Consider the following 115,343-nt stretch of genomic DNA (forward strand, 5'->3'; position numbering starts at 1 on the left):
CCCCACCACCGGCCGCACCCACTGGTACCCACCACCACTCATGGACACCGGACAAGACACCATCAACCACCACTTCCACCCCGAAGAACTCCTCGGGAAATTTCTTGGCGGACAAGAAGAACCGCCCGAGGAAGACGACGAGCAATGACGGGATCAGCTGCGCAGGTGGGTATCCAGGAAATCCAACACGGCCTCGAAGGTGGGTGCCGGCTCGGTGTCGTTTCTCGTCACGCCGGCGTGCGTGTGTTGGACCACCCGGCCGGGGGAGTAGTCGGGGTCGTACAGAAAATCATCGGTGTGGCCGGCCCCGGGAAGCAGCGCCAGCATCGCGGTCCCGTTGTGCGCGACGTACGCATCGAACAGGATCTCGGACTGGTTGGCCGGCACCAGCGGATCGCCGGTGCCGTGCACGATGAAGGCGGGCGGACTGTCGGCGGCCACATACGTTGCGGGATTGGCCTTTTCGACCGCAGCCGGATCCTGTTGAATGGCGAACCCCATCAGCAGCGACTCCGGCGAGTCCGGGGTGTCGTGCACCTGCCCATCGGGCAGCCGGTGGGCGTCCATCTGAAGGAAATCGGTCGGGCCGTAGAAATCGACGACGGCGCTGACCGCGCTGGACTGGTCCGGGTTGCCCAGATCGCCCTCCAACTCGGCGACACCGGAGGTCATTGCAGCCATGGTGGCCACCCACCCGCCGCTGCTGTTGCCCATCGTCGCGAACCGGTCCGGGTCGATGCCGAAGGTCGCAGCGTTGGCCCGCAGATAACGAATGGCGGCCTTCACATCGTGCACCTGGCCCGGGAACCGAACCTGATCGCTGCTGCGGACATTCAGCCCGACGACCGCGTACCCGTGTGGCACCAACTGCGCGGCCACCTTGGGGGCGTCGATCATGCCGCCCCGCTGTGCCGGCTCGTGGACCGCTTGGCCGTCGCCGTCGGCCAGCGGATTGCCCTTGGTGTCGTCGTTGCCGAATGCCGAACCCATCTGGAAGATCACCACCGGGACCGGCCCGGAGGAGTTGCGGGGCAGGTACACGTCGAGCAGGTGGCCCCGCCCGGCCGAGGCGGCGTAGGCGATATCGGGATAGACGGTGTAGTGCTCACGAACATGGCGTTCCAGGGCGGGCAGCCCGGTATCGGGTTGTGGTGCGGCACAGGCGGCGGCACCGGCCAGGCCGGCCAGCATGACGACACCGCCCTTGAGAAACATCCGTCGTGCACCCGTCATCGCTGTCCTTCCACATCGCTTACCTACCATCATCCAGATGGTGGGCTGGACTTTCCTTCATCACGATCCGAATGCCGTGTGCCGCCGACGCGGTGGCGTAATACCACAGTGCGACGGCTTTGCGGCTGGTACCTCGGCCGGGTGGGCGGCGTAATCGAGACGTGCGTGGGCGCCGGGTCGGCTCGGCGATCCGGCGGTGCGCAGATCGGTTCTACGGTGAGTTGGTGCCGGCTCCCGAACCCTCACCGATCCGCCGATTGCGGGCCGATCAGGCCCGTCCGGTCGCGGACCTGTTGCGGCAACAGATCCATGCCGGTGACTACCCGGACGGGCTGCCCAGCGAGGCCGACCTGGCCGCCGAATTCTCGGTATCACGCAACACCATCCGGGAGGCACTGACCGTATTGAAGGGCGAAGGGTTGATCGACCGCGGCACCCGGGTCGGTACCCACGTCGCGGTCCGCAAGCTCGACCACGGCCTGGACGCGTTGGTCGGGCTGAAGGAGACCTTCAAGGATTACGGCGAGGTTCGCAACGAGGTCCGCGCGGTGTTGACCATGGCGGCACCGCCCGCGGTGGCCCGCAAGCTCGAGGTCGACCCCGGCAGTCGGGTCGTCTATATCGAGCGGTTGCGATACCTGGGCGACCTGCCGTTGTCCCTGGACCTGACCTACCTGGCACCCGATATCGGCGAACAGGTGATCGCGCACCCACTGGAGACCAACGATGTCTTCACCCTGATAGAGCAGGTCAGCGGGCAGCGCCTGGGGTCGGCGGCGCTGGCGCTGGAGGCCATCGCGGCCGACCCGCATTCGGCCGCCACCCTGCAGGTACCCGACGGTGCGGCCCTGTTGATGCTGGAACGCCTCACCAGCCTCGGTGACGGCCGTCCCGTCGACCTCGAATACATCCGTATGCGTGGTGACCGGATCACCATGCGCGGCAATCTTTTCCGAACTCAGTAGGAGTAGCTGATGACCCTCGTGAACAACCGCGTCGACGTCCCGGTGACCATCGACGAGTCGCTGTGCATCGCGGGCTGCACGTTGTGTGTCGAGATCTGTCCGCTGGATTCACTGGCCATCAACCCGGACAACGGGAAGGCCTTCATGCATGTCGACGAATGCTGGTACTGCGGACCGTGTGCCGCCCGCTGTCCCACCGGCGCAGTCACCGTCAACATGCCCTTCCTCATCCGCTGATTCGCTGCACCCGGACAAAGGCCCACTTCGTGAAGAAACCACTCGTTGCGCTGCTTGCTGCCCTGACCATGTCGACCGGCGCTTGCTCGCTGGACTCGACGGCCACCTCCGATGACGTGGTCAACGTCGTCATCGGTTACCAATCGAAGACCATCAACACCGTCACCGCGGGAACTCTGCTGCGCGCCAAGGGATTCCTCGAACAGCGGCTGGCCGACGCCGGAACCGAGACAGGCAAGAAGTACAACGTCACCTGGCAGGACTACGACACCGGCGCGCCGATCACCGCGCAGATGGTGGCCGAGAAGATCGACATCGGCTCGATGGGGGATTACCCCATGCTGATCAACGGATCCAAGACCCAGGGCAACGAGCGAGCCCGCACCGATATCGTCTCGGTCACCGGTTATCACCCCAAGGGTGCGTTGAACATGGTGGTGGTCGCGCCCGACTCACCGACCCGCACACTCACCGATCTGGCCGGTCAGAAGGTCTCGGCCAGCGTCGGCTCGGCCGGACACGGCACCCTGGTACGCGCCCTGTCCGAGGCCGGTATCGACCCCAACACCGGCGTCGAGGTGCTCAACCAGCAACCTCAGGTGGGCGCATCGGCATTGGAATCGGGTCAGGTACAGGCACTTTCGCAATTCGTGGCTTGGCCGGGGCTGCTGGTGTTCCAGGACAAGGCGCGGCTGCTCTACGACGGCGCCCAGTTGGATTACCCGACCTTGCACGGTGTGGTGGTGCGCCGGGACTACGCAGCCCGTAACCCGGAGGTGCTCGACGCCTTCCTGCAGGCCCAGCTCGACGCCACCGAGTTCCTCAACACCGAACCGCTGGAGGCCTCCCGGATCGTCGCCGAGGGCAGCGGGCTGCCGCAGGAAGTCGTCTACCTCTACAACGGACCCGGTGGCACCTCCTTCGACACCACTCTCAAACCGTCACTGGTGAAGGCGCTCAAAGGCGATGTGCCCTACCTGAAATCGATCGGCGACTTCGCCGACCTCGACGTCCCCGGGTTCGTCAACGACGAACCGTTACGCCGCGCTTTCGCCGAACGCGGGCAGGACTACGACGCCGCGCTGGCCGCCTCCAGCGCACCCGCCGGCGGCGAGCTGTGGTTGCAGGGCTCCGACGGCACCGAGACGGCAGCAACTCCCGATGACCTGCTGCGGGCCGTGCGTGATGCCGAGGCCGGTGGTGCCACGGTGCGCGCGGCGTACGTCCCGGACACCGAGTTCGGTACCCGGTGGTTCGCCGACAAGGCCGTCTGGGTTTCCGACGGTGCGACGTACCTACCGTTTGCCACCGAGGCGGGCGCCCAGCGCCATCTCGCCGGACACCCGGGCAGCACGATCGTCGAGTATCGCGAAGCGCTGGTGGGTGTGCAATGACCGCGCTGCTGGATCCACCGCAGACGGCACCGGCACCCACCCGCGCACCCCGGCCCGCCGGCGTATGGCGGCGCCGGCTGCTGCGCATCGCGTCGGTGGTCGCGGCGATCGGACTGTGGGAAGTGCTGACGACCAGCGGTGTCCGGTTCTGGCTGCGATTCGACACGTTACCCACCGTCACCGAGATCGCCGCCGCGCTGGCCACCAAGGTCGGCACCGGTGAGTACTGGCTGGACCTGGGTCAGTCGTTGATCCGGATCCTCACCGGCTTCGGGATCGCGGCTCTGCTGGGGGTGATCACCGGCATCCTGCTCGGACGCTCCCGACTGTTCGCAGACATCTTCGGGCCACTCACCGAACTGGTGCGACCCATCCCGGCCATCGCGGTGGTCCCGGTCGCCATCCTGCTGTTCCCGTCGGATGAGGCCGGCATCGTCTCGATCACGTTCCTGGCAGCGTTTTTCCCGATCATGGTCAGCACCCGCCATGCGGTGCGAGCGCTGCCGACCATCTGGGAGGACTCGGTGCGCACCCTGGGCGGCGGCCGGCTCGACGTGCTGCGTCAGGTCGTGCTGCCCGGCATCCTGCCCGGACTTTTCGGCGGCCTGTCGGTCGGCATGGGGGTGGCCTGGATCTGTGTGATCTCGGCGGAGATGATCTCCGGTCGCCTCGGCGTCGGATACCGCACCTGGCAGGCGTACACGGTGTTGGACTATCCGGGCGTGTTCGTCGGCATCATCACCATCGGTGTGCTCGGCTTCGGTACCGCCGCGGCCATCGAACTGATCGGCCGCCGCGCCACCGGCTGGCTGCCGCGCGGTGAACAGAGCACCCGATGACCGCCACGGTGGCGACCGGCATGCGCCTGGAAATCGAAGATGTCACGTTGTCCTACACCGGAACTCCCGTGGTCCGAGGGCTGGACCTGACGGTGCGGCCCGGCGAGATCCTGGTGCTCACCGGGCCGTCGGGATGCGGCAAATCCACCGTGTTACGGGCACTGGCCGGTCTGCTGGTCCCCGACGCGGGCCGGGTGCTGGCCGACGGCGACGTGGTCGCCGGCACTTCCCGGGACCGCGGAATGGTGTTCCAGGACAGTGCATTGCTGCCCTGGCGGACGGTGCGCTCCAATATCGAACTGGCACTGCGGTTACGCGGTGAACCGCGGGCCGGTCGCCGGGCCCGCGCCGAACGCTGGATCGACGAGGTCAATCTGACCGGCTACGGCGACTATCTGCCCAAGAGTCTGTCCGGCGGGATGCGCCAGCGCGTGCAGCTGGCCCGCGGGCTGGCCGGAGCGCCGCGAGCGGTCATGATGGACGAGCCGTTCGGGGCGCTGGACGCCCAGACCCGCGCCGCCATGCAGCGGTTGCTCATCGACACCTGGCGGGCACATCCGACGACCATCGTCTTCGTCACCCACGATGTCGATGAGGCACTCAAACTGGGCGACCGGGTCGCGGTGCTCGGCGGCGGCACACTGCGACTGCTGCTGGACGTACCGCAGCCCCGCACCGAGGGCCCGGACCGAAGCGCCTTGCGCACCGAACTCCTTGACGCATTGGACAATTCATGATTCCTGAACTCGACGACACCCTTCGTTTGGAATGCGACGTGCTGGTGATCGGCGGTGGCACCGCGGGCACCATGGCCGCGCTGACCGCTGCCGAGAACGGCGCCCGGGTGCTGCTGCTGGAGAAGGCGCACGTGCGGCACTCCGGCGCGCTGGCCATGGGGATGGACGGGGTGAACAACGCCGTCATTCCCGGTAAGGCCGAACCCGAGGATTACGTCGCCGAGATCACCCGCGCCAACGACGGAATCGTCAACCAGCGCACCGTCTATCAGACCGCGACCCGGGGCTTTGCGATGGTGCAGCGCCTCGAGCGCTACGGCGTCAAGTTCGAGAAGGACGAGCACGGCGAGTACGCCGTGCGCCGGGTGCACCGGTCCGGGTCCTATGTGCTGCCGATGCCCGAGGGAAAGGACGTCAAGAAGGCGCTCTACCGCGTGATGCGGCAACGGTCGATGCGCGAGAAGATCCAGATCGAGAACCGGCTCATGCCGGTCCGTGTGCTCACCGAAAACGGCCACGCGGTGGGCGCGGCGGCGCTGAACACCCGCACCGGCGAGTTCGTCGCCGTCGCCGCCAAGGCCGTCATCCTGGCGACCGGACCGTGTGGCCGCCTCGGGCTGCCGGCCTCGGGTTATCTGTACGGCACCTACGAGAACCCGACGAACGCGGGTGACGGCTACTCGATGGCCTACCATGCCGGCGCCGAACTGTCGGGTATCGAATGCTTCCAGGTCAATCCGTTGATCAAGGACTACAACGGCCCGGCCTGCGCCTATGTGGCTAACCCGTTCGGCGGCTATCAGGTCAACGCCGCCGGGGAACGGTTCGTCGACTCCGATTACTGGTCGGGGCAGATGATGTCGGAGGTGCACAGCGAGATCGAATCCGCCCGCGGACCGATCTATCTCAAGGTGTCGCATCTGCCGGACGAGACGTTGACCGCGCTGGAGAACATCCTGCACACCACCGAACGGCCCACCCGCGGCACCTTCCACGCCAACCGCGGCCAGGATTACCGCACCCATGACATCGAGATGCACATCTCTGAGATCGGCTTGTGCAGTGGGCATTCGGCATCCGGAGTGTGGGTCGACGAACATGCCCGCACCACCGTGCCGGGCCTGTACGCGGCGGGGGATCTGGCCTGCGTGCCACACAACTACATGATCGGCGCGTTCGTCTACGGTGATCTGGCCGGTGAGCATGCCGCCTCCACATTGTCCGATGTCGAACTGCCGCAGCAGCTTCCGCAGGATCAGCTGGCCGCCGCTCACGAGCTGATCTATCGCCCGCTGCGCCACCCCGACGGGCCACCGCAGCCCCAGGTCGAGTACAAACTGCGCCGCTTTGTCAACGACTATGTGGCGCCGCCGAAGACGGCCGCCAAGCTGTCCATCGCGGTACAGACCTTCGAGCGGATGCGCGACGAGGTGGCCGGGATCGGCGCCCGCACCCCGCATGAGCTGATGCGCGCCGTCGAGGTGTCGTTCATCCGGGACTGCGCCGAGATGGCGTCGCGTTCGTCGCTGACCCGCACCGAATCCCGCTGGGGGCTCTATCACGATCGCGCCGATGTGCCGCTGCGCGATGATCAGGAGTGGGGATTCCACCTGAACCTGCGCAAGAACGCCGGCGGGGAGATGGAGTTCCTCAAGCGCCCGGTCGCGCCGTATCTGGTCCCGGTGCCCGGGCTCGATCACGTGCCCTCCGACGCGCCGGTCGTGACGGTGGAGCAGCCGGAGCTGTTCGGCGGACGGGCACCGGCGACGGTGGTGTCGCGGGTACCCGACCCGGTGACCCGGCCACCGTCACCGCGGATCGCCGCGGTGCTGGCGCTGCAGGAACCGACGCTCGCGGACCTGGCCGGTCACCTGGCCGACGAGGATCCGGGCGTGCGGCGCACCGCCGTCGCGACATTGGTGGAGAACCTGCCCGACGGGTACTCACCAGCTCTGCTGGCAGCGCTCGGGGATGCCGACGCACAGGTGCGCCAACAAGCCGCCGACTCGGTGCGTGAGCTGGTCGAGGTGCTGCCGGAACCCGGCGCGATCACCGGACATCTGCACTCGGGGGATCCGGTGGTCCGGGCGGCAACGGTGTACGTGCTCAGCGCACGCGGTGCCGGGACGTCGGCCGATTTCCGGCGGGCGGTGGTCGATGCCGATCAGCGGGTGCGGATCGAGGCGGTGCGCGCCCTGGTATCGGTCGATGATGTCGACGGTGTGGCGGCGGTGGCCGATGACGACAGCCGCGAGGTGCGCATCGCCGTGGCCAACGCACTGGCCACCTTGGGCTCCGGGGAGGACACCGTCCGGACTCTGCTGGTGGACCGGGACCCACTTGTGCGCGCGGCGGCGCTGGCCGCGTTGGGGGCACTCGGCGGCGCCGACGCCGATGTGCCGACCATCGAGCGGGCGCTGGCCGAACCGGCCTGGCAGGTACGCGTCGGCGCGGCACGCGCGCTGTCCGGGGTGTCCGCGCCGCTGGCGGTCCCGTCGCTGTCGCGGGCACTGGCCGATGCACACCTGGATGTGCGCAAGGCCGCGGTGCTCAGCCTGACCCGCTGGGCGGTGTCCGAGACGGCCGCCCGCGACGCGCTGGGATTGGCGTTGAAGGATGCCGATGCCGATGTGCGGGCCTACGCCCGGCGCGCCCTGGATCCCGTCTAGAGCCCCAGGCCCTGATAGGTGCGGCGGACGAACTTCGGCTGTGCCATCCGGAGTTTCGCCAGCGAGGTGTTTCCGGCCACCGCCGCGACATCGGCGGTCAGGTCCGGGTAGTTCTGGATGAGGTACAGCACGATGACATCGTTGGCCGGATCCGCCTGCCACCAGGTACCGAAGGCACCGGGCCAGCCGAAGGTGCCCAGTCCGCCGGGGCCGAAGAACCGCTCGGACTGCACCGGATCGGTGACCACCGACATGGACAGCCCGAAACCACGGCCCAGCCAGAACGGCACACCCAGGAAGTTATGGCTCTTCTGCTCGTCGGTCAGCCGGTCGGTGCGCATCAGCTGCACCGACTCAGGGGACAGCACCCGGACCCCGTCGACCGCGCCGCCGCCGAGCAGCATGCGGGCGAATTTCAGATAGTCATCGGCGCTCGAGATCAGGCCCGCACCGCCGGCGCAGAACTCCGGCGGGGTCAGGGCAGGCGGACCCATCACATCATCGCGCAGCTTTTCGTTATTGAGCGCGTACATCGTGGCCATCCGTCGCCGCTGGGTCAGCGTGAGCGCAAAACCGGTGTCCGACATACCCAGTGGTTCGAAGATGCGTTCCGACAGGAGCTCGTGCAACGGTTTACCGGCGATCCGGGAGATCGCGATGCCCAGCACATCGGTGCCGTGGCTGTAGGTGATCCGCGCCCCGGGCTGATGCTGCAGTGGCAGCTGGGTCAGCTCACTCAACCAGCGCTGCTCGTTCTGCCGAAACGACAACCGGCCATAACTCTTGGCCAGTGGCCCGGTGATCGAGAACGGGTAGGCGAACCCGGCGCGGTGGGTCATCAGGTCGTCGAAGGTGATGTGGCGGCGCAGGCCGGTCGTGTCGTCGAGCGCACCGCCGGGCTCGATGAGCACCCGCAGCCCGGACAGCTCGGGAAGCCACTGCGCCACCGGATCGTCGAGGCGCAAGCGCCCCTCCTCGAGCAGCGACATCGCCGCAGCGACGGTGACGGGTTTGGTCATCGACGCGATCCGGAACAGGGTGTCGCGTTGCATGGGCAGGCCGGCGTCAACATCGCGATGCCCGAGTTCGTTGACCTGCACCACCTTGCCGGCGTGCCAGACCAGGGTGACGGCCCCCGCGAGCAGTCCGGCGTCGATGGCTTCCGATATCGAGGCACGGTTGTTGTCGAGATTCATCACCTGTGACGTTAACCTGCGCCACCGAGCGCGCATACTTCGGCGGTGACGAGCCGTATGCGCAAGGTCGCCTTCGCGAGTTTTGTCGGCACCGCCATCGAGTTCTACGACTTCTACATCTACGGGACCGCCGCGGCGCTCGTCTTCCCGCACGTGTTCTTCCCGAACATGGGGCCGACGATGGCCACGGTCTCGTCGCTGGCGACGTTCGCCGCCGCGTTCTTCTCCCGGCCCATCGGCGCCGCGGTGTTCGGTCATTTCGGAGATCGGCTGGGCCGCAAGAAGACCCTGGTGGCCACCCTGCTCATCATGGGCATCTCGACGGTAGGGGTGGGGCTGGTGCCCAGTGCGGCGACCGTCGGGATTGCGGCGCCGATCCTGCTGCTGTGCCTGCGCTTGTGCCAGGGGTTCGCCGTCGGCGGCGAATGGGCCGGCTCGGCGCTGCTGTCGGCCGAGTACGCACCCGCGGAGCAACGCGGCCGGTACGGCATGTTCACCCAACTCGGGGCCGGTGCAGGGTTGGCGGCCAGCAATCTGGTGTTCTTCGTCGTCGCGGTCACGATCGGTGAGCACAGCGATGTGTTCCCGGACTGGGGCTGGCGGGTGCCATTCCTGTTCAGCGGGATCCTGGTGATCGTCGCGCTGTTCATCCGATTGAGCATCGAGGAGACCCCGGTGTTCCGGGACGAGCGTGACCGTGGCCATGTTCCGCGTGCCCCGCTCACCGAGTTGCTCCGGCTGCAGTGGCGTCAGGTGCTGCTCGCTGCCGGCGCCATGGTCGGGATCTTCACCATGAGTTTTCTCGGCGGCACCTACCTGATGAGTTACGCCAGCGCGCAGATCGGGCACTCGCGCGGGCTCATCCTGGGTGTCGGGGTCCTGGCGGGTGTCGCGCTGATGAGCACGACCGCGATATCGGCCATCCTGTGTGACCGGTACGGGCGGCGACGCATCATCCTGACCGGGTTCGCGGTGGCGTTGCCGTGGTCCTTTGTGGTCATGCCGTTGATCGATACCGGGTCCCCGCTGCTGTTCGCACTCGCCATCGGCGGCACCTTCTGCACGTTCGGTTTCGCCTACGGACCGATCGCCTCCTTCCTGCCTGAGACCTTCGCCACCCGGTACCGCTATACGGGGGCGGGCCTGGCATTCAATCTGGCCGGGATCGTCGGCGGGGCGTTGCCACCGCTGGTCGCCGGGCTGCTGGTCGAGGATTTCGGCCCCTGGGCGGTGGGCCTGATGATGGCGGTGTTCGTCGCCGTGAGCGCGGTGTCCACCTGGGCGCTGCCGGAGACCAAGGGGACGTCGCTGCGTGCGCAGGCCGCCGCACCCGCCTGATAGGCTCTCCGGCAGTTCGACGTCCTTTAACGATCCGTCCCGAGAGGCGGAGAAGGAGGTCCAGGTTGACTGTGGGTACGCCGACTTCGCCGTCCCCCGACCGGGAATTGATGTCCGCCGCTGATGTGAGCCGGACGATATCGCGCATCGCGCACCAGATCATCGAGAAGACCGCGCTGGACGCAGCCGATGCGCCGCGGGTCGTGCTGCTCGGTATCCCGACCCGCGGTGTGACGCTGGCCGCGCGGCTGGCCGAGAAGGTCGAGGAGTTCTCCGGGATCGCGCTGCCGCATGGTGCGATGGACATCACGCTGTATCGCGACGATCTCAACTTCAAACCACCGCGACCCCTGGAGTCGACCTCCATCCCGTCGGGTGGCATCGACGGCGCGCTGGTCATCCTGGTCGACGATGTGCTCTATTCCGGGCGGTCAGTGCGCTCGGCGCTGGACGCGCTGCGCGATATCGGGCGGCCGCGCATCGTGCAACTCGCGGTGCTGGTCGACCGCGGCCACCGCGAACTTCCCATCCGGGCCGACTACGTCGGCAAGAACGTGCCCACCTCACGCGCGGAGAACGTCAAGGTGCGTCTGCAGGAACCCGACGGTGAGGACAGTGTGCGGATCGCACCCTACGGAGGACCCACCAGGTGAAACACCTTCTCACCGCTGCTGACCTGTCTCGTGACGAGGCCACCGCCATCCTCGACGATGCGGACCGGTTTGCCGAGGCGCTGCTGGGCCGCGAGGTCAAGAAGCTGCCCACCCTGCGCGGGCGCACCATCATCACGATGTTCTACGAGAACTCCACCCGCACCCGGGTGTCGTTCGAGGTTGCAGGCAAGTGGATGAGCGCCGATGTCATCAACGTCAGCGCCTCGGGCTCCTCGGTGGCCAAGGGGGAGTCGCTGCGTGACACCGCGCTGACGTTGCGCGCCGCCGGTGCCGACGCGCTCATCATCCGGCACCCGGCATCCGGTGCGCCGCAACAACTTGCCGAATGGACCGCCGATGAGGGTTCCTCGGGGGCAGGAGCGCAGCGACTCGGGGGGAGTTCCGGCGGCCCCAGTGTGATCAACGCCGGCGACGGGATGCACGAGCACCCGACCCAGGCGCTGCTGGACGCGCTGACGCTGCGCCAGCGGCTCGGGTCGATCGAGGGTCGCCGGGTCGTCATCGTCGGCGACGTCCTGCACAGCCGGGTCGCCCGCTCCAACGTAGAACTGCTGGCGACCCTGGGTGCCGAGGTGGTGCTGGTCGCCCCGCCCACCCTGTTGCCGGTCGGGGTCAAGGGCTGGCCGGTGGCCGTCTCGCATGATCTGGACGGCGAACTGCCCGCGGCCGACGCGGTGCTGATGCTGCGGGTGCAGGCCGAACGCATGAACGGCGGGTTCTTCCCGTCGGCGCGGGAGTACTCGGTCCTCTACGGGCTGTCCGAGAAGCGTCAGGCCCAGCTCGCCGACCATGCGGTGGTGCTGCATCCCGGGCCGATGCTGCGCGGTATGGAGATCGCGTACTCGGTGGCGGATTCCTCGCAATCGGCGGTGCTGCAACAGGTTTCCAATGGTGTGCATGTTCGGATGGCGGTGCTGTTCCACCTGCTGGTGGGAGCCGGGGCAGAGGTGGTCGCATGACGGTATTGATCAAGGGTGTCCGACTGTACGGCGAAGGCGACGCGGTCGACGTGCTGATCGCCGACGGGCAGATCGCGCAGATCGGCGCCGGGCTGTCCGCCGACACCGTGATCGATGCGACCGGGCAGATCCTGCTACCGGGCTTCGTGGACCTGCACACCCACCTGCGTGAGCCCGGTCGCGAGTACGCCGAAGACATCGAAACCGGCTCCGCGGCAGCAGCTCTGGGCGGCTACACCGCGGTGTTCGCGATGGCCAACACCGATCCGGTGGCCGACAGCCCGGTCGTCACCGATCATGTCTGGCACCGCGGACAGCAGGTCGGCCTGGTCGACGTGCACCCGGTCGGTGCGGTGACCGTCGGACTGGAGGGCAAACAGCTCACCGAGATGGGCCTGATGGCCGCCGGTGCAGGCCAGGTCCGGATGTTTTCCGATGACGGTATCTGCGTGCACGATCCGCTGATCATGCGGCGCGCGCTGGAGTACGCCAGCGGGCTCGGGGTGTTGATCGCCCAGCACGCCGAGGAGCCGCGACTGACCGTCGGGGCCGTCGCGCACGAGGGCCCCAACGCCGCCAAGCTGGGGCTGGCCGGCTGGCCGCGGTCGGCCGAGGAGGCCATCGTGGCGCGTGATGCGATCCTGGCCCGCGATGCCGGCGCCCGGGTACACATCTGCCACGCCTCCACCGCGGGTACCGTGCAACTGCTGAAATGGGCCAAGGGCCAAGGTGTCTCGATCACCGCCGAGGTGACCCCGCATCACCTGCTGCTCGACGACAGCGTGCTGGAGAGCTACGACGGCCGTAACCGGGTCAACCCGCCGTTGCGTGAGGCCTCCGATGTCGATGTGCTGCGCCGCGCGCTGGCCGACGGTGTCATCGACTGTGTGGCCACCGATCACGCTCCGCATGCCGCACAGGAGAAGTGCTGCGAGTTCGCCAACGCGCGCCCCGGCATGCTGGGCTTGGAGACCGCGCTGTCGGTGGTGGTGCAGACGATGGTCGAAACAGGTCTGCTGGACTGGCGCGGAGTCGCGCGGGTGATGAGCGAGGCCCCGGCGGCCATCGTCGGGCTGCCCGATCAGGGCCGCCCGTTGGAGGTCGGGGAGCCGGCCAACCTGACCGTCGTGAATCCCGACACCACGTGGACTGTCACCGGTTCGACGCTGGCCAGCCGGTCGGACAACACCCCGTTCGAGTCGATGACGCTGCCGGCGAAGGTGACGTTGACGATGTTGCGCGGCAAGGTGACTGCGCGTGACGGGGTGAGTCCGGTCCAATGAACGAAGGAACTCTGATCGGGTCGCTGGTGCTGGCGGCCGTCATTGCCCTGCTCATCGGCTTCTTCATCCGCCGGTTGCTGACCGGCTGGAAGGCCAGGATGGCGCGGCAGGCCGAACTGATCGGCAACCTGCCACCGCTGCCCGATACCGTCGGGCCGGTGCTGACCGGGCCCACCAAGGGCCTCTACGTCGGCAGCACCATTGCCCCGCACTGGAACGACAAGGTCGCCGCGGCGGCGCTGGGCTTCCGCGCGAAGGCGGTGCTCACCCGCTATCCGGAGGGAATCATGCTGCAGCGCAGCGGAACCGGCCCGATCTGGATTCCCGACGAATCCATCGTGGCGGTACGCGGTGAGCGGGCGATCGCCGGCAAGGCACTGACACACGAGGGCATTGTCGCCATCCGCTGGAAACTTCCGTCGGGCACCGAGATCGACACCGGTTTCCGCGCCGACGACCGGACAGAAACGAAAAAATGGGTCAAGGAGGACGTGTGACTTCCAGCGAGAAGCGCAGCGGATCGCGCATCAGGGCAGTCGAGAAAGCTCTCCTGGTGCTGGAGGACGGCCGGGTGTTCACCGGCGTCGCCTTCGGCGCGATCGGACAGACGCTGGGCGAGGCGGTGTTCTCGACCGGGATGTCCGGTTACCAGGAGACGCTGACCGACCCGAGCTACCACCGGCAGATCGTGGTGGCCACCGCGCCGCAGATCGGCAACACCGGCTGGAACGGCGAGGACGGCGAGAGCCGCGGCGACAAGATCTGGGTCGCCGGTTACGCCGTCCGCGACGCCTCACCGCGGGCCTCGAACTGGCGCGCCACCGGCACCCTGGACGACGAACTGGTCCGCCAGGGCATCGTCGGGATCGCCGGAATCGACACCCGCGCCGTGGTGCGGCATCTGCGCACCGTCGGGTCGATGAAGGCCGGGGTGTTCTCCGGCGACGCGCTCGCCGACACTGCGACGCTGGTGGACCGGGTGCAAAATCAGCCCTCGATGCTGGGCGCCGACCTGGCCGGTGAGGTGTCGACCGGCGCGCGCTACACCGTGGATCCGGTTGGCGCGCAGCGCTTCACCGTCGCCGCGATCGACCTCGGTATCAAGACCAACACCCCACGCAACTTCGCCAAGCGCGGTATCCGCAGTCACGTGCTGCCCGCGGCGGTCAGCTTCGCCGAGATCGCCGAGCTCAAGCCCGACGGCGTCTTCCTCTCCAACGGACCCGGTGACCCGGCCACCGCCGATCACATCGTCGAGGTGACCCGCGAGGTGCTCGGTGCGGGGATTCCGTTGTTCGGCATCTGCTTCGGCAATCAGATCCTGGGCCGGGCGCTCGGCCGTAACACCTACAAGATGACCTTCGGACACCGCGGCATCAACATCCCGGTGATCGACCACGCCACCCGCAATGTCGCGATCACCGCGCAGAACCATGGTTTCGCGCTCGATGGTGAGGCCGGTGAGGAGTTCGACACCCCATTCGGCCGGGCGATGGTCAGCCACACCTGCGCCAACGACGGCACCGTCGAGGGCATCAAACTCATCGACGGCAGCGCCTTCTCGGTGCAGTACCACCCGGAGGCCGCCGCCGGGCCGCGCGATGCGGAGTACCTGTTCGACCAGTTCATCGACCTTCTGGACAGCCGCAAGTCGGGGGAGAAGTAATGCCACGTCGTTCCGACCTCAAGCACGTGCTGGTGATCGGGTCCGGCCCGATCGTCATCGGCCAGGCCTGCGAGTTCGACTACTCGGGCACCCAGGCCTGCCGCGTGTTGCGCGCCGAGGGCCTGGAGGTCAGCCTGATCAACTCCAACCCGGCCACCATCATGACCGACCCGGAGTACGCCGACCACACCTACGTCGAGCCGATCACCGCCGATTTTGTCGAGAAGATCTTCGCCCAGCAGGCCGAGCGTGGTAACAAGATCGACGCCGTGCTGGCCACCCTCGGCGGGCAGACCGCTCTGAACACCGCGGTCGCCCTGCACAACGGCGGCATCCTGGAGCGCTACGGCGTCGAGATGATCGGTGCGGACTTCGACGCCATCCAGCGCGGCGAGGATCGGCAGAAGTTCAAGGACATCGTCGCCAAGGTGGGTGGCGAATCGGCCCGCAGCGCGGTGTGTTTCACCATGGACGAGGTCCGCGAGACCGTCGCTGATCTGGGCCTGCCGGTGGTGGTGCGGCCGAGTTTCACCATGGGCGGGCTGGGCTCGGGCATGGCGTACTCGGCCGAGGACGTCGAACGGATGGCCGGCGACGGGCTCGCGGCTTCCCCGTCCGCGAACGTGCTGATCGAGGAATCCATCTACGGGTGGAAGGAGTACGAGCTCGAGCTCATGCGCGACCATCACGACAACGTGGTGGTGGTGTGCTCGATCGAGAACTTCGACCCGATGGGTGTGCACACCGGTGACTCGGTGACCGTCGCCCCGGCGATGACGCTGACCGACCGCGAGTACCAGACCATGCGTGATCTCGGGATTGCGATCCTGCGTGAGGTCGGCGTCGACACCGGCGGCTGCAACATCCAGTTCGCGATCAACCCCAAGGACGGCCGGCTCATCGTCATCGAGATGAACCCCCGCGTGTCCCGCTCCAGCGCGCTGGCGTCCAAGGCCACCGGCTTCCCGATCGCCAAGATTGCCGCCAAGCTGGCCATCGGCTACACCCTGGACGAGATCGTCAACGACATCACCAAGGAGACCCCGGCCTGTTTCGAGCCGACCCTGGACTATGTCGTGGTCAAGGCGCCGCGGTTCGCCTTCGAGAAGTTCCCCGGTGCCGATCCGACGCTGACCACCACCATGAAATCGGTGGGCGAGGCGATGTCGTTGGGCCGCAACTTCATCGAGGCGCTCGGCAAGGTGATGCGCTCGCTGGAGAACAAGAAGGCCGGTTTCTGGACCGGGCCGGACCGTGACGCCACCCTCGACGAACTGCTGACCGACCTGCGCACCGCGACCGATGGCCGGATGTACGACATCGAGCAGGCGCTGCGCATCGGCGGCACCGTCGAGCAGGTCGCCGAGGCCTCCGGGGTCGACCCGTGGTTCGTCGACCAGATCAACACCCTGGTGGCGCTGCGCACCGAACTCGTCGAAGCGCCGGTGCTGGACGAGTGGCTACTGCGCCGGGCGAAGCACAGCGGGCTGTCGGATCGCCAGATCGCCGCGCTGCGGCCGGAACTGGCCGGTGAGGCCGGGGTCCGCGCGCTGCGTGAACGTCTCGGCATCCGCCCGGTGTACAAGACGGTGGACACCTGCGCGGCCGAGTTCGAGGCCCGCACGCCGTACCACTACAGCAGCTACGAACTCGATCCGGCGGCCGAGACCGAGGTCGCGCCGCAGACCGAGAAGCCCAAGGTGCTGATCCTGGGATCCGGCCCGAACCGCATCGGTCAGGGCATCGAGTTCGACTACAGCTGCGTGCATGCCGCGACCACGCTGAGCGCGGCCGGGTTCGAGACCGTGATGGTCAACTGCAACCCCGAGACGGTGTCCACCGACTACGACACCGCCGACCGGCTGTACTTCGAACCGCTGACCTTCGAGGATGTCCTGGAGGTCTACCACGCCGAACAGGCCTCAGGTTTGGGCGGGGACGGCACGGGACCGGGTGTCGTCGGCGTCATAGTGCAGCTCGGCGGGCAGACCCCGCTGAGCCTGGCCGAACGACTGGAGAAGGCCGGGGTGCCGATCGTCGGTACCAGGCCCGAGGCCATCGATCTGGCCGAGGACCGCGGCCTGTTCGGTGAGGTGCTGGTCGATGCCGGCCTGCCGGCACCCCGGTTCGGCACCGCGACCAGTTTCGAGCAGGCCCGCCGGATCGCCGCCGATATCGGCTACCCCGTCCTGGTGCGCCCGTCCTATGTGCTCGGTGGGCGCGGGATGGAGATCGTCTACGACGAAGACACCCTGCAGGGCTACATCACCCGGGCCACCGAACTGTCCCCGGAACACCCGGTGCTGGTGGACCGGTTCCTGGAGGACGCCATCGAGATCGACGTCGACGCGCTGTGCGACGGTGCCGAGGTCTACATCGGCGGCGTGATGGAGCACATCGAGGAGGCCGGTATCCACTCCGGTGACTCGGCGTGTGCGCTGCCGCCGGTGACCTTAGGCCGCACCGATATCGAGAAGGTGCGCCACGCCACCGAGGCGATCGCCCGCGGAATCGGGGTCGTCGGCCTGCTCAACGTGCAGTACGCGCTGAAGGACGATGTGCTCTACGTGCTGGAGGCCAACCCGCGCGCCAGCCGTACGGTGCCGTTCGTGTCCAAGGCCACCGCGGTACCGCTGGCCAAGGCCTGCGCGCGGGTCATGCTGGGCGCCACCATCGCCCAACTTCGTGCCGAAGGCGTGCTGGCCCGCACCGGTGACGGCGCGACGGTCGCCCCGCACGCGCCGATCGCCGTGAAGGAGGCCGTGCTGCCGTTCCATCGGTTCCGCAAGGCCGATGGCTCGCAGGTGGATTCGCTGCTGGGCCCGGAGATGAAGTCTACCGGTGAGGTGATGGGCATCGATCGCGATTTCGGTACCGCGTTCGCCAAGAGCCAGACCGCCGCCTACGGTTCGCTACCCGCTCGCGGCACGGTGTTCGTTTCGGTGGCCAACCGGGACAAGCGCTCGCTGGTGTTCCCGGTGAAGCGGTTGGCCGATCTCGGGTTCCGGGTGCTGGCCACCGAGGGCACAGCGGAAATGCTGCGCCGCAACGGTATTCCGTGCGATGTGGTGCGCAAGCATTTCGAGGAGGCCAGCGGTGACCGGCCCGCGCTGTCCGCAGTCGACGTCATCCGTGCCGGCGAGGTCGACATGGTGATCAACACCCCGTACGGCAACTCCGGGCCGCGTATCGACGGGTACGAGATCCGCTCGGCCGCGGTGTCGGTGAACATCCCGTGCGTCACGACGGTCCAGGGCGCCTCGGCGGCCGTGCAGGGCATCGAGGCCGGCATCCGCGGTGATATCGGCGTGCGGTCCCTACAAGAGCTGCACAGCCAGCTGGCCGACAAGTGAGCCCGTTCGGGGTGCGGCTGGCCGAGGCCGTCGCGGCGCGGGGTCCGCTGTGCCCGGGTATCGATCCGCATCCCGAGCTGCTCACCGCCTGGGGACTGGGCGCCGACGTCGATGGACTGCGCGCCTTCAGCGATATCTGCGTGCAGGCCTTCGCCGACGTTGCGATCGTCAAACCCCAGGTGGCGTTCTACGAGGCGTACGGGTCGGCCGGGTTCGCGGTGCTGGAGCGCACCATGGCGGCCCTACGATCGGCCGGGGTGCTGGTACTCGCCGATGCCAAGCGCGGCGATATCGGCTCGACGATGGCCGCCTATGCGCAGGCCTGGGCCGGTGACTCGCCGCTGGCCGCCGATGCCGTCACCGCCTCGCCGTATCTCGGTTTCGAATCGCTACGCCCACTGCTCGATGTCGCGGCCGCGCACGGCAGGGGCGTGTTCGTACTGGCGGCCACCTCAAATCCCGAGGGCGCAGGCCTACAGCGCGCCACCGTCGGCGAGCGCACGGTGGCGCAATCCATCATCGACGCCGTCGCCGAGGAAAACCGAAGCGCTGCAACGGGTTCGGTGGGTGTGGTCGTCGGCGCGACGCTGGCCGACCCGCCGGATCTGAGTGTCCTGGGCGGCCCGGTGCTGGCACCCGGTGTCGGCGCCCAGGGCGGCCGACCGGAGGATCTGGGCCGACTCGGACGGCGGGTGCTGCCCGCGGTGTCGCGGGAGATCCTGCGCGCCGGTCCCGATGTCGCCGCCCTGCGGGCAGCGGTGCGGGTGCTGGCCGACCAGGTCGGCTATCTGGCCTAGAGCGGTCACGGGCGTCGCCGGGTGCGGCGCGCGTGCCTTCCAGGGCGCTGCTGGGGCCCGAATCCGGCCGATCGAGGGTCTGTCACCAGGGTCGCGATATTCGACTCGTGGGGGCCGTCAGGCGTGCAACCGGCGCCGCTGATCCGCATCGTCCGAGGTGGCGGCCGGCGATCATACTCGCGGACGCAACCAGGTGATTAGCGAAGCTACCGACCAGTAGGTCCGGGGCCGGCGACACGCCCGACACGCCATGACCAGCGAAAATTTCTCATCTGACCGCCAGAATCCGCGTTTCCGCAAAGTCGACACACGTCCGCGGAAAGCGGCACCGACCTGCGAGAGGCCCGAAAACCGTTGATATGCAGGGATATCGCGCTCTCGGGTCGCGGACAGTCGGCATCGGCCCGATAATCCGGCGTCGTGCGCGCATGCTGTACACGCTGGTCTTTTGGCCGCCTTACCCGGGGGTGGGGTTAGCTTTCGTCAGGTTGCGTGGGTACGGTCGTCGTCGCTGGCTGGTTACGTGATCCAGCCGTGATGAAACAACAGATGGCGAGAGACGGAGGAACCCCGTGGCCCTTCCCCAGTTGACCGACGAACAGCGCGCGGCAGCGTTGGAGAAGGCTGCTGCCGCACGTCGAGCACGAGCCGAGCTCAAGGATCGACTCAAGCGCGGCGGCACCAACCTCAAGCAGGTGCTCACCGACGCCGAGACCGACGAGGTCTTGGGCAAGATGAAGGTTTCCGCACTGCTGGAAGCCCTGCCCAAGGTCGGCAAGGTCAAGGCGCAGGAGATCATGACCGAGCTGGAGATCGCACCGACCCGCCGCCTGCGCGGCCTCGGCGACCGTCAGCGCAAGGCCCTGCTGGAGAAGTTCGACTTCTCCTGAGCGCGCATAAGTGAAGACCGGTGGTGGGCCGGACAGGGCTGCTGTCGTGGTGCTGTCCGGCCCCTCCGCCGTCGGGAAGTCGACGGTCGTGCGATGTCTGCGCGACCGGATTCCCGACCTGCATTTCAGCGTGTCGGTGACGACACGAGCACCGCGGCCCGGTGAGGTCGACGGTGTGGACTACACCTTTGTCTCGGCGGATGAGTTCCAGCGCCTGATCGACGACGGTGAACTGCTCGAATGGGCTGAGATCCACGGCGGCCTGCAGCGCTCGGGCACCCCCGCGGCACCGATCCGGGCCGCGGTCGGGGCCGGCGTCCCTGTGCTCATCGAGGTGGATCTGGCCGGTGCCCGCGCCGTCAAGGCCGCGATGCCCGAGGTGACCTCGGTGTTCCTGGCGCCACCCAGTTGGGAGGCCCTGCAGGAGCGGTTGATCGGTCGCGGCACCGAGACCGCGGAGGTCCAGGCCCGCAGGCTCGCGACCGCACGCCAGGAACTGGCCGCCCAGGAAGCCTTCGACGTGGTCGTTGTCAACAGGCAATTGGAGTCGGCGTGCGCAGAATTGGTATCCTTGCTGGTGGCCCGCTGAGCGTAGCGAGCCATCGGCACTGACCGTTAGGTCTCAGCGTCATCAACTGCATCGCCTCTAACACCCAAACTTGATTACAGCCAGGAGAATCTTCGTGAGCACGCCTGTCGAGAACCTCGACGCCGCCAGCGCCTACGACACCCCGCTGGGTATCACCAACCCGCCCATCGACGAGCTGCTGGATCGCGCATCGAGCAAGTACGCGCTGGTGATCTACGCCGCCAAGCGGGCGCGCCAGATCAACGACTACTACAACCAGCTCGGCGACGGCATCCTGGAGTACGTCGGCCCGCTGGTCGAGCCTGGTCTGCAGGAGAAGCCGCTGTCGATCGCCATGCGCGAGATCCACTCCGACCTGCTCGAGCACTCCGAGGGCGAGTAGTCCCGAGTTGTCCACGGCGGCGGTCCAGACCGAGCGCAAGCGCATCGTCGTCGGTGTCGCCGGTGGCATCGCCGCCTACAAGGCGTGCACCGTCGTCCGCCAGCTGACCGAGGCCGGTCATTCGGTGCGGGTCGTGCCCACCGAATCGGCGCTCAAGTTCATCGGCGCCGCCACCTTCGAGGCGCTGTCGGGCCAGCCGGTGCACACCGGCGTCTTCGAGAACGTCGATGAGGTGCCGCACGTGCGGATCGGCCAGCAGGCCGACCTGGTGGTGGTGGCACCGGCCACTGCCGATCTGCTGGCCCGTGCCGTCGCCGGCCGTGCCGATGATCTGCTGACCGGCACTCTGCTCACGGCCCGATGTCCGGTGCTGTTCGCGCCGGCCATGCACACCGAGATGTGGTTCCATCCCGCCACCGTCGACAATGTCGCGACCTTGCGGCGCCGCGGCAACGTGGTGCTGGAGCCCGCGTCCGGACGTCTCACCGGGGCCGATACCGGTCCCGGCCGGCTGCCGGAGGCCGAGGAGATCACCACGCTGGCCGGGCTGCTGCTCGAGCGCGGTGACGCATTGCCCTATGACATGGCCGGGGTCAAGGTCCTGGTCACCGCCGGTGGCACCCGTGAGCCGCTGGATCCGGTGCGTTTCATCGGCAACCGCAGCTCCGGCAAGCAGGGCTATGCGGTGGCGCGGGTGATGGCCCAGCGCGGTGCCGATGTCACCCTGGTTGCCGGCAACACCTCCGGACTGATCGATCCCGCCGGGGTCAACGTCGTACACATCGGTTCGGCCGCCCAGCTCGGCGACGCGGTGTCCAAGCTGGCCCCCGAGGCTCATGTCCTCGTGATGGCCGCGGCGGTGGCCGATTTCCGGCCCGCCCAGGTTGCGACCGCCAAGATCAAGAAGAGCGCCGACGACGACGGCGCACCGTCCATCGATCTGGTCCGCAATGACGATGTGCTGGCCGGGGCCGTCCGTGCCCGGGCCGATGGGCAGTTGCCCAACATGAAGGCGATCGTCGGGTTCGCGGCCGAAACGGGCGATGCCAACGGCGATGTGCTCTTCCACGCGCGGTCGAAACTCAAGCGCAAGGGCTGCGACATGCTCGTGGTCAATGCCGTCGGCGACGGTAAGGCGTTCGAGGTCGACCACAACGACGGGTGGATGCTGTCCGCCGATGGCACCGAGTCGGCTTTGGAGCACGGTTCGAAGACGTTGATGGCAAGCCGTATCGTGGACGCGATCGGGGCGTTCCTGCACCATTGATCACCGCAGGGCCCTGCGGGTAGCTGTTGCGCCAACCGCGCTGACACGGTTGGCTGCCAGTGAGCACAGTTATGATTCGCCTACCTAACTATTTGGAGGATGTCACGTGAGCGCAGGTCGGCTGTTTACCAGTGAGTCGGTGACCGAAGGTCACCCAGACAAGATCTGTGATGCGATCAGCGACTCAATCCTCGACTCGCTGCTGGCCGTCGATCCCAAGTCGCGTGTCGCCGTCGAGACCGCGGTGACCACCGGACAGGTGCACGTCATCGGCGAGGTGACGACGTCGGCCAAGGAGGCCTTCGCCGATATCAACGACACGGTCCGCAAGCGCATCCTGGAGATCGGCTACGACTCCTCGGACAAGGGCTTCGACGGTGAGACCGCCGGCGTCAACATCGGCATCGGCCGCCAGTCGCCCGATATCGCCCAGGGTGTCGACACCGCACACGAAACCCGTGTCGAGGGTGGCGCCGACCCGCTGGACCTGCAGGGTGCCGGCGACCAGGGCCTGATGTTCGGTTACGCCATCAAGGACACCCCCGAGCTGATGCCGCTGCCGATCGCGCTGGCGCACCGGCTCGCCCGCCGGCTCACCGAGGTCCGCAAGAGCGGTGTGCTGGACTACCTGCGTCCCGATGGCAAGACCCAGGTGACCGTGCAGTACGACGGCACCACCCCGGTCCGGTTGGACACCGTGGTGTTGTCCACCCAGCATGCCGCCGGTATCGACCTGGACGGCACGCTGGCCCCGGACATCCGGGAGAAGGTCGTCAACACCGTGCTGGCCGACCTGAACCACGAGAGCATGGACACCTCCGACTTCCGGCTGCTGGTCAACCCGACCGGCACCTTCGTCGTCGGCGGTCCGATGGGTGACGCCGGCCTGACCGGCCGCAAGATCATCGTCGACACCTACGGCGGCTGGGCCCGCCACGGCGGCGGCGCCTTCTCCGGCAAGGACCCGTCAAAGGTCGACCGCTCCGCCGCCTACGCGATGCGCTGGGTCGCCAAGAACGTCGTGGCCGCTGGCCTGGCCGAGCGGGTCGAGGTCCAGGTCGCCTACGCCATCGGCAAGGCGGCCCCGGTCGGGCTGTTCGTCGAGACTTTCGGATCCGAGACCGTCGACCCGGCCCGTATCGAGAAGGCCATCACCGCGGTGTTCGATCTGCGCCCGGGTGCGATCGTGCGCGACCTGAACCTGCTGCAACCGATCTACGCGGCGACCGCGGCCTACGGGCACTTCGGCCGCACCGATATAGATCTGCCGTGGGAGCAGCTGAACAAGGTCGACGACCTCAAGGCGTCCGTGTAACCATCCTGCGCGCGACGACACAAGCCCCCAACTCTTCGTGGAGTTGGGGGTTTTGCGTTGCGCAGGGCGGACTTTCGACCGCACTGAATGCAACACTGGTGCCGTGCGGCGCAATCGGAGTTAATGGTCGACCGTGTCCATCTACACCGAAGGCCTCACCAAGATCTATGGGAGCACCCACGCCTTGGACGGGGTGTCCATATCGGTCGAGCAGGGCGAGATTCTCGGTGTCGTCGGTGCCAGCGGCTCGGGCAAGAGCACGCTGGTGCGTACGATCGCGCTGCTGGAACGGCCCACCAGGGGCCGGGTGGTGCTCGACGGCCAGGACCTGACGGCCCTACCGGAGCGTGAGCTGCGGGCCGCCCGTCGACGCCTCGGCAACGTCTTCCAATCCGCGAATCTGCTCGACAACCGGACCGCCCGCGCCAACATCGAGTATCCGCTGGAGATCGCGGGCTGGGACCGCAAGAAGCGTTGGTACCGGGCCCAGGAACTGCTCGAGCTGGTAGGTCTGACAGGCCGCGGTGAGGACTATCCCGCGCAGCTCTCCGGCGGACAGAAGCAGCGCGTCGGCATCGCCCGTGCCCTGGCGGCCCAGCCCAGTGTGATCCTGGCCGATGAGCCGACCAGCGCGCTGGACCCGGTGACCACCCAGGAGATCCTCGGGCTGCTGACCGGGCTACGCGCCGAACTCGACGTGACGGTTCTGCTGATCACGCACGACCTGTCCATCGTGCGACAGATTGCCGACCGGGTGACGGTGCTGCGCGACGGCCGCGTCGTCACCCAGGGAACGCTGGCGGAAGTCGCAGGCGTCCCCGAGGCCGGCCTGCTCCCGAACCTGCAGTCTCCGAGTGTGGCGGTCGACGGCGAGCTGATCGTCAATGTGCATGCCGGTGTGGATGCCACGGCGTCGTTCATCAGCAAGCTGTCCCGCGAGCTGAACACCGATGTACGCATCATCGACGGTGAGGTGCTCCAGCTTGGCGGACAGTCGGTTTCGCAGTTCCAGCTGGGACTGACCGGGCTGGATCATTCGGCGCCCGAGCGGGCCGAGGAGTACACGCAATGGTTGCGCAGGCACGGCCTGGCGGTGGTGGAGGCATGACCGAATGGCTCCACGATTCGATCCTGCTGAGCACCGACGCGGTGCCGACCGCTCTTATCCAGACCCTTCAGCTGGTCTTCGTGCCGTTCCTCTTCGTCATCGTCTTCGGCATCCCGCTGGGTGTCGTGCTCTACATCACCGCGCCGGGCGGGCTGGCCCCGGTGCGCTGGCTCAACAGCACCCTGGGCGCGATCGTCAACGTCACCCGGTCGCTGCCGTTCCTGGTGCTCGTCATCGCCCTCTGGCCATTAGGTCGTCTGCTGGTTGGTTCGAGTCTGGGCACGGTCGCGGCCATGGTGCCGCTCACCATCGGCACCGTCCCGTTCCTGGCCCGGTTGGTCGAGTCCTCGTTGCGTGAGGTCGACGGTGGCAAGATCGACGCCGCCCGCGTCGTCGGCGCCACCCGGTGGCAGATCATCACCAAGACGCTGCTCCCCGAGGCCATCAGCGGCATCATTTCCGGGCTCACCATCACCATCGTTGCGCTACTCGGTTTTTCGGCGCTGGCCGGTGTGATCGGCGGTGGTGGACTCGGCGATCTGGCCATCCGATACGGTGCGCGCTCCTACGACGGTCCGGTGCTCTGGGCCACCGTGCTGCTGCTGATCGTGCTGGCCCAGATCTTCCAGGTGGTGGGGGACTACCTCACTCGCCGCACCGACCACCGCAACACGTCCACGACCGAAAGGGAGATCAAAGAATGACCAGCGTGCCTGAGGGCCCACCGAAATCCAAGACCCCGATCTACGCGGCGATCGCCGTGGTGATCGTCCTGGTCGCCGCCGTCGCCGGCTACTTCCTGCTGCGCGGGCAGGACAAGCAGCGCATCACCGTGGCCGCCACCCAGGTGCCGCACGCCGAGATCCTTGAGTTCATCAAGAACGGACCGGCCAAGGATGCCGGGCTGGACTTCGACATCCGGGTGTTCGACGACTACTCGCTGGGCAACCGGTGGTTGTCCGAAGGTGATATCGACGCAAACTACTTCCAGCACAAGCCCTATTTCGAGGAGCAGGTCGCCGACTTCGGTTATCAGTTGCACGAATTCCCGGGCGTGCACATCGAGCCCTACGCCGCGTTCTCACAGAAGTTCACGAGCGCCGAGCAACTGCCGGACGGTGCCCGGATCAGCATCACCGACGATGGTTCCAACCAGGCCCGTGCGCTGGCGTTGCTGGCCAGCAAGAACCTGGTGACCCTGCCCGCGGACGGTGACGTCAACGTCTACACCGTCGGCAACCCGAAAAACCTCCAGTTCATCGAGGCGGCACCGGATCTGCAGGCCAAGGCGATCCCGGACGTCGACCTGGCGATCCTGAACGGCAACTACTTCCTGGACGCCGGCTATACGCTCAAGGATGCCTTGATCGTCGAATCACTAGAGGACAATCCCTACGCGAACTTCCTTGCCAGCCGCGAGGACAACGCGGAGGACCCCGATGTGGTCAAGCTCGACGAGCTGTTGCACAGTGACGCGACCCGCGCCTTCATCGAGGAACGCTGGCCCGGCGGGGACGTCTCACCGGCCTTCTGAGGTGAACTCGTAATCGGTCATCGGGAAGCTTCGGCTGCGCCAGTACGCCTCGGGTGTACTGGCCGGCCGCAGCGGCACATCGCCGTTGCGGTCGAAGTAGTAACTGTTGGCGGTGCTGCAGCTGTCCTGCCAGAAGATCTGCCGGTGCCGCTTGCGCATCATCTCGGCGAAGTACCGATCGTTTGCCTCGGCACGCACCTGCACCCGGGTGGCACCGTCGTCGCGCGCCTGCTCCAGACACCGCACGATATGGCGGGTCTGCGCCTCGATCAACGCAAAATACGAGGAGCCGACGTACCCGTAGGGCCCGCACACGTTGTAGAAGTTGGGGAAACCGGGGACGCTGACCCCTTCGTAGGCCTGCATCCGGTGTTGCGACCAGAATTCGGCGAGCGTCAGCCCGTCGAGACCGACCAGCGGGAAAGTCCCCGAGTCCACGTCCATCACCTTGAAACCGGTCGCCAGCACCAGCACATCGACCTCGTGGGTGACCCCGTCGGTCGTGACCACACCGGTCGGCACGATGCGATCGATCGGCTCGGTGACCAGTGCCACGTTGTCCCGGTTGAACGTGCTCAGGTAGCTGTTGTGGAAGGCCGGCCGCTTACATCCGACGGCGTATCCCGGGGTCAGCTTGTCACGTAACGCCGGATCCTTAACCTCGTGGCGCAGATAGTTCAGCCCGAGCCGGTGGGCGGCCCCGCTGAACGGAAACACGTTGTGGTACTGCGCTGTCAACGGGAAGGTGACTTCGACGTAGCTCTGGCTCAGAGCCCGGCCGACGGTGCTGCCAAACGGCAACCGCATAGCCCAGCGTGCCGGTGCCGGCAGCGGCAGATCGAATTTCGGGAAGCACCAGATCGGGGTGCGCTGGAACACGTTGAGCTGCGCGACGATCGGCGCGATTTCCGGGATCAGTTGCACCGCCGAGGCACCGGTGCCGATCACCGCGACCTGCTTGCCGGTCAGGTCGACGCCATGGTCCCAGCGCGCGGTGTGCAGTGTTGTCCGGGCGAAGCTGTCCACCCCGTCGATATCGGGCGGCTTGGGGACATTGAGCACACCGGCGGCATTGATCAGGTGCCGCGCGGTGATCTCGCCGCCGCTGGTCTGCACCCGCCACAGGTCCTCGTCGGCGTCGAACTCGGCACCGGTGACCAGGGTGTCGAACCTGATCCGCGGAGCCAGGCCGTATTTGTCCACGCAGTGGTCGGCGTAGGCCTTGAGCTCCCGGCCCGGAGCGTACGTCCGTGACCAGTCCGGACTCTGCTCGAAGGAGAACTGGTAGGAGAACGACGGAATGTCCACGGCGACACCGGGATAGGTATTCCAGAACCAGGTGCCACCGGCTTCGGAGCCGGCCTCCACGATCAGGTAGTCACCCAGGCCGGTCTGATCGAGTTTGATGGCCGCGCCGATCCCGGAGAAGCCTGCCCCGATGATCAGCGTCTGGAATTGCGGTGTCATGGCGCTCAGGGATGCAGGGCGGCCCGCAGCGCGGCGATCCCGCGGTCGGTCGCCTCGGTCGCGGCGGGGGAGGCCAACGCCAGGCTCACGTACCCGTGCACCATGGTCGGCTCGTTGCTGTGCTGCACCGCAACACCGGCCGCGGTCAGCAGTTCGGCGTACTTGCCGCCGTCATCACGCAGTGGATCATGTTCGGCGGTACCGATATACGCCGGCGGCAGCCCGGCCAGCGAGTCGGCGTTGGCGGGTGCGACGTCGGTCGGCAACGCGGCCGGGTTGTCCAGATCGGTCCCGGGCAGATACCAGGTGAGAAAGGCGTGCGTGACATCGGCGGTGAGGATGTAGGCATCGGCATTCTCGATGAACGATGGCGCCGTCTGGTCGCCGACGGCCACCGGATACCACAACAGCTGGAACACCAGCGGCGGCCCGCCGGCATCACGGGCCCGCAGCGCCATCACCGCCGACAGATTGCCCCCGGCCGAGTCACCGGCCACCGCAATACGTTTCGGGTCACCACCCAACTCGACGGCATTGTCGCCCACCCAACGCAGTGCGGCCCAGGCGTCTTCCACACCTGCCGGATACGGGTGTTCCGGGGCCAGCCGGTAGTCCACCGACACGACGATCGCTTCGGCGCCGATCGAATGCGCCCGCGCCACGTGGTCGTGGGTGTCCAGGTCGCCGATCGCCCAGCCGCCACCGTGGTAGTAGACGACGACCGGCAGGTTGTCGTGCTGGGCCACCGGCGGCCAGTAGATCCGCACCGGAATATCGGTCAGCTCGCCGTAGGAGACGGTGTGCTCCTCGATGCGCAGCTGCGGCAACATGTCCGGCGGCGGTTTCATCGCGCGGAACTTCTCGCGGGCCACCTCGACACCGTCGTCGATGGTGAACTCCAGCGGTACCGCATCCAGGAGTGCCTTCAGGTCGGGATCGACGTCCGGACGGGTCGTTGAGGTCATGATCGTCAGGCTAACGCGGCACGCAATGCTGCGAGGCCACGTTCGGTCGCCTCGGTGGCCGCCGGCACGACACCGTGATACCCGAGATAGCCGTGTACCAGCGTCTCGGCGTTGTGTACCTGCGCGGACACCCCGGCCGCGGTCAACAGCTCGGCGTAACGCGCGCCGTCATCGCGCAGCGGATCGTGCCCGGCGACGGCGATGTACGCCGGGGCGACACCGGCGAGTTTCCCGCGAGCCGGGACCAGGGTGGCCGGCGGGTTCTTCAGATCGGCGTCACCGGCGTACAGCAGCGAGAAGCCGCCGACCGCTCGGCGGCCCAGGATGGGGGCGTCGGCGTTCTCGGTGAACGACGGCAACGAGGTGTCCCAGGTGGTGGCCGGGTACCAGAGCAGTTGCATCCGCAGGCCCAGCCCGGCGTCGCGGGCCAGCAACGCCACCACCGCGGCCAGGTTCCCGCCCGCCGAGTCGCCGGCCACCGCGATGCGGGTGCCGTCGACACCCAACTCGTCGGCGTGTTCGGCCACCCAGCGGGTCACCGCCCAGACATCGTCGACCGCCGCCGGATAGGGATGCTCGGGAGCCAGCCGGTAGTCGACGGAAACGACCACCGCACCCGTACCGACCGCGTGCTCGCGGGCGGTGCCGTCATAGCTGTCCAGATCGCCGACCACCCAGCCGCCACCGTGGAAGAACAGCACGACCGGCGGCCGGGAGCGTAGCGACCCGGGGATTGATTCCGGCTTCGGGCCGTCGCCGTCGGGCCGGTAGATGCGCACCGGCACACCGGCGATCTCGCGGTCCTCGGTGTGCAGTTCGGGGTGCACCTCGCGGCGGGGCAGGGCGCGGAAGCGCTCGCGCGCCGCCTCGGGGCCACCGTCCATGGTCAATTGGAACGGGACCGCTTCCAGTACCTTTTCCAGGATGGCGTCCAAGGCGGGTCTGTCGGTACCGGATTCAGGCATGGCTTCACCGTACGCAGCGCCCTGGACCCGGCGACTGTGGGCACTGGCGGTACTGATCGGCGCGGGTTACGGCATCTTTCTGATCACCGTGGCGCTGCGGGTGCCCTCCGGTGCCGAACTCACCGGCCAGTTCGCCCTGCAACCGGCGGTCAAGGCCGCCGCGGCGGCCCTGTTGGCGGCCGCGGCGTTACGCCACCCGATCGCCCGGGAACGGCGCTGGCTGGTGGCGGCGCTCATCGGGTCGTCCGCCGGTGACTATCTGCTGGCGATGCCGTGGTGGGAACCGTCCTTCGTACTGGGACTGGCCTCCTTCCTGATCGCCCATCTGTGCTTCCTGGCCGCACTCGTCCCGCTGGTGCGCAGGCAGACCTCGCGGCTGGTCGCCGCTGCGGTGGTCGTGGTGGCCTGTGTGGCGCTGCTGGTGTGGTTCTGGCCCGCCCTGCTCGAGCAGGGCATGGCGCTGCCGGTCACGGTGTACATCGCGGTGCTCGGAGCGATGGTGTGTGCGGCATTGCTGGCCGCGCTCCCGACACCGTGGACGGCCCTGGGCGCGGTGTGTTTCGCGGTATCGGATTCCATGATCGGGATCAGCAAGTTCGTGCTCGGGTCCGAGGCGCTGGCGGTCCCCATCTGGTGGGCCTATGCCGCCTCGCTGTTCCTGATCACCGCGGGGTTCTTCTTCGGAAGGGCCCGGTGACACCCACCCGCCATCCCGCCGAGCACGAGCCGATCGCGCGCGTGCTCCCGATGCTGTCGGTACCGCACCTGGACCGCGATTTCGACTATCTGGTCGCCGCCGACCAGTCCGATGACGCTCAGCCCGGGGTCAGGGTGCGGGTGCGGTTCCACGGCCGCCTGGTCGACGCGTTCATCCTGGAGCGACGGTCGGATACCGACCACGTGGGCAAGTTGGGCTGGCTGGATCGGGTGGTGTCGGCCGAGCCCGTGCTGACACCGGACGTCCGCAGGCTGACCGACGCGGTGGCGGCCCGTTATGTCGGTACCCGCCCGGATGTGCTGCGGCTGGCGGTGCCGCCCCGGCACGCCAATGTCGAGAAGCAGGCGCCACCGGACCTGCCTCCGCTGGCGCACCGGCCCGTCGACGAGACCGGATGGGCGCGCTACGCCCGCGGCGCCCAGTTCCTGACCGCGGTGCGCGAGGGCCGGGCGGCGCGGGCGGTATGGCAGTCCCTACCCGGTGAACAGTGGCCCCTGCGACTGGCGCAGGCCGCCGCGGTGGCGGTCAACGCCGGTCGCGGCGCGCTCATCGTGGTACCCGACCAGCGCGATGTGGACGCCGTCCACGCCGCCGCGATCGGTTGCGTGGACGAATCACGGGTGGCGGCACTGTCGGCCGGGCTGGGGCCGGCGCAACGGTACCGGCGCTGGCTGTCGGTGCTGCGGGGCCAGGCCCGGCTGGTCATCGGCACCCGCAGTGCGGTGTTCGCGCCGGTCTGCGATCTCGGCTTGGTCGCCATCTGGGACGACGGGGACGATTCGTTGTCCGAACCGCGGGCCCCCTACCCGCACGCCCGTGAGGTCGCGATGTTGCGCGCGCATCAGTTACGTTGTGCCGCAATCATCGGCGGGTTCGCCCGGACTGCGGAGGCGCACGCCCTGGTGCGTAGCCGGTGGGCACTGGACCTGGTGGCCACCCGCGCCGTGGTGCGCCATCACGCACCACGGGTGGTGGCACTCGACGACAACGCCTTCGAACACGAGCGTGACCCGGCCGCGCACACCGCGCGGCTGCCGTCGATGGCGCTGCGGACGGCGCGGGTCGCGCTGGAGTCCGGGCACCCGGTGCTGGTGCAGGTGCCGCGGCGCGGTTATATCCCCGCGCTGGCCTGCGCCAAGTGCCGGACCGTGGCGCGGTGCCGGCACTGCACCGGTCCGCTGCAACTGACCGACCGCGACGCGCACGGTGCGGTGTGCCGTTGGTGTGCCCGCACCGACCTGATGCTGCGGTGCGCCAGTTGCGGGTCCGATGCGGTACGCGCGGTGGTGGTCGGCGCCCGGCGCACCGCCGAGGAACTGGGGCGCGCGCTGCCCGGGGCGACGGTCATCACCTCCGGTGGTGAGTCGGTGTTGTCCACGGTGCCGGGCAAACCCGCGGTGGTGGTGGCCACCCCCGGGGCCGAGCCGGTCGCCGACGGCGGTTACGGCGCGGCCCTGCTGCTCGACGGCTGGGCGCTGCTCGGTCGGCAGGATCTGCGGGCGGTGGAGGACACCCTGCGGCGGTGGATGGCGGCGTCGGCACTGGTGCGCAGCCGGGCCGACGGCGGCACCGTGGCCGTCATCGCCGAATCGGCCATCCCGACCGTGCAGTCGCTGATCCGGTGGGATCCGGTGGGCCATGCCGAATCCGAGCTTGAGGCGCGCGATGAGGTCGCGTTGCCGCCCGCGGTTCATCTGGCCGTGCTGGACGGGGTGCCCGCGGCGGTATCGGCCCTGCTCGACGCGGCCGAGTTGCCGGCACAGGCCGAGCCGCTGGGTCCGGTCGATCTACCGCCCGGAGCTCGGCGGCCGCCGGGTATCGCGGTGGACAGCCCCGTCAACCGGATGTTGGTACGGGTGCCGCGCTCGGGCGGGCTGGAACTCGCGGCAGTGCTGCGTCGGGCCGTGAATTCACAGAGCTCACGCCACGACCAACAGCCGGTACGTGTGCAAATGGACCCGTTGCACATAGGGTAGGCAGCACAACGGGCGGAGGTGGCGATGGGGCGGCTGTTCAAGATGCTGATCCCGTTGGTGCTCATCTGTTTTGGCCTGCTCTGGCCGGTGGTGTTCAGCTCGGCGTTCGGCAACGGCGGCGGCGACGACACCGCGGACCCGGTGGTCATCAGCGAGTACCGCGCGCACTACACCGTCGCCGCCGACGGCACACTGCAGGCGGTCGAGACCATCACCGGTGACTTTCCCAGCGGACGGCACGGGATCTTCCGGTACTGGGACATCACCAATCAGAACAGCCCCCGGGTGCGGCAGGTGCCGGAGGTCGAATCGGTGCTGCTCGACGGTGATCCGGAGAGCTACCAGATGCTGTGGGAGGGCCGGGAACGGTTCCGGGTGGCCAAGATCGGCGATCCGGACTGGACGCTGGACCCGGGCCCGCATGTCTTCGAGATCCGGTACTCGATACCAGGCGTGCTCGACCCCGGAAGCACCGGCGCGGGCAAGGATTTCGGCTCCGCCACCGGTCGAGGTGATGCCGAGACGGTGTTCTTCTGGAATGTCGTCGCCCCCGGTTGGAGCAACCGTATCGACAATGCCGATATCACGGTGTCGCTGCCCGCACGGATCACCGGGGCCCAGTGTTCGGTCGGGTACGGCCGCGGTGGCGCGTGCGCGACATTGGCGGTCGACGGGCGGACGGTCACCCTGTCGGCGCAGGACCTGCCGCCGCGCACCCCGCTGACCCTGCGGGCCGGACTCGACATGGCAACTCCGCCGCGTGCCGAACTGCCGTGGAGTCACCATTGGGACCGGGTGCTCGGGCAGTCGCTGACCCCGGCGCTGGCGCTGCTAGGGCTGTCGGTCCTGGCCGGCGCGGCCGCCCTGCTCTGGTACCGAACCACCGCCGAATCGGCGCCGGGTTTCCCGCTCCAGTACGCGCCGCCGCCCGGTCTGGGCCCGGTGCAGCTGGAGTACATCCGTACCGAATCGGTGCCCAAGGACGGTCTTCCCGCCACCCTGTTCTATCTGGCCGAACGACGACTGGTGGAACTGCGCCAGGTCAGCGACGAGCAGTGGGACGTCACCGGCAGCGCCGCGCCCGGCGCCTGGGCCGATGTCGACCCGGTGAGCGTCGCGGTGGGTTCGGCGCTCAAGGTGATCGGACCGGGCGCGCAGTTCAGCGCCAGGAAGTCGGCGACGTCGGGGGAGAAGCTCTCCAAGGCCAAGACCGATATGGCCGACTCGGTCAAGAAGTGGGCCATCGACGGCGGGTTGCTGGTCAACCGCCGCAAGGAACTCTGGCTGCGCACCCTCAACGCGGTGGCCGGCGTCCTGATGATCTGCGGGTTCTTCCGGTGGGGTTTCCCGATCACCCTGTGGGCGTTGCCGTTCGCGATGTTCTTCCTGTTCTCCGCGGCCTCCTGGAACGACGGTATCGGCACCCGGCGCACACCGGCCGGCCGTGAATTATGGGCGCAGGCCGGCGGGTTTCATCGGTTGTTGTCGACCGACTCGGCCGAGAGTCGGTTCGACTTCGCCGCACGCAAGGACCTCTACGCCGCCTACATTCCGTTCGCGGTGGCGGCCGGCACCGCCGCGCTGTGGGCGCAGAAGTATCAGGCCAGCACCGGAGTCGTTGCACCCCAACCGGATTGGTACAACTCGTCATCGGCGAGCACGGGTGCGAATTTCAGCTCGGGCGGACCGGGTTTCGACAGTTTCGAATCGGCCCTGTCGTCCTCGATCGGCGCCTACACCGCATCGCAGACCTCCTCGGGCAGTAGCGGGGGAAGTAGTAGCAGCAGCGGTGGTGGCGGCGGGGGCGGTGGTGGCGGGGGAGGTGGATCATGGTGAGAGCGCTGCTGTTGCTGGTGCTGCTGATCGCGGTGGCGGTGTTGGTCGTCATCGTGGCCGGCTACAACAAACTCAAGTCGGCCGACCTGCGGGTATCGGAGGCGTTGTCGGGAATCGACGTCGAACTGACCCGGCGCGCCGCGTTGATCCCCGGCCTGGTGCACACCGTGTCCACCTATGCCGCCCACGAACAGGTGGTGCTCAACCACGTCAGCCAGGCCCGTGCCGCGCTCGACGCGGCAACCGGTGGCGACTCGGTGGCCCGACGCAGCGCGGCCGAGATCGAACTGGACACCGCGGTGGGCCAGGTGCTGGCGGTGGGACAGAGCTACCCGCAGCTGGCCTCGTCGAACAATTTCCTGGACCTGCAGCGCAATCTCGCCGACACCGAGAACAAGCTGGCCTTTGCGCGCCAGTACTACAACGACGCGGTGGCCGGGGTGAACCGCTTGATCACCACCATGCCGTGGATGTTCGTCGCCCCGATCGCCGGCGTCACCGAGCGTGAGTTCTATCGGATGCCGCGCTGAGGAGGCGGGTTGCGGGCTCTCTAGACTGGCGCGGTGCGACTCATCTTTGCCGGTACCCCGGAACCCGCGTTGCCCGCGCTGCGCAGACTGGTGGAGTCTGACAAACATGACGTCATCGCGGTCCTGACCCGCCCCGATGCGGCGGCCGGACGGCGCGGCAAGCCGGCCCCGTCACCGGTGGCCCAGCTGGCCGCCGACCATGGCATCCCGGTGCTGAAGCCCGACCGGCCCAACAGCGCCGAGTTCGTCGCCGAACTCGCCGCGCTGGCTCCCGATGCCTGCGCCGTCGTGGCCTACGGGGCGCTGCTGCGTGACGAGCTGCTGGCGGTGCCCGCCCATGGCTGGGTGAACCTGCACTTCTCGCTGCTGCCGGCCTGGCGGGGTGCGGCACCGGTGCAGGCGGCCATCGCCGCGGGTGACGCGGTCACCGGGGCCACCACCTTCCTGATCGAACGTGAGCTGGATTCCGGACCCATCTTCGGGGTTGTCACCGAGACCGTGCGACCGACCGACACCGCGGGTGATCTGCTTGCGCGGCTGGCGGATTCGGGGGCGGGGCTGCTGGAGGCCACGATGGACGGGATCGCCGACGGGTCGCTGAACCCGGTGCGTCAGCCGACCGACGGCATCACCGTGGCACCCAAGATCACCGTCGAAGAGGCGCGGGTGCGCTGGGACCTGCCCGCGCATGCCGTCGACCGCCGGATCCGGGCGGTCACCCCGAATCCGGGAGCCTGGACGATGGTCGGGGAGCAGCGTGTCAAGGTCGGGCCGGTGCGGCCCGACGAATCGAAGCAACTTTCCGTCGGCGAGATCGAAGTGGGTAAGCGTGATGTGTGGATCGGAACCGGATCGGATGCGGTGCTGCTCAGCTGGATTCAGCCACCGGGTAAGAAGCCGATGAACGCCGCCGACTGGGCGCGCGGGGCACGGCCGGACGCATCGGTGCGGGCGCTGTGAACCGCCCGGGCCAGGGTCGGGGATCCCGTCCGCCGCAGCGCCAGGGCAACCGCGGTCCGCAGCGCAAGGGACCCCAGCGCACACCGCTGGATCCCGCGCGCCGCGCAGCGTTCGACACCCTGCGCGCGGTGACCGAACGCGACGCGTACGCCAACCTGACCTTGCCTGCGTTGCTGCGGGAGCGCGGGATCAGCGGCCGAGACGCGGCTTTCGCGACCGAATTGGCCTACGGGACCTGTCGGGTGAGGGGTCTGCTCGACGCGGTCATCAGTTCCGCGTCCGGTCGGCCGATCGACCGGATCGACCCGGTGCTGCTGGATCTGCTGCGCCTGGGCGCCTATCAGCTGCTGCGCACCCGGGTGGACGCCCACGCCGCCGTGGACACCACCGTCGAGCAGGCGGGTATCGAGTTCGATTCGGTCCGAGCCGGTTTCGTGAACGGCGTGCTGCGCAAGATCGCCGGTCAGGACGAGGCGGCCTGGGTGGCCGAGCTGGCACCGCCGGCCGGCAGCGACCCGGTGGGACATGCCGCCTTCGTGCACGCGCATCCGCGCTGGGTGGCGCAGGCGTTCGTGGACGCGCTCGGAGCGGCTGCCGGTGAGCTGGGCGCCCTGCTGCAGAGCGACGACGAACGTCCGGTGGTCCATCTGGTGGCCCGGCCCGGGGTGCTGACCGCCGCCGAACTGGCCGAACAGGCCGACGGCACGGTGGGACGCTACTCGCCGTATGCGGTGTATCTGCCCGGCGGTGATCCCGGTGACATCGCCGCCGTGCGCGACGGTGCCGCGCTGGTCCAGGACGAGGGTTCACAGTTGGTGGCCCGCGCCCTGACGCTGGCCACCGTCGAGGGGCCCGACGACGGCCGGTGGTTGGACCTGTGCTCCGGTCCGGGCGGCAAGACGGCACTCATCGCCGCGCTGGTGCCTTCGAGCGGCCGGGTCACCGCGGTCGAGCCGGCCCCGCACCGGGCCGATTTTGTGGAGACGAACACCGCCGGTCTACCCGTGGAGGTGTTGCGGGTCGACGGTCGCGAGACCGGTCTGGAGCCGGGCAGCTTCGACCGGGTGCTGGTGGATGCGCCCTGTACCGGTCTGGGGGCGCTGCGCCGCCGGCCGGAGGCACGGTGGCGGCGCCAGCCCGGCGATGTCCCGGCACTCGGCCGGCTGCAGCGCGAGCTGCTGGGTTCGGCGATCGGATTGACCCGCCCGGGTGGTGTGGTGCTGTACGCGACGTGCTCGCCGCATCTGGCCGAGACCGTCGGCGTCATCGCCGATGCGCTGCGCAGGCATCCGGTGACCGCCCTGGACACCCGCGAGTTCTTCCCCGGCGTCGACCAACTCGGGGACGGACCGTATGTGCAGCTGTGGCCGCACCGGCACGGCACCGACGCGATGTTCGCCGCCGCATTACGGGTCGGAGCGGCCTGACCGATACGCTGACCGCCATGGCTGGTCACTCTCCCGTCGCTCCGCTCGCCCGGACGCCGATGATCGCACCGTCCATCCTGTCCGCGGACTTCGCCCGGCTCTCCGATGAGGTCGCCGCGGTGGCCGGGGCGGACTGGCTGCACGTGGACGTCATGGACAACCATTTCGTCCCGAACCTGACGCTGGGACTGCCGGTGGTGGAGAGCCTGCTGAAGGCCACCGACATCCCGATGGACTGCCACCTGATGATCGAGCAGCCCGAACGGTGGGCGCCGCCGTATGCCGAGGCGGGTGCCTACAACGTCACCTTCCACGCCGAGGCGACCGACAATCCGATCGGGGTGGCCCGCGATATCCGGGCCGCCGGGGCCAAGGCGGGGCTGTCGGTGAAACCCGGTACGCCGCTGGAGCCCTACCTGGAGATCCTGCGTGAGTTCGACACCCTGCTGGTGATGTCGGTGGAGCCCGGATTCGGTGGGCAGAAATTCATCCCGGAGGTGCTCGCCAAGGTCGAGACGGCGCGACGCCTGGTCGACGCCGGCGAGCTGACGATCGTCGTCGAGATCGACGGCGGTATCAATGCCGACACCATCGAGGCGGCCGCCGAGGCCGGGGTGGACTGCTTTGTCGCCGGGTCGGCCGTGTACAGCGCCGCCGATCCGGCCGAGGCGGTGCAGCGGCTGCGCCAACAGGCCGGTGCCGCCTCGCCGCACCTGACCCTGTGACACCAGAAGCCGCGATGCGGCTGGCCGTCGAGCAATCCGAGCGGGTCAAGGGCGCCACCTACCCCAACCCGCCGGTCGGGGCGGTCATCCTGGACGCGGCCGGCGAAGTGGTCGGTGTCGGTGCCACCCAACCGGCCGGCGGCGCGCATGCCGAGGTCGTCGCGCTGCGGCGGGCCGGCGAGCTGGCTCGCGGCGGTACCGCGGTGGTCACGCTGGAACCGTGCAATCACCATGGGCGCACGCCGCCGTGCGTGGACGGTCTGCTCGCGGCCGGTGTCGCACGCGTCATCTTCGCGGCGGGCGATCCCAACCCGGTTGCGGCCGGCGGAGCGGCGCGGTTGCAGAGTTCCGGTGTCGAGGTGGTCGCGGGGATGCTCGGTGCCGAGGTGGCCGGCGGTCCGCTGCGGGAATGGCTGCACAAGCAGCGCACCGGGTTGCCGCACGTGACCTGGAAGTTCGCGACCAGCGTCGACGGGCGCAGCGCCGCCGCCGACGGCAGCAGCCAGTGGATCACCAGTGACGCGGCCCGCGCCGACGTGCACCGGCACCGCGGCGTGGTGGAGGCGATCGTGGTGGGTACCGGCACCGTGTTCTTCGACGATCCGACGTTGACCGCCAGACGTCCCGATGGCAGCCTGGCGGACCGTCAACCACTGCGGGTGGTGGTCGGGGAGCGTGAGATCTCCTCGGAAGCAAACATTCTCAACGACGATTCGCGGACCATGGTGATCCGCACCCGCGACCCGCACGAGGTGATCAAGGCGCTGTCCGATCGGACGGCCGTGCTGTTGGAAGGTGGGCCCACCCTGGCGGGCGCATTCCTGCGCGCCGGGGTGATCGACCGGATCCTGGCCTATGTCGCGCCCATCCTGCTCGGTGGCCCGATCACAGCGGTGGACGATGTCGGCGTGCTCAGCATCACTGGCGCGCAACGCTGGCGCTTCGACGGCATCGAACCCATCGGCCCCGACGTTCGACTGAGCCTGGTACCGAACTCCAACGATCGCCGGTGAGGGTGATCACACCGCGGTCGCCGCTGTGACATTACCGATTGCGCAGGTCACAGCCGGGATCGCCGGGTGTCGTGCGCACTCGGTTGTCCTTGTGCGCCGGTAGAATTTCTGCTGACAGCGCCTTCACCGACGATTCGCGCGTGATGAGCACTACCGAAGGACGTGAGCATGACTGCTCTGCAGGACTGGCTCAACACCGGCCCGATGAACCCGCACACCGTCAAGTCACTGGTTTTCGATCTGCTCCGGGTTTCGGCGCAGCCGGTGCAATACCGCCGCGCACCGAAGATCATGGCACCCGGCGTCGAGCGCTGCTGATTTGCTGAAACTTCCGACTCGGTGACAAACCGCCGTCTGTGGAATTGGCCACCGCGTAAAGGTAGCCCACACATCCGAGCGTCGATCGGCGATGATGGTTGGTATCGCGGTATTTCCTGCGAGAATCGCGCGTGTCGGCAAGGAGAATCGATGAGTACGCCTGTGCAGCCCCGAGGGCACGGCGGAGGCCGTCTTCTTTCGCTGGCACCGCTGACCGTGCTCGAATTGGATCCGGCCGAACTCGTCAGCTGTGCCGTCCAGGCGGGTTACGACGCGGTGGGATTCCGGCTCATCCGCGCGACGCCGGCCGAACCGGTCCGGCCGACCATCGGTATGACCGCATTGATCCGGGAAACCAAACGCCGCCTTGATGATTCGGGCCTGCGGCTGCTCGATGTGGAAGTGGTGCGACTGGTCCCGGAGACCGATGTCCGCGGTGACTACGAGGAATTTCTCGAGACCGGGGCATTCCTGGGCGCCACCGATGTCCTGGTCACCGGCTATGACCCCGATCTGCGGCGGACAGCCGACAACCTGTCCGAGTTGTCTTTGCTGGCAGCTCAATTCGGGATGACGCTGAACCTTGAGCCGATGCCGTGGACGGAGGTGCGAAATCTGCACGTGGCGGCCGAGCTCATCGCGCAGTGTCCCACCGCGGCGGGGCTGCTCATCGACGCCATCCACTATGACCGTGCCCTGAGCACGCCGGCGGATCTGGAAGCACTACCGGCGGAATGGATCCGCTACGCGCAGATCTGCGATGCCCCGGCGCAACGGCCGGACACCATGGCCGAGCTGATGTATCAGGGACGTTCGGCCCGTCTGCTACCCGGTGCGGGCGGGATCGACCTGATCTCGATGCTGCGTGCGCTACCCGCCGGAATTCCGATCAGTGTCGAGGCTCCGCTGCAGGGTGACGCACCGGCCTTGGTGCGGGCCACCGCCGCGGCGCGGGCCGCGCGTACGGTGCTCGACGCGGTCGATGGCTCCGAGTGGTCGCCGCTGTTCCGCACCGCATGAGCGATCGGCTGTAGCCTTTCTGACAGTGCACCGTTTTCGTTTCTCGGCCGGGGTCATCGGCTGCCTGCTGCTGTTGGGTGCGGCGATCGGCATCGGTGCGCATTTCATCGGGGTGACCAGCACGGCGGTGGCCTGGATTGCCTCGTTCACCCCGATCGCGGTCCTGGCAGCGTTTCCCGCGCTGCTGCTGGTGTTGGCAGGCGGGTTCCGTCGAACGGCCGTCCTGGCGCTCGCCGTGCTGCTTGTCGGTGTTGCCACGCAGGCACCGCTGTACCGCGGTGTCGACCGCGCGGAGCCGCACCGGCAATCGGTCACGTTGATGCAGGCCAATATCCGCCTCGGCAGCGCTGATCCGGTGTCGCTGGTCGAGTCGGTGCGCAGCCACGACGCCGACCTGCTGACCGTCATCGAGTTGACCGGGTCTGCGGTTACCGGACTGACCGCGGCAGGTCTGCGGGATGTCCTGCCGTACGCGTGTGAGCGGCCTCGTGAGGGTGGGGGTGGGGCCGGCATCTACTCCCGTCATCCGCTGCGGGATTGTGAACAGCTGCCGGACTTCGTTCTCAACAACCTGCGTGCGGTCGTCGACCTTCCGGATGCGGCGCCGGCGGCGGTGTACGCACTGCACCCGTTGCCTCCCTATCCGGAACCGGCGTTCAAGTGGGTCTATGAGCTGAAGCGGCTACGTCCCATCTTTGCGGCCGAACCGTACCCGATGCTGGTGGGCGCCGATTTCAACTCGACCTATGATCACCGCCAATACCGGGAACTGCTGGCCAATTCGGCGAGGCCGGATGCGCCGCGATTGATCGATGCCGCCGAGCATGTGGGTGCCGGTGTGGTCCCGACCTTCCCGGCCGGGCGGTTAGTGCCACCGGTGCTGGCCATCGATCGCATCCTGGCGCGCGGGTTCGAACCGTTGTCCTTTGACCGTTTCGATCTGCCGGGTTCCGATCATCTCGGCGTCATCGGTGATCTCGCTCTGCCGGAAATGAATTCAAAACCCTAGTTTGAATTCATCTGATGGGTTGTCGCACAGTTGATTTGGTGTGGCGGCGCAGATTACCCACCGATCCTGAGTATTGACTGTGTGGGCTGCGTCATATTGGTCGACGTAGCTGACAATTCGGCCCTTAGGCTCGCTAGTCTAATTTTCGCAATCAACTTTCCCAGTGGCTGGCGCGCGCAGACCAGGTGTCTGTACCCGCTTCCCGGTGCCTGAATGAACCTGAAAGGTAATGAGTCCCTTGACAGATACGGTGGAGGGCACGGGCGTGGAGCGCATGTCGAAGGCGATCGATATCGACGTGGAGACGCTTTCCAGCAAACGCATCGAGCATCGCGATAACTGCGGTTGTCTGCGCGAAACGGATACCGGTGACCACGGTGACGGCGCAGGTCGGCCCACAGTAACGGTGGTGATCCCGACACGAAACGAAGCGCGCAACCTGCCCTACGTCGCAAAGCGGATGCCCGCGGTCGATCAGATCGTCGTCGTCGATGGTGACTCGGTGGACAACACCGTCGAGGTGGCGCGTCAGCTGTGGCCGGAAGCGGTCATTGTCAACCAGACTCGACGCGGGAAGGGTAACGCGCTCGCCTGTGGGTTCGAGGAAAGCACCTGCGACATCGTTGTGATGATCGACGCCGACGGGTCCACCGATCCGGCAGAGATCCCCGATTTCGTGGCAGCGCTGGTGTCCGGTGCCGACTTCGCCAAGGGGAGTCGCTTCACCAGTGCCGGCGGCAGTGATGACATCACCCGCCTGCGTCGGTTCGGGAACAAGGGACTCAACTGGCTGGTGAACCAGCTGTTCGACACCAGTTTCACGGATCTGTGTTACGGGTACAACGCTTTCTGGCGTCATCACCTTGCGGTATTGGACCTCCCGCCGACGCGTGTCGACGCGGCACAGTGGGGCGACGGCTTCGAGATCGAGACCGTCATCAATGTCCGCGTTGCACGTAATGGCCTGAAGATCACCGAGGTCAGCAGCTTCGAGGGCAAGCGAATCTATGGACGCAGCAACCTCAATGCCGTCACCGACGGCCTGCGGGTACTGCGGACCATCGGCCGGGAGCGGCGGTTGCATCGCGCCACGACTGCGGCGACGCGTGCGTCGACTGCCTCGCGCTGAGGCATCGTCGTGAGCAAGTTGCGTGAGAAGCTCGGCCACACCTTGTCGTTGACGCACAGCATCGGCCTGGCGAATGCGCTGAACCTGGTCGGCAGGCGGGCGTTTGGCATGCGGACGCCGGTCACGGTGCGCTGTGGTGCCCACCATCTGGTGGTGCGGCCGACCGACAGTGACCCTTTCGTGTTGGCGCAGATCTTCACCGAACGCGAATACGACGCCCATCCGTTCTGGATGGCCCGGTTGAATACGGTGGCGGCTGGAATCCGGCAGACCGGTCAGGTCCCGCTGATCGTCGATGCCGGCGCCAACGTCGGCTATTCGGCGCTCTATCTCGCCGAGCACTTTCCCGACGCGGTGATCCTGGCGATCGAACCGGATCGCCAGTGCGTCGACATGATCGAGCGCAACTGTGCGAACGAACCGCGGATCAAGCCCATCCACGCCGCGCTCTGGAGTCATGGCGACGGGGTGAATCTCAGCACTGATGATCAGGAAGGATCCTGGGCCAACCGGGTTTCCGGTACCGGGACGACACCTTCGGTGACATTGGAGCAGCTGATCGCCGAGATCCCCGACGCGGCGCCGTTCATCCTCAAGCTCGATATCGAGGGTGCGGAGTCCGAGGTCTGCCGCGCCTCACCGCAGGCCGTCTCGGCGTTCCCCTGCATCATGATCGAGCCGCACGACTGGATGTTGCCGGGGTCCGGCGGCCTGGCTCCGCTGTACGAGGCGGTGGCAGGCAAGAAGTTGGACACGCTGATCCGGGACGAGACCTTGATGCTCTTCGATTGTGCCGTTCTGGAGAAGTTCTCCGAGGCCACCATCACCCGCTGATACCGAGCGCAACGCTCGCTTGACGTTTGCCGAATGTCCTTGTTGCGCGGTGTTTCTGCATCCATATGGGCAGCTTCGTCGGTTCCGCATGCTTCGACATGGACCGGTTGATCTGTGCGTGTGATGAATGTGATAGTGCTTCCTGATAGAACTTTCAGCAAAACTGACGTCCGCGTTGAGGTAGCTATTGTCACTGGTCTTGTCCTGCAATAACATTCACGATAGCCGTCTTTGGCTAATCAACGATCAATCCACATTAGGAGAACCGTGTCACTCGCTGTACACGCGGACTCGGGGCGCGACTTCTGGTCTGCACCTTCGGCATCCGCGCCTCTGAAGAAGAGGTTGCTCATCGCCTCGGTGGCGGTGACTGGCGCATCGGTCATCGCCGTCACCCCCGTCGCACAGAATCTGCCGGCCATCGAAGCTGCCGTACAGCAGCGCGCGGTCGAGCTGGTCGCGTTCGAGAACCCATTCGCGGTGCTGGGCAGCACGTTCGGGAAGGCGTTCCAGAACATCAGCAACCGCGGTGGCGAGATGTCGGCCACCCTGGTGCCCAACCTGTCGGCCATCCTCGGTAACCCGGAGCTCCAGCGTGAACTCTCGGTGATCCTGTTCCGTCCGGAGACCGTGGCCCAGCAGCTGCAGGACCGCCTCGCCGAGCATCAGGAGACCCTGCGTCTGGGCTGGGAGCAGTCGCAGGCCGGTTGGGCCGCGCACAACGAGTTGCTGCCCGGTGTGCTGGAGCGGGCCAACGCCGAATTGGCCGCAGGCCACTTCACCGAGGCCTTCGCGCATGTGAACGACTGGTTCATCTTCGGTCTGGGTGCCGCGGGCTGGCCGCTGTACCCGAGCTTCGCGGTTCCGGGTCAGGTCGCCCGGGACGTCGGCGCCCCGGCAATCGCTGCCATTCTGGACTCTATCCTGGCCAGCGACACCTCGCTCGTCGGTATCCCGCACGCCATCATGGTTCCGTTCGTGAGCGCGATGTTCCGCTTCACCGACAGCCTCGATGAGATCCGCATCGCGGCGCAGGCCGGCGACGTGGTGACCGCGATCAGTCACACGATCAACCTGCCGGCCAAGGTGCTCGGTGCGTTCCTGAACGGCTACAGCCCGAGCATCGCCGAGGACTGGAACGTCTTCCCGGGCCTCCTGACCCCGGGCGGGCCGATCGACACGTTCTTTGTCCAGTACCCCACCATGATCGCGAATGCGCTGAAGGCACTCAGCGGTCAGACGGCGACCACCAACAGCGTCGAGGCACTGAGTAAGGTGTCGTCGTCCGCGGTCGCCTCCGAGGATGACACCATCACCCTCGATGTCGAGACCGGTGGCGGTTCCGCGACTCCGGTCGAGACGGTGTCCTCGTCCACCGACGCCACCGAGGAAGAGGCGCCGGCCGAGGATGCGACCGAGGAGACGGCTCCGGTTTCTGAGGAGACCACCGAGGAGACGGCTCCGGTTTCCGAGGAGACCACCGAGGAGACGGCTCCGGTTTCCGAGGAGACCACCGACGAAAGCGCCACCGCCGGTGACACCGAGCAGTCGGGCACCGAGTCGGACGCCAAGGGTGACACCACCTCCGACGAGAAGGCCGACAGCAAGGCTGACGCCAAGTCCGATAAGGATGACGCCAAGGCTGACAAGGCTGACGCCAAGGCCGACAAGGCCGACAAGGCTGACAAGGCTGACGCCAAGGACGACAAGGCCGACAAGGCCGACAAGGCTGACGCCAAGGCGGACAAGGCCGATGCCAAGTCTGACAGCAAGGCCGACAAGTCCGACAAGTCGGACGCCAAGTCGAGCAGCTCGGGCTCCAGCAGCTCGGGCGGCAGCTCCAGCAGCGAGTAACACCTCCGGTTCTCCGGAAACAGGTACGGCCCCCTCCTCGGAGGGGGCCGTACTTGTATGGGGACAGGAACTTCGGGGCGTCAGCGGGGGTGCTGGTCGGTAGCGATCATCTCGGCCACCCGTGCGACATGCGGCTCGCGCACCACCGAGTCGTGATCGCAGTTGACCCGCTGCACCGACAGCTCACCGGTGAGCACCCTCGGCCAGACCCGTTCGTCATCACGGTTGTAAGTGCTGAGCACCAGCAGAGTTCGACCGGCATAGGGCCGCGGCCGGTGCAGCCGTCCGACCCGCACACCCACCTCGCGCAGGGCCGCCACCTTCTCGTCGGGGGTGCCGTCGAGAATGCCGGCCAGCGGCAACCAGAGGCGCTGCTTCCACAGCACTGCCGGTGCCGCGGGATCCTGCTCCAGCAATGTGGACGCGACACCGGGTAGTTCGCGGCGTGCCGCCCGCACCGTCCGGGGCGGCAGGAATGGGTCCAGCAGGGTCACCAGCTCGACCTCATGGCCCAACGCGGTGAGCCGGTTGGCGATGTCGATCGCAATGAACGCACCCAACGAATGACCGGCGAGCGTGTACGGACCGTGTGGCTGGATCGCGAGCAGATCACGCAGATACCGGCGCGCCGCGCGGCCGATCGTCCAGTCGGGGAACGCCCGGTTCTCCAGACCCTGGGCCTGGAAGGCGACGACGGCGGTATCGGCGCCGAGTCGGTCGGCCAGCGGTACGAACGACAGCGCGGATGCACCGGCGCCGGCGACGCAGAACAATGTGCTGCCGGTGTCTTCGGACGGCGGTCGCAGGATCACCGTGGTCGGGGCGATCTGTTTGTCGGACAATGCCGCATCGCCACTGATCCGGGATTGCACCACCCCGGTGAACTGCGCGACCGTCGGTGCGGCGGCGAGGTCGGACGCCGTCAGCCGGATGCTGTGCTGCGTGCCCACCAGCCCGATCATCTGCTGGACGTTGAGTGAATCACCGCCGAGGGCATAGAAGTTCTCGTCGCGTCCGACCTCGCCGAGACGCAGGACCCCGGCCCAGGCCTCGGCGATCTCGGACTCCAACCCGGCTTCGGCCGCGATGATCGGGCCCCGCGACGGCGCCGGAAGTGCCCGCCGGTCTACCTTGCCGCGCTCGTTGCGGGGCAAGGCCTCCAGCATCACGACATGGGTGGGCACCATCCAGGCAGGCAGCCGGGTGTGCAGCTGGGCGCGGATATCGGCCACCGCCGGGCTGCGGATCCCCGGTTCGGGTGTCACATAGCCGGTCAACGAAGGGGTTTCGGCAGCCTGATCGGCGATGACCAACGCCTCGCGCACGCCGGAGCAGTCCAGCAGTGCGGCCTCCACCTCGGCGGGCTCGACGAGATAACCGCGGATTTTCACCGCGGCATCCATCCGGCCGAGTACCACCAGCGTGCCGTCGTCGGTGATCCGTGCGCGGTCATTGGTGACGAAGGTCCGGCTGCCGTCGGGGTTCTCGGTGAACGTCGTGGAGGCGGCATCGGGCTTGAGGTACCCGGCGGCGACATAGGGTGAGGTGACCGTCAACCTGCCCTGCTCATCGATGTCGAGCTTCTTGTGCGGCACCGCAACGCCTGCGGGAATGACCCCGGCCGGGATCTCGTCCTCGGGCCAGATGTCGTAGTGCGCGATACCCAGGGTTTCCGACGAGCCCGCCCAGTTGGTGAGCACGGCGTGCGGAGCCAGATCACGAGCACGCCGGATGACGTTGCTGTACACCGGTTCCCCGGTGGTGACGATGCGTTGGACGCCCGAGAGTGTGCAATCGCCGGAGACCTCGGTCAGCGACTGCAGGAATGACGGTGTACACATGATGATATCGGTGCCCGCGAGGCGGTCGATCGCGGCTTCGGGTGTGCAGTTGCGCGGGTCGATCGCGATGACCTCGGCGCCGGAGAGCAGCGCGCCGACAAGCACATTGAGCCCGGCCGCGAAACTGACCGGCATGCACAGCGCGACCTTGCTGTCCTCCACGATGCCGAAGCGGTCGCGGTGCAGAATCCAGTCGCTCAACCAGGTTCCGTGCACATGAAGCACGGCCTTCGGTTCGCCTGAGGAACCCGAGGTGAACTGGATGCTGGTGACGGTCTGCCGACCGGGTGCGTCGGCAACGGGTGCCTGCGCCGTCGGATGCGGTGGGCACGTGGCATTCCAGACCTCCAGTCCGGTGGTCGGTGCATGTTCGGGCTCCTCGACGACGATGGTGTCGAGGTGGCGGCCCTGCTCATGTAGGGCGTCGAAGATATGGGTCATCCGGTCCGGTGGCAGACCGGGATCCAGCGGCACCAGTGGGGCGCCCGCTGCGAAACTGCCGAGGACCACCGCGGCGATCTGTGGCTTCAGATCGCCAACCATGGCCACCGCCGCGTCGGGGTCGTCGCGCCCACGCAGTGCGGCGGTCCAGGCGTCGGCGGCCGCTTTCAGTTCGCCATAGGTGATGGAGCCGTACTCGGTGCGCAGTGCCACAGCGGTCGGCTTGGTGATGGCGACTTGTTCGAATCGTTCGTTCACCGAGTCGAACTCGATCGGAGCGACCTCGGTCAGGTCCGGGCGCACCGCTACCCGGGCGGGACCATCGAGGGCCTGACCCCGCGGGGTCGACGCGACCTTGCGCAGGAGTGCCACCGTGGGCGCGAGCAGCACGAGGGTGATCAGGAGTTCGCCGGTGACATACGTGTAGCCGACGGCATCGATACCCCATGTGGGTGTCGTGACGATGACACCGACGACGACCAGAAGCCCGAGCAGCACCTGGGAGATGACCGCCAGCCGAAGTTTGCGCTGCAACCGGGCCAGCGCGGTATAGATCGTTGTCAACGCGACCGCGGGGAGCACCAGCGCCATGGTCCTGATCAGCGTCGTCCCGTTCTCCGCGTAATGCGGGCCCAGGATGCCGAGGATGAACGGAGCGGTCACCAGCAGGGTCAGGCAGCCCGCGATGGCCGAACCGCCACACAGCAGCACGAATCGCTTTGTGCAGGCCCATACATCGGCGCCCGGCGTGGACGCGGTGGCGATGAACGGTGCGGCAGTGGCCACGATGAGTGCGCCCAGGGTGTTGACCACCAGCCAGCACATCGAGAAGTAGGCGTTCATCTCGTTGCCGAGCTGAGCCACGATGATGAGCGGGACCAGCAACGGCACCACGACGTTGATCGCGGTGATCGCATAGGAACTGGCGAAGAAGTTGACGAGTTCGCGACGCTCGGGCAGATCCGGTGCGTCGAGACGACCGGCGGTCTCGCGGCGGATGATGACGATGGCGATGACAGCGGTGATCGCGGCCGCGGGCAGAACCCAGGACCAGACGATGGCGGCACCGGTGGCCAGCGGGATCATGGCCGCGACGAGGATGAGTTTGACGGTGGACTGGCTGATGTTCTTGCCGGCGATGACGCGAGCCCGCCCGAGTCCGATCAGGATCTGGTCCTGCAGGGTGTAGATGGCCAGGATCGCGACGAACACCGGGAAGAACAGCATCTCGAACCGGTCGGGGAACAGCTGTTCCCGCGGCCCGGCCAGGATGAACAACACACCGAACAGCAGTGCGGTGCACGCCACGAAACCCATACCGGAACGCACGATCCCGCGGGTCTGCGATCCCGCCAAGGGCAGGAAGCGTTCGTAGAGACTTCCGAGGCTGAAGTTCGCCAGGATCGCGATCAGCGTGGCCGAGGTGATGATGGCCGAGGCCCGACCGACCTCCGCGGTGTCGTAACCACGTGCTGCGACGGTCCAGAAGACGAAGCCCAGAATGCCGGTGGCTGCGCTGGATGTCATCACCGCGGCGATATCGATGCCCAGTCCGCCGCGCCGGTTGGCCACCGCGGTCACCGGAGCGGCCGACAGCGGGTCCGCGGCGGTTACGGTGGTGACCGGCACCTCCAGATCGACTGCCGGAGGGGATGTTTGCTGCGTGCCCAAGGTGTCGGGTCGGCCAGTCGTGGGCATGGGTGGTTGTTCCTAGCGGGAGGTCGATTGAGGCGGTGAACCCGCCAGAAGGAGAATACTCAGTACGGTGAGAATTGGTTAGCCTACCCAAAGTAGTGATTCGGATCATACTGGTAGAGGTAGCCGCCCGATTGTCGTGCGATGTTGCTAATCTCGGGCGGTTGAGTCGAACTCGGTTGCGCGTGCATTGCTTTCGGCGTCGGCGACAGTCTCGTATGTAATCGATGCCTCCGTGGCGGAGGATGGTGAGGTTCCCGTGCGTCCAGCCCCAATCAGGTTGTCACCGGCCCGGTTCACCGGGTGGGTCGCCCTGATCCCACTGATCTACTTCGCCGCGGAATGGGTGGTGGCAGCTTCGTGGCGCGGACTCTACGGGTATCGCAATGACCTGGTCGGACCGTTGGGAATCGCATTCTGCGGACCGGTCGGAAACTGGCCGTGCAGCGAGCTGTACCGCGCGATGAATGTCGCGCTGGGGGTATCGGGTCTGGCGATCAGTGTGGTGGCGGTGTGCCTGCTGGTGCAGCGGGTGGCCGACCGCGGAAGCGCCCTGTTGTTGTCGGTCGCGGGAATCGGCCTGGCCGTCAGCGGCGTGATCACGCAGAACACCAGCTACGCCTGGAATGTCACCGCCACGATGGTGTTCATGACTTGCGGTTCGGTGGCGGCACTGTTGGTGGCGGTGGGGGCGAGGGCACGGATGACGGTCGAACGGCGGATCATCGCCGTGGGTGCCGGGTGTGTCAGCCTGTTCGGGTTCTTCACGTATGTGGGCAGCCTCGACATCGTCGGGCCCGGCGCCGCGCAGCGGTTGTGCATCTACGGGATCCTGGTCGTGGTCACCGTGGTCGGCACCGCGGGTTTCGCCGGCCCGCAGGACACCGAACCCGAAGTCGACACCCGCGAGCTCGTCGAGGAATCACGATGATGACATGTTGGATCAGCCGATGACCGCGACGCTGGAGACCAGTGTGGGGGAGACGGATCCCGCCGCTGACGGGATGCCGGTGACGCGCCGGTTGCCGGTGCTGCGGATGCGGCCGGCCGACCTGGCGGCGGCAGGCGCAATATTCGGAGCGCTGGCCCTGACCGGCCTGCCCGACACCGTGTGTGGCATCGCGCTGATGCTGTTCATCGCGATCGGCCCGGGTGCCGCCGTGCTCACCTGGGTGGACATCCCACGTCGGGCGGTGTTGTCGACGGTTCCCGTGCTGGGCGCCGCGATCACCACACTGGTCGGCATCGCCGCGATGTGGTCCTATCGGTGGAGTCCCGCCGACATCCTGTGGGTGCAGGTCGTCGCGGTGGTTGCCAGCAGCGCCTACTGGTACTACCGCACCCGCAATGCCGCCCTCGAGCCACGGCTCCGGTGGCGACGGGCCGCGTCCACCGTGGTTTCCGGACAATCCGTTGTCCGCGAGCACCTTTCGCTACTTCTGAGTATCGCCGCGCTGGTCCTGTGGATGGTGGCGATCCCGGGTCTGCCCGGGGTGGATGCGAGCTACTACGGCCTGCTGTTCTCCGGTACCGGTCCACTGCTGGGTGTCGGCATCGTGCTGTGCACGTTTGCGCTGCTGGTCGCGGTCCGCGATCGACGCCTGGTTCCGGCGGCCGTCGCCGTCGGTGCGGCGATTGTCGTCTCGCGGGTGACGACGTTCGTGGCGACCGAGGTCCCGCTCTACGACTGGACCTACAAGCACCTGGCGGTGGTGGATTACATCCTGGTCCACGGCCGTATCGCGCCCGACGGCACCGACATCTACGCCCAGTGGTCGGCCTTCTTCGTGATGTTCGCCTGGTTCAGCGAGGTCACCGGCATCGCCCCGATCACCATCGCCCACGTCTTCGCGCCGATCATCCACGTGCTCATCGCGCTGGCCGTGTACTGCGCGGCGCGTGTCCTCGGCCGGTCCCGGCGCACCGCGATCACCGCGGCCTTCCTGGTCGAGGTCTTCAACTGGGTGGGGCAGGACTACTTCTCACCACAGGCATGGTCGCTGGCACTGGCCTTCGGCATGATCGTGCTGCTGCTGGCATCTCCCTGCAGCCGCGCCAGCGGCGTGCTGGCGATCGTGGTGTTCACCGCGACGGTCCCGACGCACCAGCTGACGCCCTTCTGGGCTGTTGCGGTGGCCTGCGGACTGTGCCTCTTCCGGCGTGCCCGGCCCTGGTGGATCGCCGCGGTCATGGTCGGCATCGTCGGCAGTTATCTGATGCTCAATCTGGAAGCGGTGCTGCCCTACGGCATCTTCTCCGGTAGCAGCGTGGTCAGCAACGCCACCAGCAATGTGGTGACCTCGGGCATGCCGGCAAAGGATTTCACCTCGTTGGTGGTGCGGTCGTTGTCGGTGATCGTGGTGTTGACCGCTTTCTGCTGTGCACTGTGGTTGTGGCGCCGCAAGCGTCCGATGATCGGGCTGGCGATCGTCGCGTTCTCGTCGTTCGGACTGCTGCTCGGACAGAGCTACGGCGGTGAGGCGATTTTCCGCGTCTACTTGTACGCACTGCTGGGTTGCGGCATCCTGATCGCCCCGGCCGTGGTCGGCGCGGTGGACCGGTCGCGAGTGGGCGCGCGCGCGGCGGTGACGCGGGTCGTCGCGGTGCTGGGCCTCGGTGGGCTTTCCCTGGCCGGACTGCACGGATACGTCGCGCTGTGGCCGATGGTGGTGGAAACCCGTGCGCAGCTGGACCTGATGAATTCGATCACCGAGGACGCGGACCCGCGCACCCGGCTGGTGATGATGCGTCCCAGCGGACTGCCCACCCGGCTCAATGCCGACTACGCCGAATTGACGCTGTTCAACCCATATTTCGATGAAACGATCGCCTACGACCTGTGGGACGGGCGGGATCCGCGACTGCCGGAGCTGAAGGCGAACTTCCCGGCTGACGATGACATCAAGACGCTCAACGACAACGCCACCCGCGAGGCCTATATGGCTTACCTGATGTTCAGTGAGCAGTCGAACAAGGCGTTGCGCTACTACGGCGACTACCGGCCCGAGGCCATCGAGCTGCTGCAGGACGCACTGCGCGAATCACCGAACTGGACGTTGTTCTACGAGGACGGTGCCACGCTGGTGTTCCGGAGTATCAACCAGGACAAGGCATCCGAGTCTCGCCCCGGCGACTGAGCTGAGCGGAGCTGAGCCGCGGTGCGGCTCAGCTCGCTCGGCGCATCGGTGCGGATCGCCGTCCCTGCCGACGGCCCTGCCAGAGTGCCCAGGGGCCACCCAGCACGGAGAGCACCTCGGTGCGACCGACCGACTTGGGGATGCTGTCACCCAGATCGGCGGGCGCGACCATGATCGCACCGTAATCGGCGCCGGCGCGCATCGAGGAGCGAAACTGCTTGCGGGCCACCGTGAGCGCGAGCCGGCGGTGGACTCGATTGGTGAAGACCTTGGTCAGCCAGGCGCCCAGGCCGAGGCCGTAGCCGCGGGCCTGGATCAACAGTGCCGCGCCGTCGCTGCGGTGCCGGTGCCATACGATGGCGGCCGGCTCGTTGACGAGTGTGTGACCGGCGGCCACCAGGCGGAAGAACATGTCGATATCTTCGCCGCCCTTAGTCGAGGTGCCGGCGCCGAGTGCTTCGTCGAACCCGCCCATCGCCGTCGCGGCACTGCGTTTGATGGCGAAGTTCGCTCCGGTGCCGTAGATCCCGACCTGGAACGGGAACAGCGGAAGATCTGCCGGTGGTTCGGCCAGCGAGTAGGTGCGCGGAGCCAGCGTCGCCGCCCAGGACACCCGCTGGTCGAAATAGGCCTGTGCCGCGGTGCGCAATTCACCGCTGGGCACCATGCCACATACGCAAGCGACCTGATCGGACCGGTCGAATCCGCGCGCCAGCCCCTGCAACCAGTATGGGTCGACCACCACATCGTCGTCGGTGAAGGCGACGATGTCGTGGCGGGCTGCCCGCAACCCGGCGTTGCGGGCATTCGACAGTCCAGCGACGGGTTCCACGACCCGTCGGATGCGGCTCTCGCCGGCGGCCGCGACGACTCGCTCGGTGGCGTCGGTGAGCGGTGCGTTGTCGACGACCACGATCTCGAAGTCCGGGTAGTCGATGGTGGCCAGCGAGGCGAGCGCGCCGGTCAGGTCATCGGGTCGCTCCCGCGTGCACAGCACAACCGAGATCGGCGGCAGCGGGTTCGCGATCGGCGGGTTCAGCGTGCGGGTCGGCTGGGGAAGGGTCAGCGTGACGGCGCTGTCCACGATGTCTGCTTCGACGAAGTCGATGGGTTCGGAGCCGTCGCGCAACAGGATTCGGGCCCGTCGGTACCCGTCGGGACGAGTGAGGGCCACGGTGACCTGGCCGTCGTGATCGCCCACCGAGTCGATGTCCAGGCATCCGATCCAGCGGGCGTGGTTACCGTCGGGGTGCCCGCCCGGCGTCATCACGGGTTCGATTGTCAATGCAGTGCTCATAATTCGGTGACCCTTACCCAGTCGACAAGCATGGTGGCGGGAAATGGTGTGGTGTCATCGGCCGGGCCGGGCCAGTCGCCCCCGACGGCCAGGTTCAACAGCAGTTGGAAGGGCGCGTCGAAGACCCAGGTGGCACCGTCGGCCAGGTTCAGCGGTGTGACGGTGAGCAGCGTCATATCGTCGACCCCGGTCACGATCCGGCCGGGTGTGCGTTCGACCCAATAGGTGCGGAAAACGCCGGCGAGCGGGAACGGCACCGGCCCGGTGGCCGACATCTGCTGTCCACGTGCGGATCCGGCCTGTGGCGCGTGTACCGTCGAGTGCCATTCGGTCGCGTGATTGAGTGTCTCGATCACATCGATCTCACCGGCTGCCGGCCAACCGACCTCGTCGATGTTCGCGCCCAGCAGCCAGAAGGCCGGATGCAGCCCCGCCCCGGCCGGCAGCGCGATACGCGCCTCGGCCCGGCCGAAGGTGAAGGCGAAGCTGCCGTTGGTGTTCAGGCGCGCCGAGGTGATCTGTCCGGCAGCGTCGCGGCGTGCGGTGATGGCCAGGTGTCCGTTGCCGTCGAGGCCGACATTGTCGGGATGGTCGGTGTAGGTCTGCGACTCGTTGTTACCCCAGCCGCCACCGCCGGTGGCGATCTGCCAGATGCCATCCGGGGGAGCGCCTGCAGGACCGTCGAATTCGGAGTTCAGCAGCACAGTGGGCTGGCCCGCTGCGGTGTTGGCGGTGCCGAGCAGGGCGCAGGCGCCGACCACGGTGCTGACGGCGAGAAGGGCGCCGCCCCGCCACAGTGCGGACAGCCGAGCTGCCTTCATACGGGCGCCTCGGCGCGGCTGGTCGACCGTGCGGAGTCAAGGCCCAGCACCATGGCCGCGATCAGGATGGGATAGATCGCCAGTTGATCGAGAGCGAGGTGCCCGCCGATCTGGCCGAGGTATCCGACCAATGCGAGAACTCCCGCGGCACCGAACAGAACACGTTGCGGTACAGGGAGTTTTGTATCAGTGCCGAGCAGCAGGGTGCCGGCGGCGCCGAGGACGACGAACATCGTCAACATCGCGGTCGGCAGCGAGCGGCCGGTGAGAACACCGGACAGCGCCAGGGCCGGACCAGCAGCGGACAGCAGCGCCGCCGGTGCGGTCGGGATCCGCCGACGGACGGCCGGTGCCAACCCGATGAGCCCGACCGCGAGTCCGGTGATGATCACGGCGGCGGGCATCGCCGACGGCAGCAGCCACTCGGCGAGGAAATAGGTCAAGATGCCCAGGGTGGCGAATCCGCTGAACCGATGGTGGTCCACGATGGTGTTCATCGACCTGCTTCCCGACGCGAGGTGCGGACCAGCCCGACGGCGTATCCGATTGCGGTGTAACAGAAACCGACGATGATGGCGAGGACGCGGCGTGGGTTCGAACGTGCCCGCCAGGCACCGGAGGGCAGAATCCGGGTGGTGTAGCTGCGCTCGCTGGCCAGTGCCGCCTGCTGACCGGAGATCCGCGTCAACGACGCCTTGGACCGGCCCTCCTGGTAACACCGACGGGTGAAGTACCGCAGGGTGGCCCGCTCGGATGGCACATGGTGTTCGACCCGGAATGCGGTATGCCGGATGATCTGCTGATCCGGGTATTCGGCGCGCAGTTGGACGCCCATCAGGGTCTCCTCGCAGCCGGCCGGTAGATCGCCGACCCGGCCGAGTTCGGTGGAGAATCCGTCGATCTCGACCAGTGCGGTGCGCCGGGCGGCCATCGCCGCTCCGATGGGGTTGCGGATCTGTGCACCGCAGGGCGGCAGGCCGCGATAGTCGCAGCCGACCACCCAACCGAATTCCTCGGGGAACCAGTGCGGTGCGGTGCCGGATTCCCAATCCGCGTCCACCGCACCACCGATGGCGACCACTGACGGATCGGTGAAGGCGGACCGGGCGCCCGCCAGCGAACCGTCCGTCAGCACCGCGTCATCGTCGACGAAGACCACCACATCCTTCGCCGACCGCTCGACTCCGGTGTTGCGGGCACCCGACAATCCCCGCTGAAAGCGGTTGGACACCAGTTCGATCCGCGGATCGAGGGTGCTGGTCAGATCCTGTAGGAGCGCGTCATTGTGGTCGACGACGACAATGATCTCGTCATCGCCGGCGATCTGGGCCAGTGCGGAGTCCACCACGCGCAGCACCTGGGCGCGGCGCGCGGCGGTGTAGCAGCAGATCACGACGGACAGGTCGGCCGATGCGGCAATGGGACTGTCGCGGTGGTGGTCTCGCGCTGAGACGGGCGGCACGGCATCGACTCCAGGCAGGTACGCGACGCAGCGCGTGGGGGGACGGGTCTGGGAGTACCAGATACAAGTAAGGCTAGGCTAGCCTACATCATTCGGCGGCGGTCAGGTCGGCTACCGTCTGGGGCAGCAATTCCAGCGCCGCTTCCACTGTCTCGGGCGCGTGCACCGTACGGTGGAATTCGGCAGTGAACCAGAGGTTTTCGGTGACGCCGACTGAGGTGACCGTCACACCTGCCGGTTCGGCCGGGTCGCTGGCGACCAGCATGCAGGCCCGGCGTCGGTCGAGGAACGGCCATGGCCCGTTCCACTGCGCCCACCCGAGATTCGAGTGCAGCAGCTGCAGGCGCGCTGACGTCGCAACGGTCGGGGACGGTTCCGGCGTCGACTGCCTGCGACGCGCTTTTGCGGTGCCCACCAGCAGATTAGCGACCGGGCGACCCGTTCGGGTGGCTCGGGTCATCTCCTTCTGCAGTGCGGTCGGGCCGCCGGTGCGGTCCAGTGTGAAATCCAGGCCGGCCGAGAAGGATGCCAACGTGTCGGTACCGCGGGGGAGATATCGGCGAACGTCGAACGGGATCTTGACGGTGTCGGACACCGTGAGTCCGACACGCTCGAATGCCACGTGCAGCGCGCAGGTGAACAGCGCCACCATGCTCACGCCCGGCAGTGCGGCATCACGTCGGGCGCGTAGCTCGGCCAACTGGCCGGCGGACAGACCGATGCTGCGGGTGGTCGGCCCGGGGACGAAACCCGTCACCGGGCCGACCTCGGGCACCGGCGCCGGTTTGCGTCGAATTCCCTGGCCGGCCAGCAGTTGCGCAAGCCGGACCGGATTGACGCCGAAGGTTCGCAAGGCCGCCCGACGCAGGGCTGAGTGTGAACGCGCGTAGCGCTGCCAGGTGGCCGGGTCGCCGGCGTCGGTCAGGCCGAACAGCACATCGAGCAGCGTGTGGATCAGCGGGATCTCGCCGAGGCCGTGGCTGAAGTCGATCGCCAGCCACTCGCCGGCCGCGGCCACTGTGACGGCGCGGTCGTCGAGGCCGCGGACGGTGTGCAGCAGATCGGTGGGTGTCATCGAATCGGGCAGCGGAACAACCGAATGCAGACGCGGCGCTGCCGCCGGCGCGACATGGCCCCACTCGGTGCTCGCCGGCGATGGGTCCAGGCAGAGTCGAGCGACCGGGCCGGCGGAGGTCATGGTGTCGAGGCGGGCGCAGAGCACCTCGGGCTCCGGAAGTCGCAGTGGGCCGACCACCACGGCGGACCGTCGCCTGCTGTGTGCCGTGTCCAGGGTCGCCACAGGCACGCGCGCGGTCTCCCCAGCACACCCGTCGGCAACAATAAATGACATGACGGTGCGACTCTAGCAATGTCGAACGCAAATAATGGGGCTACCTTTTGGGCCCCGGCACCCGCCCGACGATCGGAGTCGAGTCGTTACTGCGGTGCGGTCGGAAAGGTGGCATCCTCATCACTTTTGACGGCTGTGGCGTCCGGGCTGTCACGGTCGTCACGGTTGCTGATCAACAGTGCCGCCAACGCGCCGACCACACACACCACTGCGGTTATGGCGAAGATCTCACCGTACTGCATGGTGTATGCGGTCCGGGTGTTCTCCAACAGTTGATTGGCCGCTTCCATCATGTTGGTAGTGTTGACGACCGGCAGCGTCGCAAGAATCTGGTTGAAGCGGTACAGGCCCCAGGCTGACAGCGCAGCCATGCCGATCAGCATGCCGATCATCCGGGCGACGACCACTGCGGCCGAGGCGATTCCGTGCTCGGCGGACGGGACCACCCGCAGCGCCGCCGATGTCAGGGGGCCGATGACCAGTCCCAGGCCGAAGCCGGCCAGCGCCAGATCGGTGTCGAAGACCGGCAGGGTGAACAGCCCGAAGTCGTGCCGGGCCGACAGCACATCCACACCCCAGTGCGAGATCAGCCAGTAGCCGGAGGCGGCGATCAGGAGGCCGACGACGGCGATCGGCCGATCACCGAGCCGGGTGGCCAGGAAGCCGCCGAGCAGTGCGCCGATCGGCAGCGCGATCAGGAAGCGCAGCAGCAGCACGACCGCTTCGTTCTTGTCCATGCCGAGCACGCCCTGCCCGAACAACTCGATGTTCACCAGCGTCACCATGAGCGCGGCTCCGGCGCACAGCGATGCGGCCAAGGCGGCGAGGAATGGTCGGAATCGCACACCGGCGGGTTCCAGCAGTCGCGTGGTGGCCCGTTTCTCCCAGGCGAAGAAACCGATCATCGTCAGCACCGCGACGATCAGCAGTGGGATGCCGTAGCTGGGCAGCAGGTTCTGCCCGTCTGGCGACGGGTTGTACAACCCGACCACGGCGGCACCGAGCGCGATGGCCAGCAGCACACCGCCGACGACGTCCACCTTCTGCTGCGGTTGGCTCTTGTCGCGGGGCGCCACGCTGAAATGGATCATGACCATCGCGGCGGCGGCCATCGGGATGTTGATCCAGAAGATGTCGCGCCAGGTGTTCAGTGCCCAGATCACGGCGATGCCGTACAGCGGACCCAGCACACTGCCGAGTTCCTGTGCCGCCCCGATACCGCCGAGCACGGTGGCGCGGCCGCGTTCGGACCACAGGTCGGCCGCCAGTGCCAGGGTGACGGGCAGCAGGGCGCCGCTGGCCACGCCCAGGATGGTGCGGCCGATGACCATGGTGGTCAGGTCGCCGGCCAGGGCGGTGACCACTGATCCGATCATGAACCCGAGCAGTCCTGCCTGCAGGATGAGCTTGCGGCCGAACCGGTCGGATGCCTTGCCCAGCAGCGGCATGGCGGCGATATAGCCCAGCAGGTAACTCGTCACGATCGGCGTGACCTGCTGGATCTGGTTTATCGGGATACCGACGTCGCGCATGATGTCGGTGATGATGGTGATCACCACATAGGTGTCGAGTGCACCCAGGGTGACGGCGAGGCCACTCGCGCTGATGGCCAGGCGGCGGTTGCTCCCCGCCGAGCTGCCTGCCCGGTGGCTGGTGGCCGCCGACATCAGGTGGCGGGCTTCGTGACGGTGACTTCCTTACCCCAGTCCGTCAGCGTCATCGTGATCGTGTTGCCGGCCGACGGTTCGATCATCACCTGAGCCAGTTGATGATCGCCGTCTTCACGGATCCACGCAGTGGCCGGCGCCGGAGCGGTGGCGTTGAGCTGAGGGGCGATCTTGTTGATGGCGTCGGCGCTGACCGTGCCGGTGATCTTGACGGCATCCGCGCCGCCGATGGGTTCGCGTCCGTCGGCCTTGGGGTCGGTGATGCCGGCGAGCACATTGGCCAGACCGTTGTCGGGGTTCAGGATCGCCGAGATGTCGTAGATATCGGCGGCAGGCCCGAAGTTCTGCATGTTGCCGCCCTTGGTGATGGCGCCGTACAGATCGCCGTCGACCACGACGAAGCCGACGTCGGTCAGCTTCTGGCCCAGGAAGATCAGGTCGGCGCTGCCCTGGGCGGCGACTGCGGGTGCATTGGTCAGATCACCGCTGAGCGTGGCGATCGGCAGTTCCTTGATCTCACCGCCGACGGCGAGCTCAAGGTGCACGCTCTGCTGGCTGCGGGTTGTCGCGGCCGACTCGGTCAGCAGCGTGGCGGCGTCGGGGAGCGGGGCGTCATCGCTCTTCGAGGAGCAACCGACGAACGCGAGGGCCATGATCGCGGCCAGGACGGGAAGAAGGACTCGGACTGCACGGGGGCGCGTCTGCATGTTCTGCATCGTAGTGGGTCGCCCTGGATGGACCCGCGCTACATGGACCGCACTAGCCTGGTGTGCATGTTCACCGGAATCGTGGAAGAGCTCGGCGAAGTCGTCGGCAAGGAGGACCTGGCCGACGCCGCGCGTTTCGTCATCCGCGGACCGGTGGTCACCTCCGACGCCGGTCACGGCGATTCCATTGCGGTCAACGGTGTCTGCCTGACGGTGGTCGAGGTGCGACCCGACGGCGCATTTACCGCCGACGTGATGGCCGAGACCCTGAACCGTTCGAGCCTGCGGGCGGTGGAGGTGGGCGGCAAGGTCAACCTGGAGCGTGCCGCGGCCATCAACAGCCGCCTCGGCGGCCACATCGTGCAGGGGCACGTGGACGGCACGGGTGAGGTGGTCTCGCGGACGCCGTCGGAGAACTGGGAAGTTGTCCGCGTCTCACTGCCTGCCGCCCTGGCCCGTTACGTCGTGGAGAAGGGGTCGATCACGGTCGACGGCATCTCGCTGACGGTGTCCGGGCTCGGGCCGGACTGGTTCGAGGTGTCGCTGATCCCGACCACCCTGGCGCTGACCACCTTGGGTTCGGCGGTGGTTGGGACGCCGGTGAATCTTGAGGTGGATGTGATCGCGAAGTACGTCGAACGGTTGCTCGGGGACCGCGACCGCTGAGGCCGGGCTTTGCTCCCGGCGGCGACAGCAACACATCGCGGCGACGCGTCGAGTGCGCTGCGGTGGGTGTCCGGCCGGCCCGAAAACGAAAAAATTCTGCGGCCCGATCGTGCTGGGCGGGATAAATCTGACGGTGGCTGACACCTGGTTGCCGATATCCGTTATGTAAAGGTGAATTCACTCTCCGCTGCGGGGTGTGATGCCGTGGAACGGCATCGGTGGATGATGCGCAACGTGACAGTTATTACAGCTGAGAACCATTTCCTCGACAACTTTCGCAACAGTGCGTCGCGGAAAGCTCGGCAGCGTTGGTACGCCGTGATTCCAAACTGCCTTGTCTGTTGCTGAAGGGCCTGATTGCTGGCGTTGAAAGTCGTACGCTTTCGATCGGTAATTTTGCCGACGGCGTCTAACCGCGGTGTCCGCTGAATGGTGGACACGGGCTGAAATCCGCCCTGGGAACTTCCTCGGAATGTGCTTTTCAGTTATTGACGAGCGTGTTAACTTACGCCGCAGTCAATACCTTTCGGTGTGTTCTTCGTGACAGCCGGAGTGGTCAGCGCGGTCGAATGTCGAGGAGCGATATGGCAACCCATCGGAAGAATTCGTCAAAGAAGCGGATGCGTGCCGGCGAATTCGCTGTGGCCGCATTCCTCGGTCTGGCGGTCACCGCCGCCCCGGCCGTTGCCGCTGCCGACACTTCCGATGGCGCCTCCAATGGGCCGTCCGCCGACTCCGACAGCAAGGCGTCGGACTCGCAGGGCACCTCGACCGGGCCGAGCTCGTCGGGCGGTGGCACCACCGGCCCATCGTCCTCGTCCTCGCTGAACGATGACGATGATGACGACGCGGATGACAGCACCACTGCCGCCGATGACGATGACGATGATGCGGATGACGTCGACGCCGAGACCGGCGATGTCGATGCCGGCGACGAGGATGCCGACGATGCCGATGACGGCGAGGACACCGACGCGGGCGATGACGGCGACGGAGCTGAGACCGGAGATGGCACCGGTGCGACCGGTACCGACGAGGTAACCACCGAGCCGGAAGTCGTCGAGCGACCGGTGGCCGAGCCGGAGGTCGTCGCGCCACCGGCCGCCGAGCTCCCGGAAACCCCCGCCGACACCGGCCCGGTCCCGATCATCATCCCGATCGAGGTGCTGGAGATCCAGAAGTCCGCGGAGCTGTCCTCGTTGACCGGGTCCGATCCGGTCCCGACCCCGCCCGCGTTGGCGTCGGCGCTGTTGGATATCGACCTGGTTCCGGAGCCGCCGGTCATCCCGGGCTTCGCGCCGTTCATGGGCATCATCAACGCGTTGGCCAACTGGGTCGACCAGATCTTCCCGCCGTACGAGTCCGACCCGATCCTCAACCCGACCCAGGTCGCCGCCGGCTGGGTGATGTCGCTGTGGGCCGGACTGCAGGGCACTTACTGGAACGGTCAGCCGACCCCGTTCACCTTCGGCGCTCTGGTCCTGATGACCGCCGCCTACAACCGTTATGAGCGACTGGCTACCAACCAGCTGCCCGGGGCGCCCACCGTGTCCGCGGGTCCGCTGCCGCTGACCTGGAAGCTCAAGAGCATCGATCCGAACGGTGACCCGCTGATCTACTCGGTGGACCTGTCCGGTCAGCCCAGCAACGGTCTGGTCACCATGAGCCCGGACGGCACCTTCAGCTTCGTGCCGAACTCGCTGGACGACCTGAACAACGGCGCCGATGTCACCTTCACCGTCCGCGTCAACGACAGCCTGGGCTTCCTGGAGCACCCGCTCACCCCCGACGGCAACGACGCGTTCTACACGGTGACCTTCCGCTACCCGGGCCTGGGTATCAACAACCTCCCGGTGTTCAACGCCGGCGGCCAGGCCCAGGTCGCCGGATACGACCCGGTCACCGGCAAGGTCACCATCACCGCCCAGGCCACCGATGCCGACGGCGATCCGCTGACCTACACCGCAACCTCGTTGTGGGGCAACGTCGTTCGCAACGAGGATGGCACCTTCACCTACACCCCGACCGATTTTGCGCGGCACGCGGCGGCCTCGCTGCTGGGCGCCAAGACCGACCTCGTCAGCATCTGGGCCAACGACGGCCGCGGCGGGATCACCCTGCTGCCGACCATGGTGACCGTCGACATCATCAGCGCCAACACCGCGCCCACCATCACCGTTGGCACCGCCACCACCGAACCGATCACCGGCATCATCAGCGGCTCGTTCGATGTCGAGGACGCCGACGGTGACCTCGTCATCGTCACCGGCGACGTGATCACCCCACGCGGTGGCCTCGTCGTGGTGACCCCGCTGGGCTACGCCTACACCCCGACGCTGCTGGCCCGGTCGCAGGGCGGCACGGACACCTTCACCGTCACCCTCAACGACGCGCACGGCGGTGTCGTCGAGGTCTCGGTCACCGTCACGATCAACCGGATCAACAGCAACCCGATCGGCGGAATAACCACCGGCACAAGGGATGCCGACGGCGTGGTTCGTGGCACCGTAGCGGCCACCGACTTCGACGGTGATGATCTGACCTTCACGCTGGCCGGCGGGGCATCCTCGGGCTACAGCTCCAGCGGCGGCATCGTGCTGCTGAACTCCAACGGCACCTTCACCTTCATCCCGAAGCCGGGCGGCATCCTCGGTGACCTGACACTGGACTCGTTCGAGGTGAACATCTCCGACGGTCGCGGCGGCACCGCCACGACTACGGTGACGCTGTTCGCCAACCTCAAGATCGACCCGGTGGTCACGTCCAACGTCGACGGTGTCATCAACGGTGGCCTGGACATCGACGCCGGCGGCAACAACGGTCTGCTGACCTACGGGCTCGGCACCGGGCCGACCAAAGGCAACGTCACGGTCAACGCCGACGGCACCTACACCTACACCGCGACCACCGCGGGCTGGAACGACTCCGATACCTTCACCATCGTCGGAACCGTTGACGGTAAGTCGATCACGGTTGCCACCGTCACCGTCGTGCCCAAGCCCAACGTCGCACCGACGGCGCCCCTGATCGACGGCGCCGTCGTCGTCGGCGGATCGGGTATCGCCAGCGGCACCATCGACGCCTCCGACGAGAACGGCGACACCCTGCACTACAGCGTCGATGGCTACGGCGGCGCATCGACCCGGGTGCTGTCCAACGGCGCCATCGTCACGGTCGACCAGAACGGGAAGTGGCACTACATCCCGGGTCTGGACAGCGGCGTGCTGGGCGTCATCGTCGGGTCGTCGTTCACCGTGTACATCTCCGACGGCAAGGGCGGGCAGACCAGCACCCTGGTCACCGTCAGCACCCACGACCTCGCGCTGCCGGTCACCAAGACCGGTAACAACGGCACCGTGACCGGTGGGCTGGGCTTGACCGCCGGCGAGCAGGGGCTGATGACCTACAGCCTGGGCGCCGGCCCCAGCAAGGGCACCGTCACGGTGAATGCCGACGGCACCTACACCTACACCGCGACCACCGCGGGCTGGAACGAGTCAGACAGTTTCACCATCATGGGAACCGTTGGGGGAGAGACGATCGCGGTCGCCGTCGTGTCGGTGGTGCCGAAGACGAACAGCGCGCCGACCGCACCGCTGATCGGCGGGGACACCGTGATCGGCGGATCGGGGATCGCCTCGGGAAATGTCGGTGCCAGTGACGCCGACGGTGACACGCTGCACTACAGCGTCAGCAGCTACGGTGGTGCGTCGACCCGGGTGCTGTCCAACGGCGCCATCGTGACCGTGGATTCGAATGGCAAGTGGCACTACATCCCCGGCCTCAACAGCGGTGACCTGGGCGGTGCAGTGCCCTCGATTGCCTTCTCGACCTTCACCATCTATGTCTCCGACGGCAAGGGCGGGCAGACCAGCACGCTGATCACCGTCAACACCCACGAGCTCGACATCCCGGTCACCAAGGTCGTCAACAACGGCACCGTGACCGGTGGGCTGGGCCTGACCGCCGGCGAGCAGGGGCTGATGACCTACAGCCTGGGCGCCGGCCCCAGCAAGGGCACCGTCACGGTGAATGCCGACGGCACCTACACCTACACCGCGACCGCCGCGGGCTGGAACGAGACCGACACCTTCACCATCATGGGAACCGTTGGCGGGCAGACGATCGCCGTCGCCGAGATCTCGGTGGTGCCGAAGTCCAACGCCGCGCCTACAGTCGACCCGATCGACCTGGTGACCGTCGTGGGAGGTTCGGGGATCGCGACCGGCAATGTCGGTGCCAACGATGCCAACGGTGACACCCTGCACTACAGCGTCACCGGCTACGGCGGTGCCGCCACCAAGGTGCTGTCCAACGGCGCGATCGTCTCGGTCGATTCCGACGGCAAATGGTCCTACATCCCCGGACCCAACAGTGGTGTCCTGGGCGTCATCCTGGCCTCGTCGTTCACCGTGTACGTGAGCGACGGCAAGGGCGGCGAAGCCAGCACCCCGATCGTCGTCACCACCCACGACCTGAGCATTCCGGTCACCAAGGTGGGCAGTAACGGCACTGTCACCGGTGGCCTGACGCTGAACGCCAACGAGCAGGGGCTGATGACCTACAGCCTGGGCGCCGGCCCCAGCAAGGGCACCGTCACGGTGAATGCCGACGGCACCTACACCTACACCGCGACCACCGCGGGCTGGAACGAGACCGACACCTTCACCATCGTCGGCACCATCAATGGTCAGTCGATGACGGTCGCCACGGTTTCCCTTGTGCCTAAGGTGAATGCGGCGCCGACCTCCAAGGGCCTCGATGGTGCCGTGATCGTCGGCGGTTCGGGTATCGCGACGGGCAACGTCGATGCCGATGACGACGACAATGACACGCTGCATTACAGCGTTGTCGGCTACGGCGGCGGGTCCAGCAGACTGTTGGGCAACGGCTCGATAGTCACCGTCGATGCCAACGGCAAATGGTCCTACGTTCCGGGACAGAACAGCGGTGTGCTCGGCGCCATCGTCGGCTCCACCTTCACCGTCTACGTCAGCGACGGGAAGGGCGGACAGACAAGCACTTTGGTCACCGTCACCACCCACGACCTGGACCTGACGATCACCACAACCAACGGTGGGCACGGGATCACCAGCGGTGGCGTCCAACTGGAGCCCAGCGAGCAGGGCGTGCTGACCTACAGCCTGGGCAACGGCCCCACCAAGGGCACGGTGACGGTGAATGCCGACGGCACCTACACCTACACCAGGACGGCATCCGGCCATACCGGTGGCCCGACCGACACCTTCCAGATCATGGGCACCGCCGGCAATGTCAGCATCGTCGTCGCGACCGTCACGGTCACTCCGACGCTGAGTAACGCGGCACCTACCGCCGGAACTACCACGATCACCGAATCGTCACTCGGTATCAGCATTCTGGGACTGCGGACGCAGAGCAGCAAGGGTAAGGTCACCGCCTTCGATGCCGACGGCGACGCCATCACCTATCCGGGCGGGTCGATCATCCCGTCGATGTTCGGCTCGGCCAACGGTGGAACGGTGTCGTTCTACTCGGACGGTACGTTCACCTATTCGATCACCAAGACGAACAGTTACTTCCACGCCGCGGCCGCCAACGGCGCGTCCGGCCTGATCGCCAACGACACGTTCAGCATCACCGTGACGGACTCGCTCGGCGCGAGCTCCACCATCGTGGTGTCGGTCCCGATCGAGAAGCTGAACGCCGGCCCGTCGTCGAATGTCTCGACCAACGCCAGTTCGGACCCTCTCGGTGTGGTGCGTGGCACGCTGAACGGGTCCGACGATGACGATGACACGTTGAGCTACAGCCTCATCGGCGTCACCGGGGGATCGGCTTACACGGCCAACGGCGGCATCGTCACGCTGTCCGGGAACACGTTCACCTACATCCCGACGAAGTCCGGGGCCACCACGGATACCTTCCAGGTGACGGTTTCGGACGGACACGGTGGAACCACCACGGCGACGATCTCGGTGTCCCAGGCAACACCGTCGCCGGTGACGATCACCAACCCCGCCAACAATGTTCAGAACATCACCCTGAACGCGCCGGCCAATGACGCAGCCCTACTGACATTCAGCGTCGGCATGCAGGGCACGAAGGGCACCGTCGTCCGCAACGCCGACGGCACGTACACCTACACGCGAAACGCCGGTCTGGGGCACTCGACCACGCCGAACGATTCGTTCACGATCATCGGCACCGATGCCTCGGGCAAGTCGGTGACGATCGCGACCGTCAATGTGGCACCGACGATTCCGAACGCGGCGCCCATCGGCGGTGCGGTGACGATCACCAGTTCGTCGCTGAACTCCGTCAATGTGGGCACCACAAAGCGCCAGCAGACGGCCGGCAGTATCGCGGCCTCGGACTCTGACGGGGACGCCGTGACATTCTCTGCCGGTACCTTCTCGACCAGTAACGGCGGGTCGGTCACGGTAAACGCAAACGGCACGTTCAGCTACACCATCGACAAGTCGTTCCTGACGGACTACTACCACGATGCGGCCAAGGTAGGGGCCTCGGGCAGCGCCGTCGCCGATTCGTTCTCGGTGACAATCAGCGATGCCTTTGGCGGAAGTACCAGTTACGTCGTCAACGTGCCGATCTACGCGGAGAACGATGACCCCAGCATTACCGGCGGGGTGCGGCTGTTCAACTCGTGGACTTCAGTTTTCGCGTCCGGATCAAATGGCGACTCGATCACCACTTCGATCACCAAGCAGCCTCAAAACGGCTCGGCCTCGTACAACTCGGGCGCCGGAATCCTGAGCCACAACGGCGCATCGAGTGGCAACACGATCATCTTGACTGTCACCGAGACCGGTTACTGGAAGGTGGTCAACGGTGTCGCCCAGGTGGGCACTTTGGCCAGCACCAGTCGGACGTTCACCGTTTAGGAATTCGGCACGACTTTCAGCTAGGAGGTTCGCACCATCACCATCGATGATCTGCCCCGTGTCTATGACGCGTCGAAGGGCACGCACATCGGGCCCGCATCCGGAACCGGTATCACTGCGGTGCCCACTACCGGCGCGGTCGTCCAAGCTATGTCAACGCCAATTGTTCTGCATGCCAACGAGGCTCCGACAGCTACCGTCGAAGTAGGCAATCCACATCCGAAGACAGGTGCGATCTTCGGATCGGTAACTGCGGTCGACCAAGGCAGCGGCGCGATCAAGTACGGCCCGACGCTGTTCACCACGGCGAAGGGCGGACTCGTCTCAGTAGGTGCATCCACAGGCCATTTCACCTATACGCCATCCGTCCAGGCGCGGCAGTTGGCCAGGTGCAGCACAGAACCGGCAAACAAGGTCGATATCTTCATCATCTCGGTCACCGATTTGTATGGTCGCCGCACCGATGTACCGGTCACAGTGAACCTATTTGGCTCGAACGTGCCACCTACCGGTGCGGCGAGGGTCCGGATGCCGGATGAGGCTGGTGTGGTTTTCGGTCATATTGAGGGGGCGGCTTTCGATGGTGCGCGTCTTACCTTCACGTTGCTGAATTCGTTCAATCCGGGCGACTCGACCGGCGAATCGGCATATTCGCAGAAGGGCGGCCTGGTTCAACTCGACCCTGATACCGGTCGGTTCGTGTTCATCCCGAGGGTGTCGGAGGCGGTCTTTCCCGGGCAGGACACGGACACTTTCATGGTCACCGCTGTCGATGCGCAGGGTGGTACAGCCGACATCTTGGTCAAATCGCTGGCGCACCTGAACGTAAAAGCCGTCGCGCTCGGCGGCGGGCCCGAGGTGCAGTACGGAAAGCTGGCGGGGACAACGGCCCAACGTGGTCCGCTGCAGTTCTCCGTCGGCCGCCCACCGAGGAAGGGCACCGCCCGGGTCGACCCAATCGGTCGCTACCTCTACACCCGCACACCGGGCCTCGGGCACGGCATCACCGCCGAGGACAGCTTCACCATCATCGGCACCGATGACTTCGGTCGTTCCATCACCGTTGCCACCGTGCAGGTGTGCCCACCGCTCGCCGATACCGCACCGGTGCCCGGCACCGCCCACATCACCGAGTCCGCCGTCAACGCCGCCGGTGTGCAGACCACCCGCGGCCGGATCGCCGCCGGAGGGTTGCGCTTCGACGGTGGGGGACTGCCGGGCAACACCGTGCTGTCGGCCAAGGGCAGCACGGTGACGCTGAATCACGACGGCACCTTCACCTACTCCAGCGCCCTGAACACCGCCGTCGGGCACGCCGCCGCGGCGGTCACCGCGCTCGCGGCGGACAAGATCGACCACTTCACCGTCACCGCGACCGACGGCACCCGGGTCGTGGTGCCGGTCGCGCTGTTGCCGCACAACAACGCCCCGACCCAGGCCACCGTCGGTGCCAGCGGCCGGCTGTCGCTGCTCAAGACGGGATCGTGGACCACCACCATCGTCGATGTCGACGGGGACGACTTCACCTTCGCGGTCGTGCAGGACCGGCCGAAGGGCACGGTCTCGGTGCGCCACACCCGGGACGGGGCCTACCTGGTCAATTACACCTCGACCTCGGTGCGCGTCGGCTGCTATCTCCCGTCGGAGACCTTCACCATCCGGTTCTACGACGGCCACGTCAGGGCCGACGGCACCCCGGCGTATGTGAGCGCGACCTACACATTCTGATCTGATCCGCCAGGAAGTTGTTGCCCGTCGAACCCCCAGGGGACGGCGGGCAATAACTGTTGATGGGCCGTGGTTCATACTGGTGTAACCGCTCGACCCCGCCCACCTGCGCGGGTCGGGACGCACACGAACTGATGAAGGTGGCACAGGAATGACTAGCCCCGAGACGAGGCGGCGATGACGAGGCTGGATTCCGTCGAACGGGCGGTAGCCGACATCGCGGCGGGTAAGGCTGTCGTGGTCATCGATGATGAGGACCGCGAGAACGAGGGCGATCTGATCTTCGCGGCCGAAAAGGCCACTCCCGAGCTGGTTGCATTCATGGTCCGCTACACCTCCGGCTACCTGTGCGTGCCGCTGGACGGCGAGGTCTGCGACCGATTGGGCCTGCTTCCGATGTACGCGGTCAACCAGGACAAGCACGGCACCGCCTACACGGTCACCGTCGATGCCAAGAAGGACGTCGGCACCGGGATCTCGGCATCCGACCGCGCCACCACGATTCGCGTATTGGCCGACCCGGCCGCCGTCGCCGATGATTTCACCAAGCCCGGCCACGTCGTCCCGCTACGCGCCAAGGATGGCGGCGTGCTGCGTCGCCCCGGCCATACCGAGGCCGCCGTCGACCTGGCCCGCCTCGCCGGCCTGCAGCCGGCCGGTGCCATCTGCGAGATCGTCAGCCAGAAGGACGAAGGCTCGATGGCGCAGACCGAGGAACTGCGGGTCTTCGCCGACGACCACGATCTGGCCCTCATCTCGATCGCCGACCTGATCGAATGGCGTCGCAAGCACGAAAAGCACATCGAACGAGTCGCGGAGGCCCGCATCCCGACCCGGCACGGCGAATTCCGCGCCGTCGGCTACACCTCGATCTACGAGGACGTCGAGCATGTCGCGCTGGTCCGCGGCGATATCTCCGGGCCAGAGTTCGACGGTCACGATGTACTGGTCCGGGTGCACTCCGAATGCCTGACCGGTGACGTCTTCGGCTCGCGCCGCTGCGACTGCGGCCCCCAGCTGGATGCGGCGATGGCCATGGTCGCCAGCGAAGGCCGCGGCATCGTGCTCTACATGCGCGGCCACGAGGGCCGCGGCATCGGCCTGCTGCACAAGCTGCAGGCGTACCAGCTTCAGGACGCCGGCGCCGACACCGTCGACGCCAATCTGGCGCTGGGCCTGCCCGCCGACTCGCGTGACTACGGTATCGGCGCGCAGATCCTGGTCGACCTGGGCGTGCAGTCCATGCGGCTGCTCACCAACAACCCGGCCAAACGCGTCGGCCTGGACGGTTATGGCCTGCACGTCACCGAGCGGGTGCCGCTGCCGGTGCGTGCCAACGCCGAGAACATCCGCTACCTGATGACCAAACGCGACCGGATGGGACACGACCTGGTGGGCCTGGAGGATTACGACGAGGCGCACCCGGGCGGCACCCTGTGAGCGGCCACGCGGGAGCCATTCCGGATCTGCCCGATATCGACGCCTCCTCGGTGTCGCTGGGCATCGTGGTCAGCACCTGGCATGCCACCATCTGTGACGCCCTGCTCGACGGTGCGCTGCGCGCCGCCAAACAGCTCGGCGTGACCGATCCGGCCATCGTCCGGGTGCACGGTGCCATCGAGATCCCGGTCGTCGCGCAGGCGCTGGCCGCGAAATACGACGCTGTCGTCGCGCTCGGTGTGGTGATCCGCGGCGAGACTCCACATTTCGACTACGTCTGTGATGCCGTCACCCAGGGGCTGACCCGGGTGTCGCTGGACCAGTCCACCCCGGTGGCCAACGGTGTGCTGACCACCAACACCGAGCAGCAGGCCATCGCCCGCGCCGGGCTGCCGCAGTCCAGCGAGGACAAGGGCGCCCAGGCCGCCGCCGCGGCACTGTCGACCGCACTGGTACTGCGCGACCTGGCGTCATGACCGATCAGCAGACCTGGGATCTGGAGGTCCGGCCGCATCTGACGCCGTACTTCGTCTACGGGGCCGCATTCCTGATCGCCGCCGCGCACATCGGCGTCGGTTTCCTGCTCAAGGTCGGCTCCAGCGGCGTGGTGTTCCGCACCGCCGACCAGGTCGGGATCGCGCTGGTCGGTGTTGTCATCGCGTCTTGCGTGTTGTTGTTGGCCCGGCCCCGGTTGCGGGTCGGGCCCGCGGGTATCGCCGTGCGAAACGCGCTGGCGTACAAACTGATCCCGTGGTCGGAGGTGGTCGACGTGTCGTTTCCCGCCGGAGCGCGGTGGGCCCGGGTCGATCTCGCCGACGACGAGTACACGGCGGCCATGGCCATCCAGGCCGTCGACAAGGAGCGTGCCGTCGTCGCCATGGATCAGGTGCGCGAACTGATGCAGCGCTACAAGTACGACGTCAACTCACGTTCAGCGTCATCGTGACTTCGGGCGCCGCGGTGTCGGTTGCGCTGACGGTGAATCCCAGGCTGTTGTAGACGGCGAGGGCGCGGGCGTTGTCGCGATTGACCCGCAGTGTCACCCGCTGCACCCGCTGGCTGCGTGCCCAGTCCACCGCCTCGGCCACCAGAGAGCGTCCCAGGCCGTATCCGCGGGCCACCGGATCGAGCCATAGCGAATACAGGTACACCGATTCGGTGCCCTGGCGTTGGGCGCCGATCAGTCCGACGGCGCGATTATCGACGACGAGGGCGAACTGCGTATGCGCCCGCAACCGCCGGCGCCACTGCGCCGCGGTGAAGGTGCTCTCCTGCCGGTAGTGCGGGTCCTGTTCGCCCAACGAATCGGTGAGCGCCCGCAACCGCACGCCGGCGAATGCGCGCCAATCGGTCTCGGTGAGCCGGGCCACGCGCGCCTGCGTCATGGGTCCAGTATCACCGCAGATGGCTCCGGTAGGATCGACAAGTCGATGAGTACCTTGGAGTTCGTGTCAACCTCGGCTGACGGCATCGTCGGTGCCGATGTGCCACTCGTCACAGCACCCACCATCATCGCGGGGCTGGGCAGCCAGCCCGTCGTCACGGTGCCACTGGTCGGTGGGCGCGTACGTGCGGTGCTGCCGATCTGGCAGCGTCTGGCCGATACCGCCGTATTCTTCGACACCCCGATCCCTGATGTGGCCGCGCTGACCGTCGCGCTGAACGGATTCCTGGCTGCGGCGCCCACATCCGGGGTGCTGGCCGTCGACGTACTCGTGACCAGCGTCGGGGGACAGGCGCAGTTCGTCGTCTCCGGCTCGGTGATCGAGCCGGTCCGCGCGCAATCGGTGACCCTGGCAACCCGACCGTTCGACGCAGTGCCGCGGTGGCGGCAGCTGGCTGCGCGCACCGCAGGCCGCGCCGATGCCGACCTGACCGCCCGGGAACTGGCCGCCGCCGGCCATGCCGATATCGCCGACGTCGACGGTGACCGCATCGGGCGCCCGCGGTTCGGCGCGCTGATCTTCGAGGCCGCCACTGCCACGATCGGTACCGGTGCCGACAAGCTGCAACTCATGCAGGCCGCCGGTCTGCTGGACACGTTCGCGGTGAGCGACGAACCGGTCGACCTCGCCGGCGCGACCACCGCGTGGTGGATCTCGCCGACCTTCGAGCGGCACCCCGTCGCCGCCATCGGAACCCGTCGATTCGAGGTCGCGCCATGAGCTTCGACCCAGCATCCTTCGACACGTTCGTCATCGAGGGCAACGACCACGCCGACGGCCGGCTGGCGATGCACTACACCCTGCGCGGCAGGCAATCCGTACACTTCACCGAGACCATCGATTTCGGCGACAGCCTGGGCGGAGCAGCGCCGGATCCCACGTTGAGCCGGCTGCTCACGTTGACCTGTGCGCTGAGCTACTACAAGGCCGCGGCCCCGCCGAGCATCGAGATCGCCTTTCCGACCGCGGATTTCGAAAAGCACTACCTGCGTACCCTGATCGAGGGCGGTCTCGGTGAGTTCGCCTACCGCAATGATCTGCCCGGCGCGTTGACGCCCACCGTCACCGGCCCCGACGCGGCCACCGCGGCACAACCGTCCGATGACTGGGACCCGACGGCCGCACCGTTGGTGCCGGTCGGCGGCGGTAAGGATTCGGTGGTCAGCATCGAGGCCCTGCGCCGCGGTGACATCACACCGATGCTGTTCAGCGTCAACCGCTATGACCCCATCGACCGCTGTATCCAGGTCAGCGGCCTGGGCAGCGTGCACGTCCGGCGCAGCATCGACCGTGCACTCATCGAGGCGAATGCCGCCGGCGCCCACAACGGCCACGTGCCGGTCACCGCGATCAACAGCGTGATCGGGCTGATCGTCGCCGACGCCAACGAGTTGGGGCCGGTGGTGCTGTCCAACGAACGGTCCTCCAACATCGGCAATATCAAGTGGCTGAGCCGCGATATCAACCATCAATGGTCCAAGAGCCTGGCGTATGAGAAGCTGCTGCGGAACACGCTGGGGGCCTACGGTTTCAACCCCGACCGGTACTTCTCACTGCTACGCGGGCTCTCCGAGTCGCAGATCGCCGACCGCTTCGCGCACTGCACCGAGTACTTCCCGGTGTTCACCAGCTGCAACCGACTGTTCGCTCTGGACCCCAGCCGCCGCGCGACCTCGTGGTGCGGGATCTGCCCGAAATGCCAGTTCGTGTTCGTGCTGCTGGCGCCGCGACTCGGCAGGGCGACGCTGGAGCAGATCTTCGCACGGAACCTGTTTGCCGACAGCGGCAATCGGGATGGCTTCGCCGATATCCTCGGCCTCGGTGTGCACAAGCCCTTCGAATGTGTGGGGGAGTACTACGAGGCCGCCGAGGCGATGCTCGCGGTGATCGACGACCTGCAGTGGCAGGGTCTGCCGTTGGTCGACGAGTTCGCGCGGCAACGTACCGAACTCGAGGCGGTCGCGGTCGATCACCACACCGACCAGGCCGAACACCATGTACCCGAACGCTACCTGAAACTGCTCGATGACTGAGCTGGCCGGCCGTAACGTCGGGATCTGGGGCCTGGGCAAGGAGGGCCTGTCGATGGCCCGGACCGCGGCGCAGTGCGGTGCCGCACGCATCGTCGCGGTCGACGACGGGGCCGCCGGTGGCAGCAGTCCGCAGATCCCGGGCCTGACCGCGCATTACGGCCCCGACGCCCCGAACCTGTTGCGCGACACCGATATCGTGTTTGTCAGCCCCGGTGTGCCCTGGCATAACGCGGTGTTCGAGCAGCTCCGCCGGGACGGGCCGCCGGTATCCAGTGCCGCCGACTGGTTCATGACACAGCACGGGGCGCACACCATCGGGGTCACCGGCACCAAGGGCAAGAGCACGACAGCCTCGTTCCTGGCGCATCTGTTGCAGAGCCTGGGTGTGCCTGCGGCGGCGGCCGGCAATATCGGCACCCCGCTGTCGGACCTGTCCCCGGCGCAGGATCAGTGGGTGGTGGCCGAGCTGTCCAGCCAGCAGCTGGCCTTGCTGAGCACCTCACCCGCAGTGGCGGTGATCACCAATCTGTATCAGGACCACCTGGACTGGCACGGCGATGTCGACTCCTACTACGCCGCCAAGGCCGCCGTGTTCACCCACGGTGCGCGCACGCTTGTCACCACGACCGGGGTCTGCGACGCGCTGCGCAGGATCGGCATCACCGTCTTCCCGACGGTGCACGAGATCGACCCGGCGACGGTCAGCAGGCCGTCCGGTGACTCCGTGCTGTCGTATCCGCACAATGCGGTCAACGCCGCGCTGGCGGCTGCGGCCGCCGCGGAGGTGCTGGGGCGGCCGGTGCGTGACGACGAAATAGATTCCGCTGCAGCCACATTCGCCGGCCTGCCGCACCGGCTGCAGACGGTGCGCCGAACCCGGGGCATCCGCTGGATCGACGACACCCTGGGAACCACCGGCGAGAGCGTGGTGGCCGCGCTGTCGGCGATGACCCACGATGACGAGATCGCGTTGATCGTCGGCGGCATGGACCGCTCCCTGGACTACCGGCAGGTCGACGAATATCTGTGCAGCGGCGCGCGCCGGGTCTACTTGATTCAGGCGCCCACCAACGGCGCCCTGATCGGGGTCGAGTTCGCCCGTACCCATCCGGACCGCACCCACCGGGTCGCTGATCTCGACGAGGCCGTGCGGGTGGCCGCGGCCTTGCCCGGTGTGGATGTCGTGCTGCTCTCACCAGGGGCGGCCAGCTATGACCTGTACCGCAACTACGAAGCCAAGGGCGCGGCTTTCTGCGCTGTCATCGACACGCTCTAACCTGGACTCGTGCCCGATCCCGCGACCTACCGCCCGGCACCGGGTTCGATTCCCATCGAACCCGGCGTCTACCGGTTCCGCGATCCGCACGGCCGGGCGATCTACGTCGGCAAGGCCAAGAGTCTGCGCAGCCGGCTGAACTCCTACTTCGCCGATCTGTCGGCCTTGGCGCCGCGGACCCGACAGATGGTCACCACCGCGGGCAGCGTCGAGTGGACCGTGGTGACCACCGAGGTCGAAGCGCTCCAGCTGGAATACAACTGGATCAAGGAGTTCGATCCGCGGTTCAACATCCGCTACCGCGACGACAAGTCCTACCCGGTTCTGGCGGTCACCCTCAACGAGGAGTATCCGCGCCTGTTCGTCTATCGAGGTCCGCGCCGCAAAGGTGTGCGCTACTTCGGCCCTTACTCGCATGCCTGGGCCATCCGCGAGACCCTGGACCTGCTCACCCGGGTCTTCCCGGCCCGCACCTGCTCGGGCGGGGTGTTCAAGCGGCACAGGCAGATTGACCGACCCTGCCTGCTCGGCTACATCGACAAGTGTTCGGCGCCGTGCGTGGGAAAGGTCACCGCCGAACAGCATCGCAAGATCGTCGAGGACTTCTGCGACTTCCTGGCCGGCAAGACCGACCGCCTGGTCCGCGACCTGGAGAAGCAGATGAATGCCGCGGCCGAGGAGCTCGACTTCGAGCGGGCCGCCCGGTTGCGCGACGATATCGGCGCATTGCGCAGGGCGTTGGAGAAGCAGACCGTCGTGTTCGGTGACGGCACCGACGCCGACGTGGTGGCCTTCGCCGACGACGAACTGGAGGCGGCCGTGCAGGTGTTCCACGTGCGCGGCGGCCGGGTGCGCGGCCAGCGCGGCTGGGTGGTCGAGAAATCTTCGGAGCCGGAGGCGGATGGCCAGGCCTACCTGGTGGAGCAGTTCGTCACCCAGTTCTACGGTGATCAGGCCGAGTTGGGCGGGGCAACCGATGAGGCCACCACCCCGGTGCCGCGCGAGGTGCTGGTGCCGGTGCTGCCCGACAACGCCGACGAGCTGACCACCTGGCTGACCGAACTGCGCGGTTCCCGGGTGCGGCTGCGGGTGCCCGTGCGTGGCGACAAGAAGGCGCTCGCCGAGACCGTGCACCGCAACGCCCAGGAGGCGCTCGCACAGCACAAACTCAAGCGTGCCGGTGATTTCAACGCGAGATCGGCTGCCCTGCAGAGTATTCAGGAGTTCCTCGACCTCGCCGATGCCCCGTTGCGTATCGAATGTGTCGACATCAGTCACGTGCAGGGCACCGACGTGGTGGCCTCGCTGGTGGTGTTCGAGGACGGGTTGCCCCGCAAATCCGATTATCGGCACTACGCCATCCGCGAGGCAGCCGGTGACGGCCGTTCCGATGACGTCGCCTCCATCGCGGAGGTGACCCGGCGCCGGTTCGCCCGGCACATCGCCGATGCCGAGCAACCCTTGGTCGCCGAGGGCAAATCGCGGCGTTTCGCCTACCCGCCCAATCTGTATGTCGTCGACGGTGGCGCCCCGCAGGTCAACGCGGCGGCTACCGTGCTCGACGATCTCGGCATCAACGATGTCGCGGTCATCGGGTTGGCCAAACGCCTCGAAGAGGTCTGGGTGCCTTCCCAGGACGGCACAGTGGTCGATCCGATCATCTTTCCCCGCACCAGCGAGGGGCTGTACATGCTGCAGCGCATCCGTGACGAGGCGCACCGGTTCGCCATCACCTTCCACCGCAGTAAGCGGTCGAAACGGATGACCGCCTCGGCCCTGGACTCGGTGCGCGGGCTCGGCGAGCATCGCCGTAAGGCGCTGGTGACACATTTCGGTTCGGTCGCCCGACTGCAGGCCGCCAGCGTCGATGAAATCACTGCAGTGCCCGGAATCGGGGCGGCCACCGCCCGCGCGGTGCTCGACGCGCTCAACGGCGTCGCCGACCCACCGGCGGAAACCGGTACACCGGCTCCAGTTTTGAACAATGATCGTGACCAGACGCAGGACAAACCGTCAGAACAACCAACGGGGTGACAGACCAGGGCATGAGCGAGGAATCAGGAATCGACGTCGTCCTGGTCACCGGATTGTCAGGTGCCGGCCGGGGCACCGCCGCAAAGGTGCTCGAAGATCTCGGCTGGTACGTGGCCGACAACCTGCCGCCGGAGCTGATCGCCCGGATGGTCGATCTGGGTCTGGCCGCCGGGTCCCGAATCACCCAACTGGCGTTGGTGATGGATGTGCGATCACGCGGGTTCACCGGTGATCTGGATTCGGTGCGCAACGAACTGGCCACCCGCGGGATCACGCCCCGGGTGCTGTTCATGGAGGCCGCCGACGACATCCTGGTGCGTCGTTACGAACAGAACCGGCGCAGCCATCCGTTGCAGGGCAACCAGACTCTGGCCGAGGGGATCGCCGCCGAGCGGGCGATGCTGGCGCCGGTGCGGGCGACCGCCGATCTGGTGATCGACACCTCGAAGCTGGCCGTGCCCGCGCTGCGCGAGAGCATCGAGCGGGCCTTCGGCGGCGAGGCCATCGCCGAGACCAATGTCACGGTGGAATCCTTCGGCTACAAATACGGCCTGCCGATGGATGCCGACACCGTGATGGACGTCCGGTTCCTACCCAACCCGCATTGGGTGGACGAACTGCGGCCGCACACCGGTCAACATCCGGCAGTCCGGGACTTCGTGCTGGGTCAGCAGGGCGCGACCGAGTTCCTCGATACCTATCATCGGCTGCTGGGGGTGGTGATCGATGGATACCGCCGGGAAGGAAAGCGGTACATGACGGTGGCCATCGGTTGCACCGGCGGCAAGCACCGCAGCGTGGCGATCGCCGAGGCGTTGGCCGGCCTGCTCGAAGGTGACGAGACGTTGACGGTGCGGGCGCTGCACCGGGACCTGGGTCGCGAATGACCTCACGAAGGCGAGCGCGAGTGAGGATCGCAGCGAGGGACGAGCGAGGACCGGAGCGAGCGGGAGTCGAGTCATGACGACAGCTTCTGCACCACGCGTCGTCGCCCTCGGCGGCGGCCACGGCCTCTACGCAACGCTGTCGGCGGCCCGCCGGCTCACCCCCCACGTGACGGCCGTCGTGACCGTCGCCGACGACGGTGGTTCCTCGGGCCGGCTGCGCAGCGAACTCGACGTGATCCCGCCAGGTGATCTGCGAATGGCGTTGGCGGCATTGGCCTCTGACAGTCCGCACGGCCGGTTGTGGGCGACCATCATCCAGCACCGGTTCGGTGGGAGCGGCGCCCTGGCCGGCCACCCGATCGGCAACCTGCTGCTGGCCGGCATCAGCGAGGTGCTCGCCGATCCGGTCGCCGCACTCGACGAGTTGGCCCGCATCCTGGATCTCAAGGGCCGGGTGCTACCGATGTGCCCGCTGGCCCTGCAGATCGAGGCCGACGTGGCCGGGTTGGAAGCCGACCCGCGGATGTTCCGGGTGATCCGTGGTCAGGTGGCGGTGGCCACCACCGTCGGGCAGGTGCGCCGGGTGCGGCTGCTGCCCGGTGACCCGCCGGCCACCCGGCAGGCCGTCGACGCGATCATGGCGGCCGACCTGGTGGTGCTGGGCCCGGGCTCGTGGTTCACCAGTGTCATCCCGCACGTGCTCGTGCCCGGCCTGGCGGCCGCTCTCAACGCCACCACCGCCCGCCGGGCGCTGGTGCTGAATCTGGCCGCCGAACCGGGGGAGACCGCCGGGTTCTCCGCCGAGCGACACATCCACGTGCTGGCCGCCCACGCACCCGGGTTCAAGGTGGACGAGATCATCATCGACGCGTCGCGGGTGCCCAGTGATCGGGAACGCGAACAACTGGCACGCACTGCCAGCATTCTCGGTGCTCAAGTCGAGTTTGCTGACGTTTCAAGACCTGGTACACAGTTACATGACCCGTCGATGCTGGCCGCTGCGCTGGAGGGTGTGCGGGTGCGTGGCCCGGGGCGTGCGGTCACCGGCGACCTACCGACGGCCCCCTCCCCGGCGCGGCCGCTCGGCTTGCAACACGGTGAACACGGGCAGCGATCAATGAACGGACCGAGGGGGGACGACTCGTGGCGATGACGGCCGAGGTCAAGGACGAGCTGAGCCGCCTGGTCGTGAATTCGGTCAGCGCCCGGCGCGCCGAGGTGTCGGCCCTGCTGCGATTTGCCGGCGGCCTGCACATCGTTGCCGGTCGGGTGGTGGTCGAGGCCGAGGTCGACCTCGGCATCATCGCGCGCCGGCTGCGCAAGGACATCTACGACCTGTACGGCTACAACGCCGTCGTCCATGTGCTGTCGGCCAGCGGTATCCGCAAGAGCACCCGCTACGTCGTGCGGGTGGCCAAGGACGGCGAAGCCCTGGCGCGACAGACGGGCCTGCTGGATCTGCGCGGCCGCCCGGTGCGCGGGCTGCCCGCCCAGGTCGTCGGCGGCAGCGTCAACGATGCGGAAGCCGCCTGGCGCGGCGCCTTTCTGGCGCACGGCTCACTGACCGAGCCCGGCCGGTCCTCGGCGCTGGAAGTCAGCTGCCCCGGCCCGGAGGCCGCGCTCGCGCTCGTCGGCGCCGCCCGCCGGCTCGGGATCAGCGCCAAAGCCCGCGAGGTGCGCGGCAGTGACCGCGTGGTGGTGCGCGACGGTGAGGCCATCGGCGCACTGCTGACCCGGATGGGCGCCCAGGACACCCGGCTGACCTGGGAGGAACGCCGGATGCGGCGCGAGGTGCGGGCCACCGCCAACCGGCTGGCCAACTTCGACGATGCCAACCTGCGGCGCTCGGCGCGGGCCGCGGTGGCCGCCGCCGCGCGGGTGGAACGTGCCCTGGACATCCTGGGCGACACCGTGCCCGACCATCTGGCCCAGGCCGGCCGGCTGCGCGTCGAGCACCGCCAGGCCTCCCTGGAGGAGCTGGGCCGCCTCGCCGAACCCCCGATGACCAAAGACGCAGTGGCCGGCCGTATCCGGCGACTGCTGTCGATGGCCGACCGCAAGGCCAAGCAGGACGGTATCCCCGATACCGAGTCGGCCGTCACTCCTGATCTGCTCGAGGACGCCTGATCGTTTCCCGGGTGGCCGGGCGTTCGTGACCCGGACGTGCGTCCTGCCCTGCGGAGGGACGGCTGAATCGATCGCTCGGCCGCTGCGGCCCGACGTCCTCGGAAGCGTTCGTCCGCCGCGGACCGGGTGCCCGATCCCACGGGCGATCGGCGATCGGTAGGTCTGCCGTCATCGTCTCCACCAGGTCTGCCGTCATCGTCTCCACGATGACCTCCTGGTCGGCCTGCGGTTCTTCGACGGTGGCAACCGTGGCGTCGATCTCGGTGGCGGGCTCGGCGGCCGATCCGACGGTGTCGGTGTCGCCGGCTGGTGGGACGCTTTCGGTCTCGAGCACGTCCTGGACTGCGACTGCCGCGGCATCGGGATCTGCTGTGTCGACGATCGGCGTGTCTGATTCTCCGGACTCCGTCTGTCGTGCCGTGGTCTGTCGTGCCGTGGCTGTATCCGCATCGGCGGTGCGGACGCCGTCGACCGCATCGCCGACGGCCGTGGCCGTCAGCGCGGTCTGTGCCGCCGCGGTAGCCCCGCCGGTGATCGAGCTGATCAACCCGACCACGGCGTCGACAATCCCCTGGACCAACTGGGTGAAACCGCTGAACGACGCCGTGACCATCGACGCGATGCTGGTGACGAAGCTCTGGGCGGCTTTGACCAACGCGGCCAGCATGTCGGGGATGGTGCCGCCGGAAGTGGACTCACCGGGGTCGACGGTGACCGGTTGGCCGGTGATCCAGGCCTTGACGACCTCGACGACCGCCTTGGCCGTCCAGCCGTCGGTGAACAGGCCGAGGTTGTCTTCGACGATCGACGATCCTGTCGCAGAGTCGACAAGCGAGTACAGGAAAGCCGGTCCGACCCCGGTCAACTCGGACCAGGTGGACAGGAAGTCGGCGATGTAGGCGGCCTGGTTGGCTTCGCTCACCTGACTGGACGGCTGACCATATTCGGTGACCCAGATCAACAGATCGCTGTCGCCGTTGGCGTCCATGATCTCGCGCAACTCGGCAAGCTGCTTGATCGCCGAGTTCGCGAACGTGGTGCCTTCGGAGAACATGCTGGTGTAGTTGTACGGATGGAAGGACAGGGCGTCGAAATAACCGGCGGCACCGGCCTCGTACATCTGGGCCAGGAAGTCCACAGGATTGATGGTCAGCGTGCCGATGGAGATACCGGTGCCCAGCGCGCCGGCGACCACCGTGGCGTCGAGGTCGACGGCTTTGATCGCGGTGTAGGCGGCCTTCAGTAGTTCGGTGTACTGCGCGGCATCAGGCTCCGGGTACCACCCAGTGAAGCCGTTGGGCTCGTTCCAGACCTCGTAGGCGGAGATCTTCGCCTCACCATCGTTGGCCGCAGTGCCGTAACGCTCGGCAAGGGCACCCACAAAATCGGCATAGGCGGAGCTGGTGCTCGGTTCGCCGTTCGCAACCAGGCCGCCGTAATCCGACGCCCAGGTCGGTGTACTCGTCACGCCGGCGACGACCGCGAGGCCGTAGGCCGCGGCGGTATCGAGTACCAGGTCCGCCTGCATCCAGTCATAGGTGTTGTCCGCCGTCTCGATGGCTCGCCACGGCAGAAACACCCGAATCTGGGTGATTCCCAGGCTCTGCAGCTGCTCCATCGCGACCGTCAGCTGCTCGGCGGTCATGAAGTACAGACCGGAATCGGCGATACCGACCGTCGACGAGGACGTGTCGATGGTGGCGATCAGGACCATCGGCTGCGACCGTGCAGTCAGTTGCACGTCTTTTTTGTGGGGCAGCTCGATACCCGCGGCAACGAGTGCGACGGCGAGAATGGGAATCCACAACATCTGCACGTTACGGACGATGCGGACGAAAAGTTCTTTCATCGGAATCACCAATCTCGGAGGCGTAACTGTGCGCCGATCTAAAGCCATTTTCCAGCTAACGTCAAGTAATTGAGTAATGAAGGACTGCTTTTATGAGAACTGCCCCCGAACTGTGCACTATGGCAAATATTAGGCGATTTGTTGAGGTGTCGAAGCACTGGGGCAAACCTGCATTTCAGAAGTGAAACCTGCGGATTGCAGCCATAGAATGTGTCTGCGGGAAAGGATTCTGGCAAGAATTTCGAGGCGAATAATAATAGTCACAGTATTCGCATAGCCAGCTCAAAGCGAATTCATATGAATAATGATTGCCAAGACTTCTGTGTATGAAGAATTGCGTCGATGACCGAACGTGCCGCGGCGTTCCAATCAGGCCTGTGCCGAGCCATCTGACCAGCCTGCACACGGCCCAACCGGCACCACTAGGCTGACGTGCGAGCAGTTCACCGCGATTTCCCCACAACTAGGAGAGACACCGTGACCATCCGGGTAGGCGTTAACGGCTTCGGGCGCATCGGCCGCAACTTCTTCCGCGCCCTGGACGCGCAGAAGGCGGCGGGCAAGAACACCGACATCGAGATCGTCGCGGTCAACGACCTGACCTCGAACGCCTCGCTGGCGCATCTGCTGAAGTTCGACTCAATCCTGGGCCGGCTGCCCTATGACGTGAGCCTCGAAGGCGACGACACCATCGTCGTCGGCGATCAGAAGATCAAGGCGCTGGCCATCAAGGAAGGCCCGGCGGCGCTGCCCTGGGGTGACCTCGGCGTGGACGTCGTCGTCGAATCCACCGGCATCTTCACCAAGCGCGACAAGGCCCAGGGCCACCTGGACGCGGGCGCCAAGAAGGTCATCATCTCCGCGCCGGCCACCGACGAGGACATCACCATCGTGCTCGGCGTCAACGACGACAAGTACGACGGCAGCCAGAACATCATCTCCAACGCCTCGTGCACCACGAACTGCCTCGGCCCGCTGGCCAAGGTGCTCAACGACGAGTTCGGCATCGTCAAGGGCCTGATGACCACCATCCACGCCTACACCCAGGACCAGAACCTGCAGGACGGCCCGCACAGCGACCTGCGCCGTGCCCGCGCCGCCGCGCTGAACATCGTCCCGACCTCCACCGGTGCGGCCAAGGCCATCGGCCTGGTGCTGCCGGAGCTGAAGGGCAAGCTGGACGGCTACGCACTGCGGGTGCCGATCCCCACCGGCTCGGTCACCGACCTGACCGCCGAGCTGCGCAAGCCCGGCACCGTCGACGAGATCAACGCCGCCATGAAGGCCGCCGCCGAGGGACCGCTCAAGGGCATCCTGAAGTACTACGACGCCCCGATCGTGTCGTCCGATATCGTCACCGACCCGCACAGCTCGCTGTTCGACTCGGGCCTGACCAAGGTCATCGACAACCAGGCCAAGGTCGTCTCCTGGTACGACAACGAGTGGGGCTACTCCAACCGGCTCGTCGACCTGATCGCCCTGGTCGGTAAGTCGCTGTAGCCGATGGTTGCCACTCTCGACGATCTGTTGAAAGAGGGTGTCGAGGGTCGGGGCGTACTCGTACGCTCCGACCTGAACGTCCCCCTCGACGGCTCGACGATCACCGATCCGGGCCGCATCATCGCCTCGGTCCCGACGCTGAAGGCGCTGGCCGAGGCCGGCGCCAAGGTGGTCGTCACCGCGCATCTGGGGCGTCCCAAGGGTGAGCCGGATCCGAAGTTCTCGCTCGCCCCGGTGGCCGCGGCGCTGGGGGAGCAGCTGGGCCGCCACGTCCAGCTCGCCGGTGATGTGGTGGGCACTGATGCGTTGGCCCGCGCCGAAGGCCTGACCGACGGTGACGTGCTGCTGCTGGAGAACATCCGTTTCGACCCGCGCGAGACCAGCAAGGACGATGCCGAGCGGCTCGCCTTGGCCAAGGCGCTGGCCGGGCTGGTCGAGGGCGCCGACGGCACTCCCGGCGCGTTCGTCTCCGACGGTTTCGGTGTGGTGCACCGCAAGCAGGCCTCGGTGTACGACGTCGCGACCCTGTTGCCGCATTACGCCGGCACGTTGGTGGCCACCGAGGTCGACGTGTTGGCGCAGCTCACCAGCTCGACCGAGCGGCCGTACGCCGTGGTGCTGGGCGGATCCAAGGTGTCCGACAAGCTCGCGGTCATCGAGAACCTGGCGACCAAGGCCGACAGCATCGTCATCGGCGGCGGCATGTGCTTCACCTTCCTTGCTGCCCAAGGGGTTTCGGTCGGTACCTCGCTGCTGCAGGAGGAGATGATCGATACCTGCAAGAAGCTGCTGGAGACCTACGGCGACGTCATCCACCTGCCGGTGGACATCGTGGTGGCCGACAAGTTCGCCGCCGATGCCACCCCGGAGACGGTGGCCGCCGACCAGATCCCTGAGGGCAGGATGGGCCTGGACATCGGGCCCGAGTCGGTCAAGCGGTTCACCGCGCTGCTGTCCAACGCCAAGACGGTGTTCTGGAACGGCCCGATGGGTGTGTTCGAGTTCCCGGCGTTCGCGGCCGGCACCAAGGGTGTGGCCGAGGCCATCATCGGGGCGACCGGCAAGGGCGCGTTCAGCGTGGTTGGTGGCGGGGACTCCGCGGCCGCGGTGCGCCTGCTCGGCCTGCCCGAGGACGGTTTCAGCCATATCTCGACCGGCGGCGGCGCGTCGCTGGAATACCTCGAGGGCAAGACCCTGCCCGGTATCAATATTCTCGATTAGACGGACTGGAGGCAAAAAGACATGGCCCGTAAGCCGCTGATCGCCGGCAACTGGAAGATGAACCTCAACCACTTCGAGGCCATCGCCCTGGTGCAGAAGATCGCATTTGCGTTGCCGGACAAGTACTTCGACAAGGTCGACGTCACCGTCATCCCGCCGTTCACCGACCTGCGCAGCGTGCAGACGCTGGTCGACGGAGACAAGCTGCGGCTGACCTACGGCGCGCAGGACGTGTCCAAGCACGACTCGGGCGCCTACACCGGTGAGATCAGCGGCGCCTTCCTGGCCAAGCTCGGTGTCACCTTCGCCGTCGTCGGGCATTCCGAGCGTCGCACCTACCACGGTGAGACCGACGAGATCGTGGCCGCCAAGGCCGCGGCCGCGCTCAAGCACGGCCTGACGCCGATCGTCTGCATCGGTGAGCAGCTGGAGATCCGCGAGGCCGGTAACCACGTGGAATTCAACGTGGAATCGCTGCGCGGCTCGCTGGCGGGGCTGAAGGCCGAGCAGATCGCCAACGTGGTGATCGCCTACGAGCCGGTCTGGGCGATCGGCACCGGCCGGGTGGCCAGTGCCGCCGACGCACAGGAAGTCTGCGCGGCCATCCGTGCCGAACTGGGCAACCTGGCCTCGGCCGAGATCGCGGCCGGCGTGCGGGTGCTCTACGGCGGTTCGGTGAACGCCAAGAACGTCGGTGAGATCGTCGGGCAGACCGACGTGGACGGTGCGCTGGTCGGCGGTGCCTCGCTGGACGGCGAGCAGTTCGCTACGCTGTCGGCCATCGCCGCCGGCGGCCCGCTGCCGTGATCTGTGATTTCGGCGCGCTCGCGTACGCTGCGCATACGTTTTCGCGCCGAAATCACCTCCGTGTAGGCTGACCGGCATGGAACTTGCCCTGCAGATCTTGCTGGTCATCACCAGTCTGTTGGTGGTGCTGCTGGTACTGCTGCACCGTGCCAAGGGTGGTGGCCTCTCCACGCTGTTCGGTGGCGGCGTGCAGTCCAGCCTGTCCGGTTCGACGGTCGTCGAGAAGAACCTGGACCGGCTGACCATGTTCGTCATCGGCATCTGGTTGGTGTCCATCGTCGGCATGGCGCTGCGGATAAAGTACAACGCTTGATCTCACCCGTCCTCGGGTGAGTGAGCCCGGCCCATTCGTGGGCCGGGCTTTTTGTTGTCGGCCGGTCCGATCGCGCGGCAGAGGGGACCTCGCTCTGCGGGTCCGGCGCACGGCGTCGATAATTGTCGGATGGCTGACGGACCTGATATCGCACTGGACCCGGTTGGATCTGTTCATCGCACCCAGGTGGGCCGGGAGGCCACCGAGCCGATGCGACAGGACATCCGGTTGCTCGGCGCGATCCTCGGGGACACCGTGCGAGAACAGAACGGCGATACGGTTTTTGATCTCGTCGAGCAGGCGCGGGTCGGGTCCTTCCGGGTGCGCCGCTCCGAGATCGACCGCACCGAACTGGCGGACCTGTTCCGCGATATCGATGTGCACCTGGCCATTCCGGTGATCCGGGCGTTCACCCACTTCGCCCTGCTGGCCAATGTGGCCGAGGACATCCACCGCGAACGGCGCCGGGCAGTCCACGAACAGGCCGGTGAGCCCCCGCAGGACAGCAGCCTGGCCGCCACCTATCTCAAGCTCGACGCCGCCGCCCTCGACGGTGCCGTCGTCGCCGAGGCGCTCAGCGGCGCACTGGTGTCGCCGGTGATCACCGCTCACCCCACCGAGACCCGGCGCCGCACGGTGTTCGACACCCAGCACCACATCACCGAGCTGATGCGGCTGCGGCTGCACGGATTCAGCCGTACCGACACCGGCCGGGACATCGAGACCGAGCTGCGCCGCGACATCCTCACGCTGTGGCAGACCGCCCTGGTACGACTGTCGCGCCTGAAGATCTCCGACGAGATCGAAACCGGGTTGCGCTACTACCCGGCGGCCTTCCTGGAGGTCATCCCGCGCGTCAACGCCCAGGTGCGCACCGCGCTGCAGCAACGGTTCCCCGGAACCGATGTGCTGGCCCAACCGATCCTGCGGCCCGGATCATGGATCGGCGGCGACCGGGACGGCAATCCCAATGTCAACGCCGAGGTGGTGCGCCTGGCCTCCGGCCGTGCCGCGTTCACCGCGTTCGACCACTACTTCGTCGAGATCACCGCGCTGGAAGAGGAACTGTCGCTGTCCTCGCGGCTGGTCCGGGTGAGCGCCGCGCTGACCGAATTGGCCGATGCCTGCGCTGAACCCGCGCGTGCCGACGAACCCTACCGTCGGGCGCTGCGGGTCATCCACGCCCGGCTGACCGCGACCGCCCGCCGGATCCTGGACCGTCAGCCCGCACTGGAGCTGGACCTGGGGATGGCACCCTACGAGAATCCCGCCGAGCTGCTGGCCGATCTGGACATCGTGGACGCCTCGCTGCGCGAGCACGGCAGCGCCGTGCTCGCCGACGACCGGTTGGCCAGGTTGCGGGAGGCGGTGCGGGTCTTCGGTTTCCACCTGTCCGGGCTGGACATGCGGCAGAACTCCGAGGTGCACGAGCAGGTGATCGCCGAACTGCTGGCCTGGGCGGGCGTGCACCCCGACTACGCCTCGCTGTCCGAGGACGAGCGGGTCAGCGTGCTGGCCGACGTGATCGGCACCCGCCGCCCGCTGATCGGACCCGGTGCCGAGCTGTCCGAGCTGGCCGCCAAAGAGCTGGGCATCGTCCATGCGGCGGCTCGGGCGGTGAAAGTCTTCGGCCCGCAGGCGATCCCGAACTACATCATCTCGATGTGCCAGTCCGTATCGGACATGTTGGAGGCCGCCGTCCTGCTCAAGGAGGCCGGCCTGCTCGATGCCACCGAGGGTGCGGTGTATGCGCCGGTCGGCATCGTCCCGCTGTTCGAGACCATCGACGACCTGCAGCGCGGGTCAGCGATCCTGGAAGCGACGCTGGATCTCTCGGTGTACCGGGCGCTGATCGATGCTCGCGGCGGTCAGCAGGAGGTCATGCTCGGCTACTCCGATTCCAATAAGGACGGCGGTTACCTGGCAGCCAACTGGGCGCTGTATCGGGCCGAGTTGGACCTGGTGGAGTCGGCCCAGAAAACCGGAATCCGGTTGCGGCTCTTCCACGGTCGCGGCGGCACCGTGGGACGCGGCGGTGGACCCAGTTACGACGCCATCCTGGCGCAGCCGCCCGGTGCGGTGAAGGGTGCGTTGCGCATCACCGAGCAGGGTGAGGTGATCGCCGCCAAGTACGCCGAACCGCGTATCGCCCACCGCAACCTGGAGACCCTGTTGGCCGCCACCCTGGAATCGACGCTGCTCGACGTCGAAGGCCTGGGAGACAGCGCCGACGCCGCCTACACCGTGCTCGACGATCTGGCGGCCCGCGCCCAACGCGCGTACGCCGAACTGGTGCACGAGACACCGGGTTTCGTCGAATACTTCAAGGCGTCGACCCCGGTCAGCGAGATCGGAGCACTCAACATCGGCAGCCGGCCGACCTCACGCAAACCGACCACCGCCATCTCCGATCTGCGGGCCATCCCGTGGGTGCTCGCCTGGAGCCAGTCGCGGGTGATGCTGCCCGGTTGGTACGGCACCGGCAGCGCCTTCGAGGAATTCATCGACGGCGACGATGCCAATCTGGAGGTCCTGCGCGATCTCTACAAGCGCTGGCCGTTCTTCCGCACGGTGCTGTCCAACATGGCGCAGGTGCTGGCCAAATCCGATATGGGACTGGCCGCGCGGTACTCCGAGCTGGTGGACGACGAGGAGTTGCGCGCCCGGGTGTTCGACAAGATCGTCGCCGAACACGAACGCACCGTGCGCATGCACGGCCTGATCACCGGACAGGACGACCTGCTGGCCGACAACCCGGCCCTGGCGCGCTCGGTGTTCAACCGGTTCCCGTACCTGGAACCGCTGAACCACCTGCAGGTCGAACTGCTGCGGCGGTACCGCTCCGGTGACGAGGACGAGTTGGTGCAGCGCGGCATCCTGCTCACGATGAGCGGGTTGGCCACCGCACTGCGCAACTCGGGTTAGATCCGGGCGGTCTTCCGGACCACGTCGACGACCTTGCGCACTGCATTCTCGGTGGCGGCCACGGGAGCGACCAGGGTCTCGGCGACGCCGACCAGGGTGTCGACACGTTCGACGATCAGCTCCATCCGGTCGACCACGCCGAACAGGCGCTGCGCCAGCTGGTCGATGCTGGTGATCGTCGCGTTGAACCGGGCCATGGTGGTGTCCAGGCTCTCGATCGACTGATTCAGGTCGATCACCGTCACCTCGAGGTCCGCCAGCAGCGTCTCGACCTGGCCAAACGTCATATCGGCGTTCAGTGCGGCCTGCGTCAACGTCTTGATGCGCTGCCGTCCTGGTGCCGGGCGGGTGCGCTCGCCCTTACCGCCGGTGGGATCTGCCATGGCTCACAGTATGAACCGAATGGGAACCGATCACGGCGACCGTGCGTCTAACCGTGTGTGAGCAACGTGTGTAGTTTCCGCTGGCGGGTACACGAGGACGGCCTCAGCGACCGCGCCGTCGCCGACTATCTGGCCGGCTACGGTGAGGCGCTGGCCGATGAGGACGGCCGCGAGTAGACCGGGGTCAGAGCTTGCCGGCGGCAGCCTTGTCGAGCAGCCAGACCGTCTTGTCGCGGCCGGTCGCCCCGGCGGCGGGGATGTCGACCGGGGCGGCCCCGTTGATCGCGGCAGCGGCGGCTTCGGCCTTCTCGGCGCCGGCCACCACCAGCCACACCTCCCGGGCGCGCCGCACCGCAGGCAGCGTCAGCGTGATGCGCCGCGGCGGTGGCTTGGGGGAGTCGGTGACGGCGATGACCAGCCGCTCGGTCTCCTTGACCGCGGGGGTGTCCGGGAACAGTGAGTTGATGTGGCCCTCGCCGCCCATACCGAGCAGATGCACATCGAACTCGTCCGGCAGCACCTTGGCATAGGCCCGTGCCGCCCTTTCGATGTCGTCGCCGAACTCACCGTCGGAGGCGGCCATCGCGTGCACGTTCTCGCTGGGTATCGCGATGCTCTCCAGCAGTGCCTCATAGGCCTGTCGGTAATTACGATCGGCATCGTCACGAGGCACGTAACGGTCGTCGCCCCAGTACAGGTGCACCTTGGTCCAGTCGATGTCATTGCCGAAACCGGTCACATGGCGCAGCAACGCGATCCCCACCGTCCCACCGGTCAGCACCACGTCGGCGCGGCCCCGGTTGACGATCGCCGACGTGATGACGCCGACCAGTCGTGCCGCTGCGGCCTTGGCCAATTCGGTTGCGTCGAGATAGGTCTCGACCACCTGCTCAGACATACGTCACCTTGTCGATTCCCTGCAGTGCTTCGTAATAGATGTCATCGGAGTCCAGCCGACGCATGTCCTCGGCCAGACAGTCGCGGGTCTCCCGGCGCGCCAACGGAATCTGCGCCTCCGGTTTGCCGGTACGGGTGAGGGTCGCGGTCACACCCTCCTGCGGACGGCGCAGCGTGATGGTTTCGCTGGACCGGGTCAGCTCGACCTTCAGTTCGCCCACCTTACGGGTCACCGGGCAGTCCAACCGGCCGGCCAGCCAGCCGGCCAGGATGTCGAGCGCCGGTTCTTCTTTCAGTCCGGACACCACGACCGCGGTGATCGGCTCGTGTGGGGCCTGGTCGACCGCGGCGGTCAGCAGTGCCCGCCAGTAGGTGATGCGACTCCACGCCAGGTCGGTGTCACCCGCGGTGTAACCGGCCAGCCTGCTCTTGATGCAGGCCAGCGGGTCCTCGCCGTTGGTGGCATCGGTGATGCGGCGAATGGCCAAGCGGCCCAGTGGATCCTGCGCGGGCACCGCGGGCGCCAGATCCGGCCACCAGGTCACCACCGGGGTGTCGGGCAGCAGGAACGGGGTGACGACACTGCTGGCGTGGTTGGCCAGCGGACCCGACAGTCGCAGCACCACCACCTCGTTGGCGCCGGCATCACTACCGACCCGGATCTGGGCGTCCAGCCGGGCCTCGGTGGCCAACCGGTCACCGGGAATGACCACGATCACCCGGCACGGGTGTTCGCGGCTGGCGGCGTTTGCCGCGCCGATCGAATCTTCCAGCACCGCTTCGGTATCCGGTGCGATCACCAGGGTCAGCACGCGACCGAGGGTGATCGCACCGCCCTCCTCGCGCAGGGCGACGATCTTCTTGTTGATGGCACCGGTATCGGTGTCGGGCAGGTCGATGATCATGGTGCTGTTCCTGACAACATCACGGCCGCCTCCATTCACGTCCGGTCCGGCGCAGCATCTCGAATGCCGATTCCGGCCCCCAGGTGCCGGATTCGTAGGCGTCCGGCTTGCCGTGGGTGGCCCAGTATTCGAGCGCGGGATCGAGGATCTTCCAGGACAATTCGACCTCGGCATTGACCGGGAACAGTGACGGCTCCCCGAGCAGCACGTCCAGGATCAGTCGCTCGTAGGCCTCGGGGGATTCCTCGGCGAACGCCGACCCGTAGGAGAAGTCCATGCTGACATCCCGGACCTCCATGGCGTTGCCGGGGACCTTCGAGCCGAACCGCAGCGTGATGCCCTCATCCGGCTGCACCCGGATCACCAGGGCGTTCTTGCCCAATTCCTCGGTCATGGTGGCGTCGAACGGCAGATGCGGGGCCCGCTTGAACACCAGCGCGATCTCGGTGACCCTGCGGCCCAATCGTTTTCCGGTGCGCAGATAGAACGGCACGCCGGCCCACCGCCTGGTGTCGACGTCGACGGTGATCGCCGCGAAGGTCTCGGTGATCGAGGTCTTGGAGAACCCCTCTTCGTCGAGCAGCCCGACGACCTTCTCACCACCTTGCCATCCCGCCGCGTACTGGCCACGTGAGGTGGTCTGGTCCAGCGGCTCGGCCAACCGGCTGGCGGCCAGCACCTTGATCTTCTCGGCCTGCAGTTCAGCGGGGGAGAAACTGACCGGCTCCTCCATCGCGGTGAGGGCCAGCAGCTGGATCAGGTGGTTCTGGATGACGTCACGGGCGGCGCCGACACCGTCGTAATAGCCGCCGCGACCGCCCAATCCGATGTCCTCGGACATCGTGATCTGCACATGGTCGACGTAGTGCGCATTCCAGATCGGTTCGAACATCTCGTTGGCGAACCGCAGCGCCAGGATGTTCTGCACCGTCTCCTTGCCCAGATAGTGGTCGATGCGGAACACCGACGATTCCGGGAACACGCTGTTGACCAGCCCGTTGAGCTCCTCGGCGCTGGACAGGTCGTGACCGAACGGCTTCTCGATGACCACCCGGCTCCAGTTGTCACCGTCTTTGGCGGCCAGACCCGACCGGGACAACTGCTCGAGCACCTGCGGGAACGCCTTGGGCGGAATCGACAGGTAGAACGCGTGATTGCCGCCGGTGCCGCGTTCGACGTCGAGGGTGTGCAACGTCTCGGCCAACCGGCCGAAGGCGGCATCGTCGTCGAAGGCGCCCTGAACGAACCGGAAACCCTCGGCCAGCCGGTCCCACACCTCCTGGCGGAATGGGGTGCGGGCGTGCTGCTTGACCGCATCGTAGACGACCTGGCCGAAATCCTCGTCCCGCCAATCCCGGCGGGCGAACCCGACCAGGGCGAAACTCGGCGGCAGCAGGCCGCGGTTGGCCAGGTCGTAGATCGCCGGCATCAGCTTCTTACGGGCCAGATCGCCCGTGACACCGAAGATGACCACCGCGCACGGCCCCGCAATACGGGGCATGCGCTTGTCGCGCTTGTCCCGCAGCGGGTTCATCCAGCCGTCAGCCATCACTTCTTGGCGGCGTCGAGCTGTCCCTGGGTGGCTTCGAGCAGTTCGCCCCACGACTTCTCGAACTTGTCCACGCCCTCGTCTTCGAGGACCTTGAACACGTCGGGCAGGTCGATGCCGAGCGAGGCGAGCTTGTCGAAGACGATGGCCGCCGTCTCGGCGGTGCCGGAAACGGTGTCACCGGTGATCTCGCCGTGGTCGGCGACGGCGTCCAGCGTCTTTTCCGGCATGGTGTTGACGGTGTTGGCCGCGACCAGTTCGGTGACGTACAGCGTGTCGGAGTAGTCCGGGTTCTTCACCCCGGTCGAGGCCCACAGCGGGCGCTGCACCCGGGCACCGTCGGCGGCCAGCGGTGCGAAACGCGCACCGCCCGCGAACACCTCCTGGTAGGCCGCATAAGCCAGCCGCGCATTGGCGAGCCCGGCCTTGCCGCGGGAATCCAGCGCCGCGTCGGTGCCGATCTTCTCCAGTCGGGCGTCGATCTCGGTATCCACCCGGGACACGAAGAACGATGCGACGGAATGGATCCTGGACAGGTCGTGCCCGGCTTCCTTGGCCTTTTCCAGACCCGCCAGGTAGGCGTCCATGACGGCCTTGTGCCGTTCGACGGAGAAGATCAGCGTCACGTTGACCGAGATGCCCTCGGCGATGACCGCGGTGATGGCGGGCAGGCCGGCCAGCGTGGCGGGGATCTTGATCAGCAGGTTGGGCCGGTCGACGATCTTCCACAGCTCGATGGCCTGCAGGATCGTCTTGTCGGTGTCGTTGGCCAGCCGCGGGTCCACCTCGATGGATACCCGGCCGTCGACACCGTCGGACGCCTCGTAGGTCTTGGCGAACAGGTCGCAGGCGTTGCGGACGTCATCGGTGGTGACGGTGCGGATGGTCGCCTCGACGTCGGCGCCCTGGGCGGCAAGCTCGTTGACCTGCTCGTCGTAGGCGTCGCCCTTGGACAGTGCGGCCTGGAAGATCGACGGGTTGGTGGTCACCCCGACGACACTCTTGGTGGCGATCAGATCGGCCAGGTTGCCGGTCTGGAGCCGCTCCCGGGACAGATCGTCGAGCCAGACGGAGACGCCGGCGGCGGACAGTGCTGCGAGATTTGCATTCTGGGACATGGTGTTTCGCCTACCTTTTAGTTATCGGCGACCGCGGTGCGGTCAGTTGTCCAAAGTTCGTTCGGCGGCTGCGACCACGGCTTCTGCGGTGAAACCGAACTCGCGGAACAACGTCTTGTCATCGGCGGACTCGCCGTAGTGCTCGATCGAGATGATCTCGCCCGTGTCGCCGACGAGCTTGTGCCAGGGCTGCGCGATCCCGGCCTCGACCGCCACCCGGGCCGAGACGCCCGGGGGCAGGACCGAATCGCGGTATTCCTTGGGCTGGCTCTCGAACCATTCGACGCAGGGCATCGAGACCACTGCAGCGACGATGTCCTTCTCTGCGAGCGCCTTCTTGGCCTCCACGGCCAACTGCAGCTCCGACCCGGTGGCAATGATGATCACCTCCGCATCGGCGGCATTGTCGCCGCCGAGCACGTAGCCGCCCTTGGCGACACCGTCGGAATCGGTGCCCTCCAGTACCGGGATTCCCTGCCGGGTCAGGATGAAACCGACCGGGCCGGAGCTGGAACCACGCGAGACGATGCTGCGCCAGGCGTAGGCCGTCTCGTTCGGGTCGCCGGGGCGCACCACCGACAGGTTCGGGATCGCCCGCAGCGCCGCCAGATGTTCGATCGGCTGATGGGTCGGGCCGTCCTCGCCGAGGCCGATCGAGTCATGCGTCCAGATGTAGATGGTGTCGATGTCCATCAACGAGGCCAACCGCACCGCGGGCCGCATGTAATCGGAGAACTGCAGGAAGGTGCCGCCGAACGCCCGGGTGGGGCCGTGCAGCACGATGCCGGACAGAATCGAGCCCATCGCATGCTCACGGATACCGAAGTGCAGCACCCGGCCGTAGGGGTCGGCGGTGAAGTCCTCGGTGGAGATGCTCGGCGGGCCGAACGACTTGACGCCCTTGATGGTGGTGTTGTTGCTGCCCGCGAGATCGGCAGAGCCGCCCCACAATTCGGGCAGCTTCGGGGCGACGTCGTTGAGCACCTGGCCGAACGCGGCGCGGGTGGCGACCGCCTTGGAGCCGGGCTCCCAGTAGGTCAGGTCGGCATCCCAGCCCTCGGGCAGCTCCTGCGCCTCCAGGCGGTCCAGCAGCTTCTTGCGCTCCGGTTCACGCTGGGCCCAGGCGTCGAAATCCTTCTGCCAGGACGCGTGCGCCTCGGCGCCACGCTCGACCAGCTTGCGGGTGTGGGCGATGACCTCGTCGCGCACCTCGAAGTTCTTCTCCGGGTCGAAGCCCAGGATCTTCTTGGTGGCCGCGACCTCGTCGGCGCCCAGTGCCGAGCCGTGCACACCACCGGTGTTCTGCTTGGTGGGGGCGGGGTAACCGATGATGGTGCGCAGCGAGATGAACGACGGCTTGTCGGTGACCTTTTTCGCGGCGGCCACTGCTTCTTCTATGCCGACGACGTTCTCGCCGCCCTCGACCTCCTGGACATGCCAGCCGTAGGCGCGGTAGCGGTCGGCGACGTTCTCGCTCAACGCGATATCGGTGTCGTGTTCGATGGAGATGTGGTTCTTGTCGTAGAACACGATCAGGTTGCCCAGCTGCTGGGTACCGGCCAGCGAGGAGGCCTCACTGGTGACGCCCTCTTCGATGTCACCGTCGGAGGCGATCACGTAGATGTAGTGGTCGAACGGGCTCTCGCCGGCCGCGGCGTCGGGATCGAACAGGCCGCGCTCGTAGCGGGCGGCCATCGCCATGCCGACCGCCGAGGCCAGGCCCTGGCCCAGCGGGCCGGTGGTGATCTCCACACCCTTGGTGTGCCGGAACTCGGGGTGACCGGGGGTCTTGGACTTCCAGGTGCGCAGCGACTCGATGTCCTCGAGCTCCAGACCGAACCCGCCCAAGTACAGCTGCAGGTAGACGGTCAGGCTGGAATGGCCGCAGGACAGCACGAACCGGTCGCGACCGATCCAGTGCGTATCGGACGGGTCGTGGCGCAGCTGGCGCTGGAACAGCGTGTAGGCCAGCGGGGCCAGGCTCATGGCGGTGCCGGGATGGCCGTTGCCGACCTTCTGCACGGCGTCGGCGGCCAGCACACGCACGGTGTCCACGGCGGTCGAGTCGAGCTCGGTCCAGTCGTCGGGATGGTTCGGTTGTGTGAGGGCAGAGATTTCTTCGACGGTGGTCACTACCTTCACTCCTACTTTCGCGAAACGGTGGACATGCTTCCTCGAACAGCCTAGTGCCGGAGATTTATCCGTCGCAGGCCGGTTAGTGCAGGTTTGAGCACCTGTTCACGTCGAACTAACGCGGAACCCACCCTGCGGTGTCGGGTCGATCCGGGTGCGGTCTACCATCGTCTGTAGTAGAAGCCCGTATGACCCCTGCCCGAGGAGTTGTTTGCGTGAGCCTTCGCGAGCGCCGGCCGGTCAGTGGGGCGCCGAACCGGCTACGGACCACCGTCTTTGCCTACGTGGCGCTGACGAAGCCGCGCGTGATCGAATTGCTGCTGGTCACCACCATTCCGGCGATGTTGCTGGCCGACCGCGGCACCGTCGACCCACTGGTGATCCTGAACACCCTGATCGGCGGCATGATGGCCGCCGCCGGGGCCAACACGCTCAACTGTGTGGCCGACGCGGATATCGACAAGGTGATGAAACGCACCGCGCTGCGGCCGCTGGCCAAGGCGTCGGTGCCGACCCGTAACGCGCTGATCTTCGGTCTGATCCTGACGGTCGGGTCGTTCGCCTGGCTGTGGTGGACCACCAACCTGCTCTCCGGGGTTCTCGCCCTGGTGACCATCGCGTTCTATGTGTTCGTCTACACGCTGCTGCTCAAGCGGCGGACTTCGCAGAACGTGGTGTGGGGCGGCGCGGCCGGATGCATGCCGGTGATGATCGGCTGGTCGGCGGTGACGGGCACCATCCAGTGGCCCGCCCTGGTGATGTTCCTGATCATCTTCTTCTGGACACCGCCGCACACCTGGGCACTGGCCATGCGCTACAAAGAGGACTACAAAGCAGCCGGGGTGCCGATGTTGCCGGTGGTCGCCACCGAGCGGCAGGTCACCAAGCAGATCCTGATCTACACCTGGCTGACGGTGCTGACCACGCTGACGCTGGTGCTGGCCACCGGCTGGCTGTACGCGTCGGTGGCGGTGCTGGCCGGGGTGTGGTTCCTGGTGATGGCACACCAGCTGTACTCGGGTGTGAAGCGCGGGGAACCGGTGAAACCGCTGCGACTGTTCCTGCAGTCCAACAACTACCTGGCCGTGGTGTTCTGCGCGCTGGCGGTGGATTCCGCGTTGGCGCTACCGACACTGTTCTGATCGCAGCGTCCGACTTGTCCCGGTAACCCGGGCGAAACGGGCCGGGTACGCCGCGCGCCTAACGTCCTCGAGTCATGACGAAGGCTCTGAAGCATCCGGCCCTGCAGATCGGTATCGCCGCGATCGGTGGCATCCTGTTCGGCCTGATCGTCGGCGACTGGGCGGCCAATCTCAAGTTCGTCGGTGACATGTTCATCCGGCTGATCCAGATGTCGATCGTCCCGCTGGTGATGGCTTCGGTGATCGTGGCGACCGGGTCGATGACGGGCACGGGTACCGGCAAGATCGCGGCCAGGACCTTCAAATGGATGCTGTCCTTCTCGCTGGTCGCCGCGCTGTTGGCATACGGTCTGAGTGCCCTCATCCGGCCCGGCGCGGGCATCGAGTTCAGCGGCCCCGTCGACGCCGACCTGCAGGAGTCGGCGTCCGAGGCACTCGGCTGGCAGGAGACGCTGCTCAACTTCGTCTCGACCAACGTCTTCGCCGCGATGTCGACGGCGACCATGGTGCCGATCATCATCTTCTCGCTGCTGTTCGGCATCGCCCTGCGCCTCCAGATCACCAAGACCGGCGATACGAAGGTGCTCAGCTTCATCGACCAGATCCAGCAGATCGTGCTCACCATGATCCGGCTGGTCATGTACATCGCGCCGATCGGGGTGTTCTGCCTGCTGGCTGCGCTGGCCGGCGATGTCGGTTTCGCGGTGGTGACCACCGCGCTGAAGTACCTGGGCGCCAACCTGCTCGGTGTCATCGTGCTGTTCGTGCTCTTCGTCGCGGTGGTCACCGCCCGCACCCGGCTCAATCCCTGGCTGCTGCCGGGCAAGCTGACCGAACAGACCGCCATCGCCATCACCACCACCAGCTCGGCGGTGACCTTCCCGACCGTCCTGAAGAACACCGTCGAGAAGGTCGGGGTCAGTCAGAAGGTGGCCAACTTCACCCTGTCGATCGGGCTGACGATGGGGTCCTACGGCGCGGTGCTCAACTACATGATCGTCGTGATGTTCCTGGCCCAGGCCGGCGATATCGAACTGTCCTTCGGCCAGATCGTGCTCGGCATGGGCCTGGCGATCCTGCTCAACATGGGCACCATCACCGTGCCCGGTGGGTTCCCCGTGGTCGCGATGTTCCTCGCGACATCCCTGGGCCTGCCGTTCGAGGCGGTCGGCCTGCTGATCGCCGTGGACTGGTTCGCCGGGATCTTCCGGACATTCCTCAACGTCAACGGCGACACCTTCGTCGCGATGCTGGTGGCCAACGCCGACGACGAGATCGACCGGGACGTCTACAACGGCACCAAGACCGTGGTCGCCGAGGAGATCGACATGAACGAGTACTCCGACGCGATGGCGAGGGCCGATCAGGCCGACTGATTGCTGGCTACGATGCGGTTATGACCTTCCGCTGGCTGATCAGGGGCCTGGCCGGGCTTCTCATGGTGTTTGCCCTCGCGGCGTGCTCGGCCGGCGCTCCGCCGGGTGGTCCGGGAACGGTCCAGGAGTTCAAGTCCGGCAGTGGGTCCGCACCGGAACCGCTGACCGGTCCGGCGACCGACAATGCGCCTCAAGAGGTACCGAAGGCACCGCCGACGGCCCAGCGCGACATCGTCAAGACGGCCACCATGACCCTCACGGTGGCCGAGTCGGACACCCCGATCGCGGTCGCCGACAAGGCCGCGACCTTGGCCACCGATGCCGGTGGCCGCATCGACAGTCGCACCGAGTACGGCGGGTCCACGCTCGACCGGGCCCGCGTGACGCTCACCCTGCGGGTGCCCGCCGACAAACTCGACGGCGTCATCGACGGCCTCAAGGGACTGGGCACCGTCGACTCGCTGGACATGAAGGCCGACGACGTCACCAACCAGCGCGTCGACCTGGACGCCCGGATCAAGGCGTTGCAGACCTCGGTCGATCGGCTGCTGGCGATCATGCGCGACGCCCGGGATCCGTCGGCACTGATCGAGGCCGAGAGTGCGCTGTCACAGCGCCAGGCCGACCTGGACAGCCTGCGCGCCCAGCGGGCGGCTCTCGGTGACCAGATCGCCTACAGCACGCTCACGGTCGACGTCATCGCCCCGCTGACCGGCGGACCCGCGCCCCAGCAGTATCAGGGCTTCTTCGGGCAGGTTGAACGCGGCTGGGATGCCTTGGTGGACACCGGAACACAGCTGTTCCTGCTCGTCGGGCTGATGCTGCCGTGGGCAGGGGCTGCCCTGGTACTGCTCGCCGTGCTCGTCGGGATGATCAAGTTGGCCAAGCGTCGGAGCTGAGTCCGCTCAGGGCACCAGCACGACCGACCCGACGGTGCGGCGGCCCTGCAGATCGGTGTGCGCACGGGCGGCCTCGGCCAGCGGGTAACGCTCGCTGACGGTGATGGTGATGGAACCGTCGGCGATGGCGCTGATCAATTCGCCTGCCCGCCAGAAGAATTCGTCGGCGGTGCGGGTGTACGCGCCCAGGCTGGGGCGGGTCAGGAACACCGACCCGGCCGCATTGAGCCGCTGCGGGTCGAACGGCGGCACCGGGCCGCTGGCGGCGCCGAACAGCGCGAGCGTGCCGCGCACCGCCAGGCTGGCCAGACTGGCCTCGAACGTCGAGGCACCCACCCCGTCGTACACCGCGGCCACGCCACCGCCGGAGAGCCGTTTGACCTCGGCGCCGAACGCCTCGGCATCCTCCGGATAGTCCAGCACCTCGACGGCACCGGCCTGCCGGGACAACTCGGCCTTCTCCGGTGTCGACGCGGTGGTGATCACCTTGGTGCCCAGGCTGGTCGCCCACTGGGTCAGGATCAGTCCCACTCCGCCGGCCCCGGCATGCACCAGGATGGTGTCCCCGGGCTGCACCGCGTACACCGACTTCAGCAGATAGTGCGCGGTCATACCCTTGAGCAGGGCCGAGGCCACCGCGTCCGGCGCCACACCGTCGGGCACATAGGCCACGAAATCGGCTGGGGCGACGCAGTAATCGGCATACGCGCCGACGGCGTTGGCGGTCACCACCCGGTCGCCCACATTGAGCGCCACCACGTCCTCGCCGACGGCGGCGACCGTGCCGCACACCTCGCTGCCCGAGATGAAGGGCAACTCGCGCGGGTACTGACCCGACCGGAAGTAGGTGTCGATGAAGTTCACACCGATCGCCTCGGCCCGGATCAGCACCTGGCCAGGGCCGGGGGAGGGCTCGGGCTTCTCGACGTAGGTCAGGACCTCAGGTCCGCCGGTCTGGGCGACTTCGATGGCATGCATACCCCCTATCATCCACATGTGAAGTTGGCCCGACCCGAGGTGTTCCATCCCCGCATCGTGTTCGCCAGTTGCGCCGCACTTCCCGAGGGCGACAGCGATGACGACGGCCTGGTCGGCGCGCTGCGTGACCGCGGCCTGCATGTGCGCTGGCTGCCCTGGGACGATCCCGCCACCCTGGACGCCGATCTGGTGGTGCTGCGCGCGACGTGGGACTACAGCGAGCGCCTCGAGGAGTTCCTGGACTGGGTGGACCGGGTGCGCAACCTGCTCAATCCGCCCGATCTGGTGCGCTGGAGCACCGATAAGCACTACCTGCTGGATCTGGCCGCCGATGGCCTGCCGATCGTGCCCACCGAATACTTCGCGGTCGACGATGCGGTGCGGATCGGTGCCGGTGAGGTGGTGGTGAAACCCGCGGTGGGCGCCGGTTCGGTCGGTGCACAACGGTTCGTCGAGTCGGCCGAGGCAGCGGCCCACGCCGCCACCCTGCAGGCCAATGGTCGCGCCGTACTGGTGCAGCCGTACGACCCGCGTATCGCCGTCGGGGAGACGGCACTGGTCTTCCTGAATGGAAAGCCCTCGCATGCGTTCACGAAGGGGCCGATCCTGCCGCCCGCCGGGCGCGGACCGGAGTTCGAGGAGACCGGCACGTTCGCCGCCGAGAAACTCGGTGCCGCCGACCCGTCCGGCGCGGTCTGGGAGGTCGGTTACGCCGCGATCGAGTCGGTGATGCGCCGGTTCGGGATTGCCTCCGGGGACCTGCTCTACGCGCGCGTCGACGTCATCGGCGGGGCCGAGGATCCGCGGCTGCTGGAGCTCGAGCTGGTGGAGCCATCGCTGGGTTTCCGGCAGCTCGGCGAGACCGACAAGCGACTCGCCGAACGTGAATACGCCCTCGGCGTCGAATCGGCGTTGCAGCGACTCGGCCTGGGACCGCTCAGTCGCTGAGGCGAACCCCGCTGCTCACATCGAAGCGGTGTACATCGCGGGCCGACAGGTCCACCGTGGCGCCGGTGGTGATCTCGGTCAGCGCGGCCGCCTCGACCACACTGGTGAGCTGCTGGTCGGCGCAGCGCACCGTGATGATGGCGCGCGGACCGAGTAGTTCGACGAGTTCCACCACCGCCGCACCGTCGGCTGCGGGAGACAGGATCAGGTCGTCGGCGCGCACACCGATGGTCACCGCCGCCGCATCCGCACCGCCGACTCCGATGCGCACCCCGGCGGCGGTACGCAGCTCGCCGGCCGTGACGGCGCCATCGATCAGGTTCATCTTCGGGCTGCCGACGAAGGTGGCCACGAAGGTGTCGGCCGGTCGCCGGTAGACCTCCGCCGGTGGGCCGGACTGGGCGATGCGGCCCTCACGCATCACCACGATCCGGTCCGACAGCGTCATCGCCTCCTCCTGGTCGTGAGTGACATAGAGCGAGGTGATGCCCAATTTGCGCTGTAGGCGCAACAGTTCGGTGCGCGTCTCCACCCGCAGCTTGGCGTCCAGGTTGCTCAACGGTTCGTCGAACAGGAACACCGCGGGCTCGCGGATGATGGCCCGCCCGATCGCGACCCGCTGCTGCTGGCCGCCGGACAGATCCTTGGGTTTGCGTTCCACCAAGGCACCCAGTCCGAGTGACTCGGCGATCTCGTCGGCCCGCCGCAACGCTTCACCGCGGTTGATCTTCGTGGCGCGCAACGGAAAGGCGATGTTCTCGCGCACCGACAGGTGTGGATAGAGCGCATAGTTCTGGAACACCATCGCGATATCGCGGTCCTTGGGCTCCAGCGCGGTCACGTCCCGGTCGCCGATGTGGATGCTGCCGGTGCTGACCTCCTCGAGCCCGGCCAGCATCCGCAGCGATGTGGTCTTCCCGCAGCCGGACGGCCCGACCAGGACAGTCATACTGCCGTCCGTCAGTTCCAGATCGAGGTCCGTGACCACATTGGTCGAACCGTAGGACTTGCCTACCTTGGTGAACGTCACCGATGCCATGCCCGTAAAACCCTCGCTTGTCTAGTACTTGACCGCGCCGCCGCTGATCCCCTGGACCAGGCGTCGCTGGATGAAGAAGCTGGCGACCACGACCGGCACGATCGCGATCATGATCGCCGCGCTCATGGTGCCGATCTGCACACCGCGGAAGGTGTTGAAGTTCGCGATCGCCACCGGCAGGATCGCCGAGTTGCCCGGCGCCAGGATCAGCCCGTAGAACAGGTCGTTCCAGGACAGCGTGAACCCGAAGATGCCGGCGGCGCCGATGCCCGGATACACCTGTGGCAGCACGACCATCCGGAAGGCCTGCCAGCGGGTCAATCCGTCCACCCGGGCCTGTTCCTCCAGGGATGCGGGCACCGCCTCGAAGAAGCCGATCAGAAACCACGTCACCAGCGGCAACACGAACGACAGGTGCGCGAAGATGACCGGCGCCAAGGTGTCGGTCATCCGCAGGGCCTGGGCCATGGTCAGGAACGGGAACACCATCACCGCCGGCGGAACCACTTGTGCAGCAAGCATTCCGAATCGGGTCAGCGATCCGCCCGCCCGATATTTGGCGATCACGTAGGCGCCCATGCTGCCGACCACCAGGCTGATGGCCACCGTGATGACACCGACCAGCGCGCTGCGTCCGGCGGCGGCGAACACACCCGAGTCGAAGACGGCCTGCCAGTTGGCCAGGCTGGGGGTGAAGGCGATCAGGAACGGTTCCGACATCTGTGCGGGTGTCTTGAAACTGGCCAGTGCCACCCAGACGATGGGGAACAGGACGAAGACGAAGGCCGCGGTGAGCACCGCCAGGCGCAGGACCTCGAGCCCCCCGGGGCGAGCGAAGCGACGCGAGTTGGTACTTGGTCGAGCGAAGCGACGGGAGATGGTGCCGGCGTTTTTCATCGGGCACTCCGTTCGGCCGCGCGGGTGCGCTCCATGGCGCGGAACGCCGCGACGATCACCGCGAGCACCAGCACCAACACGATGAAGGCCATGGCGCTGGCCTGTGCCAGCCGGAAGAACTGGATGCCTTCGAGATACATGAAGTACTGCAGGGTTTGGGTCTCGGTGCCCGGGCCGCCCCGGGTGGTGGCGTAGACGTATTCGAAGACCCGCAGCGCGTCCAGGCCGCGTAGCAGCACCGCCACCGTCAGCACGGGTGCCAGCATCGGGATCAGGACCCGGCGCAGTCGGTAGACCGGGCCTGCGCTGTCCACCCGGGCAGCCTCCATGGGCTGTTTGGGCATCGATTCCAGCCCGGCAAGGATGAGCAGGACCATGAACGGTGTCCACTGCCAGACATCGATGAAGGCCAGCGTGAGCAGGGCCCGTCCGGCACCGAAGAAGTCGTAATCGGCCCCCACGGCGTGCAACAACGCCGGCACGGCACCGATCTGATCGTTGAGCAGGAAACGGAAGATCAGTCCGACCGCGATGGGGGTGATGAACATCGGCGCGAGCACGATGGCCCGGGACAGGTCCTTGGCCCAGCGCTGTTGGTGCAGCGCCAGGGCCAGGGCAAACCCGAGGACAAGTTCCAGGCTCACCGCGATCACCACATAGGTGGCGGTGGTGGCGAAGGCCTCCCAGAACGCCGGATTGGACAGTGCGCTGGTGAAATTGGCGAGACCGACAAAATCGGGCTGGCTGCGGTCGGTCAGCTTGTAATCGGTGATCGACAGATAGCTGGCGTAGCAGAGCGGGAATCCGACGGCCACGGCGAACAGGGTGAGCAGCGGCATCAACATGCCGTACTTGAACTTCATCGACGCCACTCCTCTCGCCGCATGTATCGGGTGGCCGCCGGATTCCCTTCGGTCACTGCTGGATCCGCTCCGCTGCTGCCTGGGCGTCACGCAGTGCATCGGCGACGCTCTTGTTGCCGGCGGCGGCGTCGTTGAGCTCGGTTCCGACCGCCTGGATCATCTCCTCACCGCCCTTGCCCTGGGTCAGCGGTGCGGCGTCGGCCAGGATCTCGCCGACGGTCGTGTAGTAGTCGGCGCCGTACCCGTCGGCGAGGACCTGCGGATTGGTCAGCGAGCTCTGCCGGATGACCGCGCCACCGTCGGCGACCCGCTGCGCGTCGACCTCGGGTGAGGTGACCCACGAGGCGAACGCCCACGCGGCATCGGCCGCACCGGAGTTCGCCGGGATGGCCCAACTCCACGATCCCAGTGCGGATTTGCCGCCCGGGATGGGTGCCAGCGCGAACTGGCCGGCACGCTCGGCCGAGGCGCCCTCGGGATCGTTGAGCGCCGGCAGGTTCCAGTTGTAGCCGATCATCGACGCGGCCATCCCACTGGACACCGAACGGAAGGCCTCGTCGAAGCCCCACGCCAGGCTGTTCGCCGGTGCCGCGGTGCGGTAGGTCTCGATGTAGGCGTCCAGGGCGCGGGCGGCCTCGGGGGTATCCAGCGAGGGCTTGCCGTCCTCGCCGTAGATCGACCCGCCGGCGGCGAACAGCCAGTTGGCCCATTCCTCGAAGATCTTGTAGCCGCGCTGGGGTTGCATGGCGATACCGGCCCGGTCGGCCGTCTTGAGCCGCTGCGAGGTCGAGATCAGCGCGTCCAGGTCGGTGGGCACATTCAGCCCGGCGCCGGTCAGATCACCGGTGTTGTAGATGTAGCCGAGCGCGTAGTTGTAGAAGGGCACGCCGTAGGTGGTGCCGTCGACATCGGTGATCGCGGTCAGCGAGTCGAAGAAATCGTCCGGCTGGTAGTCGGGGGTGGCCGCGATCCGGTCGTTCAGCGGTTCCAGGAACCCGGCGTCGGCAAAATCGTCCATCCACGGGTTGTCGACCACGATCAGGTCGTAGGCGGGCTCGGCGGACTGGAAGGAGGAGACCAGCCGGTCACGCATCTGGTCGAAGGTCATGGTCTCGACCTCGACCTTGATGTCCGGATAGGTCTGATTGAACTGCCCGACAAGATCTTTGACGATATCGGTATCGGGCACGTTCTCCATCAGCACGCGCACGGTGGCGTCGGTGTCGGTGGGGATGTCGCCCAGGCCCGATGAGCTCTGCTCACCGGATCCGCCGCTGCCGGCACAGCCGGCCAGTGTGAGGCCGGCGACCGCGATGATCGCGGGCAGCCAGCGTGAGGTCGGAATTTTCATAGGTGCTCAACTTTCCCTTGTCGGGGTGGGGTTGTCCGGGTGTTCACAACGAAATGGGGTCAGTCCATGTAGGCACCGCCGTTGACCGACAGTGCTTCTCCGGTGATGAACCGGGCATCATCGGAGACCAGGAACGCGACCGCGCGGGCGACGTCGTCGGGGGTCTGCAGCCGACCCAGCGGCGTGGCGTCGACCCAGGATTTGCGCACACCGTCGGGCGTGGATCCGCTCAACACGGCCTCCCACTCGAGCTCGCGGCTCTGCATGGGGGTGGCCACGAAGCCGGGGCAGACGCTGTTGACGGTGATGTCGTGGGCGGCGAGCTCGAAGGCCATGGCCTGGGTCAACCCCAGGACACCGAACTTGGAGGCGACGTAGTCGGCCAGGAACGGCACCCGACCCTGTTTGGCCGCCATCGACGCGGTGTTGACTATGGTGCCGCGTGCGCCGGTGCGGATCATGGCGCGGGCCGCGGCCTGACCGCACAGGAAGACACCCTTGAGGTTGATGTCGAGGCTGCGTTCGAGTTGATCGGTGGAGACGTCGATGAACCGGGCCATCGCCGAGATACCCGCGTTGCTGACCCAGGCGTGCAGGCCGAGTCGGTCGGCCACGCCATCGGCCAGTGCTGCCGTGCCCGCGGCGTCGGTGACATCGAGCTGCGACGCCTCGTGTCCGGTGCCGGTCAACCCGGCCAGGGTCTGCTCGGCGGCGGTGACGTCGATATCGGTGACGACGACCCGCCAACCACGCTCCGACAAGGTGGTGGCGATGGCCCGCCCGATACCCGACCCGGCGCCGGTGACGACGACGGTCTGTTGGTTCTCGGCGTTGGGGGTGGAGGTCATGACCGGGCCTTTCGGGCGATGCGATGGGAGATGGGGGTGAGGACGTTGCCGAGATCGCGCCACTGCAGGTAGGACTCGGCGTACCGCTCGACATTTCGCGGGTTCGGTATCACCGGGTCGCCGACGGTCTGGAACTTCTCGGTGCTGTCCCAGCCGTCGAGCAGCCCGGTGCCCACCGCGGCGACGACGGCGGCGCCCAGCGAGGCGCCGGGGTGGCCGATGATCGGTGTGAGCGGGGCACCGAGCACATCGGCGAGGATCTGCTTCCACAACACCGATCGACTGCCGCCGTTGGTCACCAATGCGCGGTCCAGGCCGATGCCCATCGAGGTGAGGACCTCGGTGTGGTGTTTGAAGCCGTAGGCGATGGCCTCCAGCACCGAGCGGTACATGTCGGCCCGGTTGTGCGAAAGGTCCAGCCCGACGAAGGCTCCGCGCAGATCGGGGTCGTGCAGGGGGCTCTTCTCGCCGAGAAAATATGGCAGGCAGAGGATTTCGGCCGGCTTGCGGGTGTCTGCCTCGTCGTCCAGGGCGACCAGGTCGATCCCGCCGGACAGCGTCTGGAACCAGCGGATCAGGCTTCCGCTGGTGGCCATGCAGCCGTTGGGCAGCCACCGTCCGGGCACCGGGTGGGCGTCGAGGTAGAGCCGAGCGTCGATGACCGGGTTGGCGGCGGCGGCCAGGATGTCGCCCGCACCACCGAGTTTGACCAGCCAGTCGCCGGGGGCGTTGATACCGGCGGCGTAGGCGGACAGCACGTGATCGGCGCCGCCCACGATCAGCGGCAGCCCGGCGGGCAGGCCGGTGGCCCCGGCGGCGGCGGCGCTGAGCTCGCCGGCCCGACCGCCGGGGGAGAGCACCTCAGGTACCAGCTCGGTGGACAGTGCGGCCGCGGTGTACATCGGTTCGAAGGGCCTGCCGTCCACCGTGCCCAGGCCGGACTCGATGGCCCAGTTCAGCTCGACGTGGGCGGGCGCGCCCAGGGCCATCAGCACCCAGTCGTAGGAACCGACGAGGTGTGTTGTGCGGCTCCAGTTCTCGGGTTCGTGGCGCTGCAGCCACAATGCCGTCGGCGCGACGGACTGTTGGGTGATCGCCGAACCGGTGGCGCGCAGCACGGCATCCTCGTCGAGGGTGGTCTTGAGTTCGGCGATCTCGGCGGTGGCGCGCGCATCGTTCTGCAGCAGCGCGCGTCGGATCGGGCTGCCCGCTGCGTCGACGGCGATGACGGCCGGGACCATACCCGTGGTCGACAGGGCGGCGATGCGTTCGGGTCCGATACCGGATTCGGTGAGGACGTCACGGATGCCGGCGTGCACGTTGCGCAGCCACTGAGCGGGATCGGCCTCGGCATACCCGGGTGCATCGGAGTGCAGCGTGGCCTCGTGGGTGGCTTGGGCGACGATGCGGGCCCGGTCGATGTCGACGAGCACCGTCTTGGTACCGGTGGTGCCGATGTCGACGCCGATGGTGAATTCCGGCATGCCTTCCCTTCTGTCGATCCGCGAGGCTCTCGCAGTGTTTTCGTGGTGTGACCACATTACTAACTCTGTTATATTCTCACAAGCGTTGTGCGAGAGTCACGAATACTCACGAAAATGCCCAAGAAACCTGTGATTTAGTAACATACGTTTAACGCACGACGTGACGATGACGACGAGAGGCGCCCCATGACCAGTTGGCTCGACGATGTATTCGCGGTGCAGAAGCCGGTGATCGCCATGCTGCACCTGGCCGCCCTGCCGGGCGATCCGGGGTTCGACTCGGCCGCCGGCATCCGGGCGGTCGTCGACCGGGCCAAGGAGGAACTGGCCGCGCTGCAGTCCGGCGGTGTCGACGGCGTCATGGTCTCCAACGAGTTCAGCCTGCCGTACCTCACGAAGACCGAACCGATCACCGCCATCACCATGGCCCGGGTCATCGGGGAACTGTTGGGGGACTTCAGCGTTCCCTACGGGGTGAACGTGCTCTGGGACGGCCGGGCCTCCATCGATCTGGCCGTGGCCACCGGTGCGCAGTGGGTACGTGAGATCTTCACCGGTGTCTACGCCAGTGATTTCGGATTGTGGGACACCAATGTCGGTGAGGTCGCCCGGCATCGTCACCGCATCGGTGGCGACTCGGTGAAGCTGCTGTTCAACATCGTCCCGGAGTCGGCGGTCTACCTGGCCGACCGCGATCTGGCGTCGGTCACCGCCACCACGGTGTTCGCCACCAAACCGGATGCCATCTGTGTTTCCGGCCTGACCGCCGGAGCGTCCACCGACACCCAGGCGCTGCGCGTGGTCAAGGACAACGCCGGCGCGGTGCCGGTCTTCGTCAACACCGGTGTGCGTGCCCACAATGCTGCCGAGCAGTTGGCCATCGCCGACGGGGCCGTGGTCGGTACCTACTTCAAGGAGGACGGTGTGTTCGAGAACCGTGCCGTGGCATCGCGTGCCACCGAATTGATGGACGCGGTCAAGGAATTCCGTAAATCGTTATGAGTACCGAGCTGCGGCTGCTCGCGGTGCAGGCGGCCCGCCGCGGTGCGGCGGTGTGCCTGCAGCACTGGGGTGAGGCAGTCGACATCGCGACCAAGAGCGCGGCCGGCGATGTGGTGACCGCGGTGGACCGGGCGGCCGAGGTGGCCGTCCGGTCGGTGCTGCTGACCGCCCGGCCCGACGACGGTGTGCTCGGTGAGGAGCTCTCCGAGCACATCGGCTCCGGGGCGGTGCAGTGGGTCGTCGACCCACTCGACGGCACCACCAACTACATCCGTCGGCTGCCGTTCTTCGGCACCTCGGTGGCCGCCCGCTCGGTGGCCGACGGCAGCTGGCTGGCCGGTGCGGTCTGTGCGCCGGTGCTCGGCTCGACCTGGAGCGCGGCCAAAGGCGCAGGCGCCCAGGTCGACTCGGGATCGGGGGAGACCCCACTGCCCTTGCCGATGATGGACTCCACCGTGCGACTGGTGGGTACCGGCCTGTCCTACGATCCGGGGCGGCGGCGTCGGCAACTGCGTGATCTTGCCGCGGTGATGACCGGCTACACCGATATGCGCCGCTTCGGGGCCGCCGCGCTGGACCTCTGCCTGGTCGCCCAGGGCAGTCTGGACGCGTTTGTCGAAGACGATCTGGCGGTACACGATTGGGCGGCGGGTGCACTGATCGCCGAGGAGGCCGGTGCGGAGGTTTTGCGCTCGGAGATCGACGGAGTGTCAGCGCGCCGACGCTGACCGTTCGGCGTTCACACACACCACCGATACGCCGGCCGAGCGCAGCGCGTCGAGAGCCGGATGGCCGGCCGGGCCGTCGGTGACCAGAATCGAGATCGCGGACACCGGGGCGACGTTGATCAACTGCACCCGGCCGAGTTTCGACGCGTCGGCGGTCACGATCACCCGGTCCGCCGCGCGCATGGCGGCCTGTTTCACGTTGCCTTCTTCGCGGTGGTACTCCGATGCGCCGCGCTTGCCGTCCACCCCGGCGATGCCCATGACATAGGTGTCGCAGTTGTAGCGCATGAAAAAATCCTCGGCCTCGGCCCCGATCAGACTGAGCTCGCCGGGGCGGACCTTGCCGCCGGTCAACAGGATCGTGGTGTCCGGTTCATCGGCCAGTTCGACGGCCACCAACAGGCTCGGGGTGATGACCGTCAGGCCCAGGTCGCGGCCCTTGATCGCGCGGGCGACGGCCAGCACGGTACTGCCGCTGTCCAGGATGACGGTCTCGTGCGGGGTCAGCAGGTCGGCCACCGCATGGGCGATGTGCAACTTCTCGTCGGCGGATTCGGCGGCCCGGGCGGCGAATGACGGCTCGGTGGACTTTCCGCCGTAGGCGATGGCACCGCCGAGCACCCGACGCGCGACGCCCTGTTCCTCGAGGCGCTCGATATCGCGCCGGATCGTCATCTCGGACACGTCGAATTCGTCGGCGAGCGTGGCGAAGTCGACTTCTCGATCGGTGTGGATCCGGGCGGCGATCGCGGCCCGCCGGGCGTGGGCGCTCAGGCCGGAGGTCATGCCGTCAGCCTAACCATCAATGTGAATAAATCACAACGATCACACCGGACTGTGATCGGGCTCCATCACGGCCGTCCGCTCCCGCATCGAGGCCCACAGCGCCGCGGTGGCGGCCGTACAGGCGGCCGCTCCGGCGACATGCAGGGCCACCAGCGCCTCGGGTACGCCGGTGAAGAACTGCGCCGCACCGAGTGCGCCCTGGGCGGCGACCAGGCCCACCACCACCCGCAGCCGCAGCAGCACCGGGCGCGGCGCCTTGACCGCCAGCAGAGCGAACCCCAGTGCCACCAGCAGGGTCAGGTAGGCGATCAGCAATGACGAGTGCATGTGCACCAACGTGGTGATCTCGACCTGCAGTCGCGGCACCGGACGTTCCAGACTCTTGTCCCCGGCGTGCGGGCCCGCGCCGGTCACCATCGTCCCGGTGACCAGTACCGCGGCCAGCGCCACACCGCTCAGGGCGGTGAGCGTCCGCAGGGGCGCCGGCACCGCGAGTCGGGACACGCCGTCGTCGGGTTCGCCGATCTTGACGTACAGCAGCACCGACAGCCACACCATCGCCATCGACACCAGTAGGTGGATCGCGACCGTCCACCACAGCAGGCCGGTCAGCACGGTGATTCCGCCGATGACCGCCTGCCCCACCGTCGAGGCCGGCATCAGCCAGGCGTAGGCCAGCACCTCGCGGCGTCGACGTGCCCGCGTGACGGCGATGACGGCGGCGGCCGCGGTGAGCACCACCAGGAAGGTCAGCATCCGGTTTCCGAACTCGACGGCCTGATGGATGCCGGCCACCTCGGGGTGCGGAATCGGAGTGAAGCTGCCAGGGAAGCACTGCGGCCAGGTGGGGCAGCCGAGGCCGGATGCGGTCACCCGGACGATGGCGCCGGTGACCGAGATCCCGCCCTGAGTGAGGATGACGAAGATCGCGATGAGGCGCTGGGTGCGCAGGCTGGGCACGGGCAGCGTGTCGACCAACCGCAGGAAAAGACGTCCGAGCACCACGGGCCGATCGTAGAGCAGCGTTAACTACAAGTTGTAGTAGGGCTGGTCAGCGGGGCGCGACGAACGGCACGAGCACCTCGTCGACCAGTTCGATCACCAACTCGTCGGTGATCGGATCGCCGGTCACCAGCAGGCGGTGCCACAGCACGCTCTGGCCGAGTTCGCGGGCGATGTGGATCGGGACATCGGCACGGACGTCGCCGCGGGCGATCCCGCGGGCGAGCAGATCGGCCATCTCGCCCTTGCGCCAGCCGATGACATCGGCGCGAAAGGTGTGGGTGAGTTCCTCGTCGGCGACCATGGCGGCGATCACCGCACGCATGGTGGTGCCGTGCGGCCCGGTGAACAGGGCCGCCCAGCCGCGCAACACGGCCAGCATATCGCCGCGATAACTGCCGCGGTCATCATGGGGGACAGCGGCTTTCGCGGTGGTCAGCAGGGTGTCGCGGAGCAGTGCGCGGGCGTCGGCCCAGCGACGGTAGAGCACCGGCTTGCTGGTGCGGGCGCGGGCGGCCACCGCGTCCATGGTGACGCCGCCCGGTCCGTTCTCGGCCAGTAGATCGATGGCCGCGGCGCGGATCGCCGATTCGAGTTCCTCACCGCGCCGGCGCATCTGCCCTCCTCTTAAGAAACGCTTGCGTATCTATGATTCGGACTTTAACATCCCAGATAGGAAACCGAAACGTATCTTGGAGGCTGTGATGGCACGTCCCGTGCTGTACCCGCTGCGGACGGTCGACACCGCCCGTGTGCGTTATCTCGACGCGCCGCACCGGCGCCGCCGGGTGACCATCGTGCACCGTCCGCTGCCGGGTGTGACACCGCAGATGCTGCTGGATTGGTTCGCGAATCTGGGCGGCACCATGCTTTACGGCGACGCGGTGATACCCCGCTACCTGGCGTGGCATCCGATCGATCACATCGCATGGGCGCTGGCCCAGGGTGAGCACGCGGCCGAGGGTGCCCGGTTCCGCATCGTGGAGGCCTTCGGCGGCCGACCCGACTACCGGGTCGACGTGATCGACCGGGTGGAGAAGCTCGACGAGACCGGTATCCGATTGGTGCAGCGGGTCGCCGGGGCGATCGTGTTCAGCCTGGAGCACACCTGGTCACCCGGGGCCGAGGGTGCCCACTACGTCAGCGTGCTGGACCTCGGGGCGCGGTCGCGGCTTTTCACCCCGGTCAATGCCGTTCTGCAGCGGCGGTTTCCGGAGCACATGGTGCGTGCCTGGGTGCGCCACAACATCGAAGAGGTCGGCCAGCTGGAGTTCCTGTTGCCACAGCTCAGCACCAGATCGCCAGTCGCTGACCACGTTCGTTGAGCTGCGGCGGATCCGGCAGGCACCAGGCCGACCCGGTGGCGATGCGCTGTGCGCTCCACGCCGCGGCCGCGGCGTCGAGCACATCGTCGGCAGGCACCGCTGCCACCGCAGCGCCGAGATCCTCGGGCAGGTCGATACCGTGCACGGCCAGGATGCGCAGCCGAGCCCGCTGACCGCGCCAGCTCTTCTTCTTGCCGTCGGCGGTCAGTAGACCCATGGTGCGGAACGAGAGTTCGGGGTGGACCTCGAACAGCGGCAGCTCGGCGCGGGCGTGCAATTCCTCGGCCTCCAGGAACTTCCGGCGCAGCTGCCAGGTCTGGATGCTGATGCCGGATCCGGTGAGCGCCGTCGCGGTCGCCGTGGCCGCGGCGTGGTCGGGGGCGTCGAACACCGGCCGGGGCGGCATCACGAACAGGCTCGACGAGCGCGTACCGAGCAGCCGCTTGGCCGCCCGGTCGCTGGCGCGCACCTCGGCATCCATCAGCCCCAGCGGGATGTCCACCCCGATGGTCCGGGCATTGGGTACGGCCGCGACCAGGTCGGCCAGCGTTGTGTGCACATGGGCCGCGGCGAACCGGCCGTCGCACAGCTCGATCCCGACCCAGCCGAGCTTGCAGCCGTCGACACCGAGCACGCGGCCCACGGCGTTCAGGTGAACCGGAACCAGCGCAGCGCTGCCAACGCCGAGAGCAGGCCCCAGGCTGCCAGCACCGCGATCCCGAACCAGTCCACCGACAACGTCATGGCCTGGGTCAACGCCTCGGTGAGCGCACCGGAGGGGGTCAGTCGGGCGATCCAGCGCAGCGCCGAGGGCACCGGGCCGCCATCGAGCGTCAGCGCGCCGAGGCCGGCGAAGACGAACCACAGCAGGTTGGCCAGTGCCAGCACGATTTCCGAGCGCAAGGTCCCGCCCAGCAGCAGTCCGAGGGCCGCGAAGGTGGCGGTACCGATCGCGATCACCACGGCGCCGAGCGCGAGGGCGGCGATCTCGGGCCGCCAGCCCAGTGTTATGCCGATGGCGCCCAACAGGATCGACTGCAGGAACACGACGGTCACCACGGCGAGCGATTTCCCGGCGATCACACCCCACACCGGTAATGCGGTCGCGCCCAGACGTTTCAGCGCTCCGTACCGCCGGTCGAATGCGACGGCGATGGCCTGGCCGGTGAAGGCCGTCGAGATGACCGCCAGCGCCATGATGGCGGGGGTGAACGTGGCCGCCCGGTCGGCGCCGAACTCGCCGAGTGGGAGCAGCGTGAGCCCCACCAGCAGGGTGATCGGGATGAACATGGTGAGCAGCAACTGTTCGCCGTTGCGCAGCAGCAGCTTGAGCTCGAGATTGAACTGGGCGCCGAGCATCGCACCGACGGCGGCCGGACGCGGATCGGGGGAGAAAGTCCCCGTGGCGAATCGATTGGTGGTCATCTCAGCTCCCGGCCGGTCAGATCGAGGAACACGTCCTCCAGGCTGCGCTGCTCCACGCGCATGTCGGTGGCCAGCACATTGACCCGCGCACACCATGCCGTCACGGTGGCCAACACCTGCGGGTCGATATGTCCCTCGACCAGATATTCGCCGGCGGTCATCTCGGACGCCCGATACTCCTCGGGCAGCGCCGAGATCAGCAGGGACAGGTCCAGTTTCGGCGGCGCGGTGAAGCGCAGCTGGTTCTCGGCGCCGCTGCGCATCAGCTCCGCCGGGGTGCCGGCGGCGACCGTGGCACCGTGGTCGATGATCACCAGCCGGTCGGCGAGTTCCTCGGCCTCGGTCAGCTGATGGGTGGTCAGCACCACCGTGACACCATCGCGGCGCAGCGCGTCGATCAGCTCCCACACCACGATGCGGGCATGGGCATCCATCCCGGCGGTCGGTTCGTCGAGGAACACCAGCTCGGGACGGCCGACGACCGCGCACGCCAAGGCCAGGCGCTGCTGCTGACCACCGGAGAGCCGCCGGTAGGTGGTGCGCGCGGCCTCGGTCAGCCCCAGGGTGTCCAGCAGCCACTGTGGATCCAACGGATTGGCGGCGTAGGAGGCGACCAGGTTCAGCATCTCGCCGGCCCGGGCCGCCGGGTAACCGCCGCCGCCCTGCAACATCACCCCGATGCGCTCGCGCAGCCGGGCGTTGTCGGCGGCCGGGTCGAGGCCGAGGATCTCGATGGTGCCGGAGTCCGGACGCAGGAAGCCCTCGCACATCTCGACCGTCGTCGTCTTACCGGCGCCGTTGGGACCGAGCAGCGCAAACACCTCGGCGCGGTGAACCTCGAGGTCGAGGCGATCCACCGCCGCGGGGGCAGAAGCCGGTCCGTAGCGTTTGGTCACCTCGCGCAGGCGCACGACAGCGTCAGAACCGGTGGTCACGGGGATTCAGCGTAGGCGTCGGGTCTGTGGGTCGGTGGCTCCGGTCCGGGTGGTGGGCCGGTCGGCCGGGAATCGGGGTCCGATTGCGGTAGTCCGCGCCACGGCAACCGTCGATAGGTGATGGCGATCAGGATCAGCACGATCACCGCACTGGCCAGGGTGGCGTCCACGATCTGGAACAGGGCGAACCGGTCACCGTTGGCGGTCGGCCCGAAAATACCCACCACCAGTGTGATCGCGATGGCCGACCCGCGGAATCCCGGCCGGGTGGCCCAGGTCGCCAGCGGGATGATCGCCCACAGCAGGTACCAGGGCTGCACCACCGGGAACAGCAACACGCTGGCGCCGAGTGCGACGCCGAGACCGCCCACCGGATGCAGCCGCCCGCGCAGCACGGCCAACAACAGCCAGGTCACCAGGATTGCGATGATGATCACACCGATCCCGCGGGTCAGGCCCAGGACCGAGGTGGTGTGGTCGCCGAGGCCGAGCAGGATGCCGACCTGCCCGGTGCCCAGCGCGATCAGCGTCGGAGGCGACATCCAGGACCGCACCACGTTCGCCGTGCCCAGGGTGAACAGCCAACCGAACCCCAGGCCACTGGC

98 protein-coding genes (1 of these 98 running past the window's edge) are annotated in these 115,343 nt (G+C 67.1%); 63 read left to right on the forward strand and 35 right to left on the reverse strand.

The window, feature by feature from the left end:
- Positions 1-153 precede the first annotated feature (153 nt).
- The gene (locus ACLBYA_RS09210) at positions 154-1,233 is read right to left on the reverse strand and encodes an alpha/beta hydrolase fold domain-containing protein (RefSeq protein WP_447709089.1); all 1,080 of its coding nucleotides are present in this window, start codon (positions 1,231-1,233) and stop codon (positions 154-156) included.
- A gap of 224 nt (positions 1,234-1,457) precedes the next feature.
- On the opposite strand from ACLBYA_RS09210, the gene ACLBYA_RS09215 reads away from it, so the two are divergent.
- The 6 genes from ACLBYA_RS09215 (at position 1,458) to ACLBYA_RS09240 (ending at position 8,074) form a co-directional block, all read left to right on the forward strand.
- Positions 1,458-2,198 (forward strand): GntR family transcriptional regulator, encoded by a 741-nt coding sequence (locus ACLBYA_RS09215; RefSeq protein WP_447709090.1) that lies wholly within the window; start codon positions 1,458-1,460, stop codon positions 2,196-2,198.
- Positions 2,199-2,207: 9 nt separating this feature from the next.
- Positions 2,208-2,435, forward strand: coding sequence for a 4Fe-4S dicluster domain-containing protein (locus ACLBYA_RS09220; protein WP_447709091.1), 228 nt, complete (start codon positions 2,208-2,210; stop codon positions 2,433-2,435).
- Between the two features lie 68 nt (positions 2,436-2,503).
- Positions 2,504-3,829 (forward strand): ABC transporter substrate-binding protein, encoded by a 1,326-nt coding sequence (locus ACLBYA_RS09225; protein WP_447709409.1) that lies wholly within the window; start codon positions 2,504-2,506, stop codon positions 3,827-3,829.
- Complete coding sequence (locus tag ACLBYA_RS09230) at positions 3,826-4,668, forward strand: ABC transporter permease (RefSeq protein WP_447709092.1); 843 nt, start codon at positions 3,826-3,828, stop codon at positions 4,666-4,668. Before ACLBYA_RS09225 ends, ACLBYA_RS09230 begins: the two co-directional genes overlap by 4 nt.
- On the forward strand, positions 4,665-5,405 hold the full coding sequence (locus tag ACLBYA_RS09235; RefSeq protein WP_447709093.1) for an ABC transporter ATP-binding protein: 741 nt from the start codon (positions 4,665-4,667) through the stop codon (positions 5,403-5,405). Before ACLBYA_RS09230 ends, ACLBYA_RS09235 begins: the two co-directional genes overlap by 4 nt.
- Positions 5,402-8,074, forward strand: a complete 2,673-nt coding sequence (locus ACLBYA_RS09240) for a fumarate reductase/succinate dehydrogenase flavoprotein subunit (RefSeq protein WP_447709094.1) — start codon at positions 5,402-5,404, stop codon at positions 8,072-8,074. Before ACLBYA_RS09235 ends, ACLBYA_RS09240 begins: the two co-directional genes overlap by 4 nt.
- On the opposite strand, the gene ACLBYA_RS09245 is transcribed toward ACLBYA_RS09240, so the two are convergent.
- The gene (locus ACLBYA_RS09245) at positions 8,071-9,270 is read right to left on the reverse strand and encodes a serine hydrolase domain-containing protein (RefSeq protein ID WP_447709095.1); all 1,200 of its coding nucleotides are present in this window, start codon (positions 9,268-9,270) and stop codon (positions 8,071-8,073) included. The genes ACLBYA_RS09240 and ACLBYA_RS09245 overlap by 4 nt on opposite strands.
- Positions 9,271-9,327: 57 nt before the next feature.
- On the opposite strand from ACLBYA_RS09245, the gene ACLBYA_RS09250 reads away from it, so the two are divergent.
- The 16 genes from ACLBYA_RS09250 (at position 9,328) to ACLBYA_RS09325 (ending at position 26,425) form a co-directional block, all read left to right on the forward strand.
- Positions 9,328-10,608, forward strand: a complete 1,281-nt coding sequence (locus ACLBYA_RS09250; RefSeq protein WP_447709410.1) for an MFS transporter — start codon at positions 9,328-9,330, stop codon at positions 10,606-10,608.
- 65 nt (positions 10,609-10,673) lie between these two features.
- Positions 10,674-11,261 carry a bifunctional pyr operon transcriptional regulator/uracil phosphoribosyltransferase PyrR gene (gene pyrR / locus ACLBYA_RS09255; protein WP_447709096.1) on the forward strand — a complete coding sequence of 196 codons (588 nt, stop codon included), beginning with the start codon at positions 10,674-10,676 and terminating at the stop codon, positions 11,259-11,261.
- The gene (locus ACLBYA_RS09260; protein ID WP_447709097.1) at positions 11,258-12,241 is read left to right on the forward strand and encodes an aspartate carbamoyltransferase catalytic subunit; all 984 of its coding nucleotides are present in this window, start codon (positions 11,258-11,260) and stop codon (positions 12,239-12,241) included. Before pyrR ends, ACLBYA_RS09260 begins: the two co-directional genes overlap by 4 nt.
- The gene (locus ACLBYA_RS09265; protein ID WP_447709098.1) at positions 12,238-13,524 is read left to right on the forward strand and encodes a dihydroorotase; all 1,287 of its coding nucleotides are present in this window, start codon (positions 12,238-12,240) and stop codon (positions 13,522-13,524) included. Before ACLBYA_RS09260 ends, ACLBYA_RS09265 begins: the two co-directional genes overlap by 4 nt.
- Positions 13,521-14,021, forward strand: coding sequence for a PH-like domain-containing protein (locus tag ACLBYA_RS09270; protein WP_447709099.1), 501 nt, complete (start codon positions 13,521-13,523; stop codon positions 14,019-14,021). The genes ACLBYA_RS09265 and ACLBYA_RS09270 overlap by 4 nt, the downstream gene beginning before the upstream one ends.
- Positions 14,000-15,190, forward strand: coding sequence for a glutamine-hydrolyzing carbamoyl-phosphate synthase small subunit (gene carA, locus ACLBYA_RS09275; protein WP_447709100.1), 1,191 nt, complete (start codon positions 14,000-14,002; stop codon positions 15,188-15,190). Before ACLBYA_RS09270 ends, carA begins: the two co-directional genes overlap by 22 nt.
- Positions 15,190-18,543: a carbamoyl-phosphate synthase large subunit gene (gene carB / locus ACLBYA_RS09280; RefSeq protein WP_447709101.1), complete on the forward strand. Its 3,354-nt coding sequence runs from the start codon at positions 15,190-15,192 to the stop codon at positions 18,541-18,543. Before carA ends, carB begins: the two co-directional genes overlap by 1 nt.
- A complete protein-coding gene (gene pyrF, locus ACLBYA_RS09285; RefSeq protein WP_447709102.1) occupies positions 18,540-19,340 on the forward strand; it encodes an orotidine-5'-phosphate decarboxylase in 801 nt (266 codons plus the stop codon). The genes carB and pyrF overlap by 4 nt, the downstream gene beginning before the upstream one ends.
- Before the next feature lie 572 nt (positions 19,341-19,912).
- Positions 19,913-20,230: an integration host factor, actinobacterial type gene (gene mihF / locus ACLBYA_RS09290; protein WP_011894593.1), complete on the forward strand. Its 318-nt coding sequence runs from the start codon at positions 19,913-19,915 to the stop codon at positions 20,228-20,230.
- Positions 20,231-20,240: 10 nt separating this feature from the next.
- On the forward strand, positions 20,241-20,819 hold the full coding sequence (gene gmk / locus ACLBYA_RS09295) for a guanylate kinase (protein ID WP_447709103.1): 579 nt from the start codon (positions 20,241-20,243) through the stop codon (positions 20,817-20,819).
- A gap of 94 nt (positions 20,820-20,913) precedes the next feature.
- Entirely contained in the window at positions 20,914-21,201 is a 288-nt protein-coding gene (rpoZ, locus tag ACLBYA_RS09300) for a DNA-directed RNA polymerase subunit omega (RefSeq protein WP_447709104.1), read from the forward strand.
- Positions 21,202-21,208: 7 nt separating this feature from the next.
- On the forward strand, positions 21,209-22,468 hold the full coding sequence (gene coaBC, locus ACLBYA_RS09305; RefSeq protein WP_447709105.1) for a bifunctional phosphopantothenoylcysteine decarboxylase/phosphopantothenate--cysteine ligase CoaBC: 1,260 nt from the start codon (positions 21,209-21,211) through the stop codon (positions 22,466-22,468).
- Between the two features lie 106 nt (positions 22,469-22,574).
- The gene (gene metK / locus ACLBYA_RS09310) at positions 22,575-23,783 is read left to right on the forward strand and encodes a methionine adenosyltransferase (RefSeq protein WP_447709106.1); all 1,209 of its coding nucleotides are present in this window, start codon (positions 22,575-22,577) and stop codon (positions 23,781-23,783) included.
- A 133-nt stretch (positions 23,784-23,916) separates the two neighbouring features.
- Positions 23,917-24,891 (forward strand): methionine ABC transporter ATP-binding protein, encoded by a 975-nt coding sequence (locus tag ACLBYA_RS09315; protein ID WP_447709107.1) that lies wholly within the window; start codon positions 23,917-23,919, stop codon positions 24,889-24,891.
- Positions 24,888-25,595 (forward strand): methionine ABC transporter permease, encoded by a 708-nt coding sequence (locus ACLBYA_RS09320; RefSeq protein WP_447709108.1) that lies wholly within the window; start codon positions 24,888-24,890, stop codon positions 25,593-25,595. The genes ACLBYA_RS09315 and ACLBYA_RS09320 overlap by 4 nt, the downstream gene beginning before the upstream one ends.
- Positions 25,592-26,425: a MetQ/NlpA family ABC transporter substrate-binding protein gene (locus ACLBYA_RS09325; RefSeq protein ID WP_447709109.1), complete on the forward strand. Its 834-nt coding sequence runs from the start codon at positions 25,592-25,594 to the stop codon at positions 26,423-26,425. Before ACLBYA_RS09320 ends, ACLBYA_RS09325 begins: the two co-directional genes overlap by 4 nt.
- Here ACLBYA_RS09325 and ACLBYA_RS09330 read toward each other — a convergent pair.
- The 3 genes from ACLBYA_RS09330 to ACLBYA_RS09340 are packed head-to-tail and all read right to left on the reverse strand — an operon-like array spanning position 26,411 to position 29,822.
- Positions 26,411-27,892, reverse strand: coding sequence for a flavin-containing monooxygenase (locus tag ACLBYA_RS09330; protein ID WP_447709110.1), 1,482 nt, complete (start codon positions 27,890-27,892; stop codon positions 26,411-26,413). The genes ACLBYA_RS09325 and ACLBYA_RS09330 overlap by 15 nt on opposite strands.
- Before the next feature lie 5 nt (positions 27,893-27,897).
- Complete coding sequence (locus tag ACLBYA_RS09335) at positions 27,898-28,857, reverse strand: alpha/beta hydrolase (RefSeq protein WP_447709111.1); 960 nt, start codon at positions 28,855-28,857, stop codon at positions 27,898-27,900.
- Positions 28,858-28,862: 5 nt separating this feature from the next.
- Positions 28,863-29,822, reverse strand: a complete 960-nt coding sequence (locus ACLBYA_RS09340; protein WP_447709112.1) for an alpha/beta hydrolase — start codon at positions 29,820-29,822, stop codon at positions 28,863-28,865.
- Here ACLBYA_RS09340 and ACLBYA_RS09345 point away from each other — a divergent pair.
- From ACLBYA_RS09345 to ACLBYA_RS09410, 14 genes are all read left to right on the forward strand, one after another.
- On the forward strand, positions 29,821-30,519 hold the full coding sequence (locus tag ACLBYA_RS09345; protein WP_447709113.1) for a lysoplasmalogenase: 699 nt from the start codon (positions 29,821-29,823) through the stop codon (positions 30,517-30,519). The genes ACLBYA_RS09340 and ACLBYA_RS09345 overlap by 2 nt on opposite strands.
- Before the next feature lie 50 nt (positions 30,520-30,569).
- Positions 30,570-32,516 carry a primosomal protein N' gene (locus ACLBYA_RS09350; protein WP_447709411.1) on the forward strand — a complete coding sequence of 649 codons (1,947 nt, stop codon included), beginning with the start codon at positions 30,570-30,572 and terminating at the stop codon, positions 32,514-32,516.
- Positions 32,517-32,540: 24 nt separating this feature from the next.
- On the forward strand, positions 32,541-34,352 hold the full coding sequence (locus ACLBYA_RS09355; RefSeq protein WP_447709114.1) for a DUF2207 domain-containing protein: 1,812 nt from the start codon (positions 32,541-32,543) through the stop codon (positions 34,350-34,352).
- Positions 34,346-34,882: a LemA family protein gene (locus tag ACLBYA_RS09360; RefSeq protein ID WP_447709115.1), complete on the forward strand. Its 537-nt coding sequence runs from the start codon at positions 34,346-34,348 to the stop codon at positions 34,880-34,882. The genes ACLBYA_RS09355 and ACLBYA_RS09360 overlap by 7 nt, the downstream gene beginning before the upstream one ends.
- 33 nt (positions 34,883-34,915) lie before the next feature.
- The gene (gene fmt / locus ACLBYA_RS09365; RefSeq protein WP_447709116.1) at positions 34,916-35,842 is read left to right on the forward strand and encodes a methionyl-tRNA formyltransferase; all 927 of its coding nucleotides are present in this window, start codon (positions 34,916-34,918) and stop codon (positions 35,840-35,842) included.
- The gene (locus ACLBYA_RS09370) at positions 35,839-37,269 is read left to right on the forward strand and encodes an RsmB/NOP family class I SAM-dependent RNA methyltransferase (protein ID WP_447709117.1); all 1,431 of its coding nucleotides are present in this window, start codon (positions 35,839-35,841) and stop codon (positions 37,267-37,269) included. Before fmt ends, ACLBYA_RS09370 begins: the two co-directional genes overlap by 4 nt.
- A 17-nt stretch (positions 37,270-37,286) precedes the next feature.
- A complete protein-coding gene (rpe, locus tag ACLBYA_RS09375) occupies positions 37,287-37,994 on the forward strand; it encodes a ribulose-phosphate 3-epimerase (RefSeq protein ID WP_447709118.1) in 708 nt (235 codons plus the stop codon).
- A 14-nt stretch (positions 37,995-38,008) separates the two neighbouring features.
- On the forward strand, positions 38,009-39,007 hold the full coding sequence (gene ribD, locus ACLBYA_RS09380) for a bifunctional diaminohydroxyphosphoribosylaminopyrimidine deaminase/5-amino-6-(5-phosphoribosylamino)uracil reductase RibD (protein WP_447709119.1): 999 nt from the start codon (positions 38,009-38,011) through the stop codon (positions 39,005-39,007).
- A gap of 168 nt (positions 39,008-39,175) precedes the next feature.
- Positions 39,176-39,325: a hypothetical protein gene (locus ACLBYA_RS09385; RefSeq protein WP_447709120.1), complete on the forward strand. Its 150-nt coding sequence runs from the start codon at positions 39,176-39,178 to the stop codon at positions 39,323-39,325.
- A 150-nt stretch (positions 39,326-39,475) separates the two neighbouring features.
- Positions 39,476-40,345 (forward strand): sugar phosphate isomerase/epimerase family protein, encoded by an 870-nt coding sequence (locus ACLBYA_RS09390; protein WP_447709121.1) that lies wholly within the window; start codon positions 39,476-39,478, stop codon positions 40,343-40,345.
- Between the two features lie 25 nt (positions 40,346-40,370).
- Positions 40,371-41,354 (forward strand): endonuclease/exonuclease/phosphatase family protein, encoded by a 984-nt coding sequence (locus ACLBYA_RS09395; protein WP_447709122.1) that lies wholly within the window; start codon positions 40,371-40,373, stop codon positions 41,352-41,354.
- A gap of 274 nt (positions 41,355-41,628) precedes the next feature.
- Complete coding sequence (locus ACLBYA_RS09400) at positions 41,629-42,483, forward strand: glycosyltransferase family 2 protein (RefSeq protein WP_447709123.1); 855 nt, start codon at positions 41,629-41,631, stop codon at positions 42,481-42,483.
- 9 nt (positions 42,484-42,492) lie between these two features.
- Complete coding sequence (locus tag ACLBYA_RS09405) at positions 42,493-43,317, forward strand: FkbM family methyltransferase (protein ID WP_447709124.1); 825 nt, start codon at positions 42,493-42,495, stop codon at positions 43,315-43,317.
- A gap of 366 nt (positions 43,318-43,683) precedes the next feature.
- Positions 43,684-45,171 carry a hypothetical protein gene (locus ACLBYA_RS09410; protein WP_447709125.1) on the forward strand — a complete coding sequence of 496 codons (1,488 nt, stop codon included), beginning with the start codon at positions 43,684-43,686 and terminating at the stop codon, positions 45,169-45,171.
- A gap of 80 nt (positions 45,172-45,251) precedes the next feature.
- On the opposite strand, the gene ACLBYA_RS09415 is transcribed toward ACLBYA_RS09410, so the two are convergent.
- Positions 45,252-49,151 (reverse strand): alpha/beta fold hydrolase, encoded by a 3,900-nt coding sequence (locus tag ACLBYA_RS09415; protein ID WP_447709126.1) that lies wholly within the window; start codon positions 49,149-49,151, stop codon positions 45,252-45,254.
- A 256-nt stretch (positions 49,152-49,407) separates the two neighbouring features.
- Here ACLBYA_RS09415 and ACLBYA_RS09420 point away from each other — a divergent pair, with 256 nt between their 5' ends.
- Together ACLBYA_RS09420 and ACLBYA_RS09425 are read left to right on the forward strand one after the other, a co-directional pair.
- Positions 49,408-50,079 carry a hypothetical protein gene (locus ACLBYA_RS09420; RefSeq protein ID WP_447709127.1) on the forward strand — a complete coding sequence of 224 codons (672 nt, stop codon included), beginning with the start codon at positions 49,408-49,410 and terminating at the stop codon, positions 50,077-50,079.
- Positions 50,080-50,083: 4 nt separating this feature from the next.
- Positions 50,084-52,285 carry a hypothetical protein gene (locus ACLBYA_RS09425; protein WP_447709128.1) on the forward strand — a complete coding sequence of 734 codons (2,202 nt, stop codon included), beginning with the start codon at positions 50,084-50,086 and terminating at the stop codon, positions 52,283-52,285.
- Between the two features lie 28 nt (positions 52,286-52,313).
- Here ACLBYA_RS09425 and ACLBYA_RS09430 read toward each other — a convergent pair whose 3' ends face one another.
- The 7 genes from ACLBYA_RS09430 to ACLBYA_RS09460 all read right to left on the reverse strand — a co-directional run bounded on the left by ACLBYA_RS09430 (position 52,314) and on the right by ACLBYA_RS09460 (position 59,590).
- Positions 52,314-53,582 (reverse strand): glycosyltransferase family 2 protein, encoded by a 1,269-nt coding sequence (locus tag ACLBYA_RS09430; protein ID WP_447709129.1) that lies wholly within the window; start codon positions 53,580-53,582, stop codon positions 52,314-52,316.
- Positions 53,579-54,403, reverse strand: a complete 825-nt coding sequence (locus ACLBYA_RS09435; RefSeq protein WP_447709130.1) for a glycoside hydrolase family 16 protein — start codon at positions 54,401-54,403, stop codon at positions 53,579-53,581. The genes ACLBYA_RS09430 and ACLBYA_RS09435 overlap by 4 nt, the downstream gene beginning before the upstream one ends.
- Entirely contained in the window at positions 54,400-54,900 is a 501-nt protein-coding gene (locus ACLBYA_RS09440; protein WP_447709131.1) for a hypothetical protein, read from the reverse strand. The genes ACLBYA_RS09435 and ACLBYA_RS09440 overlap by 4 nt, the downstream gene beginning before the upstream one ends.
- Positions 54,897-55,865 carry a glycosyltransferase family 2 protein gene (locus tag ACLBYA_RS09445; protein WP_447709132.1) on the reverse strand — a complete coding sequence of 323 codons (969 nt, stop codon included), beginning with the start codon at positions 55,863-55,865 and terminating at the stop codon, positions 54,897-54,899. Before ACLBYA_RS09445 ends, ACLBYA_RS09440 begins: the two co-directional genes overlap by 4 nt.
- An 88-nt stretch (positions 55,866-55,953) precedes the next feature.
- Positions 55,954-57,171, reverse strand: a complete 1,218-nt coding sequence (locus ACLBYA_RS09450) for a hypothetical protein (protein WP_447709133.1) — start codon at positions 57,169-57,171, stop codon at positions 55,954-55,956.
- Between the two features lie 131 nt (positions 57,172-57,302).
- Positions 57,303-58,883, reverse strand: coding sequence for an MFS transporter (locus ACLBYA_RS09455; RefSeq protein WP_447709134.1), 1,581 nt, complete (start codon positions 58,881-58,883; stop codon positions 57,303-57,305).
- Positions 58,883-59,590: an LppX_LprAFG lipoprotein gene (locus ACLBYA_RS09460; protein ID WP_447709135.1), complete on the reverse strand. Its 708-nt coding sequence runs from the start codon at positions 59,588-59,590 to the stop codon at positions 58,883-58,885. Before ACLBYA_RS09460 ends, ACLBYA_RS09455 begins: the two co-directional genes overlap by 1 nt.
- 66 nt (positions 59,591-59,656) lie before the next feature.
- Here ACLBYA_RS09460 and ACLBYA_RS09465 point away from each other — a divergent pair, with 66 nt between their 5' ends.
- The 6 genes from ACLBYA_RS09465 (at position 59,657) to ACLBYA_RS09490 (ending at position 71,254) form a co-directional block, all read left to right on the forward strand.
- Positions 59,657-60,256 (forward strand): riboflavin synthase, encoded by a 600-nt coding sequence (locus ACLBYA_RS09465; RefSeq protein WP_447709136.1) that lies wholly within the window; start codon positions 59,657-59,659, stop codon positions 60,254-60,256.
- Positions 60,257-60,840: 584 nt separating this feature from the next.
- A complete protein-coding gene (locus ACLBYA_RS09470) occupies positions 60,841-67,140 on the forward strand; it encodes an Ig-like domain-containing protein (RefSeq protein WP_447709137.1) in 6,300 nt (2,099 codons plus the stop codon).
- A gap of 756 nt (positions 67,141-67,896) precedes the next feature.
- On the forward strand, positions 67,897-68,868 hold the full coding sequence (locus ACLBYA_RS09475; RefSeq protein ID WP_447709138.1) for a VCBS domain-containing protein: 972 nt from the start codon (positions 67,897-67,899) through the stop codon (positions 68,866-68,868).
- A gap of 177 nt (positions 68,869-69,045) precedes the next feature.
- Complete coding sequence (locus tag ACLBYA_RS09480) at positions 69,046-70,308, forward strand: bifunctional 3,4-dihydroxy-2-butanone-4-phosphate synthase/GTP cyclohydrolase II (RefSeq protein ID WP_447709139.1); 1,263 nt, start codon at positions 69,046-69,048, stop codon at positions 70,306-70,308.
- Entirely contained in the window at positions 70,305-70,784 is a 480-nt protein-coding gene (gene ribH / locus ACLBYA_RS09485) for a 6,7-dimethyl-8-ribityllumazine synthase (protein ID WP_447709140.1), read from the forward strand. Before ACLBYA_RS09480 ends, ribH begins: the two co-directional genes overlap by 4 nt.
- Positions 70,781-71,254, forward strand: a complete 474-nt coding sequence (locus tag ACLBYA_RS09490) for a PH domain-containing protein (protein WP_447709141.1) — start codon at positions 70,781-70,783, stop codon at positions 71,252-71,254. Before ribH ends, ACLBYA_RS09490 begins: the two co-directional genes overlap by 4 nt.
- On the opposite strand, the gene ACLBYA_RS09495 is transcribed toward ACLBYA_RS09490, so the two are convergent.
- The gene (locus tag ACLBYA_RS09495; RefSeq protein ID WP_447709142.1) at positions 71,229-71,693 is read right to left on the reverse strand and encodes a GNAT family N-acetyltransferase; all 465 of its coding nucleotides are present in this window, start codon (positions 71,691-71,693) and stop codon (positions 71,229-71,231) included. The two genes, ACLBYA_RS09490 and ACLBYA_RS09495, sit on opposite strands and share 26 nt — an antisense overlap.
- Before the next feature lie 63 nt (positions 71,694-71,756).
- Here ACLBYA_RS09495 and ACLBYA_RS09500 point away from each other — a divergent pair, with 63 nt between their 5' ends.
- The 7 genes from ACLBYA_RS09500 to whiA all read left to right on the forward strand — a co-directional run bounded on the left by ACLBYA_RS09500 (position 71,757) and on the right by whiA (position 80,110).
- Positions 71,757-72,473: a hypothetical protein gene (locus ACLBYA_RS09500; RefSeq protein WP_447709143.1), complete on the forward strand. Its 717-nt coding sequence runs from the start codon at positions 71,757-71,759 to the stop codon at positions 72,471-72,473.
- Positions 72,470-73,786 (forward strand): hypothetical protein, encoded by a 1,317-nt coding sequence (locus tag ACLBYA_RS09505; RefSeq protein ID WP_447709144.1) that lies wholly within the window; start codon positions 72,470-72,472, stop codon positions 73,784-73,786. Before ACLBYA_RS09500 ends, ACLBYA_RS09505 begins: the two co-directional genes overlap by 4 nt.
- Entirely contained in the window at positions 73,779-75,062 is a 1,284-nt protein-coding gene (murD, locus tag ACLBYA_RS09510) for a UDP-N-acetylmuramoyl-L-alanine--D-glutamate ligase (RefSeq protein ID WP_447709145.1), read from the forward strand. Before ACLBYA_RS09505 ends, murD begins: the two co-directional genes overlap by 8 nt.
- Before the next feature lie 9 nt (positions 75,063-75,071).
- A complete protein-coding gene (gene uvrC, locus ACLBYA_RS09515; RefSeq protein ID WP_447709146.1) occupies positions 75,072-77,096 on the forward strand; it encodes an excinuclease ABC subunit UvrC in 2,025 nt (674 codons plus the stop codon).
- 11 nt (positions 77,097-77,107) lie between these two features.
- The gene (gene rapZ / locus ACLBYA_RS09520) at positions 77,108-77,983 is read left to right on the forward strand and encodes an RNase adapter RapZ (protein WP_447709147.1); all 876 of its coding nucleotides are present in this window, start codon (positions 77,108-77,110) and stop codon (positions 77,981-77,983) included.
- Between the two features lie 73 nt (positions 77,984-78,056).
- Positions 78,057-79,136 carry a gluconeogenesis factor YvcK family protein gene (locus ACLBYA_RS09525; protein ID WP_447709148.1) on the forward strand — a complete coding sequence of 360 codons (1,080 nt, stop codon included), beginning with the start codon at positions 78,057-78,059 and terminating at the stop codon, positions 79,134-79,136.
- Positions 79,133-80,110 carry a DNA-binding protein WhiA gene (whiA, locus tag ACLBYA_RS09530; RefSeq protein ID WP_447709412.1) on the forward strand — a complete coding sequence of 326 codons (978 nt, stop codon included), beginning with the start codon at positions 79,133-79,135 and terminating at the stop codon, positions 80,108-80,110. Before ACLBYA_RS09525 ends, whiA begins: the two co-directional genes overlap by 4 nt.
- Here whiA and ACLBYA_RS09535 read toward each other — a convergent pair.
- A complete protein-coding gene (locus tag ACLBYA_RS09535) occupies positions 80,082-81,959 on the reverse strand; it encodes a cellulase family glycosylhydrolase (protein WP_447709149.1) in 1,878 nt (625 codons plus the stop codon). The two genes, whiA and ACLBYA_RS09535, sit on opposite strands and share 29 nt — an antisense overlap.
- 477 nt (positions 81,960-82,436) lie before the next feature.
- Here ACLBYA_RS09535 and gap point away from each other — a divergent pair, with 477 nt between their 5' ends.
- From gap to ppc, 5 genes are all read left to right on the forward strand, one after another.
- A complete protein-coding gene (gene gap / locus ACLBYA_RS09540) occupies positions 82,437-83,459 on the forward strand; it encodes a type I glyceraldehyde-3-phosphate dehydrogenase (protein ID WP_447709150.1) in 1,023 nt (340 codons plus the stop codon).
- A 3-nt stretch (positions 83,460-83,462) separates the two neighbouring features.
- Positions 83,463-84,680 (forward strand): phosphoglycerate kinase, encoded by a 1,218-nt coding sequence (locus ACLBYA_RS09545; RefSeq protein WP_447709151.1) that lies wholly within the window; start codon positions 83,463-83,465, stop codon positions 84,678-84,680.
- Positions 84,681-84,701: 21 nt separating this feature from the next.
- Positions 84,702-85,487, forward strand: a complete 786-nt coding sequence (gene tpiA / locus ACLBYA_RS09550) for a triose-phosphate isomerase (RefSeq protein ID WP_447709152.1) — start codon at positions 84,702-84,704, stop codon at positions 85,485-85,487.
- Between the two features lie 76 nt (positions 85,488-85,563).
- Entirely contained in the window at positions 85,564-85,800 is a 237-nt protein-coding gene (gene secG, locus ACLBYA_RS09555; protein WP_447709153.1) for a preprotein translocase subunit SecG, read from the forward strand.
- A gap of 129 nt (positions 85,801-85,929) precedes the next feature.
- Positions 85,930-88,725, forward strand: a complete 2,796-nt coding sequence (gene ppc / locus ACLBYA_RS09560; protein WP_447709154.1) for a phosphoenolpyruvate carboxylase — start codon at positions 85,930-85,932, stop codon at positions 88,723-88,725.
- Here the strand turns inward: ppc and ACLBYA_RS09565 are convergent.
- The 6 genes from ACLBYA_RS09565 to tkt all read right to left on the reverse strand — a co-directional run bounded on the left by ACLBYA_RS09565 (position 88,722) and on the right by tkt (position 95,710).
- Complete coding sequence (locus ACLBYA_RS09565) at positions 88,722-89,108, reverse strand: ATPase (protein WP_447709155.1); 387 nt, start codon at positions 89,106-89,108, stop codon at positions 88,722-88,724. The two genes, ppc and ACLBYA_RS09565, sit on opposite strands and share 4 nt — an antisense overlap.
- A 184-nt stretch (positions 89,109-89,292) precedes the next feature.
- On the reverse strand, positions 89,293-90,006 hold the full coding sequence (gene pgl, locus ACLBYA_RS09570; protein WP_447709156.1) for a 6-phosphogluconolactonase: 714 nt from the start codon (positions 90,004-90,006) through the stop codon (positions 89,293-89,295).
- Positions 89,999-90,910 carry a glucose-6-phosphate dehydrogenase assembly protein OpcA gene (gene opcA, locus ACLBYA_RS09575; RefSeq protein ID WP_447709157.1) on the reverse strand — a complete coding sequence of 304 codons (912 nt, stop codon included), beginning with the start codon at positions 90,908-90,910 and terminating at the stop codon, positions 89,999-90,001. The genes pgl and opcA overlap by 8 nt, the downstream gene beginning before the upstream one ends.
- 19 nt (positions 90,911-90,929) lie before the next feature.
- The gene (gene zwf, locus ACLBYA_RS09580) at positions 90,930-92,459 is read right to left on the reverse strand and encodes a glucose-6-phosphate dehydrogenase (RefSeq protein WP_447709158.1); all 1,530 of its coding nucleotides are present in this window, start codon (positions 92,457-92,459) and stop codon (positions 90,930-90,932) included.
- Positions 92,459-93,577, reverse strand: a complete 1,119-nt coding sequence (tal, locus tag ACLBYA_RS09585; protein WP_447709159.1) for a transaldolase — start codon at positions 93,575-93,577, stop codon at positions 92,459-92,461. The genes zwf and tal overlap by 1 nt, the downstream gene beginning before the upstream one ends.
- A 42-nt stretch (positions 93,578-93,619) precedes the next feature.
- A complete protein-coding gene (tkt, locus tag ACLBYA_RS09590; RefSeq protein WP_447709160.1) occupies positions 93,620-95,710 on the reverse strand; it encodes a transketolase in 2,091 nt (696 codons plus the stop codon).
- Positions 95,711-95,925: 215 nt separating this feature from the next.
- On the opposite strand from tkt, the gene ACLBYA_RS09595 reads away from it, so the two are divergent.
- The 3 genes from ACLBYA_RS09595 to ACLBYA_RS09605 all read left to right on the forward strand — a co-directional run bounded on the left by ACLBYA_RS09595 (position 95,926) and on the right by ACLBYA_RS09605 (position 99,127).
- Entirely contained in the window at positions 95,926-96,852 is a 927-nt protein-coding gene (locus ACLBYA_RS09595) for a heme o synthase (RefSeq protein ID WP_447709161.1), read from the forward strand.
- Between the two features lie 74 nt (positions 96,853-96,926).
- Complete coding sequence (locus tag ACLBYA_RS09600) at positions 96,927-98,228, forward strand: dicarboxylate/amino acid:cation symporter (protein ID WP_447709162.1); 1,302 nt, start codon at positions 96,927-96,929, stop codon at positions 98,226-98,228.
- Positions 98,229-98,248: 20 nt separating this feature from the next.
- Positions 98,249-99,127, forward strand: a complete 879-nt coding sequence (locus tag ACLBYA_RS09605; RefSeq protein ID WP_447709163.1) for a DUF4349 domain-containing protein — start codon at positions 98,249-98,251, stop codon at positions 99,125-99,127.
- 6 nt (positions 99,128-99,133) lie between these two features.
- On the opposite strand, the gene ACLBYA_RS09610 is transcribed toward ACLBYA_RS09605, so the two are convergent.
- Complete coding sequence (locus ACLBYA_RS09610) at positions 99,134-100,105, reverse strand: quinone oxidoreductase family protein (RefSeq protein WP_447709164.1); 972 nt, start codon at positions 100,103-100,105, stop codon at positions 99,134-99,136.
- Positions 100,106-100,123: 18 nt separating this feature from the next.
- Here ACLBYA_RS09610 and ACLBYA_RS09615 point away from each other — a divergent pair, with 18 nt between their 5' ends.
- Positions 100,124-101,053 (forward strand): ATP-grasp domain-containing protein, encoded by a 930-nt coding sequence (locus ACLBYA_RS09615; protein ID WP_447709165.1) that lies wholly within the window; start codon positions 100,124-100,126, stop codon positions 101,051-101,053.
- Here the strand turns inward: ACLBYA_RS09615 and ACLBYA_RS09620 are convergent.
- Genes ACLBYA_RS09620 through ACLBYA_RS09645 form a run of 6 tightly spaced genes read right to left on the reverse strand, consistent with a single transcriptional unit; the run spans position 101,043 to position 107,535 of the window.
- Positions 101,043-102,092, reverse strand: coding sequence for an ABC transporter ATP-binding protein (locus ACLBYA_RS09620; RefSeq protein ID WP_447709166.1), 1,050 nt, complete (start codon positions 102,090-102,092; stop codon positions 101,043-101,045). The genes ACLBYA_RS09615 and ACLBYA_RS09620 overlap by 11 nt on opposite strands.
- Positions 102,093-102,113: 21 nt before the next feature.
- Positions 102,114-102,989, reverse strand: coding sequence for a carbohydrate ABC transporter permease (locus ACLBYA_RS09625; RefSeq protein ID WP_447709167.1), 876 nt, complete (start codon positions 102,987-102,989; stop codon positions 102,114-102,116).
- Entirely contained in the window at positions 102,986-103,852 is an 867-nt protein-coding gene (locus ACLBYA_RS09630) for a carbohydrate ABC transporter permease (RefSeq protein WP_447709168.1), read from the reverse strand. The genes ACLBYA_RS09625 and ACLBYA_RS09630 overlap by 4 nt, the downstream gene beginning before the upstream one ends.
- Positions 103,853-103,904: 52 nt before the next feature.
- Positions 103,905-105,203 carry an ABC transporter substrate-binding protein gene (locus ACLBYA_RS09635; protein ID WP_447709169.1) on the reverse strand — a complete coding sequence of 433 codons (1,299 nt, stop codon included), beginning with the start codon at positions 105,201-105,203 and terminating at the stop codon, positions 103,905-103,907.
- 59 nt (positions 105,204-105,262) lie between these two features.
- Positions 105,263-106,051, reverse strand: coding sequence for an SDR family NAD(P)-dependent oxidoreductase (locus ACLBYA_RS09640; RefSeq protein WP_447709170.1), 789 nt, complete (start codon positions 106,049-106,051; stop codon positions 105,263-105,265).
- The gene (locus ACLBYA_RS09645) at positions 106,048-107,535 is read right to left on the reverse strand and encodes an FGGY-family carbohydrate kinase (protein ID WP_447709171.1); all 1,488 of its coding nucleotides are present in this window, start codon (positions 107,533-107,535) and stop codon (positions 106,048-106,050) included. Before ACLBYA_RS09645 ends, ACLBYA_RS09640 begins: the two co-directional genes overlap by 4 nt.
- 186 nt (positions 107,536-107,721) lie before the next feature.
- Here ACLBYA_RS09645 and ACLBYA_RS09650 point away from each other — a divergent pair, with 186 nt between their 5' ends.
- The gene (locus ACLBYA_RS09650; protein ID WP_447709172.1) at positions 107,722-108,537 is read left to right on the forward strand and encodes a BtpA/SgcQ family protein; all 816 of its coding nucleotides are present in this window, start codon (positions 107,722-107,724) and stop codon (positions 108,535-108,537) included.
- Complete coding sequence (locus ACLBYA_RS09655; RefSeq protein ID WP_447709173.1) at positions 108,534-109,265, forward strand: inositol monophosphatase family protein; 732 nt, start codon at positions 108,534-108,536, stop codon at positions 109,263-109,265. The genes ACLBYA_RS09650 and ACLBYA_RS09655 overlap by 4 nt, the downstream gene beginning before the upstream one ends.
- Here ACLBYA_RS09655 and ACLBYA_RS09660 read toward each other — a convergent pair.
- The 3 genes from ACLBYA_RS09660 to ACLBYA_RS09670 all read right to left on the reverse strand — a co-directional run bounded on the left by ACLBYA_RS09660 (position 109,248) and on the right by ACLBYA_RS09670 (position 111,669).
- A complete protein-coding gene (locus tag ACLBYA_RS09660; protein WP_447709174.1) occupies positions 109,248-110,051 on the reverse strand; it encodes a DeoR/GlpR family DNA-binding transcription regulator in 804 nt (267 codons plus the stop codon). The genes ACLBYA_RS09655 and ACLBYA_RS09660 overlap by 18 nt on opposite strands.
- A gap of 39 nt (positions 110,052-110,090) precedes the next feature.
- Entirely contained in the window at positions 110,091-111,029 is a 939-nt protein-coding gene (locus ACLBYA_RS09665; protein WP_447709413.1) for a COX15/CtaA family protein, read from the reverse strand.
- Between the two features lie 73 nt (positions 111,030-111,102).
- A complete protein-coding gene (locus tag ACLBYA_RS09670) occupies positions 111,103-111,669 on the reverse strand; it encodes a TetR/AcrR family transcriptional regulator (protein WP_447709175.1) in 567 nt (188 codons plus the stop codon).
- A gap of 88 nt (positions 111,670-111,757) precedes the next feature.
- Here ACLBYA_RS09670 and ACLBYA_RS09675 point away from each other — a divergent pair, with 88 nt between their 5' ends.
- Positions 111,758-112,378 carry a hypothetical protein gene (locus ACLBYA_RS09675; RefSeq protein WP_447709176.1) on the forward strand — a complete coding sequence of 207 codons (621 nt, stop codon included), beginning with the start codon at positions 111,758-111,760 and terminating at the stop codon, positions 112,376-112,378.
- On the opposite strand, the gene ACLBYA_RS09680 is transcribed toward ACLBYA_RS09675, so the two are convergent.
- The 4 genes in view from ACLBYA_RS09680 to mptB are tightly spaced (at most 5 nt apart) and all read right to left on the reverse strand, a layout consistent with a single transcriptional unit that may run on beyond the window.
- Complete coding sequence (locus ACLBYA_RS09680; RefSeq protein ID WP_447709177.1) at positions 112,341-113,021, reverse strand: DUF429 domain-containing protein; 681 nt, start codon at positions 113,019-113,021, stop codon at positions 112,341-112,343. The genes ACLBYA_RS09675 and ACLBYA_RS09680 overlap by 38 nt on opposite strands.
- A gap of 5 nt (positions 113,022-113,026) precedes the next feature.
- The gene (locus tag ACLBYA_RS09685; protein WP_447709178.1) at positions 113,027-113,803 is read right to left on the reverse strand and encodes an ABC transporter permease; all 777 of its coding nucleotides are present in this window, start codon (positions 113,801-113,803) and stop codon (positions 113,027-113,029) included.
- Entirely contained in the window at positions 113,800-114,738 is a 939-nt protein-coding gene (locus tag ACLBYA_RS09690) for an ABC transporter ATP-binding protein (protein ID WP_447709179.1), read from the reverse strand. The genes ACLBYA_RS09685 and ACLBYA_RS09690 overlap by 4 nt, the downstream gene beginning before the upstream one ends.
- On the reverse strand, positions 114,735-115,343 hold the final stretch of the coding sequence (gene mptB / locus ACLBYA_RS09695) for a polyprenol phosphomannose-dependent alpha 1,6 mannosyltransferase MptB (protein WP_447709180.1). It continues 1,053 nt past the right edge of the window; the window shows 609 of its 1,662 coding nt (coding positions 1,054-1,662); the start codon falls outside the window, past its right edge — the gene reads right to left on this strand; the stop codon is at positions 114,735-114,737. The genes ACLBYA_RS09690 and mptB overlap by 4 nt, the downstream gene beginning before the upstream one ends.

Source organism: Mycobacterium sp. C31M, from assembly GCF_053345865.1.

What these genes read in the sequence shown, in the direction of transcription:
- ACLBYA_RS09490 (WP_447709141.1), top strand. Translation starts at nt 70,781, where the DNA reads ATGACCGATCAGCAGACCTGGGATCTGGAGGTCCGGCCGCATCTGACG.
- ACLBYA_RS09340 (WP_447709112.1), bottom strand. Translation starts at nt 29,822, where the DNA reads ATGCCTGAATCCGGTACCGACAGACCCGCCTTGGACGCCATCCTGGAA.
- ACLBYA_RS09440 (WP_447709131.1), bottom strand. Translation starts at nt 54,900, where the DNA reads ATGAACACCATCGTGGACCACCATCGGTTCAGCGGATTCGCCACCCTG.
- ACLBYA_RS09455 (WP_447709134.1), bottom strand. Translation starts at nt 58,883, where the DNA reads ATGTCGGCGGCCACCAGCCACCGGGCAGGCAGCTCGGCGGGGAGCAAC.
- ACLBYA_RS09635 (WP_447709169.1), bottom strand. Translation starts at nt 105,203, where the DNA reads ATGAAAATTCCGACCTCACGCTGGCTGCCCGCGATCATCGCGGTCGCC.
- ACLBYA_RS09430 (WP_447709129.1), bottom strand. Translation starts at nt 53,582, where the DNA reads ATGAGCACTGCATTGACAATCGAACCCGTGATGACGCCGGGCGGGCAC.
- ACLBYA_RS09655 (WP_447709173.1), top strand. Translation starts at nt 108,534, where the DNA reads ATGAGTACCGAGCTGCGGCTGCTCGCGGTGCAGGCGGCCCGCCGCGGT.
- ACLBYA_RS09545 (WP_447709151.1), top strand. Translation starts at nt 83,463, where the DNA reads ATGGTTGCCACTCTCGACGATCTGTTGAAAGAGGGTGTCGAGGGTCGG.
- rpe (WP_447709118.1), top strand. Translation starts at nt 37,287, where the DNA reads ATGGCTGGTCACTCTCCCGTCGCTCCGCTCGCCCGGACGCCGATGATC.
- ACLBYA_RS09345 (WP_447709113.1), top strand. Translation starts at nt 29,821, where the DNA reads ATGGCTTCACCGTACGCAGCGCCCTGGACCCGGCGACTGTGGGCACTG.
- ACLBYA_RS09265 (WP_447709098.1), top strand. Translation starts at nt 12,238, where the DNA reads ATGACGGTATTGATCAAGGGTGTCCGACTGTACGGCGAAGGCGACGCG.
- ACLBYA_RS09565 (WP_447709155.1), bottom strand. Translation starts at nt 89,108, where the DNA reads ATGGCAGATCCCACCGGCGGTAAGGGCGAGCGCACCCGCCCGGCACCA.
- whiA (WP_447709412.1), top strand. Translation starts at nt 79,133, where the DNA reads ATGACGGCCGAGGTCAAGGACGAGCTGAGCCGCCTGGTCGTGAATTCG.
- ACLBYA_RS09360 (WP_447709115.1), top strand. Translation starts at nt 34,346, where the DNA reads ATGGTGAGAGCGCTGCTGTTGCTGGTGCTGCTGATCGCGGTGGCGGTG.
- ACLBYA_RS09225 (WP_447709409.1), top strand. Translation starts at nt 2,504, where the DNA reads ATGTCGACCGGCGCTTGCTCGCTGGACTCGACGGCCACCTCCGATGAC.
- ACLBYA_RS09240 (WP_447709094.1), top strand. Translation starts at nt 5,402, where the DNA reads ATGATTCCTGAACTCGACGACACCCTTCGTTTGGAATGCGACGTGCTG.
- ACLBYA_RS09230 (WP_447709092.1), top strand. Translation starts at nt 3,826, where the DNA reads ATGACCGCGCTGCTGGATCCACCGCAGACGGCACCGGCACCCACCCGC.
- ACLBYA_RS09320 (WP_447709108.1), top strand. Translation starts at nt 24,888, where the DNA reads ATGACCGAATGGCTCCACGATTCGATCCTGCTGAGCACCGACGCGGTG.
- pgl (WP_447709156.1), bottom strand. Translation starts at nt 90,006, where the DNA reads ATGTCTGAGCAGGTGGTCGAGACCTATCTCGACGCAACCGAATTGGCC.
- zwf (WP_447709158.1), bottom strand. Translation starts at nt 92,459, where the DNA reads ATGGCTGACGGCTGGATGAACCCGCTGCGGGACAAGCGCGACAAGCGC.
- rapZ (WP_447709147.1), top strand. Translation starts at nt 77,108, where the DNA reads ATGAGCGAGGAATCAGGAATCGACGTCGTCCTGGTCACCGGATTGTCA.
- ACLBYA_RS09600 (WP_447709162.1), top strand. Translation starts at nt 96,927, where the DNA reads ATGACGAAGGCTCTGAAGCATCCGGCCCTGCAGATCGGTATCGCCGCG.
- ACLBYA_RS09610 (WP_447709164.1), bottom strand. Translation starts at nt 100,105, where the DNA reads ATGCATGCCATCGAAGTCGCCCAGACCGGCGGACCTGAGGTCCTGACC.
- secG (WP_447709153.1), top strand. Translation starts at nt 85,564, where the DNA reads ATGGAACTTGCCCTGCAGATCTTGCTGGTCATCACCAGTCTGTTGGTG.
- ACLBYA_RS09470 (WP_447709137.1), top strand. Translation starts at nt 60,841, where the DNA reads ATGGCAACCCATCGGAAGAATTCGTCAAAGAAGCGGATGCGTGCCGGC.
- ACLBYA_RS09495 (WP_447709142.1), bottom strand. Translation starts at nt 71,693, where the DNA reads ATGACGCAGGCGCGCGTGGCCCGGCTCACCGAGACCGATTGGCGCGCA.
- ACLBYA_RS09210 (WP_447709089.1), bottom strand. Translation starts at nt 1,233, where the DNA reads ATGACGGGTGCACGACGGATGTTTCTCAAGGGCGGTGTCGTCATGCTG.
- ACLBYA_RS09400 (WP_447709123.1), top strand. Translation starts at nt 41,629, where the DNA reads ATGTCGAAGGCGATCGATATCGACGTGGAGACGCTTTCCAGCAAACGC.
- ACLBYA_RS09650 (WP_447709172.1), top strand. Translation starts at nt 107,722, where the DNA reads ATGACCAGTTGGCTCGACGATGTATTCGCGGTGCAGAAGCCGGTGATC.
- ACLBYA_RS09385 (WP_447709120.1), top strand. Translation starts at nt 39,176, where the DNA reads ATGACTGCTCTGCAGGACTGGCTCAACACCGGCCCGATGAACCCGCAC.
- ACLBYA_RS09685 (WP_447709178.1), bottom strand. Translation starts at nt 113,803, where the DNA reads ATGACCACCAATCGATTCGCCACGGGGACTTTCTCCCCCGATCCGCGT.
- ACLBYA_RS09415 (WP_447709126.1), bottom strand. Translation starts at nt 49,151, where the DNA reads ATGCCCACGACTGGCCGACCCGACACCTTGGGCACGCAGCAAACATCC.
- ACLBYA_RS09330 (WP_447709110.1), bottom strand. Translation starts at nt 27,892, where the DNA reads ATGACACCGCAATTCCAGACGCTGATCATCGGGGCAGGCTTCTCCGGG.
- ACLBYA_RS09670 (WP_447709175.1), bottom strand. Translation starts at nt 111,669, where the DNA reads ATGCGCCGGCGCGGTGAGGAACTCGAATCGGCGATCCGCGCCGCGGCC.
- ACLBYA_RS09625 (WP_447709167.1), bottom strand. Translation starts at nt 102,989, where the DNA reads ATGAAAAACGCCGGCACCATCTCCCGTCGCTTCGCTCGACCAAGTACC.
- ACLBYA_RS09435 (WP_447709130.1), bottom strand. Translation starts at nt 54,403, where the DNA reads ATGAAGGCAGCTCGGCTGTCCGCACTGTGGCGGGGCGGCGCCCTTCTC.
- ACLBYA_RS09425 (WP_447709128.1), top strand. Translation starts at nt 50,084, where the DNA reads ATGTTGGATCAGCCGATGACCGCGACGCTGGAGACCAGTGTGGGGGAG.
- carB (WP_447709101.1), top strand. Translation starts at nt 15,190, where the DNA reads ATGCCACGTCGTTCCGACCTCAAGCACGTGCTGGTGATCGGGTCCGGC.
- ACLBYA_RS09220 (WP_447709091.1), top strand. Translation starts at nt 2,208, where the DNA reads ATGACCCTCGTGAACAACCGCGTCGACGTCCCGGTGACCATCGACGAG.
- ACLBYA_RS09660 (WP_447709174.1), bottom strand. Translation starts at nt 110,051, where the DNA reads ATGACCTCCGGCCTGAGCGCCCACGCCCGGCGGGCCGCGATCGCCGCC.
- tal (WP_447709159.1), bottom strand. Translation starts at nt 93,577, where the DNA reads ATGTCCCAGAATGCAAATCTCGCAGCACTGTCCGCCGCCGGCGTCTCC.
- ribD (WP_447709119.1), top strand. Translation starts at nt 38,009, where the DNA reads ATGCGGCTGGCCGTCGAGCAATCCGAGCGGGTCAAGGGCGCCACCTAC.
- ACLBYA_RS09465 (WP_447709136.1), top strand. Translation starts at nt 59,657, where the DNA reads ATGTTCACCGGAATCGTGGAAGAGCTCGGCGAAGTCGTCGGCAAGGAG.
- ACLBYA_RS09645 (WP_447709171.1), bottom strand. Translation starts at nt 107,535, where the DNA reads ATGCCGGAATTCACCATCGGCGTCGACATCGGCACCACCGGTACCAAG.
- ACLBYA_RS09235 (WP_447709093.1), top strand. Translation starts at nt 4,665, where the DNA reads ATGACCGCCACGGTGGCGACCGGCATGCGCCTGGAAATCGAAGATGTC.
- ACLBYA_RS09270 (WP_447709099.1), top strand. Translation starts at nt 13,521, where the DNA reads ATGAACGAAGGAACTCTGATCGGGTCGCTGGTGCTGGCGGCCGTCATT.
- ACLBYA_RS09620 (WP_447709166.1), bottom strand. Translation starts at nt 102,092, where the DNA reads ATGGCATCGGTGACGTTCACCAAGGTAGGCAAGTCCTACGGTTCGACC.
- ACLBYA_RS09605 (WP_447709163.1), top strand. Translation starts at nt 98,249, where the DNA reads ATGACCTTCCGCTGGCTGATCAGGGGCCTGGCCGGGCTTCTCATGGTG.
- ACLBYA_RS09475 (WP_447709138.1), top strand. Translation starts at nt 67,897, where the DNA reads ATGGTCACCGCTGTCGATGCGCAGGGTGGTACAGCCGACATCTTGGTC.
- tpiA (WP_447709152.1), top strand. Translation starts at nt 84,702, where the DNA reads ATGGCCCGTAAGCCGCTGATCGCCGGCAACTGGAAGATGAACCTCAAC.
- ACLBYA_RS09640 (WP_447709170.1), bottom strand. Translation starts at nt 106,051, where the DNA reads ATGACCTCCACCCCCAACGCCGAGAACCAACAGACCGTCGTCGTCACC.
- ACLBYA_RS09335 (WP_447709111.1), bottom strand. Translation starts at nt 28,857, where the DNA reads ATGACCTCAACGACCCGTCCGGACGTCGATCCCGACCTGAAGGCACTC.
- murD (WP_447709145.1), top strand. Translation starts at nt 73,779, where the DNA reads ATGACTGAGCTGGCCGGCCGTAACGTCGGGATCTGGGGCCTGGGCAAG.
- ACLBYA_RS09390 (WP_447709121.1), top strand. Translation starts at nt 39,476, where the DNA reads ATGAGTACGCCTGTGCAGCCCCGAGGGCACGGCGGAGGCCGTCTTCTT.
- ppc (WP_447709154.1), top strand. Translation starts at nt 85,930, where the DNA reads ATGGCTGACGGACCTGATATCGCACTGGACCCGGTTGGATCTGTTCAT.
- carA (WP_447709100.1), top strand. Translation starts at nt 14,000, where the DNA reads ATGGGTCAAGGAGGACGTGTGACTTCCAGCGAGAAGCGCAGCGGATCG.
- ACLBYA_RS09460 (WP_447709135.1), bottom strand. Translation starts at nt 59,590, where the DNA reads ATGCAGACGCGCCCCCGTGCAGTCCGAGTCCTTCTTCCCGTCCTGGCC.
- ACLBYA_RS09250 (WP_447709410.1), top strand. Translation starts at nt 9,328, where the DNA reads ATGCGCAAGGTCGCCTTCGCGAGTTTTGTCGGCACCGCCATCGAGTTC.
- ACLBYA_RS09350 (WP_447709411.1), top strand. Translation starts at nt 30,570, where the DNA reads ATGCTGTCGGTACCGCACCTGGACCGCGATTTCGACTATCTGGTCGCC.
- ACLBYA_RS09535 (WP_447709149.1), bottom strand. Translation starts at nt 81,959, where the DNA reads ATGAAAGAACTTTTCGTCCGCATCGTCCGTAACGTGCAGATGTTGTGG.
- ACLBYA_RS09505 (WP_447709144.1), top strand. Translation starts at nt 72,470, where the DNA reads ATGAGCTTCGACCCAGCATCCTTCGACACGTTCGTCATCGAGGGCAAC.
- ACLBYA_RS09525 (WP_447709148.1), top strand. Translation starts at nt 78,057, where the DNA reads ATGACGACAGCTTCTGCACCACGCGTCGTCGCCCTCGGCGGCGGCCAC.
- ACLBYA_RS09355 (WP_447709114.1), top strand. Translation starts at nt 32,541, where the DNA reads ATGGGGCGGCTGTTCAAGATGCTGATCCCGTTGGTGCTCATCTGTTTT.
- ACLBYA_RS09245 (WP_447709095.1), bottom strand. Translation starts at nt 9,270, where the DNA reads ATGAATCTCGACAACAACCGTGCCTCGATATCGGAAGCCATCGACGCC.
- ACLBYA_RS09480 (WP_447709139.1), top strand. Translation starts at nt 69,046, where the DNA reads ATGACGAGGCTGGATTCCGTCGAACGGGCGGTAGCCGACATCGCGGCG.
- opcA (WP_447709157.1), bottom strand. Translation starts at nt 90,910, where the DNA reads ATGATCATCGACCTGCCCGACACCGATACCGGTGCCATCAACAAGAAG.
- ACLBYA_RS09630 (WP_447709168.1), bottom strand. Translation starts at nt 103,852, where the DNA reads ATGAAGTTCAAGTACGGCATGTTGATGCCGCTGCTCACCCTGTTCGCC.
- ACLBYA_RS09675 (WP_447709176.1), top strand. Translation starts at nt 111,758, where the DNA reads ATGGCACGTCCCGTGCTGTACCCGCTGCGGACGGTCGACACCGCCCGT.
- ACLBYA_RS09325 (WP_447709109.1), top strand. Translation starts at nt 25,592, where the DNA reads ATGACCAGCGTGCCTGAGGGCCCACCGAAATCCAAGACCCCGATCTAC.